General features: G+C 67.7%; 100 protein-coding genes, 1 pseudogene and 1 riboswitch (2 of these 102 running past the window's edge). Of the genes and pseudogenes, 32 read left to right on the top strand and 69 right to left on the bottom strand.

The window, feature by feature from the left end; genetic code table 11:
- Positions 1–398, top strand: partial view of a tyrosine phosphatase family protein gene (locus K8M09_RS22005; RefSeq protein ID WP_160786474.1) — the 3' portion only. 187 nt of this gene lie to the left of the window's left edge; the window shows 398 of its 585 coding nt (coding positions 188–585); its start codon lies off the left edge, out of view; its stop codon occupies positions 396–398.
- 209 nt (positions 399–607) lie between these two features.
- Here the strand turns inward: K8M09_RS22005 and K8M09_RS22000 are convergent, their stop codons facing one another.
- On the bottom strand, positions 608–1531 hold the full coding sequence (locus tag K8M09_RS22000; RefSeq protein WP_160786475.1) for a hydrogen peroxide-inducible genes activator: 924 nt from the start codon (positions 1529–1531) through the stop codon (positions 608–610).
- Positions 1532–1697: 166 nt separating this feature from the next.
- On the opposite strand from K8M09_RS22000, the gene katG reads away from it, so the two are divergent.
- On the top strand, positions 1698–3872 hold the full coding sequence (gene katG, locus K8M09_RS21995; protein ID WP_160786476.1) for a catalase/peroxidase HPI: 2175 nt from the start codon (positions 1698–1700) through the stop codon (positions 3870–3872).
- 78 nt (positions 3873–3950) lie between these two features.
- On the opposite strand, the gene K8M09_RS21990 is transcribed toward katG, so the two are convergent.
- From K8M09_RS21990 to K8M09_RS21945, 11 genes are all read right to left on the bottom strand, one after another.
- Entirely contained in the window at positions 3951–4577 is a 627-nt protein-coding gene (locus K8M09_RS21990; RefSeq protein WP_160786569.1) for an anaerobic ribonucleoside-triphosphate reductase activating protein, read from the bottom strand.
- Entirely contained in the window at positions 4561–4740 is a 180-nt protein-coding gene (gene nrdD / locus K8M09_RS23680) for an anaerobic ribonucleoside-triphosphate reductase (protein ID WP_160786477.1), read from the bottom strand. Before nrdD ends, K8M09_RS21990 begins: the two co-directional genes overlap by 17 nt.
- Before the next feature lie 17 nt (positions 4741–4757).
- Positions 4758–6803: a ribonucleoside triphosphate reductase gene (locus K8M09_RS21985; protein WP_160786478.1), complete on the bottom strand. Its 2046-nt coding sequence runs from the start codon at positions 6801–6803 to the stop codon at positions 4758–4760.
- A gap of 326 nt (positions 6804–7129) precedes the next feature.
- Positions 7130–8041 carry an FAD:protein FMN transferase gene (locus tag K8M09_RS21980; protein ID WP_160786479.1) on the bottom strand — a complete coding sequence of 304 codons (912 nt, stop codon included), beginning with the start codon at positions 8039–8041 and terminating at the stop codon, positions 7130–7132.
- A 3-nt stretch (positions 8042–8044) separates the two neighbouring features.
- A complete protein-coding gene (locus K8M09_RS21975; RefSeq protein ID WP_160786480.1) occupies positions 8045–8629 on the bottom strand; it encodes a nitrous oxide reductase accessory protein NosL in 585 nt (194 codons plus the stop codon).
- Complete coding sequence (locus tag K8M09_RS21970; protein ID WP_160786481.1) at positions 8626–9447, bottom strand: ABC transporter permease; 822 nt, start codon at positions 9445–9447, stop codon at positions 8626–8628. Before K8M09_RS21970 ends, K8M09_RS21975 begins: the two co-directional genes overlap by 4 nt.
- Entirely contained in the window at positions 9444–10343 is a 900-nt protein-coding gene (locus K8M09_RS21965) for an ABC transporter ATP-binding protein (protein WP_160786482.1), read from the bottom strand. Before K8M09_RS21965 ends, K8M09_RS21970 begins: the two co-directional genes overlap by 4 nt.
- Positions 10309–11637 carry a nitrous oxide reductase family maturation protein NosD gene (locus tag K8M09_RS21960; protein WP_160786483.1) on the bottom strand — a complete coding sequence of 443 codons (1329 nt, stop codon included), beginning with the start codon at positions 11635–11637 and terminating at the stop codon, positions 10309–10311. The genes K8M09_RS21965 and K8M09_RS21960 overlap by 35 nt, the downstream gene beginning before the upstream one ends.
- Before the next feature lie 3 nt (positions 11638–11640).
- Complete coding sequence (gene nosZ, locus K8M09_RS21955) at positions 11641–13572, bottom strand: TAT-dependent nitrous-oxide reductase (RefSeq protein WP_160786484.1); 1932 nt, start codon at positions 13570–13572, stop codon at positions 11641–11643.
- Positions 13573–13583: 11 nt separating this feature from the next.
- Positions 13584–15749, bottom strand: a complete 2166-nt coding sequence (locus tag K8M09_RS21950) for a NosR/NirI family protein (RefSeq protein WP_160786485.1) — start codon at positions 15747–15749, stop codon at positions 13584–13586.
- Between the two features lie 101 nt (positions 15750–15850).
- Entirely contained in the window at positions 15851–17278 is a 1428-nt protein-coding gene (locus K8M09_RS21945) for a helix-turn-helix domain-containing protein (protein ID WP_160786486.1), read from the bottom strand.
- Positions 17279–17403: 125 nt separating this feature from the next.
- Between K8M09_RS21945 and K8M09_RS21940 the strand changes: the two genes are divergently transcribed.
- Genes K8M09_RS21940 through mce form a run of 5 tightly spaced genes read left to right on the top strand, consistent with a single transcriptional unit; the run spans position 17404 to position 23776 of the window.
- Complete coding sequence (locus K8M09_RS21940; RefSeq protein ID WP_160786487.1) at positions 17404–18936, top strand: acyl-CoA carboxylase subunit beta; 1533 nt, start codon at positions 17404–17406, stop codon at positions 18934–18936.
- Positions 18933–19223 carry a hypothetical protein gene (locus K8M09_RS21935; RefSeq protein WP_229342541.1) on the top strand — a complete coding sequence of 97 codons (291 nt, stop codon included), beginning with the start codon at positions 18933–18935 and terminating at the stop codon, positions 19221–19223. The genes K8M09_RS21940 and K8M09_RS21935 overlap by 4 nt, the downstream gene beginning before the upstream one ends.
- Before the next feature lie 25 nt (positions 19224–19248).
- A complete protein-coding gene (locus K8M09_RS21930) occupies positions 19249–21240 on the top strand; it encodes an acetyl-CoA carboxylase biotin carboxylase subunit (RefSeq protein WP_160786488.1) in 1992 nt (663 codons plus the stop codon).
- On the top strand, positions 21240–23366 hold the full coding sequence (gene scpA / locus K8M09_RS21925; RefSeq protein WP_380735175.1) for a methylmalonyl-CoA mutase: 2127 nt from the start codon (positions 21240–21242) through the stop codon (positions 23364–23366). Before K8M09_RS21930 ends, scpA begins: the two co-directional genes overlap by 1 nt.
- Before the next feature lie 8 nt (positions 23367–23374).
- Positions 23375–23776 carry a methylmalonyl-CoA epimerase gene (mce, locus tag K8M09_RS21920; RefSeq protein ID WP_160786490.1) on the top strand — a complete coding sequence of 134 codons (402 nt, stop codon included), beginning with the start codon at positions 23375–23377 and terminating at the stop codon, positions 23774–23776.
- A 6-nt stretch (positions 23777–23782) separates the two neighbouring features.
- Here mce and K8M09_RS21915 read toward each other — a convergent pair whose 3' ends face one another.
- Both K8M09_RS21915 and choX read right to left on the bottom strand, forming a co-directional pair.
- Complete coding sequence (locus tag K8M09_RS21915; RefSeq protein WP_160786491.1) at positions 23783–24601, bottom strand: alpha/beta fold hydrolase; 819 nt, start codon at positions 24599–24601, stop codon at positions 23783–23785.
- Positions 24598–25527, bottom strand: a complete 930-nt coding sequence (gene choX, locus K8M09_RS21910; protein ID WP_160786492.1) for a choline ABC transporter substrate-binding protein — start codon at positions 25525–25527, stop codon at positions 24598–24600. Before choX ends, K8M09_RS21915 begins: the two co-directional genes overlap by 4 nt.
- 111 nt (positions 25528–25638) lie before the next feature.
- Here choX and betI point away from each other — a divergent pair, with 111 nt between their 5' ends.
- Positions 25639–26247: a choline-binding transcriptional repressor BetI gene (gene betI / locus K8M09_RS21905; protein WP_160786493.1), complete on the top strand. Its 609-nt coding sequence runs from the start codon at positions 25639–25641 to the stop codon at positions 26245–26247.
- A gap of 21 nt (positions 26248–26268) precedes the next feature.
- Here betI and K8M09_RS21900 read toward each other — a convergent pair whose 3' ends face one another.
- From K8M09_RS21900 to K8M09_RS21845, 12 genes are all read right to left on the bottom strand, one after another.
- Entirely contained in the window at positions 26269–27336 is a 1068-nt protein-coding gene (locus K8M09_RS21900; protein WP_160786494.1) for an ABC transporter ATP-binding protein, read from the bottom strand.
- Between the two features lie 11 nt (positions 27337–27347).
- Entirely contained in the window at positions 27348–28178 is an 831-nt protein-coding gene (locus K8M09_RS21895; protein ID WP_160786495.1) for a carbohydrate ABC transporter permease, read from the bottom strand.
- 4 nt (positions 28179–28182) lie between these two features.
- Positions 28183–29103, bottom strand: coding sequence for a carbohydrate ABC transporter permease (locus K8M09_RS21890; protein WP_160786496.1), 921 nt, complete (start codon positions 29101–29103; stop codon positions 28183–28185).
- Between the two features lie 95 nt (positions 29104–29198).
- Positions 29199–30461, bottom strand: a complete 1263-nt coding sequence (locus K8M09_RS21885) for an ABC transporter substrate-binding protein (RefSeq protein ID WP_160786497.1) — start codon at positions 30459–30461, stop codon at positions 29199–29201.
- A gap of 37 nt (positions 30462–30498) precedes the next feature.
- Positions 30499–31671 (bottom strand): PLP-dependent transferase, encoded by a 1173-nt coding sequence (locus K8M09_RS21880; RefSeq protein ID WP_160786498.1) that lies wholly within the window; start codon positions 31669–31671, stop codon positions 30499–30501.
- A complete protein-coding gene (locus K8M09_RS21875; RefSeq protein WP_160786499.1) occupies positions 31668–32393 on the bottom strand; it encodes a FadR/GntR family transcriptional regulator in 726 nt (241 codons plus the stop codon). Before K8M09_RS21875 ends, K8M09_RS21880 begins: the two co-directional genes overlap by 4 nt.
- A gap of 143 nt (positions 32394–32536) precedes the next feature.
- On the bottom strand, positions 32537–33295 hold the full coding sequence (locus tag K8M09_RS21870) for an iron ABC transporter ATP-binding protein (protein ID WP_160786500.1): 759 nt from the start codon (positions 33293–33295) through the stop codon (positions 32537–32539).
- Entirely contained in the window at positions 33292–34233 is a 942-nt protein-coding gene (locus tag K8M09_RS21865) for an iron chelate uptake ABC transporter family permease subunit (protein ID WP_160786501.1), read from the bottom strand. The genes K8M09_RS21870 and K8M09_RS21865 overlap by 4 nt, the downstream gene beginning before the upstream one ends.
- Complete coding sequence (locus tag K8M09_RS21860; protein WP_160786571.1) at positions 34226–35188, bottom strand: ABC transporter permease; 963 nt, start codon at positions 35186–35188, stop codon at positions 34226–34228. The genes K8M09_RS21865 and K8M09_RS21860 overlap by 8 nt, the downstream gene beginning before the upstream one ends.
- On the bottom strand, positions 35188–36090 hold the full coding sequence (locus K8M09_RS21855) for a siderophore ABC transporter substrate-binding protein (protein WP_160786502.1): 903 nt from the start codon (positions 36088–36090) through the stop codon (positions 35188–35190). Before K8M09_RS21855 ends, K8M09_RS21860 begins: the two co-directional genes overlap by 1 nt.
- A 32-nt stretch (positions 36091–36122) precedes the next feature.
- Positions 36123–36419 (bottom strand): DUF2218 domain-containing protein, encoded by a 297-nt coding sequence (locus K8M09_RS21850; protein WP_206366679.1) that lies wholly within the window; start codon positions 36417–36419, stop codon positions 36123–36125.
- Positions 36420–36535: 116 nt separating this feature from the next.
- Entirely contained in the window at positions 36536–38512 is a 1977-nt protein-coding gene (locus K8M09_RS21845; protein WP_160786503.1) for a TonB-dependent receptor domain-containing protein, read from the bottom strand.
- Positions 38513–38959: 447 nt separating this feature from the next.
- Here K8M09_RS21845 and K8M09_RS21840 point away from each other — a divergent pair, with 447 nt between their 5' ends.
- The 5 genes from K8M09_RS21840 (at position 38960) to K8M09_RS21820 (ending at position 44648) form a co-directional block, all read left to right on the top strand.
- A complete protein-coding gene (locus K8M09_RS21840; protein WP_229342543.1) occupies positions 38960–39721 on the top strand; it encodes a helix-turn-helix transcriptional regulator in 762 nt (253 codons plus the stop codon).
- Between the two features lie 81 nt (positions 39722–39802).
- Positions 39803–40004, top strand: a riboswitch (cobalamin riboswitch).
- A gap of 87 nt (positions 40005–40091) precedes the next feature.
- On the top strand, positions 40092–41999 hold the full coding sequence (locus tag K8M09_RS21835; protein ID WP_160786505.1) for a TonB-dependent receptor plug domain-containing protein: 1908 nt from the start codon (positions 40092–40094) through the stop codon (positions 41997–41999).
- A complete protein-coding gene (locus K8M09_RS21830; protein WP_160786506.1) occupies positions 41999–42862 on the top strand; it encodes an ABC transporter substrate-binding protein in 864 nt (287 codons plus the stop codon). Before K8M09_RS21835 ends, K8M09_RS21830 begins: the two co-directional genes overlap by 1 nt.
- The gene (locus K8M09_RS21825; RefSeq protein ID WP_160786507.1) at positions 42859–43860 is read left to right on the top strand and encodes a FecCD family ABC transporter permease; all 1002 of its coding nucleotides are present in this window, start codon (positions 42859–42861) and stop codon (positions 43858–43860) included. Before K8M09_RS21830 ends, K8M09_RS21825 begins: the two co-directional genes overlap by 4 nt.
- Positions 43857–44648, top strand: a complete 792-nt coding sequence (locus K8M09_RS21820; protein WP_160786508.1) for an ABC transporter ATP-binding protein — start codon at positions 43857–43859, stop codon at positions 44646–44648. Before K8M09_RS21825 ends, K8M09_RS21820 begins: the two co-directional genes overlap by 4 nt.
- Positions 44649–44654: 6 nt before the next feature.
- On the opposite strand, the gene K8M09_RS21815 is transcribed toward K8M09_RS21820, so the two are convergent.
- Positions 44655–45953: a four-carbon acid sugar kinase family protein gene (locus K8M09_RS21815; RefSeq protein WP_160786509.1), complete on the bottom strand. Its 1299-nt coding sequence runs from the start codon at positions 45951–45953 to the stop codon at positions 44655–44657.
- Between the two features lie 2 nt (positions 45954–45955).
- Positions 45956–47212 (bottom strand): 3-oxo-isoapionate-4-phosphate decarboxylase OiaX, encoded by a 1257-nt coding sequence (gene oiaX / locus K8M09_RS21810; protein WP_160786510.1) that lies wholly within the window; start codon positions 47210–47212, stop codon positions 45956–45958.
- 149 nt (positions 47213–47361) lie between these two features.
- On the opposite strand from oiaX, the gene K8M09_RS21805 reads away from it, so the two are divergent.
- Entirely contained in the window at positions 47362–48078 is a 717-nt protein-coding gene (locus K8M09_RS21805) for a transcriptional regulator NanR (protein ID WP_160786511.1), read from the top strand.
- Here K8M09_RS21805 and apnL read toward each other — a convergent pair.
- From apnL to K8M09_RS21730, 15 genes are all read right to left on the bottom strand, one after another.
- Positions 48054–49946 (bottom strand): D-apionate lactonase, encoded by a 1893-nt coding sequence (apnL, locus tag K8M09_RS21800; RefSeq protein ID WP_160786512.1) that lies wholly within the window; start codon positions 49944–49946, stop codon positions 48054–48056. The two genes, K8M09_RS21805 and apnL, sit on opposite strands and share 25 nt — an antisense overlap.
- Positions 49943–50977: a Gfo/Idh/MocA family protein gene (locus K8M09_RS21795; protein ID WP_160786513.1), complete on the bottom strand. Its 1035-nt coding sequence runs from the start codon at positions 50975–50977 to the stop codon at positions 49943–49945. The genes apnL and K8M09_RS21795 overlap by 4 nt, the downstream gene beginning before the upstream one ends.
- 2 nt (positions 50978–50979) lie before the next feature.
- The gene (locus tag K8M09_RS21790) at positions 50980–52047 is read right to left on the bottom strand and encodes an ABC transporter permease (RefSeq protein WP_160786514.1); all 1068 of its coding nucleotides are present in this window, start codon (positions 52045–52047) and stop codon (positions 50980–50982) included.
- Positions 52047–53585 (bottom strand): sugar ABC transporter ATP-binding protein, encoded by a 1539-nt coding sequence (locus tag K8M09_RS21785; RefSeq protein WP_160786515.1) that lies wholly within the window; start codon positions 53583–53585, stop codon positions 52047–52049. Before K8M09_RS21785 ends, K8M09_RS21790 begins: the two co-directional genes overlap by 1 nt.
- A 1-nt stretch (position 53586) precedes the next feature.
- Entirely contained in the window at positions 53587–54222 is a 636-nt protein-coding gene (locus K8M09_RS21780; RefSeq protein ID WP_160786516.1) for a DUF2291 family protein, read from the bottom strand.
- A gap of 67 nt (positions 54223–54289) precedes the next feature.
- On the bottom strand, positions 54290–55231 hold the full coding sequence (locus K8M09_RS21775; protein WP_160786517.1) for a D-ribose ABC transporter substrate-binding protein: 942 nt from the start codon (positions 55229–55231) through the stop codon (positions 54290–54292).
- Positions 55232–55330: 99 nt separating this feature from the next.
- Positions 55331–56158, bottom strand: coding sequence for a phosphogluconate dehydrogenase C-terminal domain-containing protein (locus K8M09_RS21770; RefSeq protein WP_160786518.1), 828 nt, complete (start codon positions 56156–56158; stop codon positions 55331–55333).
- 303 nt (positions 56159–56461) lie between these two features.
- Positions 56462–58162 (bottom strand): dihydroxyacetone kinase family protein, encoded by a 1701-nt coding sequence (locus tag K8M09_RS21765; protein WP_160786519.1) that lies wholly within the window; start codon positions 58160–58162, stop codon positions 56462–56464.
- Positions 58163–58241: 79 nt separating this feature from the next.
- On the bottom strand, positions 58242–59912 hold the full coding sequence (locus K8M09_RS21760) for a glycerol-3-phosphate dehydrogenase/oxidase (RefSeq protein WP_380735172.1): 1671 nt from the start codon (positions 59910–59912) through the stop codon (positions 58242–58244).
- A 16-nt stretch (positions 59913–59928) separates the two neighbouring features.
- A complete protein-coding gene (locus K8M09_RS21755; protein ID WP_160786521.1) occupies positions 59929–61452 on the bottom strand; it encodes an FGGY-family carbohydrate kinase in 1524 nt (507 codons plus the stop codon).
- A gap of 64 nt (positions 61453–61516) precedes the next feature.
- Positions 61517–62371, bottom strand: coding sequence for a DeoR/GlpR family DNA-binding transcription regulator (locus K8M09_RS21750; RefSeq protein WP_160786522.1), 855 nt, complete (start codon positions 62369–62371; stop codon positions 61517–61519).
- 112 nt (positions 62372–62483) lie between these two features.
- Entirely contained in the window at positions 62484–63431 is a 948-nt protein-coding gene (locus K8M09_RS21745; protein WP_160786523.1) for a D-ribose ABC transporter substrate-binding protein, read from the bottom strand.
- Positions 63432–63546: 115 nt separating this feature from the next.
- Entirely contained in the window at positions 63547–64587 is a 1041-nt protein-coding gene (locus K8M09_RS21740; RefSeq protein WP_160786524.1) for an ABC transporter permease, read from the bottom strand.
- 12 nt (positions 64588–64599) lie between these two features.
- The gene (locus K8M09_RS21735) at positions 64600–66141 is read right to left on the bottom strand and encodes a sugar ABC transporter ATP-binding protein (RefSeq protein WP_160786525.1); all 1542 of its coding nucleotides are present in this window, start codon (positions 66139–66141) and stop codon (positions 64600–64602) included.
- Positions 66138–66791 carry a DUF2291 family protein gene (locus K8M09_RS21730; protein WP_160786526.1) on the bottom strand — a complete coding sequence of 218 codons (654 nt, stop codon included), beginning with the start codon at positions 66789–66791 and terminating at the stop codon, positions 66138–66140. The genes K8M09_RS21735 and K8M09_RS21730 overlap by 4 nt, the downstream gene beginning before the upstream one ends.
- Before the next feature lie 756 nt (positions 66792–67547).
- Here K8M09_RS21730 and K8M09_RS21725 point away from each other — a divergent pair.
- The 8 genes from K8M09_RS21725 (at position 67548) to K8M09_RS21690 (ending at position 76626) form a co-directional block, all read left to right on the top strand.
- Entirely contained in the window at positions 67548–69098 is a 1551-nt protein-coding gene (locus K8M09_RS21725; RefSeq protein ID WP_160786527.1) for an FGGY-family carbohydrate kinase, read from the top strand.
- A gap of 43 nt (positions 69099–69141) precedes the next feature.
- Complete coding sequence (locus K8M09_RS21720; RefSeq protein WP_160786528.1) at positions 69142–70653, top strand: glycerol-3-phosphate dehydrogenase; 1512 nt, start codon at positions 69142–69144, stop codon at positions 70651–70653.
- 7 nt (positions 70654–70660) lie between these two features.
- The gene (locus tag K8M09_RS21715; protein WP_160786529.1) at positions 70661–71596 is read left to right on the top strand and encodes a sugar phosphate isomerase/epimerase family protein; all 936 of its coding nucleotides are present in this window, start codon (positions 70661–70663) and stop codon (positions 71594–71596) included.
- A gap of 74 nt (positions 71597–71670) precedes the next feature.
- Positions 71671–72615, top strand: coding sequence for a sugar-binding transcriptional regulator (locus K8M09_RS21710; protein ID WP_160786530.1), 945 nt, complete (start codon positions 71671–71673; stop codon positions 72613–72615).
- A gap of 82 nt (positions 72616–72697) precedes the next feature.
- Positions 72698–73471 carry a DeoR/GlpR family DNA-binding transcription regulator gene (locus tag K8M09_RS21705; RefSeq protein WP_160786531.1) on the top strand — a complete coding sequence of 258 codons (774 nt, stop codon included), beginning with the start codon at positions 72698–72700 and terminating at the stop codon, positions 73469–73471.
- Positions 73468–74238, top strand: a complete 771-nt coding sequence (locus K8M09_RS21700) for a triose-phosphate isomerase (protein ID WP_160786532.1) — start codon at positions 73468–73470, stop codon at positions 74236–74238. The genes K8M09_RS21705 and K8M09_RS21700 overlap by 4 nt, the downstream gene beginning before the upstream one ends.
- Positions 74239–74264: 26 nt before the next feature.
- On the top strand, positions 74265–74720 hold the full coding sequence (gene derI, locus K8M09_RS21695) for a D-erythrulose-4-phosphate isomerase (RefSeq protein ID WP_160786533.1): 456 nt from the start codon (positions 74265–74267) through the stop codon (positions 74718–74720).
- Positions 74721–74835: 115 nt separating this feature from the next.
- Positions 74836–76626 (top strand): ABC transporter ATP-binding protein/permease, encoded by a 1791-nt coding sequence (locus K8M09_RS21690; protein WP_160786534.1) that lies wholly within the window; start codon positions 74836–74838, stop codon positions 76624–76626.
- Here the strand turns inward: K8M09_RS21690 and K8M09_RS21685 are convergent.
- The 10 genes and pseudogenes from K8M09_RS21685 to K8M09_RS21640 all read right to left on the bottom strand — a co-directional run bounded on the left by K8M09_RS21685 (position 76575) and on the right by K8M09_RS21640 (position 87114).
- Positions 76575–78074, bottom strand: a complete 1500-nt coding sequence (locus K8M09_RS21685; protein ID WP_160786535.1) for a mercuric reductase — start codon at positions 78072–78074, stop codon at positions 76575–76577. The two genes, K8M09_RS21690 and K8M09_RS21685, sit on opposite strands and share 52 nt — an antisense overlap.
- Positions 78075–79361 (bottom strand): glucoamylase family protein, encoded by a 1287-nt coding sequence (locus K8M09_RS21680; RefSeq protein WP_160786536.1) that lies wholly within the window; start codon positions 79359–79361, stop codon positions 78075–78077.
- 102 nt (positions 79362–79463) lie between these two features.
- Complete coding sequence (locus K8M09_RS21675; RefSeq protein WP_160786537.1) at positions 79464–79877, bottom strand: type II toxin-antitoxin system VapC family toxin; 414 nt, start codon at positions 79875–79877, stop codon at positions 79464–79466.
- Entirely contained in the window at positions 79874–80122 is a 249-nt protein-coding gene (locus K8M09_RS21670) for a type II toxin-antitoxin system VapB family antitoxin (RefSeq protein WP_160786538.1), read from the bottom strand. The genes K8M09_RS21675 and K8M09_RS21670 overlap by 4 nt, the downstream gene beginning before the upstream one ends.
- 89 nt (positions 80123–80211) lie before the next feature.
- Positions 80212–81303: a glycoside hydrolase family 88/105 protein gene (locus K8M09_RS21665; RefSeq protein WP_160786539.1), complete on the bottom strand. Its 1092-nt coding sequence runs from the start codon at positions 81301–81303 to the stop codon at positions 80212–80214.
- A gap of 9 nt (positions 81304–81312) precedes the next feature.
- Positions 81313–82856: pseudogene (gene pglA / locus K8M09_RS21660) on the bottom strand (polygalacturonase PglA).
- A 74-nt stretch (positions 82857–82930) separates the two neighbouring features.
- Positions 82931–84196 (bottom strand): ABC transporter substrate-binding protein, encoded by a 1266-nt coding sequence (locus tag K8M09_RS21655; protein WP_160786541.1) that lies wholly within the window; start codon positions 84194–84196, stop codon positions 82931–82933.
- Positions 84197–84234: 38 nt separating this feature from the next.
- Positions 84235–85329, bottom strand: a complete 1095-nt coding sequence (locus K8M09_RS21650; protein ID WP_160786542.1) for an ABC transporter ATP-binding protein — start codon at positions 85327–85329, stop codon at positions 84235–84237.
- Positions 85330–85331: 2 nt separating this feature from the next.
- Positions 85332–86228: a carbohydrate ABC transporter permease gene (locus K8M09_RS21645; protein WP_380735129.1), complete on the bottom strand. Its 897-nt coding sequence runs from the start codon at positions 86226–86228 to the stop codon at positions 85332–85334.
- 4 nt (positions 86229–86232) lie between these two features.
- Positions 86233–87114 carry a carbohydrate ABC transporter permease gene (locus K8M09_RS21640; RefSeq protein WP_160786543.1) on the bottom strand — a complete coding sequence of 294 codons (882 nt, stop codon included), beginning with the start codon at positions 87112–87114 and terminating at the stop codon, positions 86233–86235.
- 212 nt (positions 87115–87326) lie between these two features.
- Between K8M09_RS21640 and K8M09_RS21635 the strand changes: the two genes are divergently transcribed.
- A complete protein-coding gene (locus tag K8M09_RS21635) occupies positions 87327–88247 on the top strand; it encodes a helix-turn-helix domain-containing protein (RefSeq protein WP_160786544.1) in 921 nt (306 codons plus the stop codon).
- A gap of 71 nt (positions 88248–88318) precedes the next feature.
- Here the strand turns inward: K8M09_RS21635 and K8M09_RS21630 are convergent, their stop codons facing one another.
- The 5 genes from K8M09_RS21630 to kduI all read right to left on the bottom strand — a co-directional run bounded on the left by K8M09_RS21630 (position 88319) and on the right by kduI (position 92929).
- Positions 88319–89191: an amidohydrolase family protein gene (locus K8M09_RS21630; RefSeq protein ID WP_160786545.1), complete on the bottom strand. Its 873-nt coding sequence runs from the start codon at positions 89189–89191 to the stop codon at positions 88319–88321.
- Between the two features lies 1 nt (position 89192).
- Positions 89193–90329, bottom strand: a complete 1137-nt coding sequence (locus K8M09_RS21625) for a mandelate racemase/muconate lactonizing enzyme family protein (protein ID WP_160786546.1) — start codon at positions 90327–90329, stop codon at positions 89193–89195.
- Positions 90330–90350: 21 nt separating this feature from the next.
- Positions 90351–91262 carry a 5-dehydro-4-deoxyglucarate dehydratase gene (gene kdgD / locus K8M09_RS21620; RefSeq protein WP_160786547.1) on the bottom strand — a complete coding sequence of 304 codons (912 nt, stop codon included), beginning with the start codon at positions 91260–91262 and terminating at the stop codon, positions 90351–90353.
- Positions 91263–91364: 102 nt separating this feature from the next.
- On the bottom strand, positions 91365–92108 hold the full coding sequence (gene kduD, locus K8M09_RS21615; protein WP_160786548.1) for a 2-dehydro-3-deoxy-D-gluconate 5-dehydrogenase KduD: 744 nt from the start codon (positions 92106–92108) through the stop codon (positions 91365–91367).
- Positions 92105–92929 carry a 5-dehydro-4-deoxy-D-glucuronate isomerase gene (gene kduI, locus K8M09_RS21610; protein ID WP_160786549.1) on the bottom strand — a complete coding sequence of 275 codons (825 nt, stop codon included), beginning with the start codon at positions 92927–92929 and terminating at the stop codon, positions 92105–92107. The genes kduD and kduI overlap by 4 nt, the downstream gene beginning before the upstream one ends.
- Before the next feature lie 97 nt (positions 92930–93026).
- Here kduI and K8M09_RS21605 point away from each other — a divergent pair, with 97 nt between their 5' ends.
- Together K8M09_RS21605 and K8M09_RS21600 are read left to right on the top strand one after the other, a co-directional pair.
- A complete protein-coding gene (locus K8M09_RS21605; protein ID WP_160786550.1) occupies positions 93027–93821 on the top strand; it encodes an NAD-dependent epimerase/dehydratase family protein in 795 nt (264 codons plus the stop codon).
- A 101-nt stretch (positions 93822–93922) separates the two neighbouring features.
- The gene (locus K8M09_RS21600; protein ID WP_160786551.1) at positions 93923–94657 is read left to right on the top strand and encodes a FadR/GntR family transcriptional regulator; all 735 of its coding nucleotides are present in this window, start codon (positions 93923–93925) and stop codon (positions 94655–94657) included.
- Between the two features lie 348 nt (positions 94658–95005).
- Here K8M09_RS21600 and K8M09_RS21595 read toward each other — a convergent pair whose 3' ends face one another.
- The 5 genes from K8M09_RS21595 to ubiT form a co-directional block, all read right to left on the bottom strand.
- The gene (locus K8M09_RS21595; protein ID WP_160786552.1) at positions 95006–95587 is read right to left on the bottom strand and encodes a helix-turn-helix domain-containing protein; all 582 of its coding nucleotides are present in this window, start codon (positions 95585–95587) and stop codon (positions 95006–95008) included.
- 141 nt (positions 95588–95728) lie between these two features.
- Positions 95729–96595 carry an SdiA-regulated domain-containing protein gene (locus K8M09_RS21590; protein WP_160786553.1) on the bottom strand — a complete coding sequence of 289 codons (867 nt, stop codon included), beginning with the start codon at positions 96593–96595 and terminating at the stop codon, positions 95729–95731.
- A gap of 312 nt (positions 96596–96907) precedes the next feature.
- Entirely contained in the window at positions 96908–97831 is a 924-nt protein-coding gene (gene ubiV, locus K8M09_RS21585; protein WP_160786554.1) for a ubiquinone anaerobic biosynthesis protein UbiV, read from the bottom strand.
- An 8-nt stretch (positions 97832–97839) separates the two neighbouring features.
- The gene (gene ubiU, locus K8M09_RS21580; protein ID WP_160786555.1) at positions 97840–98817 is read right to left on the bottom strand and encodes a ubiquinone anaerobic biosynthesis protein UbiU; all 978 of its coding nucleotides are present in this window, start codon (positions 98815–98817) and stop codon (positions 97840–97842) included.
- Positions 98808–99314, bottom strand: a complete 507-nt coding sequence (ubiT, locus tag K8M09_RS21575) for a ubiquinone anaerobic biosynthesis accessory factor UbiT (RefSeq protein WP_160786556.1) — start codon at positions 99312–99314, stop codon at positions 98808–98810. The genes ubiU and ubiT overlap by 10 nt, the downstream gene beginning before the upstream one ends.
- A gap of 120 nt (positions 99315–99434) precedes the next feature.
- Between ubiT and K8M09_RS21570 the strand changes: the two genes are divergently transcribed.
- Positions 99435–100946 carry a UbiD family decarboxylase gene (locus K8M09_RS21570; RefSeq protein WP_160786557.1) on the top strand — a complete coding sequence of 504 codons (1512 nt, stop codon included), beginning with the start codon at positions 99435–99437 and terminating at the stop codon, positions 100944–100946.
- A gap of 85 nt (positions 100947–101031) precedes the next feature.
- Here K8M09_RS21570 and K8M09_RS21565 read toward each other — a convergent pair whose 3' ends face one another.
- The 6 genes from K8M09_RS21565 to K8M09_RS21540 form a co-directional block, all read right to left on the bottom strand.
- Positions 101032–101640 carry a L,D-transpeptidase gene (locus K8M09_RS21565; RefSeq protein ID WP_160786558.1) on the bottom strand — a complete coding sequence of 203 codons (609 nt, stop codon included), beginning with the start codon at positions 101638–101640 and terminating at the stop codon, positions 101032–101034.
- A 139-nt stretch (positions 101641–101779) separates the two neighbouring features.
- Positions 101780–102706: an MYG1 family protein gene (locus tag K8M09_RS21560; protein ID WP_160786559.1), complete on the bottom strand. Its 927-nt coding sequence runs from the start codon at positions 102704–102706 to the stop codon at positions 101780–101782.
- 89 nt (positions 102707–102795) lie between these two features.
- Positions 102796–103683, bottom strand: a complete 888-nt coding sequence (locus tag K8M09_RS21555; RefSeq protein ID WP_229342539.1) for a branched-chain amino acid ABC transporter permease — start codon at positions 103681–103683, stop codon at positions 102796–102798.
- A 22-nt stretch (positions 103684–103705) separates the two neighbouring features.
- Positions 103706–104440: an ABC transporter ATP-binding protein gene (locus K8M09_RS21550; protein ID WP_229342538.1), complete on the bottom strand. Its 735-nt coding sequence runs from the start codon at positions 104438–104440 to the stop codon at positions 103706–103708.
- Positions 104441–104527: 87 nt separating this feature from the next.
- Positions 104528–105682, bottom strand: a complete 1155-nt coding sequence (locus tag K8M09_RS21545; RefSeq protein ID WP_160786560.1) for an ABC transporter substrate-binding protein — start codon at positions 105680–105682, stop codon at positions 104528–104530.
- Positions 105683–105701: 19 nt separating this feature from the next.
- Positions 105702–107576 (bottom strand): branched-chain amino acid ABC transporter ATP-binding protein/permease, encoded by a 1875-nt coding sequence (locus K8M09_RS21540; protein ID WP_160786561.1) that lies wholly within the window; start codon positions 107574–107576, stop codon positions 105702–105704.
- A gap of 166 nt (positions 107577–107742) precedes the next feature.
- Here K8M09_RS21540 and K8M09_RS21535 point away from each other — a divergent pair, with 166 nt between their 5' ends.
- From K8M09_RS21535 to K8M09_RS21510, 6 genes are all read left to right on the top strand, one after another.
- On the top strand, positions 107743–108624 hold the full coding sequence (locus K8M09_RS21535; RefSeq protein ID WP_160786562.1) for a MurR/RpiR family transcriptional regulator: 882 nt from the start codon (positions 107743–107745) through the stop codon (positions 108622–108624).
- A gap of 24 nt (positions 108625–108648) precedes the next feature.
- On the top strand, positions 108649–109311 hold the full coding sequence (locus K8M09_RS21530; RefSeq protein ID WP_160786563.1) for an isochorismatase family cysteine hydrolase: 663 nt from the start codon (positions 108649–108651) through the stop codon (positions 109309–109311).
- Between the two features lie 25 nt (positions 109312–109336).
- Positions 109337–110683 carry a glutamine synthetase family protein gene (locus K8M09_RS21525; RefSeq protein ID WP_160786564.1) on the top strand — a complete coding sequence of 449 codons (1347 nt, stop codon included), beginning with the start codon at positions 109337–109339 and terminating at the stop codon, positions 110681–110683.
- A 14-nt stretch (positions 110684–110697) separates the two neighbouring features.
- Entirely contained in the window at positions 110698–111519 is an 822-nt protein-coding gene (locus tag K8M09_RS21520) for an N-formylglutamate amidohydrolase (protein WP_160786565.1), read from the top strand.
- Positions 111516–112820, top strand: a complete 1305-nt coding sequence (locus K8M09_RS21515; RefSeq protein ID WP_160786566.1) for an aspartate aminotransferase family protein — start codon at positions 111516–111518, stop codon at positions 112818–112820. Before K8M09_RS21520 ends, K8M09_RS21515 begins: the two co-directional genes overlap by 4 nt.
- A 142-nt stretch (positions 112821–112962) precedes the next feature.
- A protein-coding gene (locus K8M09_RS21510; RefSeq protein ID WP_229342537.1) for an IS3 family transposase occupies positions 112963–113280 on the top strand; the annotation gives its coding sequence in 2 pieces (ribosomal slippage) (positions 112963–113221 and positions 113221–113280; 1140 coding nt in all) (it continues 821 nt past the right edge of the window).

The following is a 113280-nucleotide window of genomic DNA, read 5'->3' as shown; positions in this document are numbered from 1 at the left end:
CGAACCGGGTGATGCCCCGGCCGGATCATGTCGAGGCGATCCTGAATTTCGGCACGGATTTGCGCGCGCGGCAGGAGGCTTTCGGGCCGGGCCATCTGCTGGTCCATTGCCACATGGGCATTTCCCGCTCGACGGCCGCCATGCTGACGCTGATGGCGCAGGCCAACCCCGGCGAAGCGGCCGAAGCCCTCTTCACCCGCCTCGTCGCCATCCGCCCGCAGGCCTGGCCGAATTCGCAGATGATCGGCTTTGCCGATGAGCAACTCGGCCGCAAGGGCGAACTGACCGCCGCGCTCGGCCGCCATTACGGCCGCCAGATCAGGAGCCGCCCGCAATATACCGAATGGATGAGCGCCCTCGGCCGGCAGGCCGAGCTGGACATGGCCGTTCTCGATTGAATCCAGCGCTGCCTCCTTCCCTTCTCCCCAGCGGGGAGAAGGTGGCCCGAAGGGTCGGATGAGGGGGCTGACGCACCCGCAATCCTTGCTTTTTCTGCCTCCGGCATCCCCCTCATCCGCCTGCCGGCACCTTCTCCCCGACGGGGAGAAGGGAGATGGGGCGGCCGTTCCGCTTCATAGCGATGATACTGGTGGTTCCGTCCGGCGGCTCAGCCTGCCGGAAGGCCGCCCATGCGCTGCCGGCGCGCCTCGCCGGCCTCGCGGACGATCTCCGCGATGTGGGCGAACTGCGCGGCCAGCGGATTGGTCCTGCGCCAGACCATGCCGATGGTGCGCGTCGGGCGCGGCTCCGCCAGCCGGGAAATGCAGACCGCCGAGGAGCGCGTCTCCATGTCCACCGCCATCTGCGGAATGAGCGTCACGCCGATGCCCGCGCCGACCATCTGCACCAGCGTCGACAGGGAGCTTCCCTCCATCAGATCCCGCGTCGCCGCCGCGCCGATATTGCAGACGGAGAGCGCCTGATCGCGGAAGCAATGCCCCTCCTCCAGCAAGAGCAGGCGCATCTCGTGCAGCCGGTCGGAAGCCGGCACCGGGCGGCCGGCATCCTCCACCGGCCGCACCAGCACGAACTCCTCCGTGAACAGCGGCACCTCCTCCAGCGCCGGCTCGGAAACCGGCAGCGCGACGATGGCGAGGTCCAGCTTCCCCTCCGCCAGATCCTCGATCAGCCTTTGCGTGATCGCCTCGCGCGGGCGCGGGTCGAGGCCGGGGAAGAGCCGCGTCAGCGAGGTGATGATATCGGGCAGCAGATAGGGCGCGACCGTGGGGATGATGCCGAGGCGAAGGCGGCCGGCGAGCGGGCCGTGCGCGGCGCGGCCGAGCGCTTCCAGCTCGTCGACGGCGCGCAGGATCGCGCGGGTGCGCTCGGCAAATTCCTCGCCGAGGCCGGTCAGCCGGATGCTGCGCCCGCCGCGCTCCACCAGCGGCGCGCCGACCAGTTCCTCCAGCTCGCGGATTTGCAGCGACAGCGCCGGCTGGGAGATGGCGCAGCTTTCCGCCGCGCGGCCGAAATGGCCGATACGGGCCAGCGCCTCGAAATAGCGCAGATGTTTCATAGTCAGGCCAATCATAAGCGCAGCATATCGCTGCCTTAAGGTTTTACAATTGGAATTTATGAATCGGCTTTGCTACTCATGGGGCAATCGGAAGCGTTCCACTGGCACGCCGCCCTTGGGCGCGTGCCCGGAAAAGCCTTTCGGTATCCGCAGCTTGAAGAAAAATCCGTTGGAGGACCAAATGGATACGAAGACGACCTCGACCGGCAAGTGTCCGGTGATGCATGGCGGCGCGACCGCGCTCGGCAACTCCGTCACGGAATGGTGGCCCAACGCGCTCAACCTCGACATCCTGCACCAGCACGACAGCAAGACCGATCCGCTGGGCAAGGGCTTCAACTATCGCGAAGAACTCAAGAAGCTGGACGTCGACGCCCTGAAGGCGGACCTGCGCGCCCTGATGACCGACAGCCAGGAGTGGTGGCCGGCCGACTGGGGCAGCTATGTCGGCATGATGGCGCGCGTCACCTGGCACGCCGCCGGCTCCTACCGCGCCGCTGACGGCCGCGGCGGCGCAGGCTCGGGCAACCAGCGCTTCGCCCCGCTCAATTCCTGGCCGGACAACGTCAACACCGACAAGGGCCGCCGCCTGCTGTGGCCGATCAAGAAGAAATACGGCAACAAGATTTCCTGGGCCGACCTGATCGCGCTCGCCGGCACCATCGCCTATGACGTGGCGGGCCTGAAGACCTTCGGCTTCGCCTTCGGCCGCGAGGACATCTGGGCGCCGGAAAAGGACGTCTACTGGGGTAACGAGAAGCAGTGGCTCGCCCCGAGCGACGGCCGCTACGGCGACGTCGCCAAGCCCGCCACGCTGGAAAACCCGCTTGCCGCCGTGCAGATGGGCCTCATCTACGTCAACCCGGAAGGCGTCAACGGCAAGTCCGACCCGCTGGCGACGGCTGCGCAGATGCGCGAGACCTTCGCCCGCATGGGCATGGACGACGAGGAAACCGTCGCTCTCACCGCCGGCGGCCACACCGTCGGCAAGTCGCACGGCAATGGCAAGGCGAGCAATCTCAGCCCCGACCCGGAAACCGCCGGCCCCGAATTCCAGGGCCTCGGCTGGATGAACACCCATGGCCGCGGCATCGGCCGCGACACGGTCGTCTCCGGCATCGAGGGCGCATGGACCTCCGAGCCGACCAAGTGGGACAACGGCTTCTTCGAAATGCTCTTCAAGCATGAGTGGACGCTGACGCACAGCCCCGCCGGCGCATCGCAGTGGGCGCCGATCACCATCGCCGAGGAAGACAAGCCGGTCGACGTCGAGGACCCCTCGATCCGCACCGTGCCGATGATGACCGATGCCGACATGGCGCTGAAGGTGGACCCGGTCTACCGCGAAATCTCGCTGCGCTTCATGAACGACTTCGCCGCCTTCTCGGATGCCTTCGCCCGCGCCTGGTTCAAGCTGACCCACCGCGACATGGGTCCGAAGTCGCGCTACTTCGGCCCGGACGTTCCGGCCGAGGACCTCATCTGGCAGGACCCGATCCCGGCCGGCAGCACCGGCTACGACGTCTCCGCCGTCAAGGCGAAGATCGCCGCTTCCGGCCTGTCTGCCGCCGACCTCGTCGCCACTGCCTGGGATAGCGCCCGCACCTATCGCGGGTCGGACTATCGCGGCGGCGCCAACGGCGCGCGCATCCGCCTCGCTCCGCAGAAGGACTGGGAAGGCAACGAACCGGCGCGTCTCACCCGCGTTCTGTCCGTCCTCGAGCCGATCGCGGCCGCTTCGGGCGCAAGCATTGCCGACGTCATCGTGCTGGCCGGCAACTGGGGTGTCGAGCAGGCCGCCAGGGCCGCCGGCTTCGACGTGACCGTTCCCTTCGCGCCGGGCCGCGGCGACGCCACCGCCGCGCAGACCGACGCGGACGGCTTCGCCCCGCTCGAGCCGCTGGCCGACGGTTTCCGCAACTGGCAGAAGAAGGACTATGTGGTCAGCGCCGAGGAACTGCTGCTCGACCGCGCCCAGCTCATGGGCCTGACCGCGCCGGAAATGACGGCGCTCGTCGGGGGCCTGCGCGTCATCGGCACCAACCATGCCGGCACGGCGCACGGCGTCTTCACGGACAGGGTCGGCGCGCTGACGACGGACTTCTTCACCACGCTCACCGACATGCGCTATTCGTGGATTCCGACGGGCAACAACCTGTACGACATCCGCGACCGCAAGACCGGCGCGACGAAGTACACGGCGACCCGCGTCGACCTCGTCTTCGGCTCCAACTCGGTGCTGCGCGCCTATGCGGAAGTCTACGCCCAGGACGACAGCAAGGAGAAGTTCGTCAAGGACTTCGTCGCCGCCTGGACCAAGGTGATGAACGCCGACCGCTTCGACCTTTCGGCGTAACGGCGGGTAGATACGACCCTCCCCCGGCTTTCCGGGGGAGGGTTTTTTCTGTGGCCCGCAGCAGGGCCAACTATTCCCCTACCCCAGCAATGCCGCATTGGTGCAGCCGGCCGCGCGAAAGGCCTGCAGCCGGTGCCCGCTCACGCCCAGCGCGTCGAGGTCGTCCGCAAGGCGGGCGAGCGCGGCGCGGTCGAGCAGCGCGTCATGCACGGTGGTGCGGATATCGGCCGAAACGCCGCTTGCCAGCACCAGCCGCAGGCTTTCGCGCGCCTTGCCACCGCTGCCGGCGACGGCGGTGATCGCCTCGTATTCGGCGAAGGCCGCCTTGACGTCGAAGCCGATCCAGTCGATCAGCGGCAGCACCTCGGCAAGCCGGCCCGGATAGGGACCGGCCGTGTGCAGGCCGATGCGCAAGCCGAGCGCGCGCGCGGCGCGCATCGCCTCCGGCAAAGCCGCCTGCAAGGTCGGCTCGCCGCCGGAAAACACCACGCCGTCGAGCAGGCCGCGGCGGCTCTCCAGGAACGACAGGACCTCCGGCCACTCGATCTCCGTCCCGGCATTCGGCGGAATGAGATGCGGGTTGTGGCAATAGCCGCAGGCCCAGGGGCAGCCCTGGCAGAAGACGGTCGCCACGAGCTCGCCCGGCCAGTCGCAGGTGGACAGCCGGGAAAGCCCGCCGACCCTCAGCTCAGCGGAGCGCGGCACGCGCTTCACGGAAGAACCGGCGCTCCCTGTGCTCGCCCTTCTTGCCGAGGTTGAAGGAGGAGACCGGGCGATGATAGCCCATCACGCGGGTCCAGACCTCGCAGGGCTGGCGCTCGTCGTCGCTGAGCGCGATTTCGATCTCGGTTTCGATGCGGTCTGACATGGTCGTTTCCTCTCGGTTCAGTTCGCGGCGGCGCGCCGCTTGGCTGCGAGCCGTTCGGCATCGCATTTCGGGCAGAAGGCGTGTTCGCCTTCGAGATAGCCGTGTGTCGGGCAGATCGAGAATGTCGGCGTGACGGTGATATAGGGCAGGTGGAACCGGGTCAGCGCGCGCTGCACGAGCTTCTTGCAGGCCGCGCCCGAGGACAGGCGCGAGCCCATATAGAGATGCAGCACCGTGCCGCCGGTATATTTGCGCTGCAAGTCGTCCTGCCGCTCCAGCGCCTCGAACGGATCGTCGGTGAAGCCGACCGGAAGCTGGCTGGAATTGGTGTAATAGGGGTTCTCGTCGGTGCCGGCCTGCAATATGGCGGGATAGCGCTTGCGATCCTCCTTGGCGAAGCGATAGGTCGTGCCTTCCGCCGGCGTCGCCTCCAGATTGAAGAGGTTGCCGGTCGCCTCCTGGAACTCCCGGATGCGCAGGCGCACATGATCGAGCAGGCGCACCGCGAAGGCATGGCCCCAGGGCGTCGTGATGTTCTCGCAATCGGCGGTGAAGTTGCGGATCATCTCGTTGACGCCGTTGACGCCGAGCGTGGCGAAATGATTGCCGAGCGTGCCGAGATAGCGCTTGCTATAGGGAAACAGCCCGTCGTCCATGTAGCGCTGCACCACCTTGCGCTTGATCTCCAGGCTGTCGCGGCCGATCTCCAGCAGCGCGTCGAGGCGGCGGAAAAGGCCGGCCTCGTCGCCGCGATGGAGATAACCGAGCCGGGCGCAATTGACGGTGACGACGCCGATCGAGCCGGTCTGCTCGGCGCTGCCGAACAGGCCGTTGCCGCGCTTGAGCAGTTCCGTGAGGTCGAGCTGCAACCGGCAGCACATCGAGCGGATCATGTTCGGCTTCAGCTCGGAATTGATGAAGTTCTGGAAATAGGGCAGGCCGTATTTCGCCGTCATCTCGAAGAGGCGCTCGGCATTCTCGCTGTCCCACGGAAAGTCCGGGGCGATGTTGTAGGTCGGGATCGGGAAGGTGAAGACGCGCCCCATGGCGTCGCCCTTCGTCATGACCTCCATATAGGCGCGGTTGATCATGTCCATTTCGGGCTGGAGATCGCCATAGGTGAAGTCCATCGCCTCGTCGGCGATGACCGGAACCTCTTCGCGAAGATCCTCCGGGCAGGTCCAGTCGAAGGTGAGGTTGGTGAAGGGCGTTTGCGTGCCCCAGCGCGAGGGGATGTTGAGGTTGTAGATCAGCTCCTGCATGGATTGCAGCACCTCGCCATAGGTAAGCCGATCCTTGCGGATGAACGGCGCCATATAGGTGTCGAAGGAGCTGAAGGCCTGCGCGCCGGCCCATTCGTTCTGCAATGTGCCGAGGAAATTGACGATCTGGCCGACGGCGCTCGACAGGTGCTTCGGCGGCCCGGCCTCCACCTTGCCGGGCACGCCGTTCAGCCCCTCCGCCAGCAGCATGCGCAGCGACCAGCCGGCGCAGTAACCCGCCAGCATGTCGAGGTCGTGGATATGGATATCCCCCGCGCGGTGCGCCTCGCCGACTTCCGGCGGATAGACATGCGACAGCCAGTAATTGGCGACGACCTTGCCGGACAGGTTGAGGATCAGCCCGCCGAGCGAATAGCCCTGATTGGCGTTGGCGTTGACGCGCCAGTCGCTCCGGTCGAGATATTCGTTGATGGAGGCGGCGACGTCGACCACCGTCTTGCGGTCGGCCCGCGCCTGCCCGCGCTTCTCGCGATAGACGATATAGGCGCGCGCGGTGACGGCGCGGTCGGCCGCGATCAGCACCTGCTCGACGATATCCTGTATCTCCTCGATATGCGGCGCCTTCCCGCAGAAGCGATGGGCGATGACCTTGACCGCCTCGCCCGTAAGCCGGCCGGCTTCCTCGCCGCCGAATTCGCCGGTCGCCTGCCCCGCCCGCGCGAGCGCGGAGCGGATCTTGCCGGCATCGAAGGCGGCCGCCGCGCCGCCGCGCTTGACGACCGTTTCCGGCAGGGCGGCTTGCGAGGACGTATCGGGAGGAGAAACGGACAGCACGGGCATCGGCACACCTTCTTTGGGTTCAAGCAGGGCGAAGGCACGCGCATGCGGAACCGGCCGCGTGCGCGGCCGACCGCCGGGTCTTCGCCCAGGGACGTTCACGGTGTCACGAGAGGTTTCCCGGCGCTGGCCCAGCCGAAGCGCCCGACCTTTGAAACCACATCATCTTGCGATTCAAATCGTCGTGACGACTACATGTAGAGTATCGCGCGGGGAGCATGTCAACGCTCCCGGTCAGGGAGGAGGCCGCGGGGCCGGTTTCTTTGTCCGGAGTTTGTTCCAGCGCAAACTCTGTGGAGAATGCGCTGGACGCAGAGGCCGAAGACGCCTCAGACGCACGCCTCGACACGCGCGCCGTCGAAGGATGCGGCCATGGCGTCTATCCCCGCCCGGTCGGAGACGAGGCAGGCGGCGGTCGCCAGCGCGTCGGCGATGGCCGCCGAGGGGGCGGAGATCGAGACGGCGCGCCATTGCGCGGGCGTCGGCCGCCCGGTCGCGGGGTCGAGGATATGGCCGTCCCGCCCGGCCTGATCGAAGGTCGTGCCGAGGGGGGCGGAGGTGGCGAGCGCGCGCTGGCGCAGCCGCAGGCGTTCGCCGGTTTCCAGCCGAACCGGCCAGTCCCCGCCGTCCGGCGCGCCGCCAAGGGCGCGCAGCTCGCCGGTGTCGACGAGAATGTCGGTCAGCCCTTCGGCTTCCAGCAGCGCGGCGACGCGGTCGGCGACATAGCCCTGGCCGATGCCGTTCAGCGTCAGCGCCGTGCCGGGCGAAAGGGCGATGGCCGCCGCGTCGAGGCGCACCTTGTCCCAGCCGGTCCGGCGGCGCGTCGCCTCGACGGCTCCGGCATCGGGCCGCCCGCCGTTCGCGGCGGCCTCGGCCCAGAGCGCCCAGAGCGGCTGCACGGTCGGATCAAACCGTCCGCCGCTTGCGCGATGCACCGCGCCGGCGAGCGACAGGCATTCCAGCAATTCGAAGGGCGGGGCGTCGAGATGGCCGTCGCGGTTCAGCCGCGACAGGGCGCTTTCCGGCCGGTAGAGGCTGAGGATGTTCTCCAGCCGGTCGATCTCGGCCATGGCGCGGGCGGCGATGGCCTCGCCGTCCGGGTGGTCGAGCCGGATGGAGGCGCGCGCGCCGAGCGCCTGCCCGGTCCATTGGCGGGTGGTTCCCCGCCCCGCGCGGGCGACGGCGGGCAGCAGCGCCATTGCGGCGGAAATCGTGATCAGGCGGCGGCGGGTCAGGGCCATGGTTCAACCTCCGGCTTTGTTGGGAAGGGCGCGCAGGCGACCGTCGAAATCGGCGTCGTCCTCGCTCCCCGGGTCCCCGCCGGTCTCCACCGGCGCGAGAACCATGTCATCGGCAATATCGGCAAGCGCCAGCACCCGGCCGCCCTCCGTGAGGGCGAAGGCCTCAGCGCTTTCCCGGGTGGAGAAGGGCACCGTCTCCGGCGCGCCCATGCCGCCCTCGCGCGCCGAGCCGACGACATAGAAGGCAGCGGCGGCGGGAATCCAGTTGCCGTCGCCGGGCTTTTCCCATGTCGCCCCCGCCCGGCCCATGTCGTTGACATAGACGGCGAGGATCGGCGCGACCTGCTCGGGCGCGCGCATATAGGCGATGGCGTCGCGCACCTGGCTGAAGAACAACGGCGCGGAACTGCCCTCGAGGAAGACCTGCGCCTTGGGGCCGGGATGCTCCAGCAGGTTCATCTGGCAGTAATGGCCGAGGGTTTCCGGCGTCATGTCCTGCGGCGCGGTATTCTGCGCCACCTCTTCCTTGCAGGCGGAAAGCAGCGTGAGGGCCGCCGCGAGCAGCAGGGGGAGAACACGGTGTCTCATGGCGTCACCTTCCGGAAGGCGCTGACGGCGAGCATGATGGCGAGGAGCGGCCAGAGGAAGAGTGAGGCCGCCGATTGCCAGAGCGGGATGGCGCTTGCCGCCCCGCCGATGCCGCCGGCCACCGCCACGGCCTCGGCGGCGGAAAGGTTGAAGACGCGGAAGGCGTCGGCCGGGTTGGCCAGCAGCGCCACGGGCAACGCCTGCGTCGTGAAGGCTCCGCCCCCGTCGGTGACGATCAGCGCGAGGAGCGCAAGGTCGTAGAGCACCACCGCGACGAGCCAGAGGGCGATGGCGAAGCCCGCCGCCCCCGAGGGACGGCGCGCCAGCGCGGAGAGCGCATAACCCGCACCGAGGAAGGTCGCGCCCAGCAGCACCGAGGACCAGATCAGCCGCCACAGCGCGCCAAGGCCGGCGATTGCCGCCGGATCGGACAGCACGGCCACCAGCGCGGCCGCGCCATAGCCGAGCGTGACGGCGAGCGCGAGGATCGCCAGATGCGCGGCCAGCTTGCCGAGCAGGATTTCGAGGCGCGAGACGGGATAGGTCAGAAGCAGCGGCAGCGTGCCGCGCTCCACCTCGCCCGCCACCGCGTCGAAGCTCATCAGCAGCGCCAGCAGCGGCACCAGATAGACGGCAAGCGAGGTGAGCGAGGCGACCGTGACGGAGAGCCGGTCGACACCGACATCGCCGGTGGGCGCTGCGCCCGCGGCGGCGAGCACCAGCGCGAACAGCACCATCATGCCGGTCGCGATCGAGACCCAGCGGTTGCGGAAGGCGATGCGGAATTCGCTGGCCGCCGTGGCGAGGATGCGGCTCATTGTCCGTCCCTCCGGCTGAAATGGCTGTAGATGTCCTCGAGGCTCGGCGGGATCACCTCGAGATCGGCGAGCGCGCCGCCGAGCGCCGTGAGGCGGGCGAGAAGCGGCAGCTTTTCCGCCTGCGCGCAGGAGAGGCGAAGCAGGCCGTCCGGCCCGGTGGAGGCTTCCGGAAAGGCGGCCGCCAGCGCGGGCGCATGGCCCTCCGCCGGGCGGGCGAGAAGCGCGACGGGCAGCGCTGCGCGGGCGCGCAGCTCCGCCAGCGTGCCCTCCGCCACCAGCGCACCGCCGGAAAGGATGAGGATGCTGTCGGTGCGGGCTTCCACTTCGGTCAGGACGTGGGAGGAGAGCAGGATCGCGGTTCCCTCGGCGGAAAGGCCGTCGAGCAGGTCGTAGAAATCGCGGCGCGACACCGGGTCGAGGCCGGAGGTCGGCTCGTCCAGCACCAGAAGGCGCGGGCGGCCGATCAGCGTCTGGGCAAGGCCCACGCGCTGGCGCATGCCCTTGGAATAGGTGCCGATCCTGCGGCGCGCGGCCTTTTCCAGCCCGACGCGGGCCAGCAGCGTCATAGCCTGTTTCGGGCTTTCGCCGCGCAGCGACAGATAGTGGCGCACCTGCTCCTCGCCCGTCAGCGCCGGGTGGAAGGCGACGTTTTCCGGCAGATAGGCGACCTGCCCCCGCGCGGCCGGCGAGCCGGGCGCAGCGCCGCAGACCGAGACCGCGCCGCCGTCATGGGAAATGAGGCCGAGGATGATTTTCATCATCGTCGACTTGCCCGCGCCGTTATGGCCGAGCAGCGCCGCACGCCGCCCCGCCTCCAGCACCAGCGAAACGTCCTTCAGGGCTTCCACCTCGCCGAAGCGTTTAGTGAGCCGAGAGATTGTCAGTGTCGGTGTCATCGTAATTTCCTTCGGCCCAGCGGCCGGCGACCTCGGCCTCATAGGCGAGGACGTCGGGCGGGACGGGTATGGTGAGGGGCCGCATCAGCGGCGCGCTGTCGCGCACGCCGCCGGGCAGCGTGGCGGGAAAGTCCCGCTGGCTCCAGCGCACGAGCTGCACGGCGGGCGAGCCGATGAGGAGGCTTGCCGCCGGCTGCGACCAGAGAATCTGGTCCATCAGGTCGTTGGGACGGTAGAAGCTGTCGGCGATGCCGTCGCCGTTGAGGTCGAAGGCCGGGTGATCGGACCAGAAATTGCCCCTGCCCTCATGGCTCCATTCCATATTGCGGGTGCCGACATATTTCACCTGCTCGCGATTGGCGATGAAGGCGTTGCCGGTCAGCACGTTCTTCTCCGACCCCGCCGTGAAATGAATGCCGATGCCGCAGCCCTCGAAACGGTTGTTCCAGATGAGGTTCTTGTGGGCGTTGTAGATGAAGAGGCACTTGCGCGCGCCGCCACGCACCAGATTGCCGGTGACGTCGGCATTGTTGGCATAGTTCAGCATCAGCCCGTGCTCGCGGTCGCCGAGGCTGAGATTGTTCAGGATCTTCGCCTTGTTGGAGAACATGATGGCGAAGCCGAGATGGTTGCCGATGGAGATGTTGCCGGAAACCTCGGTGTTGCGGGTATACATGAAATGCACGGCAAAGCGCAGGTCGCGCATGATGTTGCCGCGATAGATGCTGTCGGCGCTGGCATTGGAGAAGATGCCGTCGCGGCCGAAACGGATGACGTTGTTTTCCAAGAGCGTGCCGGGGCTGTTCCAGACATAGATGCCGTTGCCGCGCTCGTTCATGCGCGGGCTGTCGGTGCCGACGATCTCGTTGGCGACGACCGCCGCGTCCCGCCCGCCATGCACGTCGACGCCGTGCATGTTGCCGGTAACGAGCAGCTTTTCCACGCGCGCGCGGTCGGCCCCTTGCAGGATCTTCACACCGGAATCGAGGTCCTGGTTGACGCGGCCGGAACCGGTGACGGTGAAACCCGTCAAGGTCACGTCGGGCGCGGAAATCGTCACGACGCTGCCCTGCCCCTGCCCGTCCACCACCGCCCCGCGCGGGCCGGTGATGGTGAGGGGCCGGTCTATGGCGACGGGGCCGCTATAGGCCCCGTCGGTCAGCATCAGCACATCGCCGGGGGACGCCCCGGCGATGGCTGCGGCGAGGCTGCCCGCGCCCGGCGCGACCGCCCGCTCCGCCGCGCAAAGCGGCGAGGCGAGAAAGAGGCCGATCAGGAGAACGGGCAGGCGCATGGCTCAGGCGTCCGCCGGTTCCACGAACATGCGACCGCGCATCTCCATGTGCAGGGCATGGCAGAACCACTGGCAATAGTACCAGTAAACGCCCTTGTTGGCGGCGACGAAGGTGACGGAGCTGGTCTGCTGCGGGCTGATCTCCATCGCCACGCCATGGTTGCCCATGGTGAAGCCGTGCGTCAGGTCGTCGATCTCGTCGAGATTGGTGACGATGACCGTAACCTCGTCGCCTTCCTTGACGGTGAAGTCCGACACGCTGAAGCTCGGCGCGACCGAGGTCATGTAGACGCGCACCTTGTTGCCGTCGCGGATCACCGCGTCGGTCCATTCGTCGATATTGACGCCGTCGGCTTCGGCCTGCTTGCGCGTCTCGGCCCACATCCGGTCCTGACGATCCCAGACGGAGCGGATGTTCGGCAGGATCGAGGGCGAAACCGCGATGGCGTCGTGCGGCTCGGCGAAGTTCGGGCCGTCATGCACCAGCTTCATCTTGTCGCCGGAAATGTCGATGAGCTGGTCGTTCTCCGGCTTCAGCGGGCCGACATTGAGGAAGCGGTCCTTGGAGAATTTGCACAGGCACACCATCCAGTCGTTGGAAGCGTCCAGCGTTTCGCCCATCACGGTCTTGAGGTGGCCGGGCTGGTACTGCACGTCCAGCTTGTCCTTGATCGGGTTGACCTTCTCCCCGGCATAGGCGCGCACGGCCTCCTCGATGTTCCACTTCACCACCTGGCTGTCGAGGAAGAGCGAGGTATAGGCGTTGCCGCGGCCGTCGAAGGCGGTGTGGAGCGGGCCGAGGCCCAGTTCCGGTTCCGCCACCACGGCGCTGCGCGGCTCGGCATTGTCATAGAACAGCGCGTCGAACTTCGTGACGTCGAGCACGGTGACGGTCGGCGAGAGCTTGCCGCCGATGCACAGGTGCTTCTTGTCCGGCGCCATGTTGCAGCCGTGCGGGTTGTTGGCGATGGGGATGTAGCGGGTGAAGAGGGATTTCGCCTCCTTGCGCCCGTCGAGCACCTTGACGCCGTTGACCTCCTCGTACTTGCCGGCCGCGATGGCCTTCTCGATCTCGGCGAGGTTGAAGACGACGACATGGTCCATCTCGGACTTGGTCATCTCTTCCAGCGACATGCCCATTTCCGAGTTGTAGCTGGTGGAGAAGGCCCATTTGCCCTCGTAGTCGGCGTCGCAGTTGTCGAGGTTGCCCGAGACCTGCACCTGCCAGGCGACTTCCCACTTGTCGGCGTCAACGGCGGTGAAGATGTTCACATAGGTCGACACGTCCTTCATGGTCGAGCCGTCATTGTTGAGCGGCGCTTCGTCCTCGCCGTTGCAGAAGACGTAGTTGGAGCGCGGCCACTTCTGCGGGCGCAGGCCGTGGATGCCCTTGGCGTTCGGGATTTCCAGGATGGCGTCGGTCTTCATCACGTCGCAGCGCACGCGCGCCACGCGCGTATTGGCCTTGTCGTTCATGAAGAGATAGCGGCCGTCGTACTTGCCTTCGGTGAAGGACATGTGGACGTGGTGCAGGTCGCCGTTGTCGTGGATCTTCTTGCCGTTGGCGGCGAGCTGTTTCTTCGTCTTCTCCGTCATCGTGCGCTGGTGGATGTGGACGGATTCGTTCGTCTGGCCCCAGCCGGTGGCCGAGCATCGGTTGAACACCGGCACGCGCATCAGCTCGCGCATCGAGGGAATGCCGAGGATGCGCATCTCGCCCGACTGGCCGGAGGACCAGAAGCCGTAATAATCGTCGAGCTTGCCGGGCGCGACGGAGCCGTCGGCTCCCGCGGAGGCGGCATGGGCCGTTGTCGCCAGGCCGGCAGCGCCGAGGCCGAGCGCGGCCGGCCCCATCGCGCCGGCGAGAACCGCGCTGCCCGCGGTGGCGCTGAACAGCGCACGGCGGCTCAGTCCCTTGTTTTCCTTCGTTTCCATGGTCGGCTCCTTTACGGTTGGACTTTTGCTGTGGGTTGCTGGTGGATCGGCGCGCCGCCGGGGCTGGCCGCAAGCTTGGCGCGCGACTTCATCTTCTTGATCACGACGGGGCACACGCTTTCGGACTGGTAGAGCACCTGACAGTGCAGGCAGTTGATGCACTCGTTCGGGTTGATCTCGCCGGTCTTGTGGATGGCCTGCACGGGGCACTGGATCGCGCAGGTCTGGCAGGGATTTCCGCATTCGTGGTAGCGCTTCAGCCAGTCGAACATGCGCAGGCGCGCAGGGATGGCGAGCGCCGCGCCGAGCGGGCAGAGATAGCGGCAATAGAACCGCTCGACGAAGAGGCCGGCGACCAGAAGCGCGACAGCATAGGCGACGAAGGGCCAGGCGCGGATGAATTTCAGGATGATCGCGGTCTTGAACGGCTCGATCTCGGCCAGGTGCTCGGCTTGCTCGACGCTCATCAGCGACACGCCGAACAGCCCGAGGAAGATCATGTATTTCACCGGCCAGAGCCGCTCGTGCAGGCCCCAGGGCAGGGTCCATTGCGGAATGCGCAGCTTGCGGGCGATCTGGTTGGTCAGTTCCTGCAGCGCGCCGAAGGGGCACAGCCAGCCGCAATAGGCCCCCCGCCCCCAGAAGAGCAGCGCGGCGGCGACGGCGAACCAGAGGATGAAGGTCAGGGGATCGAGCAGGAAGGCCTGCCAGCTAAAGCCGCTGACGAGGCTGCCGAACAGCGCCATCAGGTTGACGACGGAAAGCTGCGCATTGGCGTACCAGCCGAGGAAGACCAGCGTGACCGTGAGGAAGGCGATGCGGAAGATATAGAAGCCCTTGGCGTTCTTCACCGCATAGGACTGGAAGAAGAACACGCCCGTCAGCACGACCAGCATGGAGCCGAGCACGACGATCTTCAGCTTGGAATCGCGCCAGATGCGCTTCCAGAGATCGGCCTGCGCCGTGCCCTCTTCCTGCGGCGCGGCGACGGCGACGTCCTTGACCGGCGCGGCGACGGCGCGCAGGTACTTCTGCGGAAGCTGGTAGCCGAGATCGAAGGTGTGGAAGACCTTCTCGATCGGTCCGACCTCGCGCTGCGCCAGAAGCTGGATGCGGAACGGCTTTGCCGGATCGAAGCCGACGCCCGCCGGAATGCGGAAGAGGTCCATCTCGGTGAATTCCGGCGCGCCGGCCAGCGCGATGCCGCCGAGGCGGCGATGATCGCGGTCGCGGAAGCGCACGGACACGTCGTCCTGGATCAGCACGATGCGGTCGAAGATGCCGCCGCGCACATAGCCCGAGCCCTTGAAGGAATAGAGGCCCCGCCCGACGACGGCGATGGCGTTCTCGCCCTCCTTCAGCCAGCCCTTCAGGTTGGCCTCCTCGGCCGGGCCGAGCAGCGCCTTGCCGATGGCGGGAATGGAGACGAGGGCCGCCTGCATGTCGATGAAGGTGCTCTGCGGCGGCTCGGTTATGGCGCGCTCGCGGGCGCGCGGATCGGGATGCTCGGCAAAGGCGGCGTTGACCTGCCCCACATCGAGCGACAGCCGGCGCAGCGTGCCGTCGCCCTCGGCCTCGGTCCAGTCCGCCGGCGGCACGGCCTCGGCGTCGATCTCGAAACGGGGACCGGCATTTTCCGCTTCCGGGGCCAGCCCGCCAAGGCCGAGCGCACGCGCGACCTTCAGCCCCGAGCGGACGATCGAATCGTCGATCACCATCACCGTCACGGTCGCGCCGGAGATGATGTCCACCTCATGCGCCGTGCCGCCGGATTTCGCCTCGGCCACGAGGTCGAGCCCCGCATAGCCGGCGACCAGCGCCTTCACCTTCGCCTCGGGAATGCCGATGAGCACGATGGGCTCGGAATGCTTGACCAGCTTGACGCCGAGGATCTTCGCATCCGTGCCGACCGCAACCAGCGTGTGGATCGGCTTGCCGGAATAGCCGGTCGTGCCCACGAAATCCGAGGTGACGAAGACGAAGGCCACCGTCTTGCCGTCCTTCAGCACGGGGGCGACCGCGATATCGTCGCGGATCGGGCCGAAGCCTTCCGCGCCCGGCACGAGGTCCGAGGCGGTGACAGCCGGCAGATAGGCCTGCAGCACCGAGGCCGCACGGGCGGGAACCGCCAGGAGCAGGCCGGCGCAGAGCAGAAGGACAAGACGGATGAGTTTCATTCCAAGGCATTCCCGCGGTTCGTCACGGGAGCATTGGAGCATTCAGGCCGGGCGGTCGTTGCGCCAGATCAAACGGCGGCGATTAGGCCCCCGCCGTCCGCTCAGCCCTCCCCCACCGGCCGGATCGAATAGGGAATGGTGCGGCGCGTGTGGTGCTCGACGACGAGGCGGCCCTTGAGCGGCGGCACGGCGCGGCTGGCGCATTGGGCGCGCTCGCAGATGCGGCAGGAAATGCCGATCGGGTCGTAGGCTCCGGCATTGGAAAGGTCCAGGTCGTCGGCATAGACGAAGCTTTCCGCATGGGAGACCTCGCAGCCGAGCGCCAGCGCATAGTGCTGCTGCGGCTGGCGGAAGCCCCGCCCGCCGCGCGAGACCTGCATGGAAAGACAGAGGTAGCGCACGCCGTCCGGCGTCTCGGCGAGCTGGCGGGAGATGCGGCCGGGATTCTCGAAGGCCTGATGGGCGTTCCACAGCGGACAGGCCGCGCCGAAGCGGGCGAATTGCAGGCGCGTGGCGCTGTGGCGCTTGGTGATGTTGCCGGCCCGGTCGATGCGGGCGAAGAAGATCGGAACGCCCTTCTGGCCCGGCCGTTGCAGGGTCGACAGCCGGTGGCAGACCTGTTCGAGGCTCGCGCCGAAGCGGGCGGCGAGCAGGTCGAGGTCGTGCCGCACCTCGCGCGCCGCCGCCATGAACCGGCCATAGGGCAAAAGCAGCGCGCCGGCGAAATAATTGTGCAGGCCGATGCGGCAGATTTCGCCCGCCTCGGCGGTGCGGAAGCCCGCGCCGGCCGCCACGGCGTCGACGATGGAACCGGCATGGAGCTGGGCGATCTGAAGCGCGATCTGGAAATGGCGGGTCGCGGCCGGCAGGTAGGAATTCAGCGTCAGCAGGCGGGCGGCGGGATCGTAGGCGCGCACGAGGTCGTCGCTCCCGGCCGCGCGCAGGATCCTGACGCCGTATTGCCGCTCCAGATAGGCGGCGAGGATGGGGCCGGGATCGGCCTCGCCGATGCCGATCTCCCCCGCCAGCTTCTCGGCGGCAAGGTCGAGGTCGCCGATATAGTTGTCGACGAAATGGAAGAAGTCGCGCACCTCCTCGTAGGGCGTCGCCTCGACGGCGGCGAGGCTGCGGCCCAGCGTGTCGTTGATGCTGGCGAGCTGCTCGGAATTGTGGCGGTAGGCGCGGTGCGCGGTGATCAGCGCATGGGCGAAGCCCGGCGCGTTCTGGGTGATGAGCTTCAATTCCTGAAGGCTCGGCGCATAGCCGTCGAAGAGGGAATCCGAAAGCGTTTCCGACAGCGCCGAGACCAGCCGGTCGCCCTCGCCCCCGGAAAGCTCGGCAAGGTCGATGCGGAATTTCTCCGCCAGCGCCAGCAGCACGCCGGCCGAGACGGGGCGCTGGTTGTTCTCGATCTGGTTGAGATAGGAGACGGAAATGCCGAGGCGCTCGGCGAACTGCGCCTGTGTCGCCCGGTTCGCCTGGCGAAGGTCCCGCACCCGGCGGCCGATATAGAGTTTTCCGGTGGCCATATTTGCAACTTTGCAAAGTTAATTTGCAAAAAGTGTAACGCTTGCATGTCCACCCGATCAAGCGTTCATTTTTGCCGGCATCGGCCTTAAGCAGGATCGATACCCGCGCACAACGGACGGACACCATGCACGCAATTCTCGAACAACTCGAAGCCCGCCGGCAGGCGGCACGGCTCGGCGGCGGCCAGCGCCGCATCGACGCCCAGCACGCCAAGGGCAAGCTGACCGCGCGCGAGCGCCTCGACGTGCTGCTCGACGAAGGCTCCTTCGAGGAATACGACACCTATGTCACCCACCGGGCGACGGAATTCGGCATGGCCGAACAGAAGGTGGCCGGCGACGGCGTGGTGACCGGCTGGGGCACGATCAACGGCCGGCAGGTCTATGTCTTCTCCCAGGACTTCACCGTGCTCGGCGGCTCGCTCTCCGAGACACATGCCAAGAAGATCTGCAAGATCATGGACATGGCCGTGCGCAACGGCGCACCGGTCATCGGCCTCAACGATTCGGGCGGCGCGCGCATCCAGGAGGGGGTCGATTCGCTCGCCGGTTACGCAGAAGTCTTCCGCCGCAATGCCGAGGCTTCCGGCGTCATCCCGCAGATTTCCGTCATCATGGGCCCCTGTGCGGGCGGGGCGGTCTATTCGCCGGCCATGACCGATTTCATCTTCATGGTGCGCGATTCATCCTACATGTTCGTCACCGGCCCGGACGTGGTGAAGACCGTCACCAACGAGATCGTCACCGCCGAGGAACTGGGCGGCGCGCGCACGCATACGCAAAAATCCTCCGTCGCCGACGGGGCCTACGAGAACGACATCGAGGCGCTGGAGCAGGTGCGCGCGCTCTTCGACTTCCTGCCGCTCAACAACCGCCAGAAGCCGCCGCTGCGCCCCTTCCACGACGACCCGGCGCGCCTCGAGGAGCGGCTGGACACGCTGATCCCCGACAGTTCCACCAAGCCCTACGACATGAAGGAACTGATCGCGGCGATTGCCGACGAGGGCGATTTCTTCGAGATCCAGGAGGCTTTCGCGAAGAACATCGTCACCGGCTTCATCCGCATCGAGGGCGAGACGGTGGGCGTCGTCGCCAACCAGCCGATGGTGCTGGCCGGCTGCCTCGACATCGACAGTTCGCGCAAGGCCGCCCGCTTCGTGCGCTTCTGCGACGCCTTCTCCATCCCGATCCTCACGCTGGTCGACGTGCCGGGCTTCCTGCCGGGCACGGCACAGGAATATGGCGGCGTCATCAAACATGGCGCCAAGCTGCTCTTCGCCTATAGCGAGGCGACCGTGCCCATGGTGACGCTGATCACGCGCAAGGCCTATGGCGGGGCCTATGACGTCATGGCCTCGAAACATATCGGCGCGGATATCAACTATGCCTGGCCCACCGCCGAAATCGCCGTGATGGGCGCAAAGGGCGCGGCGGAAATCCTCTACCGCTCGGAACTCGGCGACCCGGAGAAGATCGCCGCGCGCACGAAGGAATACGAGGAGCGCTTCGCCAATCCCTTCGTCGCCGCCGAGCGCGGTTTCATCGACGAGGTGATCATGCCGCATTCCTCGCGCCGCCGCATCGCCCGCGCCTTCGCCTCGCTGCGGGGCAAAGAGGTCGAGACGCGCTGGAAGAAGCACGACACGATACCGCTATGAGGCGAATGGAAAAGCCGGAGCTGACGCCCGAGGAGGCGCGCAGGGACCATTGGCGCATGCTGCGCTTCATGATGCTCAACGCGCTTATTGGCAGCGCGATCGGCGCGGCGACCGCCGCCGCCGTCATCCTGTTCGACCTCGGCGGCATCGGCACGCGCATCGCGATGGCGGCGAACCCCGTGGTGCCGGTGCTGCTGCTCGTCGTGCCTTTCGCCGCGCTGTTCGGGGGAGCCGCGACCGCCTCGGCCATCCTGCTGATGCCCTACGAGAAGAAATACAAAGATTGAAGAGACCGGGACGGGAAGACACCTGATGTTCAAGAAAATCCTGATTGCCAATCGCGGCGAAATCGCCTGCCGGGTCATCAAGACCGCGCGCAGGCTCGGCATCCCGACCGTCGCCGTCTATTCCGACGCCGACCGCAACGCGCTGCATGTGGCCATGGCCGACGAGGCCGTGCATATCGGCCCCGCGCCCTCCGCGCAGTCCTATATCGTCATCGACAGGATCATCGAAGCGATCCGCAAGACCGGCGCGGACGCCGTGCATCCGGGCTACGGTTTCCTCTCGGAAAACGCCGCCTTCGCCGAGGCGCTGGAGAAGGAAGGCGTCGCCTTCATCGGCCCGCCGGTCGGCGCGATAAAGGCGATGGGCGACAAGATCACTTCCAAGAAGCTCGCGGCGGAAGCCGGCGTTTCCACCGTGCCCGGCCATATGGGGCTGATCGAGGATGCCGACGAGGCCGTCAGGATCGCCTCTTCCATCGGCTATCCGGTGATGATCAAGGCGTCGGCCGGCGGCGGCGGCAAGGGCATGCGCATCGCCTGGAACGACGCGGAGGCGCGCGAGGGCTTCCAGTCCTCGAAGAACGAGGCGAAAAGCTCCTTCGGCGACGACCGCATCTTCATCGAGAAATTCGTCACCCAGCCGCGCCATATCGAAATCCAGGTGCTCGGCGACAGGCACGGCAACACGCTCTATCTCGGCGAGCGCGAATGCTCCATCCAGCGCCGCAACCAGAAGGTCGTGGAGGAGGCCCCCTCGCCCTTCCTCGATCCGGCGACCCGCAAGGCCATGGGCGAACAGGCCGTGGCGCTGGCGAAAGCCGTCGGCTACCATTCCGCCGGCACGGTGGAATTCATCGTCGACGGGGATCGCAACTTCTACTTCCTCGAAATGAACACCCGCCTGCAGGTGGAGCATCCGGTGACGGAGCTGATCACCGGCATCGACCTCGTGGAACAGATGATCCGCGTCGCCGCCGGCAAGGCGCTGGACTTCGGGCAGGACGGCGTGAAGCTCACCGGCTGGGCCGTCGAAAGCCGCCTCTATGCGGAAGACCCCTACCGCAACTTCCTGCCCTCCATCGGCCGCCTCACGCGCTACCGCCCCCCGGCGGAAGGCCGGCAGGCAGACGGCACGATCGTGCGCAACGATACCGGCGTCTACGAGGGCGGCGAAATCTCGATGTATTACGACCCGATGGTCGCCAAGCTCTGCACCTGGGCGCCGACCCGGCTCGACGCCATCGACGCCATGGCCACGGCGCTCGACGATTTCGAGGTGGAGGGCATCGGCCATAACCTGCCCTTCCTTTCCGCCGTGATGGGCAACGAGCGTTTTCGCGCCGGTCGCCTCACCACCGCCTTCATCGCGGAGGAGTTTCCCGACGGCTTCCACGGCGTCGCACCGGATGGCACAGAGAGCCGCCGGCTCGCCGCCATCGCCGCCTTCGTCCAGCAGGCCTTGCAGGCGCGCGCCGCCGAGATTTCCGGCACCATCGGCAACCATCGCCGCATCGTCGGCAACGAATGGGTCGCAAGCCTTGCCGGCAGCGAACATGCGCTGGTGCTGGAAGGCGCGGAGGCCCGCTTTGCGGACGGCGAGACGCTGACGGTAGCGAGCGACTGGACGCCCGGCCGCCGCCATGCCGTCTTCACCGTGGCGGGGGAGCGCATGGGCGTGAAGGTCGATCTTTCCGGCCCGGCCATCCGCCTGCGCCGGCGCGGCATGGACGTGACGGTGCATGTGCGCAGCCCGCGCGTCGCCGCGCTCGCCCGGCTGATGCCGAAGAAGCTGCCGCCCGACACGTCGAAGCTGCTGCTTTGCCCCATGCCGGGCGTCGCCACCGCCATCCTCGTCGCCGAGGGCGACGTGGTGGAGGCGGGCCAGCCGCTCGCCACCATCGAGGCGATGAAGATGGAAAACGTGATGAAGGCGGAGCGGCGCGGCACCGTCAAGCGCGTCGCCGTCAAGGTGGGGCAGAGCCTTGCCGTGGACGAAACGATCCTGGAGTTCGCATGATGGCCGACAAGACGCTGAAAGACTGGGAAGCGCTGGCGGAAAAGGAACTGCGCGCCGCGCCGGAAACGCTTAACTGGCAGACGCCCGAGGGCATCGCGGTCAAGCCCGTCTATACCGGGGACGACCTTGCCGGCATCGGCCATCTCGGCGCGCTGCCGGGCTTTGCGCCCTTCGTGCGCGGCCCGCGCGCCACCATGTATGCCGGCCGCCCCTGGACGATCCGCCAATATGCCGGCTTCTCCACGGCCGAGGCGTCGAACGCCTTCTACCGCAAGGCGCTCGCCGCCGGCCAGCAGGGCGTTTCCGTCGCCTTCGACCTTGCCACCCATCGCGGCTATGACAGCGACCACCCGCGCGTCGTCGGCGATGTCGGCAAGGCCGGGGTGGCCATCGACAGCGTGGAGGACATGAAGATTCTCTTCTCCAACATCCCGCTGGAGAAGGTTTCCGTCTCCATGACGATGAACGGCGCGGTGATCCCCATCCTCGCCAGCTTCATCGTCGCCGGCGAGGAGCAGGGCGTGCCGCGCGAAAACCTGTCCGGGACCATCCAGAACGACATCCTCAAGGAGTTCATGGTCCGCAACACCTATATCTACCCGCCCGAACCCTCGATGCGGATCGTCGCCGACATCATCGACTACACGGCGCGCGAGATGCCGAAGTTCAACTCCATCTCGATCTCCGGCTACCATATGCAGGAGGCCGGGGCGACGCTGGTGCAGGAGCTTGCCTTCACCATCGCCGACGGGCGCGAATATGTCCGCGCCGCGATCAACAAGGGCCTCGGCGTCGACGACTTCGCCGGCCGCCTCTCCTTCTTCTTCGCCATCGGCATGAACTTCTTCATGGAGGCGGCCAAGCTGCGCGCCGCGCGCCTGCTGTGGGATCGCGTGATGGATGAGTTCCAGCCGAAGAAGGCGTCCTCCCGCATGCTGCGCACCCATTGCCAGACCTCGGGCGTCTCGCTTCAGGAACAGGACCCCTACAACAACATCGTGCGCACCGCCTTCGAGGCCATGTCGGCGGCGCTCGGCGGCACGCAGTCGCTGCACACCAATTCCTTCGACGAGGCCATCGCGCTTCCCACGGAATTTTCCGCCCGCATCGCCCGCAACACCCAGCTCATACTCCAGCACGAGACGGGCGTGACCAAGGTGGTCGATCCGCTCGCCGGCTCCTACTATGTCGAAAGCCTCACCCATGAACTGGCGGAAAAGGCCTGGGCGCTGATCGAAGAGGTCGAGGCGATGGGCGGCATGACGAAGGCCGTCATCGAGGGCCTGCCCAAGCGGCTGATCGAGGAGGCCGCCACGCGCCGGCAGGCCGCCGTGGACCGCGGCGACGAGGTGATCGTCGGCGTCAACAAGTACCGGCTGGAAGACGAGCAGCCGATCGACATTCTGGAAATCGACAATTCCGCTGTGCGCGCCGCGCAGATCAGGCGGCTGGAGGATATCCGCCGCCGGCGTGACGGCAGGGCGGTGGCCGATGCGCTCGCCGCGCTGGAAACCGTCGCGAAGACCGGCGAGGGCAACCTGCTGGAAGCCGCCGTCGCGGCGGCCCGGGCGCGCGCCACGGTGGGCGAGATTTCCGACGCCATGCGCCACGCCTTCGGCGACCATACCGCCGTGCCGGAGGTCGTGGGCGATATCTACGGCCCCGCCTATGGCGACGACCCGGAATACAGGACGCTGGCCGGCCGCATCGCCGCGCGCGCCGCAAAACCGAGCATCATGGTCGCCAAGCTCGGCCAGGACGGCCACGACCGGGGCGCCAAGGTCATCGCCTCCGGCTTCGGCGATCTCGGCTTCGAAGTCACCGTTGGCCCGCTCTTCCAGACGCCGGAGGAAGCGGCGGACCTTGCCGTCGCACGCAAGGTCGAGGTCGTCGGCATGTCCTCGCTCGCCGCCGGGCACAAGACGCTGGCCCCGGCCCTCGTCAAGGCGCTGCGCGAGCGCGGGGCAAATGAGGTCATCGTGGTCGTCGGCGGCGTCATCCCGCGGCAGGATTACGACTTCCTCCTGGAAAACGGCGTTTCCGCCGTCTTCGGCCCCGGCACCAATGTGCTCGACGCGGCCAATGCCGTGCTCGACCTCGTCGACGGCCGGATCAGAAACCAGTAGGAGAGACCATGCTCGGAGCACTCAACCACGTCGCCATCGCCGTGCCCGACCTTGCGGCGGCCGCAGATCGCTATGCCGAACTGGGCGCAAAGGTCTCCGCCCCGCAGGACCTGCCGGAACACGGCGTCACCGTCGTCTTCGTGGAACTGCCGAACACCAAGATCGAGCTTCTCCACCCGCTCGGCGAAGCCTCGCCCATCGCCGCCTTCCTCGAAAAGAACCCGGCCGGCGGCATCCACCATCTCTGCTTCGAGGTGGCGGACATAACGGCGGCGGCCGAGACCGTGCGGGCCACGGGCGCACGCATCCTCGGCGACGGCACGCCGAAGATCGGCGCGCACGGCAAGCCCGTGCTCTTCGCCCACCCCAAGGATTTCCACGGCGCGCTGGTGGAGTTCGAACAGGCCTAGAGGGCGTTATCGTTCCGAGGCGTGCCGGCTGAAGAAAGACAGCAGCGACGCGGCCACGCGGGCGGGCGTTTCCCAATGCGGGTTGTGGCTGTGGCCGGCAAGGGTTTCCGCCTCGGCCCGCGGCAGGGCCGCGCGCAGCGCCGCCCGGTGCGACGCGCCGAACAGCACGTCCTTCTCGCCCGCCAGCAGCAGGACCGGCGCGGCGATTTCGCCTGCGGCGCGGCGCAGGTCGATGGCCTCCAGCATGTCGCAGAGCGCGCACCAGACGGCGGCCGGCATGGCGGCCGCCTCCCGCGCCATCCAGCCGATGAAATCCGCATCCACCGGCAGCGCGCATCGGTGCCATTCACGCAGGAACGGGCCTTGCGGATCGATCGGATCGGCCAGCGCCCGAATGTCCGCGCCGAGCGCGAGCCGGCCCGGCTGCAGGCTGCCGCAAATGCTGGCGAGCGCCGTGATCCGCCCGCCGTGACGCGCGGCGAGCGCAAGCGCCGTGGCCGCGCCCATGGAATGGCCGGCGACGGCGAAGCGCTCGATGCCGAGCGCATCCGCCAGCCGTACGACATCGTCGGCGAAGGCTTCCACGGCGGGCCGCGGCGCGGGCGCCGAAAGGCCATGTCCCGGCAGGTCCGGCATCACCAGCCGCCAGCCGGCAAGATGCGGCTCGATCAGCGACCAGCTCCGGCTGCTGTCGGTATAGCCGTGCAGCAGGAACAGCGGCGCGGCCGCGCCGTCGCCGCCGTCGATATAGGCGAGCCGTCCGTCGCCCGCCGGCAGGAAACGCTTGCGATCGTTCCAGCCGGCCTGCATGCCCTGCCGGCTCACAGCCCGAGGGCCGCCCGGACGGCGGGCAGCGCCGGCTGGCCGTCGAAGGTGGTCACGCCGGCAAGCCAGGCGTCGAGCCGCGCGGGGTCGCCGCCGATGGCCTTGCGGCCGGCATCCTCCGGCGACAGGCCGTCATTCATCAGGTAGCCCATGCCGCGGTTTTCGAAGTCGATGTCGAAGGTCAGGTTCTTCAGGAGCTGGCCGACATTCGGGCACTCGGCCACATAGCCCTTGCGGACCTGCGTGGAGACCGTCGCCGCCCCGAAATCCGGCCCGTAGAACTTGTCGCCGCCCGTCAGGTAGCGGATGTCGAAGGCGTTGTTCATGGGATGCGGCGCCCAGCCCTGGAACACGAAGAAGCTCTTCATGTCGATATGCCGCGCCAGTTCCGCCAGCATGCCCTGCTCGCTGGATTCGACGACTTCCCAGCCCTCCAGCCCCAGCGACGCATCGGCGATGGCGTCCAGCATGAGCTGGTTCGAGCCGGGCTCGATGCCGTACATCTTCTTCTCGAACTTGTCGGCATGGGTCTTCAGGTCGGCGAAGTCCTTGACGCCCGCTTCCCAGACATAGGCGGGAACCGCGAAAGTGTATTTGGCCCCCGTCAGGTTCTTCGTCACCGTCTCGACGGAACCGTCCTTCTGGTAGGGCGCGAAATAGGTCTTCATCGCCGGGTCCCAATAGCCGAGGAAGACGTCGAGGTCCTTGTTCTTGAGGCTGAGATAGATGACGTCGATGCCGAGCAGGTCGCTCTGCGTCTCGTAGCCGAGGGCGTGCAGCAGCGCCTGTGCAAGACCCGTGGTGAAGGCGAGATCGTTCCAGCCCGGTTCGGCGAGCCGGACCTTCCGGCAGCTTTCCGGCTCCGCCGCATGAGCGGCGCCGATCGTCAGAAGGCATGCGGTGGCGCAGGCGATAACACGCTTCATAGGCGTTCCCTTCCGGTTTCTATCCAACTAGATCAAAAATTGACCGATGGGACAATCATTGATCTTGTCGGAAAAATTGTCAATATCCACCTTGCACAACACGGGGGAACCATGGCGGGAAAACTCAAGAAGCTGGTCGATATCCGGCGCAAGGAACTCAGGCAGGCCGCCTTCGAGGTGCTTCAGCGCGAGGGCTTGGCCGGGGCGACGCTGGAAAAGGTCGCCGCCCATGCGGGCGCGTCCAAGGGCATCGTGCTGCACTATTTCCGCAGCAAGCAGGAGCTTTTCGAGCAGGCCATGCGCGAGGCGAATGCCAACCTGCGCGACGCCGTCGCCGAAAACCTCAAGCAGGCGCGCACGCCCTATGAGCGGCTGATCGCCATTGTCGACACCAATTTCGACCCGCGTTTCTTCCAGCCCTCGGTCGCCCATGCCTGGCTGTCGCTCTGCGCCGAGGTGCCGCGCGAGGCGCAGCTCGCCCGCATCCAGGCCGTCATCCACGCCCGCATGCATTCCAACCTGCTGTCGGCGCTCCGGGAGCTGATGCCGGTGGAAGAGGCCCGCCAGACCGCCCTTCTTATCAGCGCGCTGATCGACGGTCTCTGGCTGCGGCTCGGCCTCGACGCCGGGGCGATAACCCGGCCTCAGGCCATCGCCCTCATGCACGACGTCATCGACCAGCGCATCGAGGGCCGCCGCAGCGCGGCGACCCCGACATAGCGGAACGAGCGGCAGGCCGGCTCAGTCGAGCCGGCGGCCTTCGGCGTCGAACAGGTGCAGCTTGTCCGCCGGCAGGTCGATGCGCACGGTCGGGCCGGGGTTCAGCAGAGCGCGGTCCAGCGTGAAGATCTTCAGCGGGATATCATGCACGCGCACATGCATGATGATGCCGAAGCCGGTCGGCTCGATGAGGTCGACGCTCGCCTCCAGCGCGCCGTTCTCCGCAACCACGACATGCTCCGGGCGGATGCCGAGCGTCGCCTTCGCCCCGCTCTCCAGCCCGGCGGCCCTGCGCGCCGGCAGCGCCGTGCCGCCGGCAAGCTGCAATTCCGCCCGGTCGCCCGAAACGAGATAGCGCCCCTCGAAGAAGTTCATGCCGGGCGAGCCGATGAAGCCGGCGACGAAGAGATTGGCCGGCCGGTCGTAAAGCTCCAGCGGCGAGCCGACCTGCTGGACGACGCCGCCATGCATGGCGACGATCCGGTCGGCCAGCGTCATCGCCTCGATCTGGTCGTGCGTGACATAGATGGAGGTGGCGTTGAGATCGCCGTGCAGCTTCTTGATCTCGGCGCGCATCTGCTCGCGCAGGCGCGCGTCGAGGTTCGACAGCGGCTCGTCGAAGAGGAAGGCCTTCGGCTGGCGCACGATGGCGCGGCCCATGGCCACGCGCTGGCGCTGGCCGCCCGACAGTGCCTTCGGCCGGCGCTCCAGCAGCGGGTCCAGCCCCAGCTTGGCGGCAGCCCCGCCGACAGCGCTGGCGATCTTCTCCTTCGCCGTGCGGCGCAGGCGCAGGCTGTAGCTCATGTTGTCGGCCACGCTCATATGCGGGTAGAGCGCGTAGGACTGGAACACCATGGCGATGTCGCGGTCCTTCGGCGCAAGGTCGTTGACCCGCTTGCCGTCGATGCGGATGTCGCCGGAGGTCACGTCCTCCAGCCCCGCGATCATGCGCAGCAGGGTGGACTTGCCGCAGCCCGAGGGGCCAACGAGCACGATGAACTCGCCGTCGCGGATGGAAAGGTCGACGCCGTGCAGCACGGGGAAGGCGCCGAAACTCTTGCGGATGCTCTGGATATCGATGGAAGCCATGGGAGAGCCTTTCAGCCTTTGACCGCGCCGGCCGTCAGGCCCTGCACGAGATAGCGCTGGATGAGGAGGAAGAAGAGGCAGGCCGGGATGAGCGCGAGCACGCCCGCCGCCATCATTTGCCCGAAATCGACGGAGAATTTCGACACGAAGGTCAGAAGCCCGACCGGGAAGGTCGCCGTGTCGTTGCCGGAAATCAGCATCAGCGCGAAGAGCAGTTCGCTCCAGGCCGCGGTGAAGACGAAGCCGAGGGTCGCGGCGATGCCCGGCAGCGTCAGCGGCAGGATGATCTGGCGGAAGGCGACGAACTGCGTCGCCCCGTCGATCATCGCCGCTTCCTCCAGGTCCTTCGGGATGCCGTCGAAGAAGGACTGCATCAGGAAGGTGGCGAAGGGCACGTTGAAGGCCGTGTAGACGAGGACGAGGCCCGTGAGGCTGTTCGTCAGCCCGAGCGGCGAGAGCATCTTGAAGATCGGCGCCACCAGCATGACCAGCGGGAACATCTGGGTGATCAGCATCAGCGCGACGATCCAGTATTTCGCCCGGAAGCGGAAGCGCGACAGCGCGTAGCCGGCGAGCGAGGCGAGGATCGTCACCGTCACCGCCGTGGAGCCGGCGACGATGAGGCTGTTCTTGAAGAAGGTCGGAAACGCGCTGTGCTGGATGACGAAGGCGTAATGCTCGAAGGTCGTGCGCGAGGGCCACATGCGCACGCCCTCGCTATACAGCAGGTCGTTCGGCGTCACCGACACCTTGAGAAGCCAGAACAGCGGGAAGAGCGCGAAGACGACATAGGCGAGGATCGCCAGGCGATGCAGGACGGTGAGGACGGTTTTGCTTCTCATGGCCTCACCCCTTGTTGAGCATCGTCTGCCGCAGCAGCACGATCAGCATGGAATAGACGAGCAGGAGCACGAGCAGCACGAGGGCGATCGCCGAGGCGTAGCCGAAATCGAGCCGCTTGAAGGCCTGCGTGAAGATGTAGCTGGCGACGATCTGCGTCCGGTCCGCCGGCCCGCCATTGGTCATGACGACGATGAGGTCGGCGAAGTTGGAGATCCAGACCGTGCGCAGCAGGATGGTGATGGCGATGGTCGGCGCCAGGAACGGCAGCGTGATCGAGACGAAGCGCTGCACCGGCCCGGCTCCGTCGATGCTCGCGGCCTCGTAGAGATCGCGCGGGATCGACTGGAGCGCGGCCAGCAGCGTGATCGCGAAGAAGGGAATGCCCCACCAGACATTGGCGACGATCGGTCCCCACATGGCCAGATGCGGATCGGACAGGATGTTGTTCGGCCCGTCGAGCATGCCGGCGGCATACATCCAGTGCGGCAGCGGGCCGATCACCGGGTTGAACAGCCAGGCCCAGTTGAGGCCGGCCAGGAAGCTCGGCACCGCCCAGGGCAGGAAGCAGAGCGCCTGCGCAAGACCCCGCCCGGCAAAGGGCTTGTCCAGCAGGAGCGCCAGGATGAGGCCGAAGATGAACTGCAGGAAGACCGAGGCCCCGGTCCACCAGAGCGTGTTGCGCAGCGCCCGGAAGAAGGCCTCGTCCTGCCCGAGCGTGCGGAAATGATCCAGCCCGATGAAGCCGCCGGAGAACGGGTTGAGAAGCTGGATATCGCGGAACGCATAGGAGATGCCCACCACCAGCGGCACCAGCATGACCGCGATGATCAGGATCAGCGCGGGAGCGCTGTAGAGATAGGGTTCAGAGGCGTCGGCGAGCCGCTTTCTCAGCGGTCGGACAGGCGAATGGGCGGCAACGGTCATCGTCTCGCTTCCGTTCGGGGTTGCGCGGCGTCATGTGCGCGGGCGAATCCGGGCGGCCCGGGCGCAAGCATGTCGCTGCGCCCGGGCCTTCCGGCTTACTTGCTGTTGGCGAGGAACTTCTGCTGGCCCTTCGTCAGGTATTCCGCCCACTGGTCGGCAAGCTGCTGGGGCGTGATGTCGCCGAGCAGGGCCTCCTGCGAGGTCTTGACCACGAGGGAGTCCTTGAAGAAGGCGAATTCCTCCAGATGCGTCGGCATCACGGTCGGCACCGCGTCCTTGTCCTGCAGCTCGGCAAACCAGCCCTTGAACTGCTCGCTGGCATAGAACGGATCCTTTTCCGCCGTGGTGTGGACCGGCAGCGCGCCCGTGCGCTTGTTCCACTCGATATTGCCTTCCGGCCCTTCGAGCGTCTCGATCAGCTTCCAGGACAGGTCCTTGTTGGCGCTGTTGGCGAACATCGACCAGCCGGCGAAGCCGATGGTCGGGAAGGTCTTTCCGTCCGGCCCCTTCGGCATGGTCATGATGCCGTAGTCTTCCGCCTTCATGCGCTCGGCGATGGCGATGAGCGCATCCGGGTCCTGGTCGAGGAAGGCGCAGGTGCCGCTATAGAAGCCCGCGACGATCTCGTTGAAGCCCCAGTTGACGCTGTCCTTCGGCGCATAGCCGTTCTTGTAGAGGTCGATCACGAAGGTGAGGCCCTTGACCCAGCCCTCGGAATTGAAGGTGGAGGTGCCGTCCTCGTTGAAGAACTTGTTGGAGCCGGCCATGGAGGCGCCGAACATCACCCAGCCGTTGAGGCCGCCCGGGCCGCCGCGCAGGCAGTAGCCGTATTTGCCCGGCAGCGCCGAGACCTTCTTGGCGGCTTCCGCGAATTCGTCCAGCGTCTTCGGCGGCTCGCTCACGCCGGCCTCGGCCAGCAGCTTCTTGTTGTAGAACATGGCGCGCAGGTAGAAGCCGTAGGGCAGCATATAGGCCGTGTCCTTGATGTCGCGGCCAAGCTCCAGGGCGCGCGGCGTCAGGCTGGGCGTGTGCTCCCATTTCTCCAGATACGGCTCCAGGCTTTCGAGCATGCCGTTGTTCGCATAGAGCGAGAGCCAGGTGTCGGGCATTTCCATGACGTCCGGCGTCTCGCCGGCCGAGACCATGGTGGCGAACTTCTGGAACGCCTCGCCCCAGGGCAGCGAGATGATCTCGACCTTGGTGCCGGGATTTGCGGCCTCGAACCGGCCGACGATGGATTTCAGCGTTTCGGTGCGCTCGGGGCTGGTGATCACCTCGACGAGCTTCAGCGTGGTGTCGGCAAGCGCGCTCGACGCCATCAGCGTGGTGAGAAGCGCCGCAGTCAGAAGTCTTTTCATGGTCGTTCCCTCTTTTGGTCGTGATTGGATTTCGACGTCAGTTTTCGGTCGCGGCGGCCATCGCCGCTTCCAGATCCCTCCACAGGGCCTCGGTTCCCTCCAGGCCGATATGGAGACGCACGGACCGCGCGTGGATGCCGAAGGCATGCGCGGAATTGGGTTGGGCCTTCTGCTGCAGCACCACCTCGCCCGGGACGATCAGGCTTTCATGCCCACCCCAGGAGACGCCGAGCTTGAAGAGCTGCAGGCGGTCGGCGAAGGTTTTCACATCGACGCCCTCGCGGAAGACGAAGGAGAAGAGGCCCGAAGTGCCGGTCAGCCCCGGCGGCAGGCGGTTGGCGAGCGCCGGATGGCAGACGGTCTCGACGATATCGAGCGCCTGGAGGCGCTTTGCGATTTCCAGCGCGGCGGCCTCGTGCGCCTTCATGCGGATCGGCAGGGTGCGCAGGCCCCGCACCAGCAGCCAGGCGTCGAAGGGTGAGAGCTTGCCGCCGAGATAGGGATAGGCCTCCGACCGGATGCGGCCGATCAGCTCCTTCGAGCCGGTCACCACGCCCGCCACGACATCGCTGTGGCCGCCGAGATATTTCGAGGCGGAGTGCAGGACCAGATCGACGCCGAGCGACAGCGGCCGCTGGAAGATCGGGCTTGCCCAACTGTTGTCGATGACGCTGACGACGCCGTGGCGCCTTGCCAGCGCCGCAAGCGCACCGACGTCATGGGCCTCCATGACCCAGCTCGTCGGGCTTTCGAGATAGAGGAGCCTGGCTCCCGGCAGCGCCTTGGCGACCGCCTCCTCGTCGCGCCCGTCGACATAGGTCACGTCCACCTTCATGCGCTTCAGGTGCGTGCCGAACAGGCGGTAGGCGTCCGGGTAGCAATGGCGCACGGCGACGATGCGGTCGCCCGGCTCCACGAAGGACAGTACGGTGGAGGAGATCGCCGCCATGCCGCTGGCAAAGCCCAGCGCATCCTCGCCGCCTTCGAGCTTGGCCAGCATCTCCTCGAAGGCGCGCACTGTCGGGTTGAGGCCGCGCGTATAGATCGGCCGCACGATCTCGCCGCGATAGGCCGCGACCATCTCGTCATAGCTGCCGAAGGTGAAGAGCGAGGTCTGCACGATGGGCGGCACGACCGCGTCGAAGGCGTTCGCCTCGTCATGGGCGACGGTGAGAGAAGCAAAGTCGAACGGATCGGCTCCGTTGATCATTTGGACATTTCCTTGATGTCTTCCTCGACGACGGCGAGGATTTTCAGGGTTTCGATGCGCGCCGTCTCCGGGTCCCCGGCGGCGATCGCGTTGAAGAGCGTGCGGTGGAACGGGAAGGACCGGCGGGCGAAGTCCGAGCGGTCGAACGGCTCTTCCCAGAAGCGCTCGAAGGCGCCGCGCATCTGTTCGAGCAACTGCTTGAACAGCGGATTGTGGGTGGCGTCGTAGATGGCGAGGTGGAAGGCGAGGTCTTCCGGGCCGGAAGTGCCCTTGGCGATATGCACCCGCTCCATCTCGTTCAGCTTCGCCTCGATGACGACGAGATCGTCCGCCGTGCGCCGCCGCGCCGCCACCATGTTCGCCTCGCATTCGAGGCCGCGACGAACCTCCAGCGTCTGCAGCAGCACGTCGCGCAGATGCGCCGCGTCGAAGGAGAGCGGCATGTGGACGGTCGCAGTGGTGACGGGCTTGAGGAGATAGGTGCCGCTGCCCTTGCGGCTCTCGATGACGCCGAGCGCCTGGAACTGGCGGATCGCCTCGCGGATGGTGGAGCGGCCGACATTGAGCGCGGCCATCAGCTCCCGCTCGGCCGGCAGCCGGTCGCCCGCCTGAAGGCTGGCCCGGTCGATATAGGAAGCCAGGGCCTCCGTGACCTGCCGCGCCCGATCGATGGGCGGCAGCGGCTCGATCGCCGGCCTCTCGCTCGTCGTCTGTGGCGACATGCGCCCGTTCCCCTGTTTGCGCCAGCTTCTCAAATTGGTCTGACATCTTATCATTATGCGCCGCGCGACGGCTGTCAAGCGGGCATGCGAACGGCCCCGGCGCATGCACCGGAACCGTTCGGCATGGCCGGCTTACCGACTGGTCAGAGCTGGTGCAGCGCGAAGGGCGTGCCCGCGATGGTCTCGACGCGCATGCGGAAGCCGAAGACGGCCTCCAGCGTATCGGCATCGAGGATTTCGGCCGGCGCGCCGTCGGCGACGATGCGCCCGCCCTTCATCGCCACGATGCGGTCGGCATGGGCGCTCGCCTGGTTGATGTCGTGCAGCACGACGACGACCGTCTTGCCGTCCGCGTCGGCGGCGGTGCGCAGCGCGCGCATCAGGGCGCGGGCGTAGTACATGTCGAGATTGTTCAGCGGCTCGTCGAGCAGCAGGTAATCCGTGCCCTGCGCGAAGGCCATGGCGACGAGGGCGCGCTGGCGCTGGCCGCCCGAAAGCGTTTCGATGAGGCGGTCGGACAGATCGCCGAGATCGAAGCGGGCGATGGCGGCGGCGACGAGGGCGTGGTCCTCGCCGGTCATGCGGCCGCGCCCGTGCGGGAAGCGGCCGAAGCCGACGAGTTCGCGCACGCTGAGGCGGCTCGCCACCGCCGTGTCCTGGCGCAGGATCGCAAGGACGCGCGCAAGGTCGCGGCCCGGCGTGGTGTCGACCGGCAGGCCGTCAACCGAGATCGCGCCCGCCTGCAAGGGCTGGAGCCGCGCGACGAGCGACAGCAGCGTGGACTTGCCCGCGCCGTTCGGGCCGATCAGCGCCACGACGCCGCCCTTCGGGATCGTCAGGCTGACATCGTGCAGGACCGGCGTCGCCCGGTGCCTGAAGGAAACGTTCTCGATGCGGATCATGCGCGGCTCCCAAGGAGCAAGAGGAGGAGGAAGACCAGCCCGCCGACGAAATCGATGACGACGCCGAGCGCCGCCGCATTGCCGAGCGCGTGCTGGAACAGCGTCTGCCCGCCGACGAGCACGACGATGCCGGTGAAGGCGGCGGCCGGCAGCAGGACGCCGTGGCGGCGGCTGCCGACGATGCGCTCGGCGAGCGCCGCCACGAGCAGGCCGAAAAGGGCGACCGGGCCGACAAGCGCGGTGGAGACGGCCACGAGCGCCGAGACGAGCAGCAGCAGGCCCGTCACCGTGCCCGCCCAATGCACGCCGAGGCCCGTTGCGGCATCCGCGCCGAGCGCGACAATATCGAGCACATGCCGCGCCCGCCAGGCAAGGACGATGGCGACGACGGTCACGATGGCGGCGAGGACGAGCAGATCGGTGCGCACGGCGTTGAAATTGGCGACGCTGGCCGATTGCGCCACGGCGAAGGCATTGGGATCGATGAGGCGGGCGAGCAGCGATTGCAGGCTGCGGAACAGCACGCCGAAGACGACGCCGGCAAGCAGCATCAGTCCCATGTCGAGCCGGCGGCGCAGCATCGGCAGCAGCAGCCCGCAGGCCAGCCCCATCAGCAGCGCCACTTCCAGGGCGAACTTCACCTGCGGCTGGAGCGTCACGTAGCCGACGCCGCCGAGCAGGAAGACCAGCAGCATCTGGCCGAAGAGGTAGAGCGCGTCGAGACCCATGATCGAGGGCGTCAGGATGCGGTTGCCCGTCACCGTCTGGAAGATCACCGTGGAGACGGCGATGGCGACGCCGACCTGCACGAGCGCGGCGAGCTTCAGCAGGCGCAGCTCCAGCACGAAGGCGATGTTGCCCTTGAGGCCGATGGCGAGGAAGGCGGCAGAGACCGCGAGCGCGGCAAGGCCGAGACCGAGGAGACGGCGATCAGCCATGGCCACCCCGCCGGAAGAGCAGCCAGAGGAACACCGCCCCGCCGACCACGCCCATGACCGTGCCGGCGGGAATCTCGTAAGGATAGCGGATGAGCCGGCCGGCAATGTCGCAGGCCAGCACCAGCCCCGCCCCGCCGGCGGCGACCCAGCCGAGCGTGCCGCGCACATTGTCGCCCTTCAGCCGCGACACGATGTTCGGCACGGCCAGCCCGACGAAGGGGATCATGCCGACGACGACGACCGTCAGCGCCGTGACGACGGAGACGATGACGAGGCCGATCTGCATCATGCGCGCATGATCGATGCCGAGGCCGACACTCGCCTCGCGCCCCAGCGCCATGATCGTCAGCCGGTCGGCGACGAGCATGGCGAGGCCCACCATCAGGGCGGCGATCCACAGAAGCTCGTAGCGCCCGCGCAGCACGCCGGAGAGTTCGCCATTGGTCCAGACGGAGAGGAATTGCAGGAGGTCCGCCTGCCAGGCGGCGAAGGTCGCGACCGCGCCGATCACCCCGCCATAGACGATGCCGAACAGCGGCACGAGAAAGGGCTGCTGGGGCGGCAGGCGATGGGCGGTGGCAAGGAAGATCGCGGTGCCGGCCAGCGCCGCGCCGCCCGCCACGAGCGTCTTCAGCCAGAGCGCGGCGGCGGGAAAGAGCAGCGTGACGAGAAGGATGCCGAGTTCGGCGCTCTGCGCCGTGCCGGCCGTCGACGGCTCGACGAAGCGGTTGCGCGATAGCGTCTGCATGATCAGCCCGGCGACCGCCAGCCCCGCCCCGCTCAGCACGGCGGCCAGCGTGCGCGGCAGGCGGCTGACGGCGAGGAGATGCATGGCCTCGGGATCGCCGAGCGGCATCGGGCCGACGCCGACGGCAAGGCTCGCCACGAAGAGGGCCGCGAGCGCAAGGCCCGCGGTAAGAGCCGTCCACGGCAAGGGTCTGGAAACGGCGGGCATCATTTCGCGGCGGCGAAAGCCTCCGTGATCGTCGCCAGCACGCGCCCGAGCGACTGCACGCCGCCGGCCGATATGTAGAAGTCCGGCGCGGGGAGATAGACGACCTGCCCCTTCTTCCACGCCGTCGTGCCGGCGACCAGCTCGTTGTCGAGCGTCACCCGGGCGGCCTGCTCGTTCGAGCCGACGGCGGCGGCGCGGTCGAGCACCAGCAGCCAGTCCGGGTCGGCCTTGCGGATGAATTCGAAGGAGACCGCCTCGCCATGGGTCGCCGCCTCGACCTCGCCCACCGCCGCCGGCAGGTCGAGCGCCGCATGCACCCAGCCGAAGCGCGAGCCGGGGCCGTAGATCGACACTTTCGGCCCGTTGGTCATGACGATCAGCGCCTTGCCCTTGCCGGCGACCGCCGCCCTGGCGGCGGCAAGGCCCGCATCCAGCTCGGCCGCCGCGGCTTTCGCCTCCTCCGCCCGGCCGAAGAGGTCGCCATAGGTGGCAAGGCGCCGCTTGGCCTCGGCCACGAGATCGTCGCCGTCGATGGTCATGTCGAGCGTCGGGGCGACCTTGGCCGTCATATCCGCCTTGGCGGCCGAGCGGCTGCCGACGATGACCAGATCGGGCGCAAGCGCGCTCAGCGCCTCCAGATCCGGCTCGAACAGGGTGCCGACCGCCGCCGCGCCCTTCTGCACCGGATCGAGTTCCGGCAGATAGAGCTTTTCCGGCACGCCGGCCGGCTGGACGCCGAGCCGGGCGAGCGTGTCGATCGCGGCGATGTCGTAGACGGCGACGGTCTTCGGCATCGTCGCCACCGCCACCGGCCCGCGCGCCGTCGCGACATCCATCGCGCTGGCCGTAAAGGTCGAGAGGGCAAGGGCGGCAAGGGCCGCGAGGAAACGGGAGATCTTCATGCTTCACCTGTCATGCTGGCGGGATTTCGGGGTCAGGCGGCCTTGTCCTGCCGCCAGTCGAGCGCCTCCAGCTTCTCGCGGAAGGCGAAGCGCACGAGATGCGATTCGATGATCGCCTGGGTGTGGGCGAGGCCCGCATCGTCGCCGGCGCGCACCACGATACGCAGGCCCTTCCCGTCGGCATCCATGACGCCGGAGCCGGCGGGGAACTGACATTCCGCGTGGGTATCCGTGTAGGAAACCGTGATCTTGTGGGCGAAATGCTTGCAGAGCTGCACCAGATATTTCGAGCCGCTCGCGGTCTCCAGATATGCGGCCGATTCCAGCATGGCCTGTCCTTTCCTGCATGAGCGGCCTTGGCCGCAAAACATAACTTATTTACTCATCTTTTCCCGGCAAGGGAAGCACCCGCCGCCGAGCCCAGCCGGCGGCGGGTGCAAACCCGTCAGAACTTGACGCCGGCATGCAGCGTGAAGGTGCGGCCCGGCGCATAGACCGGATCGATGCCGCCACGGTTGGAGCTTGCCGCGAAGCTGGAGCGCTCGAAGTACTGCTTGTCGAACAGGTTCTCGATGCCGAGGCGCAGCGAGACGTTCTCGAAGGCGGGCGGGGTCCATTCCGCATAGGTGTTGACGACGGCATAGGCCGGCTGGTCGTAGAAGCCGCCGGCGCGCGCCACCTCGTCCGAGATCTTGCCGGCCCAGGCGAGCGTCGCGCCGACCTTCATGTTGTAGTCGGGGATCGCCTGGTCGATATAGACGGTCGCCATGCTGCCGACGGGCATGAAATATCCGCTGTTCGGCAGCACCGACTTGCCGTCCACGGTCACCCGCGCATGGGTGTAGGTGGCGCCGAAGGTCGTGTCGTTCCAGGTGTAGTTCGCGTTCAGCGTCACGCCCCGGCTGCGGTATTCGTCCGGATCGTTGGCGAGCATGGCGGTGCCGTAGTCCGGCAGCCCGTCGATGCGCGTGTCGAACAGCGTGATGCCGGCGTTCCAGTCCGCGCCGCCGACATTGGCGCCCACCTTCAGGTTCTTCGCCGTGCCGGTGTCGAAGCCCGGGTCGGTGTAGAAGGCGTTGTTGCGGGCATGCACATAACCGTAGTCGCCGATGACGTAGCCGAGCCAGGTGCGCGAGGCACCGGCGAAGACCTCGAAACCGTCCGTGAACTTGTAGGCTACCGTGGCGTTTACGCTCGCGCCGCTGTCCGAGAAGCGCTTGCCGTTCCAGTCCTCGAAGCGGTGCGTGTCGTAGCGCGCGCCGGTCGAGACGTTGAACCCGCTGTCGAACTCGAAGCGCCCCTGCGTGAACACGCCGAACTGCGTGGTGTCGAAGTCACGGTAGCGGCGGTCGTTGTTGCCGTAGTTGTCGGTGTGGTAGTCGTGCTGGCCGAAGTCGATGCCGGCGGTGATCTTGCCCGGATCGATGGTGAAGGTGTTCTGGATCTTGCCGCCATAGAGATCCTCGTTGAGGATCATGTTGCCGTTGGTGCGGGCCTGGTAGTCGGTGCGCCAGTAGTCGTTCTCGCTGTAGTACAGCATGAATTCCGGGTCCCACATGTCCGTGGGGGCGACGGAGGTGTAGCTGAACTTGACGGCGTCGCGCGAGACCTCCAGCGGATGGAGTTCATCGCCCGTCAGGCCCATGTTCATCTTGATCAGGCGGTCTGCCTTGTCGCGGCTGCGCTCGTAGTTCAATTCGAAGCGATTGTCCTCGAACTCGTAGCCGAGCTTGGCGAGGATGTTGCGGGCGGCCGGCTCCGTGCCCTTCACGACCTTGCCGTCGCCGTCCTTGTAGTCCCGGCCGTTCTGGCCGTGCGCCATGACGAACCAGTCGAAATCGCCGATCCGGCCATAGGCCGCCGCATTGCCGGCGACGCCGCGCCCGTTGCTGCCGACCGTCGTGCCGAAGCGCGCGCCAAAATCCTTGCCCTCTTCCAGAAGGTCTTTCGCGCCCACCGTCTCGTAGCGCACCGCGCCCGCGGCCGCCGCGAAGCCGGAATCGGCCGCCGCCGCGCCGGCCTCCACCTCGACCCGCTTGAGGAAGACCGGATCGACCACGCTGGAGCCGGTATGGTGCCAGCTCGTCGCCGTCTGCGGCACGCCGTCGACGGTGACGGCGAGGTTCGACTGTTCCATGCCGAAGACATGGATGCGCTTGGAGGGACCGCCGCCGCCGGAGACCGCGATGGAGGACTGGCGCGAGAACAGCTCGGAAACGTTCGTCGGCATCAGCCTGTCCAGCTCTTCGCGCGAGACGACGGTGCCGCCGGTCGCCACCACGTTCTCGCGGCCCCGGTTGATGATGGTGACCGTTTCGAGCGTCGTCACCTCATCCTGTTTCTTGGCGTCCTCGGCCTGAAGCGCGGCGGTCATCGCCAGAAGCGAAACACCGGCGAGCGGCAAAATCCGTGAGAATGTCATGGGTCTACTCCAACCTGCGAGATGCGGAAATACGGCCCGGCGCGCTGCCAGGCGATCGAACGGGATGATTTCAGGAAAGCGCCCTGCGGGCGGCGGCGCTCAGCGGCGCTGCGGACGGATCGGTATCGTGGCGTTCATGTCGGCGTGCCCCCTGTCGAACCCGCCTTTCCCCGGCCGCCATGTCAGCGGGCTTGTCACCCCCCAGGGAACGGCATAAAGAGGAAAGGCATAAACATGATTAACTTTCTCATGTATTAGGTCGCCCAATCCCTGCTGTCGACAGGAAAGGGTTTGTCGCAAATGGCAAAATCTTTTGTGCAAACGGCAGGACGCGGGCGGCGAGGCTGACAGATGCACTACACATCGCAGGACCTTTTCGTCGGCGCGCTGGAGAACGCGCCCAATTGCACGCTGAACGACCGCGACCAGAGCGTCTGGTCGAAATTCATGCTGATGGTGCTGTTCCAGGGGTCGCAGCATTTCGTCATCGACGGCGTGCGCTTCCGCATCGATGCGGGCAGCGCCAAGGCGCCCTCCCCGGTCGTCTTCATGCTGAACGTCGCCCAGCCCGGCCGGCTGCGCTTCATCCACGACAGCACCGCGCCGCTTCACAAGGTCATGATCTCCGCGCCCCTGCCCTGGCTGAACCGCCTGATGGAGACGCAGGAGGGCATGCCGGCGCTGCGCGACTTCTTCACCCGGCACCTGTCGCATTTCTCCTTCGAGCCGGGCCAGCACATCCTCCAGCTCGCCGAGAAGATCATGCATCCGCCGTCGCTGCTGACCGGCGAACTGAAATCGATCTACCTCAAGGCGCAGGCGCTCGACATCATGTGGCAATCCTGCCTCGCCCTGGTGACGGACAAGGCCGGCGGATGGCAGGCGCCGACGCTGATGAGCCTCAAGCAGTGCGAGCGCGTGCGCGACTACATCGTCGCCAATCTCGACAAGGACCTGACCATCGACCGCATCGCGCGGGAGGCCGGCGCCAGCCCCTCGACGATCCAGCGGCATTTCAAGGAGCATTTCGGCGTGCCCGTCTTCGTCTTCATCCGGCAGGAGCGCCTGCAGGCTGCGCGCGCGGCGCTCGCGACGGAGGGCATCCCCGTCTCCCAGGCGGCCCATCTTGCCGGCTACACGAACATTTCCAGCTTCACGACGGCCTTCCGCAAATCCTTCGGCGTCACGCCGAAGCAGGCCCGGGCCTGAACGGGCGGGCACGGCCCGATGTCGCGATCCGTCCACGGGAAGACGGGCGCGCCGCTTGACCCCGCCTCCCACCCGCCGGTAAACCGTGCCCACGGAACAGGTTCCGCCAGCCGGCGGATGAAAAGGGAACACGGTGAGGATACCCGTCAGGGACCGAGGCCGGGACTGCCCCCGCAACTGTAACCGCCGAGCCTGCCCCACGATGCCACTGCGCGAAAGCGCGGGAAGGCGGGGAGAGCGACGACGCGGAAGTCAGGAGACCTGCCTGCGCCGGTCACCCTGCCGGGATACGGGACGTATCCGGGCGCGGCCCTTCGTCGCGGTGACATGTCGAGGATGTTGCCGCGCCGTTGAACGGCCGGGGGGAAATATGAGAAACCGCCTTGCAGGAACCGGCCTGCTCGCCATCGCCTTCTGCCAGCCCGTCCTTGCCGAGGACCAGGCCCCGACCGAACTGGAACAGGTCGTCGTCACCGACGGCCTGACCTCCGTGGAGCTTGAGAAATCCGGGCGCGCCGTCACGGTCGTCACCGGCGAGCAGATGGAGAAGAACAGGGTCCGCTACGTTTCGGATGCGCTGCGGCTGGTGCCCGGCCTTGCCGTGTCGCGCGCCGGCTCCGTCGGCGGCCTGACGCAGGTGCGCATGCGCGGCGCGGAGAGCGATCAGGTGCTCGTCGTGATCGACGGCGTGGAGGCGAGCAACCACACCCGCGGCGAATTCGATTTCGGCGGCCTCGTCGCCGAGGACATCGAGCGCATCGAGATCCTGCGCGGGCCGCAGAGCACCTTCTGGGGCGCCAACGCCATGGCCGGCGTCATCAGCATCACCACCCGCAAGGGCGAGCGCGGCTCGAGGAAATCGACCGCGCAGACCGAGGTCGGCAGCGACGGCACGCTGATGGGCGCGCTCGCGACGCGCGGCGGCGGCGAGAATTTCGACTATGCGCTGTCCGGCTCCATGCGGCGCAGCCGCGGCTTCGACATTTCCGATCTCGGCGCGGAGGACGACGGCGCGCGCAACAGCACGTTCAACGGCCGGTTCTCGGCGGACATCTCTCCCGAGACGACCGTCGACGGCACGCTGCGTCTCGTCGACCGGCGCACCGATCTCGACGAGCAGGACTTCATGACCGCCGAGACCTACGACGTCAACGACTATCAGGACGACCGCGAGCTATACGGCTCCATCGGCATTGCCAACACCGCGCTCGACGGCGCGCTGACGCAGAAGGCCCGGCTTGCGGCCAGCGACATGCGCAGCTTCAACCACTCCGCCCTGTTCGGCGACAGTTCGAGCGAGGGCAACCGCTACAACGCCGCCTATCAGGCCTCCTATCGCTACGAGGACCTGGAAAATCAGGTGCATCAACTGACCGCCGGCTACGAATGGCAGCGCGAGACTTACGCGCCGTCGCAGTATACGACGACCTTCAGCCGCAACACCCACGCGGCGATCGGCGAATATCGCGGCGAGTTCTTCGACCAGCTCTTCATCAACGGCGGCCTGCGGCAGGACTGGAACGACACCTTCGCCGATGCCACGACCTGGACCGCCAGCGCTGCATGGCAGGTGCCCGAGATGGAGACGCGCCTGCACGCTTCCGTCGGCACCGGCGTCACCAACCCCACCTTCACCGAGCAATACGGCTTCTTCCCCGGCAGCTTCGTCGGCAATCCGAACCTCAAGCCCGAGGAGAGCTTCGGCTGGGATATCGGCGTGGAGAAGCGCTTCTTCGACGGCGGGCTGGTGATCGACGTCACCTATTTCAACCAGAACCTGGAGAACGAGATCTCCTCCACGCAGATCTCGCCCGGCCTCTACCGGCCGATCAACATGGGCGGCGAAAGCCTGCGGCAGGGCGTCGAGGTTTCCGCCACCGTCGACTTCTTCAACGGCCTGACGGCCACGGCCTCCTATACCTACACCGATGCGAGCGAGCAGGAAGTCGCCGGCGGCGCGCGCCTTGCCGAAACCCGCCGGCCCCGCCATTCCGGCTCGCTGAACGCGGCCTATGCCTTCTACGACGACCGGGCGCGGGTCTTTGTCGAGGCGCTGTTCAACGGGGCGGCGGAGGACCGCGTCTTCGCCAGCACCCTGCCGCCGCGCGTGACGCTCGGCGGCTACACGCTGGTCAATGTCGGCGGCAGCTTCAAGGTCAACGAGACCGTCGAGGCCTATGGCCGCATCGACAACCTGTTCGACCGGGACTACCGCGAGGTCTTCGGCTTCAACACGCCGGGCCTGACGGCCTTCGCGGGACTGAAGGCGACATTCTGATGGCCGGGCCGGTGCGCTGGCCGATCTGGTGGCGCGCGGCGCTCTTCGCCTGCCTTCTCTGGCCGGCCGCGGCCGCCCGCGCCGATACGGTCCCCACCCGCGTCGTCTCGCTGAACGTGTGCACCGACCAGCTCGCCATGCTCGTGGCAAGGCCCGGCCAGCTTCATTCGGTCTCCTATCTCGCGCGCGACGCGGGCATGTCGGCGATGGCGGAACAGGCCGCCGCCTATGAGATCAACCACGGGCTGGCGGAAGAAATCTTCCTGATGAAGCCCGACCTCGTGCTGACCGGCGCCTATTCGACACGCACGACCGTCGCGCTCCTGCGCCGGCTCGGCTTCCGGGTGGAGGAATTCCAGCCGGAAACCTCCTTCGACGCCGTGCGGGCGAACCTTGCCCGCATGGGCGACCTGCTCGGCAATCCCGGGCGGGCGCGGGCGCTGATCGCCGGCATGGACGCCGAGATCGCCGCGCTCGAAGCGGCCGGAACGCCGCGCCTGCGCACCGCCCTCTCCTTCGCCAACGGCTACACGGCCGGCGCCGGGACGCTGGCGTCCGAGGTGGTGCGGCAGGCGGGCCTCGAGAACATCGCCGAGACGGCGGGCATGGCGGGGATCGCCCGCCTGCCGCTGGAACTGCTCGTCCTGTCGCATCCCGAGCTGATCGCGGTCGGGCGAGCCGGGGTGGAGGGTCCGGCCCTTGCCGAGGCGAATTTTTCCCATCCCGCCCACCGCGCCCTTGCGGCCGTCGCCGCCGAGGCCCCGCTCGAAAACCGGCTGACCGTCTGCGGCGGGCCGTTCACGCTGCAGGCCGCGCGCGTCCTTCAGGATGCCGCCCACCGGGCGCGGAGCGCAACGCCATGACGCCCCGCGCCGCCTTCCGCCTCACCCTCGCGATCCTTGCGGCGGGCACCCTCGTCCTCTTCCTCCTGTCGCTCACCGTCGGCCCGGCCGACCTTTCCCTTGCCGATAGCCTCAATGCGCTCTTCGGCGGCGGCGACGGTCTCCTCGTTCTCGTCATGCAGGAAATCCGCCTGCCCCGCGCCCTGCTCGGCCTCCTCGTCGGCGGAACGCTCGGCCTTTCCGGCGCGGCGCTGCAAGGCTACCTGCGCAACCCGCTGGCCGAGCCGGGGCTGCTCGGCGTCAGCGCCTCGGCCTCGCTCGGCGCGGTGCTTGCCCTCTATAGCGGGCTTTCGGCGCTCTTCGCGCTCGCTTTGCCGCTGATGGCGCTTTGCGGCGCGATGCTGGCCGTCCTCGCGCTCACGGCGATGGCGGGCACGGACGGGCGGCCGCTGACCGTCATCCTCGCCGGCATCGCCATTTCCAGCCTTGCCGGCGCGATGACCTCGCTGGCGCTCAACCTGTCGCCCAATCCCTTCGCCGCGACGGAGATCATGTTCTGGATGCTCGGCTCGCTCACCGACCGCGCGATGCCGCATGTCTGGCTGATGCTGCCCTTCACGGCCCTCGGCTGGTTCCTGCTGCTGCGCCTCGGCCGGGCGCTCGATGCGCTCGCCCTCGGCCCCGACGCGGCCGCCAGCATGGGTGTCGACCTCAAGCGCGTGCAGCGCCTCGCGGTCTTCGGCACCGCGCTTTCGGTGGGCGCTGCGACGGCCGTCGCGGGCGCCATCGGCTTCGTCGGCCTCGTCGTGCCGCATGCGCTGCGCCCGCTCGTCGGCGCGCAGCCCTCCCGGCTGCTGCCGGCAAGCGCGCTGGGCGGGGCGGCGCTGCTGCTGGCCGCCGACATCCTCGTGCGCGTCGTCGCGCCGGAGCGCGACATCAAGCTCGGCGTGCTGACGGCCATTGTCGGCGCGCCCTTCTTCTTCTGGCTGGTCTGGTCGGAAAGGAGGCGGGAGGCATGAGCGTGCTCACCATCGAGACCCTGTCGGCCACGCTGTCGGGACGGCGCGTCGTGGACGGCGTGTCACTCACGCTCGAAAAGGGCGGCTTCACCGGCCTCATCGGCCCGAATGGCGCGGGCAAATCGACCTTCCTGCGCGCCTGCCTCGGCCTCGTCCCGGCGGGCGGGACGCTGCGCCTCGACGGCGTGGACCTTGCCACGCTGCGCCCCGCCGAGCGCGCCCGCCACATCGCCTATCTGCCGCAGGAGCGCGAGATCGCCTGGGCGATGAGCGTGGAGGCCGTGGTCGCGCTCGGCCGCCTGCCGCACCATGCGCGCTTCGCCGCCGCCTCGGCGCAAGACCGGGCGGCGGTGGATGCGGCCATCGCCCGCATGGACCTTGCCGCCTTCCGCCACCGCGCCGTCACCAGCCTTTCCGGCGGCGAGCGGGCGCGCGTGCTCATTGCCCGGGCACTGGCGCAGGAAACGCCCGTTCTGCTCGCCGACGAGCCGCTGGCCGGCCTCGACCCGCAGCACCAGATCGCGCTGATGCGCCTGTTCCGGGAGCTGGCGGCGGAAGGCCGGATCGTCATCGCCTCGATGCACGACCTGACGCTCGCCGCGCGCTGGTGCGACCGGCTGCTCCTGCTGCGCGATGGCCGCGCCTTCGCCGAAGGCCCGCCTCAGACCGTGCTGACCGCCGCCACGCTCTCGCAGGTCTACGGCGTGGAGACCTTCATCGGCGAGGCCGCCGGCGGCCTGATCGTGCAGCCGCTCGACCTCACGCGCGGCAAAGGCGAGCGCGACTGACGCCGCCTACGCCCCGGCCCGGATCATGGAGAAATAATCGTCGCCGCCGACCTGGCCGCCCTTCAGCGCGATCTGCAGGCCATCGGCAGGGCCGCCATGGGCGATGCAGAGCGGGGAGCCGGGCGTCTGCGGCAGGGGCATCTTCAGCGTGAGGGCGGCAATGCCCATTTCGCCGAGCGCATGGCTGGACGTGTCGCCGCCGGCCACCACGACGCGGGAAAGCCCGGCGCGCGCGACGAGCTGCGACTGGATGCGCCCGAGCGCCCGGCCGAGGCGATGGCGCGCGCCCGTGGAGGAATCGAGTTCGCCGCCCCGGTCGGCCGCGGGCCCGAGCGCCGTGTAGAGCACCACGCTCCGGCCGCCCTCCAGCGCCCTCAGCCCCGCCTCGACGGCGTGCGCGATGGCCGATGCGCCATCTTCGCCGGAAAGCGCGACCGGATCGAGCGTGACACCGGCAAAGCCGTTGGCCAGCGCATGGCGGATCTGCCGCTCAGTGGTGGGCGAGACGCTGCCGGAGACGACCGCGATGCGCTCCACCGGGCCGGCATTTGCGAAGACGGGTTTTTCGCCGATGAGGCCTTCGCGCCGCCATGTGGGGATCAGGGCATATTCGACGCCCGAGGACCCGCAGACGAAGCGGCTTGCCGCGCGCATCCCGTTCCAGAGCAGCGCGCCGGCCGCCGCCTGCGTCGCCGCGTCGAGCACGTCGACAAGGACGATATCGGCCGCCGGGACCTGCGGCTCGCCCAGAACGGCGACATTATCGACAAGGGCCGAGGAAAGCGCGGTTTGCCGCGCAAGATGCAGCAGCAGGTTGGCCTCGTCCATCGGGGTCACCGGATGGCGCGCCATGACCGGGTGGCGGTCGATGCGGTAATTGCGGCCCTGATAGGCGGCGAAGAGGTCGCCGAAGGCGGTGTAGCGGCGGATCTGCGGCGCGCCGACCACGAGCGGCACGGGCGCGTTACCGAAGACCGCGCGGCCGATCTCGATCGCGCGGCCGATGCTGCCGACATGGGGCGCGGAATCGAAGGTCGAGCAGACCTTGTAGTGGGTCAGCTCGGCATCGAGCGTCTTCAGCCATGCGAAGGCCGCGCGCAGATGCACGTCCATCCAGTCCGGCGTCTCGCTGCGGCTGGTGCCCGCAAGGCCGAAGGCGCGCGCGCCCGCAAAGCGCGACAGCAGCGCCGCTTCCGGCACCTTGAGAAAGAGCACGGTCGCAACGCCGTTCGAGGCGAGCGCCTCCATGACGTCCGTCGAGCCGGTGAAATCGTCGCCGTAGTAGCCGATCAGGGGGCGTGTCATGGTCAGGCGGCCTTTCCGTCGGCGAATTTCTCGATGGATCGCGCCAGCTCCGGATGGTCTTCGGCATAGGCCGTAAGCGGCACGCCCGCGACGGCCGCCTCCCAGGCCTGCCGGACCGCCTTGACGCCCGCGCCCGGCCCGTCCGGATGGCTGACGATGCCGCCGCCGCACAGATAGAGCAGGTCGGTCGAGCCGCCGGTCGCCGCGATCGTATCCGGCGCCTGCCCGCCCCACTGGCCCGAGCCGATGACGGGAAGGGCGACGTCCGCCGGCGAAAACAGCGGCGCGGTCACCGCCCGGTAGGAGCGCACGAAGCTTTCGTCGGGCTCCCAGTATTTCACGCGGATGCCGTTGATCTGGAACTGGTCGACGCCGAGAAGACGCCAGAACTGCTGCCAGACGGAGAACTCGAAGCCAATGCCGGCATGGCGGGTCAGCACGTCCCAGCCGTTGCGATGGGCATGCAGCACGAGGCCGGAACGCTTGCGCAGGAAGGCAAGGCCGCCGAAGCCGACGGAATTGATGTTGACCACCGCGCAATTGCCGCCGGCCGCCAGCACCATGTCGTGGTTGCGCATCATCTCGTCCGGGTCGGCATGGCTGATGCCGAAGGCATACATGACCTTCCTGCCGGTCTTCTGCTCATGGTCGAGGATGCGCGGCATGATCGCCGCGACACGCTCCTTCAGCGGCGAATAGGCGGGGCTCATCAGCTTCTCGTCGTCCTTGACGAAATCGACGCCGGCCTCGATCAGCTCGCCGACCATCGCCGCGGTCTCGTGCGGGCGAAGCCCCAGCGCCGGCTTGACGATGGTGCCGATGATCGGGCGGTCCTTCACGCCCGTCAGGGCGAAGCTGCCGGAAACGCCGAACTGCGGGCCGGGATGGGCGGCGGCGAATTCCGCCGGCAGCTTCATGTCGACGATGCGGATGCCGGTCATGCCCTTGATGGAGAAGACGCCGCCGATGGCGATGGTCATCAGCGCGGAAAGGTCCGTGCCGACCGCGTCCATCGGGAAATCGATATCGACATCGGCGCGGTTGAACAGGCTCGCCCCGCCCGCCTCGTCGGGAAAGGAGGCGCGGTCGGACGGCGGCAGCGGCCGGATCGCCACGACCCGCGCGGCCACGCGCGCCTTCAGTTCCTCCGTCTCCCCGGGCAGCGCCACGAAGGTGCCGGTCGACTGGTCGCTGGCGATCTTGCGCGCCATGGCCTCGACCGGGCCTGCTGTCTCTATGCGATAGGTCAGCCGGATCATGTTTTCTCCTGCCCGGACGGGGCGCGGCGCTTGTGAACAACCGCTAACTGGTATAATGAGTATTTATGTTATTGCAAGCCGTCCCGGCGGAAAGCTGTTGCGGCGATGGAACTTGGTGCATATTCAAACCTGTCGAAATCAGGTGACTCATGAACGTCGTTTCCGAACCGATCATCCGCAGGAAGCTCTCCGACGAAGTCTTCGCGCGGCTGAAGCTCATGATCGAGACCGGCGAGCTGAAGGCCGGCGACGACATGCCCTCCGAGCGCGAGCTGATGGAGCGCTACGGCGTCGGCCGCCCGGCGATCCGCGAGGCCATGCAGGCGCTGGCCGGCAAGGGCCTCGTCGAGATTTCGCAGGGCGAGCGCGCCAAGGTGCTGCGCATCACGGCCGAATCCATCTTCCGGCAGGTCGACCTGCCGGCCAAGCTGATGCTCTCGGGCTCCTCGGATACGCTGGAGCACCTGAAGAGCGCCCGCATCTTCTTCGAGCGCGGCATGGTCCGCGAGGCCGCCGCCCGCGCGACGCCGGAGCAGATCGCCGAGCTGCGCGCCCTTCTCGACAAGCAGAAGCAGGGCCTCGGCGATGCGGACGCCTTCATCGAGGCCGACATGGAATTCCACCAGTGCATCGCCCGCATTTCCGGCAATCCGATCTTCGCGGCCGTCAGCGGCGCGATGCTGGGATGGCTGAAATCCTACCATACCGAAATGCTCATCTGGACGGGCCGCGAGAATTTCACGCTCGCCGAGCACGAGGAGATCATCCGCGCCATCGAGAAGGGTGACGCCGATATCGCGGAACGGGCCATGATCAAGCATCTGGAACGCTCCCGCGCGCTCTATGCCCTCAAGGGCAACACCTGAAGGGCGACCTCCGCGCAGCCATAGGGCGGCAGCACGAGCCTTGCGCCATCCGGCGACACCGCCCCGTTGTCGATGCCGATCAGCGACACCGCGCGCGGTGCGGCCGGTAGCACGACCGCCTGCGCCTCGGGCGTGATATTGGCCAGCAGCAGCCGGTCCTTCGCCGCAAGCCCGACAATTGCATCCGGCCGCGAGGTCTCCACGCCGACCGCCGCCTCGCCCGACAGCGCGGAAAGACGGGCCAGCACATGCGCGAGCGGCCGCAACGTCCCCGCGGCCATCGGCTCCCCCTCCCCGGCGACCAGCCCGAAGGGGCCGGCAAGGGTCGACAGCGTCAGGACCTCCAGCCCGGCCCCGGCGATCGTCGCCGCATAGGCCAGCGTCCAGGCGGCGGCGAACTGGCCGTTATGGCGCGGATCGACATTGGCCATGGGAATGCGCCCGCCGGCCGGATTGTCCTTCGTCGCGCTGCCATAGGGGTTCTGCCGCATGGCGATGGTGGACGGGCCGATGCGGTAGGGCTTCTCGCCATAGAGGGCGCGGGCCGAGCGGACGACGGAGCGCAGCGCCTCGAAGGTCTGCATCACCGAGAGATCGTCGGCCGCATGCACGATGGGATTGGTGCAATGGCCGATATAGTCCAGCGGCCCGGCCGGCACGCGCTTGCGGTTCAGCTCCGTGAAATAGCTCATCATGCCGCCGCCGAGCCGTATGCCGGGAAAGGCCGCGCGGGCGGCGGCGTAAACATCCTCCAGCGGCGGGCAGTCCGGCCAGCGGCTGCCGGGCGGCGTCGACTGGCGGTCCACCGAGGGGCAGACGAAGAGCGTATCGAGCGGCAGGCCCGCCTCGGCGACGCCTGCGGCGGCATCGGCCATTTCCACGTCCAGCGGGCGCTTGCACGGCACGGCGAATTCCAGCGTCACTTTCAGCCCGCAGGCGCGCGCGATGCGCGCATAACCCTCCAGCGCCGTAACGCCGTGGCCGGCATCGGGATCGAAATGCGCGATCAGGTGGCGCGCGCCCGTGGCGCTCAGCGCATCGAGCGCGGCCAGTTCCTCTTCCCGGCATTCCGGGCGCAGCCCGACGCCGATCTCCGGGAATGCACGCGCCGTCGGCGCAAGACTTAGCGTGACGGCATCCGCCGCGCCGGCAGCCGGCGCGGCCCCGTCTTCCGCCCGGATCTCGACGGCGACCTGCTGGCGGAAGGGCGCGCCCTTCGGCACGAGATAGGGCCAGGGCAGCGCGAGCGGGCGCACATAGGTCTTGTAGGAGCCATCCGTCCAGTTGCGCTGGTCCTCCATCTCGAAGACGTCGCCGGTCAATTCCGTCGCCGCGACGATGCCCGCCGCAACGCGATGGGTGATTGCCGCAATATCCTTGAAAGGCTGCCACGGCTCGATCCGGTCCGGCCAGCGCGCCTCCTCGACGCTGCCGTCGCCATGGCGGACCTCTACCGGCTCCCCCGCCACACCGACGACCGGATGCAGCACGACGAAGCCCGCGCGGGCCGTTTCGAAATCGGCGTCGCTGACGCAGTCGGCGGTAAAGGTCACCGCGCGGCCGGTGCCCGCAATGGCGATGGCGCAGTCGAGATTGGCCCCCGAGGGCGCGGTGAAGCGGGCCTTGTAGGTGACGGAGAAGCCTTCTCCCTCCGCCTTCGCGGCAAGGTCGGCGACAACGGCCCCGCAGGTACCCCAATCCCTGTCGCGCACGAGGAAGGCGACGGCGCGCAGCACCTCATGGCCGCGAAACCGCAGGCCGCGCAGGTTGCCGTCCTGGAGCGTCACGCTCAGGTCGCCGGCGGAAAGAAGACGGCTTTCCGGCTCGCGCTCGACCGTGCCGCAGAGCCTGAACGGGTCCCCGCTCATGCCAGAAGGTCCGCGATGGCGACGGTCTCGCCCCGCTCCGCGCTGAGATAGGCGGCCTCGACGAGCGCGAAGGTCTTGAGATTGTCCCGGCCGGACGTGTCCGGCTCGCGCCCTTCGGCCAGCCGCTCGGCCCAGTGCTTCTGGATGAGCGCGACGCTTTCCTGGATATTGTGCCAGGGCCGCGAGGCCCAGGGCAGGAGGGCCGGCGCGACGACGCTGCGCGCCGTGCCGGCCGCGCCGTGGACGGTGAGCGTATAATCCTTGCCGAGCCGCAGCGTGCCCGCGCTGCCGTCGATCTCCACGAAGGTCTCCGGGAAAGGCTCCTCCGGCAGCCGCGTCGCATAGCTGACATCGACGATGGAGGTAACGCCGTTGTCGTGATCGAGCAGCATGGTCGCCACGTCCTCGCCGGCAATATCCGGGTTGATGCGGCGCGTGCGGGCGGTCATGCGGCCGGCGTCGCCGAAGAGGAAGCGGGCGATATCGAGCGAGTGGATGCCCAGATCCTCGATGATGAAACGCTTGCCCTTGGCAAGATAGGGCTGGCCGGAGAAGACGTCGAAGCCGGAACGGAAGGAGACGCGGCCCCAGAAGGGATCGCCGATCGCGCCGCTGTCCAGCACCGCCTTCACCGCCAGGATCGGCGTCTGCCAGCGGAAGTTCTCGTGGATCATCAGCGGAATGCCGGCCGCCTCGGCGGCAGCGACCATGGCCTTGGCGTCCGCCAGCGTCGGCGCGAACGGCTTCTGGCAGATTGCCGGAACCGCATGGCGCGCGGCAAGCTCGACCAGCGCCCGGTGGCTTCCCACCGTCGTCGCGATATCGACGAAGTCGAAGCCGCCCTCGGCGAACATGTCCTCGGCCGACTGGTGGCGGCGGGCGACGGCGAACTGGTCGCCGACGATGCGCAGGCGCTCGGGATCGCGGTCGCAGATCGCCACGATCTTCACATCGGCAAGGTCCCGCCAGCCGTGCATCTGGTTGACGGCGAAGAAACCGCAGCCGATCAGCGCGCCCTTCATCTTGCCCATGCTCAGCCCGCCTTTGCCATCTGCATCAGGGTGACGCGCTGCTGGAGGCGGCGCTGCGCCTGATCGACCACCACGGCCACGATGATCACGAGGCCCTTGATCACCATCTGCCAGAAGGAACTGACCCCCATCATCACCAACCCGTCCGAAAGAATGCCGATCACGAAGGCGCCGATGATCGTGCCGCCGATCGTGCCGCGCCCGCCCGACATGGATGTACCACCCAGAACCGCCGCCGCAATGGCGTTCAGCTCCAGATTCGTGCCCGTCGCCGGATGCGAAGCCATGAGTTCGGAGGAGATGATGAGGCCGACGATGGCGGCGCAGAAGCCGGAGAACATGTAGACGAACATCTTCACCCGATTGACCCGGATGCCCGACATGCGCGAGGCGCGCTCGTTGCCGCCGACGGCGAAGATGTGCCGGCCGAGCGGCACGAAGCGGGCGAAATAGGCCGCCCCCAGCGCCACGACGATCAGGATCCAGACCGAGACCGGCAGGCCGAAGATCGAGCCGGAGCCGAGATAGGCGAAGCCCTGGTTGCCGAGGTCCTCGCGGCCGGTGAGGTTGGGCAGCGTCTGGCCGTCGGAATAGAGCAGCGCCATGCCGCGCGCCACATAGAGCGTGCCGAGCGTCGCGATGAAGGGCGCGACATTGAGGCGGGTGATCAGCAGGCCGTTGATGGCGCCGATCGCGATGCCGACGATGGCGACGATGATCGCCACCTCGATCACGTTGAAATAGACCGTGTAGCCGAGCGGCAGCGCCACGCCGTACATGATGAGGCCGCCGGCGATCATGCCGCACAGGCCGACGATGGAGCCGACCGACAGGTCGATGCCGCCGGTGATGATGACGAAGGTCATGCCGATGGCGAGGAAGGCGTTCTGCGTCGCATGTTTCGACATCAGGATCATGTTCGCGGTCGACAGGAAGTTCGGCGCGAAGATCGAGAAGAAGAGGATGACGGCGAAGAGCGCGATGAAGGTGCGAAGCTTCATCAGCGTGAGCAGGGCCGCGCCCGTGGAGAGAGGAGTGCCGGTGGCGGCAGTTGGCGTTGCTGTCGTCATCACGCTTGCATCCTTCTGGTTTTATGCCCTTCTGCGGAGGCCGAGATCACCATGTCCTCGGTGGCGTCCCTGCGGTCGACCACCATCACCAGCCGCCCGTTGCTCATGACCGCGATGCGGTCGGAGAGCGCCATGACCTCTTCGAGGTCGGAGGTGGAGAAGAGGATCGCCAGCCCCTCGCCGGCCAGCCGCCGCATGGTGCGGAAGACGTCCGCCTTGGCGCCGACGTCGATGCCGCGGCTCGGCTCGTCCATCAGCAGCACCTTCGGCCCGGTCATCAGCGCCTTGCCGATGACGACCTTCTGCTGGTTGCCGCCCGACATGGAGGTCACGTCGAGGTCCGGGTTCTTCGCCTTGATCGAGAGATTGCGGATCGCCTCCGCGATTGCCTGCCGCTCGCGCTTCAGGTCGATATGGAAGCCGGCTTTCAGGAACTGGCCGAGGCTCGCCATGGACAGGTTGTCGGCAATCGACATGGACTGGACGAGGCCTTCGCGCTGCCGGTCCTCCGGGATCAGCGACAGGCCCTCGCGGATGCGCCGGGTCGTGTCGCGCCCCTTCAGTTCCGCGCCCTCGACGAAGATCTTTCCCGTCGAATGCTCGTGCCGTCCCATGATGCACTCGAAAAGCTCGGAGCGTCCCGCGCCCATCAGCCCGTAGATGCCGAGAATCTCGCCCCGGCGCACGCCGATGGAGACATGGTCGACGGCATAGCCGCCCTGAGCGCGCGGCAGGCAGATATCCTGCGTGCGGAAGACCTCCTCGCCCGGCTCGTGCTCGACCTGCTTGGCGAAGTCCTTGGCGTCCGAGCCGATCATCGAGCGCACGATCCAGCGCGTGTCGATATCCTTGACCATGGCGTGGCCGGTGATCTGGCCGTCCTTGAGCACCGTGATGTGGTCGCCGATGCGCATCAGCTCCTCCAGCCGGTGCGAGATGTAGACGATGGCGACGCCGCGCGCCTTGAGGTCGGCGATGACGCGGAAGAGCACGTCGACTTCGGCCGCGCTCAGCGCCGAGGTCGGCTCGTCCATGATGAGGATGCGCGTGTCGAGCGAGACGGCGCGGGCGATCTCCACGAGCTGCTGCTGGCCGATGGGCAGGTCCTCCGCCAGCGTATCGGCGGAGATGCCGGCCTCCAGCCGGTCGAGGAATTCGTTGGCCTTCTCGACCTGCGCCTTGTGGTCGATGCCGCGCAGGCCGCGCGTGATCTCGCGCGTGGCGAAGATGTTCTCGGCGACGGAAAGATTGCCGAAGAGGTTCAGCTCCTGGAAGACGATGCCGATGCCGTGGCGCACCGCGTCGGCGGGGCTGTCGAGGTGGATGCGCTCGCCGTCCATCCAGATCTCGCCCAGCGTCGGCCGCTCGACGCCGGCGATGATACGCATCATGGTGGACTTGCCCGCGCCGTTTTCACCGACCAGCACGTTGACCGCGCCGCGCCGAAGCTTCAGGTCCGCCTTCTTCAGCGCCACGATGCCCGAATAGGCCTTGGTGATGTCCTTCAGTTCAAGGATGACGTCGTCGGTGCCGGTCATGTCAGCCTCCGATGGTGACGGTGGCGGGGGCAAGCTGCGGCAACTGCCCCTTGGCCGGCAGCGGATAGGCGCCAAGCGCCTCGATCGTCCTGCCGGTGAGGTTTTCGCGCGGCAGCTTCTCCAGGACGGTCCGGTTCACGTGGGTGTTGAACGCCTTGCCGAACTGCGCCCATTCGATCTGGTTGCGGAAGGCGTTGAAGTCCACGAAATCCAGGCTGTCGCGCAGCGCCGTGCCGCGGATGGCCGGGCCGATCCACACGCGCGCATCCGCCTTGGCGTCGCCATCCACGTCGACATCGACATAGCCGGCGCGCGACTTGGTCTCTTCCGCGACGATCGTTCCGCCGACCTTGGCGATGAAGGTCCAGGGCGCGTTGCCCTGCCTGGCCTTGTAGCCATGCTTGCGGCCGGCCTCGTCGGGATCGGCGGCCGTCGCCGCCAGAACCTCCGTCAGGGGCGCGGCGCGCTTTTCGAGATAGGGCAGGACCTTGCCGTCCCACATTCCGGCGACCAGCGCGTCGGGATCGAAGGCCCCGGCCTGATCCTCCTTCTCCTTGTCGGCGGTCTTCACGAACTTGCAGCCCGCAAGCGCGAGGGCGCAGGTGAATACGATGGCGGCGGCGGCCTTGAAGCGCATGGATGGGGTACTCCGGCAAATGGCGGGGCGCGGGATGACGATCATCCCGCGCCCGCTTCCTCGAAGATCAGTCCTGGAGCGCGAAGGTCTCGAGCTTGCCGGCATTGTCGGCATTGATCAGCACGCAGTCCATGAGCTGCTTTTCCTCGGCCGGCTTCTTGCCGCCGGTGATGAAGTCATGCGCCTGCTGGACGGCAAGCTGCGCCTGGGCATAGGCCGGCTGGAGCACGGTGGCCTTGATGCCGCCGGACTTGATCGAGTCGCGAACGTCGTTCGAGCCGTCGAAGCCGGTGACGATCACATCCTTCTTGCCGGCGGCCTGCAAAGCGGCGATCGCGCCCATGGCCATGGTGTCGTTGCCGGCGATGACGCCCTGGATATCCGGGTTGGCCTGCAGGATGGTCTCCATCTTGGAATAGGCTTCCGTCTGGCTCCAGTTGGCCGACTGCTGCGCCACCATCTTCATGTCGGGATATTCGTCGATGACGTCGTGGTAGCCCTTCGAGCGGATGCCCGCATTGGTGTCGGATTCCTTGCCGACGAGCTCGACATAATTGCCCTTCTCGCCCATCAGCTTGACGAACTCCTCGGCACCGAGCTGCGCGCCCTGGTAGTTGTTCGAAACGATCTGCGAGACGGCGACGCCGGCGGCGTTGATTTCACGGTCGATCAGGAAGGACGGGATGCCGGCGTCCTTGGCCTTCTGCACGGCGGCGACCGAAGCGTCGGCGCCGGCATTGTCGAGGATGATCGCCTTGGCGCCGCGGCCGATGGCCGTGTCGATGAGCTGCGACTGCTTGTTGGCGTCGTCGTCATGCACCAGAACCAGCGCCTCGTAGCCGAGTTCCTTGGCCTTGGCCTCCGCGCCCACGGCTTCCGCCTTGAAGAACGGATTGTCGTGGCTCGGGGTGATGATGGCGATGAGGTCGGCGGCAAAAGACGGCATGGCGACGCCAGCGGCCATGACGGCGGCGAAGCCGACGGTGATCAGTCTGCGGGTCACGTTCATATTCTTCCTCCCGGTTAGGCAGCGGCTCCCTGCGACCATCCCTCCATTGAAAATGGCCGCGCCGATGCAAGCTTTGTCCGGCGCTCCCGCGCCGTGAAATCAGGTGATGCGCTGGATGCTGGCGGCGATTTCCGCCGGCTCGAACACGCGCTTCCAGTCGTCCTTCATCAGCACGGGCTTGCCGAACTCGATGGCCTTGTTGCAGGCGTCGGAGAAGACGCCGGGCGTCTCCTCGAAGATGACCGCGCCGAGCACGTTCATATGGCCGAGCAGGAAGTCGCGCGCGGCCTCCTTGGCGACGCCGCGGCGAACGCATTCGTCCATCGCCTCGCGCATGACGACGAGCAGCGAGGCGCAGACCGTTTCGGAAAGGCCCGGCTCCAGCAGCGCCATCTGCTCGACCGTGACGCGATGCGAGCGCATGACCGGCGCCCAGATGACCCTGGCGATCTCCTCGCCGAGGCCATAGGCCTCCTCCGGCCCCTGCATCAGCGCGGAAACGATGTGCTGCTTGGCGGCGATGCCGCCGAAGAAGTCGCGCTTGGCGGCCGGGTCCGTCTCGTCGTTGAAGATCGGCGGATGGCAGGGATGCGTGACGAAATAGGTAAGGTCGGCGCGCTGCGGCAGATGGCCGGCGAAAGGCGCGGCGGCATCGAGCGCCACGACCATCGTGCCCGGCTTCAGGCGGTCGGCAATGCCGGCCGCCACCTTGCCGATCGCCGTGTCCGGCACGGCCAGGATGACGACATCGGCGCCGTCGAGGCCCTCCTCGGGGGAGACGCAGGAAAGGCCGAGATCGCCGGAAAGGCGCGCCCTGCCCGCCTCGCTCACCTCGACATGCCGGACATCGAAACGCGAGCCCTTGAGATTCTTGGCCAGCCGATAGCCCATTTTGCCGCCGGCACCGAACAGCGCGATCGATGTCATCGAAGACCTCCCTGAATGCGCGGCCGAGACGATCCCGTCCAGCCGGAAATTTCCTCCGCCGGTCGCCCGGGCTGGATCTATATTTCCCAACTGGTATAACAAGTCAATAACTATCTCTCAGAATATGTTATATCACAGCAATTCGACAGGAGGCGCCAACCGCACCGAAAGCGGCGCGATTGGCTTATCCCATTGGAAAAACGGAATATTGTGCGCGAAACACGCAGAAGCGAGCGAGCCGACGTCACGCGACGCCGGCTCATTGTCACATCGAAACTGTGAGGTTTTGCGTTTGGAAACGCGTCAGAGGCAGGCCGCGACCGTCGCCGCGACGAGCGCCAGCGAGACCGCCCCGGCATCGGGATGACCGATGCTGCGCTCGGCGAGCGGGCGCGCGCGGCCGAGACGCGGGGCGAGCGGCGCGGTCGCCCGGGCGGCTTCCTCGCAGACCGCGCTCGCCTTGCGCCAGGCCTCCTTCAGGGGCAGGCCGTCGGCCCGGGCGGTCTCCAGCGCGGCGACGAAGGGCACGAAGGCGTCGACCAGCGTCTTGTCGCCCGGCTTTGCGCCGCCGAGACGCATGACATCGGCAAGCGCCAGATGCGCGCCGCGCACGATGTCGCCGTCGTCCAGCGCCCTGTCGTCGGACAGCGCGGAGCTCCAGGAGCGCAGCAGCAGGCCCCAGATCGCGCCGGACGTTCCGCCCGCGCGGTCGGCCCAGGCGTCGCCCGCCGCGGCGAGCGCGCTTCTCGCGCCGGCCCCGCCGGCAACGGCCTGGTGGATCGCCTCGCGGGCCGCGCCCGCCCCGCGCCGCATGCCCTGCCCGTGGTCGCCGTCGCCGGCAAAGGCGTCGATGCGGCCAAGCTCGGCCTCCGCCTCGCCGAGCGCCGCGACCATCGCGTCGAGAATGCCGGCAAGGCAGCGGGCGCCCGCCTGCGAGGCCGGCGTGGCGAGGCCGAAGGCCGGCGCTTCGTCCCCGCCCCCCGCGCGAACGGCGGCCGGCTCCGTGCGGATCGTCTCGCCGCGACGGAAGACGGGCGTATCGCAGGGCGCGAGCCAGTAGCGCTCCAGCTCCTCGTCGAGCCACATCACCGTCAGCGAGCATCCCTGCATGTCGAGGCTCGTGACATATTCGCCGACCTCCGGCGCGACGAGATCGACGCCGGATGCCTGGAGCCGTTCCTCGACCGCGCCCCAGAGCACGAACAGCTCCTCGTATTTGGTCGCGCCGAGGCCGTTGAGCAGCACGGCGGCGCGGCGCGCGCCGGCCGGGCGCTCGGCAAGAACCGCATCCGCCAGCAGCTTCGCCAGCTCCCCGGCCGGCACGATGTCCGTGTCGCGGATGCCCGGCTCACCGTGAATGCCGAGGCCGAGCGCCATCGTGCCCTTCGGCACGGTGAAGAGGGGTTCGGCCGCACCCGGCAGCGTGCAACCGCCGAAGGCGACGCCAAAGGAGAAGGTGCGGTCGTTGGCAAGGCGCGTGACGCGCTCGACCTCGTCGATGCCCAGCCCCGCTTCCGCCGCCGCGCCCGCCACCTTGAAGACGACGAAATCGCCCGCGATGCCCCGGCGCTGCAGACGGCTATCGGCCGGCGCGCTCGCCACGTCGTCCGTCACCGTGACGATGCGCACGTCGATGCCCTCCGCCCGCAGGCGCTCCGCCGCGACGCCGAAATTGAGGACGTCGCCGGCATAGTTGCCGAAGCCGAGCACGATGCCGCCGCCCTGCTCGGCATTGCGGCAGACCCGCGCGACGGCGGCGGTAGAGGGTGAGGCGAAGATCTCGCCGGCCACGGCCGCATCCGCCATGCCCGGCCCGACATAGCCGGCGAAGGCCGGATAGTGGCCCGAGCCGCCGCCGACGATCACCGACACCTTGCCCGCCGGCACCGCCGTCGCGCGCACGACGCCGCCCCGAACCAGCCGGACATATCGCCGGTAGACGCTGGCAAAGCCCGCAAGCGCCGACGAGGCGAAGGTTTCCGGGTCATCGACGATCTTGGTCATGGCATTCCTCCTGCGGGCAATCGAGCCGAAAGGATGCAACAGGCGGCGGACCGAGAAAAGGGCAAAGACGCCACGCGGCTCAAAGGTGAACGCGATTGACAGCCGTCAACCGCCCGGCGACCGCCGCGACCTCCTGCGCGCGGCGCGCCTCGTCCCAGCCGAGCGCCTCCGCGGCGACGGCGGCGATCTCCTCCAGCCCTTCCTCCGTCAACTTTCCCTCGATGGCGAGCGTCGTGCGCCGCATGACGATATCGGCCAGATGCACGACCATTTCGCTGCGGGCGATCCAGTCGATCTCCGCCCGGCCATAGTCCTCGACATGGGAAAGCGGCGCGTCGCCCCCGGAGTGGATATGGGCGAGGATGGCGTCGGCGGTCGTGCCGTAGCGCGCAAGCAGCGCCGCGATGCGCGCGGCGGGCAGGCCGCTTTCCGACGCCCGCCGCGAAATCCACGCCCGCCGGGCGGCCTCGTCCGTGGGAAAGCCGCGCCCGCCGCCGATGGGCAGCATCTGCGTGCTGGCCGTCCGGTCGCGGCCGAGGCGCGCAAGGATCGTATCCGCCACCTCCTCGGAAAAGCCGCGGAAGGTGGTCCACTTGCCGCCGACGAGCGAGATGACGGCGAACGGCCGCCCCGCCGCAGGTTCCGCCACGGGCGCCGAGTGATCGCGGCTGATCAGGCCGGGATTGCTGGCGTCGGAAGCCGGCAGCGGGCGGATACCGCTATAGGCATAGACGATCTGCTCGCGCCCGAACGGCAAAGCCGGCAACAGCGAGCGGAGGCTGGCGAGGAAATAGTCGATCTCGTCCTCCTCGCAGCGCACCGTATCGGGATCGTCGGCCTTGGTGTCCGTCGAGCCGACCAGCGCCAGGCCGAGATAGTCGTAGACGAGGCAGATGCGCCCGTCGTCCGCCTCGAAATAGATCATGCGGCCCTTGAGGCTTTTGACGAGGTCCGGATGGCGCAGCAGGATATGCGAGCCCTTCGTGCCGCCGATCAGCTTGCCGGCAACGCCGAGCGCCGCGTTGACATGGTCGATCCAGGGGCCTGCGCCATTGACCACCGTGGCTGCGCGCACCCGCCGCTCGCCGCCATCCGCCGCCCGCAGGCGCAGCACGCCCTCCTCCCGGTCCACGAGGGTCGTGCAGTTCATGGCGCGGGCCTGCGGGCAGGCATCGAGGCCGTCGCGCACGAGTTCCCAGACCAGCCGCTCCGGCCGGCTGATCCGGGCATCGTAGTAGATACCGCCGGCGACGATGCGCGGGGTGATCTCCGGCATCTCCGCCAGCGCCCGGCGGCGAAGCATGAAGCGATGCCGCGGCATCACCCGATGGCGCGCGCCATAGAGATCGTAGAGCGCCAGCCCGATCTTGATGAGCAGCGCGCCGCGGCTGCGCGGGGCGGTCGTGGAGCCGAGCAGCGTGCGGAACGCCGCCCAGGCGCCCTTCGCCAGCGAGAAGGCGGGAATGAAGGTCGCCAGCGGCTCGACGCAATGGGGGGCGTTGCGCAGCAGGAGGTTCCGCTCCAGCGTCGACTGCGCGACGAGGCCGAGCTCGCCGGTCTCCAGATACTTGATGCCGCCATGGATGAGGCGCGAGGGCGCGGCGCTGGTGCCGGAGCCGAAATCGGCCTTGTCGACGATCAGGCACTTCAGGCCCTGGAGGCAGAGGTCGCGAAACAGCCCCGCCCCGTTGATGCCCGCCCCGAGGATGATGACGTCGAAGGTCTCGACGTCGGCGGCTGTCCTTCCCATCATGATGGCATTCCTGTCATGTCTTCGCGCCGCCGAGACGGCCGAGCACCGGCCAGAGCGGCTTCATGGCCTCGGCGAGATCGAGGAAGACCCGATATTTCTCGTCATAGGCGCGTTGCCGGCCGGAATCCGGCCGGTAGGTGGTTTCGATGGCGGCGAGGTTTCGCGGATCGTCCGTCGGGGAGGCGAAAAGCCCCGCGCCGGCCCCCGCGCAAAGCGCCGCGCCCCAGGCGGCCGCCTCGTCGGTGCGCGTCGCGGTGACGGGCAGGCCGAGGATATCGGCAAAGAGGCTGGCCATGGCCGGATTGCGCGAGATGCCGCCCGTCAGGCGCGCGGCGGTCGGCGCAAAGCCATCGCGCAGCGCATCGACATGGACGCGGTGGTTGAACGCGATGCCCTCGAGCACGCCGCGCAGCAGGTCGCCCCGGTCATGCCATGCATTGAGGCCGTAGAAGCCGGCGCTGGAGGCCCCGCCGAAGGGCGAGCCGAAAAGATAGGGATGGAAGAAGACGCCGGAGGGGCGCTCGCGCGCGGCCTCGAATTCCCTGCCGAGGAGCGCGTGGATGCTGTCGCCCGCCGCTTCCGCCTGCCGCGCCTCGCCGCCGCAGAACTGCTCGATGAACCAGTCGTAATTGGCGGTGGAGGCCGGCGAGATGGACATGTTGTTCCACTCGCCGGGCAGGATGCCGTTCCGGCAGAACCAGCGGCCGTCGACCTGCGGCGCGAAGGAGACCGTCTCGTTGATCGAATAGGTGCCGGCGATGACGGCGACCGTTCCCGCGCCATAGCCGCCCATGCCGAGCGCGGACGCCGTGACGTCGTGCAGGCCGGCCATGACGGGCGTGCCGGCGACAAGGCCGGTCAGGCGCGCGGTCTCGGCCGTCACGCCGCCGACGATCTCCGTGGAGCCGGCCATCGGCGGCTGTCTTCCGGCAAGGCGGTCCAGCCCGAAGAGGCCGAAGGCTTCCTTCGCATAGTCCTGCGTGCGGACATCGGTGAAGGACGTGCTCGCCTCCGTGCGGTCCGTGCCGATGGTGCCGCAGAGGCAGAAGCGCAGCCAGTCCTTCGCGGCGATGAAATGGGCGATGCGGGCATAGCGCGCGGGGTCGTTGTCACGAATCCAGCGCAGGATGGCCGAGGGCGCGGAGGCATGCGGCTTCTGGCCCGTCAGCGCCAGCGAGCGCGCGCCGACATCGCCTTCGTTCCATGCATCGGCGATCGTCCCGGCGCGGGTGTCGAGCGACAGGATGGCGTTGCCGAGCGGCCGCCTGTCGGCGTCGAGCAGGTAGATGCCGTCGCCATGCGCCGTCGCGGCGATGGCGACGATATCCCCGGCAGGCAGGCCGCAGGCGGCGACGGCCTCCCGGATGGCGTCGGCCGTGGCGGCCCAAAGGCCGTCCATGTCGCGCTCGACGTGCCGCGGCGCGGGGATCGATTGCGCGACGCGGCGGCGGGCGACGGATAGCACCGTCCCGTCCGCATCGAAAATGACGGCCTTGGTCACCGTCAGGCCGCTGTCTATACCCATGATGCAGGGCATCGCTGTCTCCATTCTCAGGCGAAGGAGGCGCGCGCCCGCATCCGAATTCCGCCAGGCGGAACCCTCAGCCGGCGCGATCCGCCTCCGCCACGATGACGTTGATCCCCTTCGAGCGCATGCGCGACAGGTGGGAGATCGGGATATCCTCGTCGACGATCACCGCGTCGAATTCCTCCAGCGTCGCGAAGTGATGCAGCGCGCGGCGCTCGAACTTGGTGTGGTCGGCCAACAGCACGCGCCGGGCCGAGCTTTCGAACATCGCCCGCTTGGTCTCCACCGTCTCGGGCGATTGGTGGTAGACCGCCTCGCCGACGATGGCCGACAGCGACATGAAGACGGTATCGGCGCGCAGCCGACGAATCTCGTTGGTGGTGATGTGCCCCATGAAGGCATTGCACCAGTGGTAGAACTGCCCGCCGAGACAGATGAGGTTGAGGTCGTTCACCTCCTTCAGCTCGTTGATCAGCACGAGCGAATTGGTGATGACCGTCAGCGGCACCTTGGCCGGCAGGAAACGCGTCATCTCGTGTACGGTCGTGGCGTCGTCCATGAAGATCGCCTGTCCCGGCTCGACGAACTGCATCGCGGCCCTGGCGATCGCCTTCTTCTCCTTGCCCTGCCGCGTGGCGCGATAGGCGTCGGAGGATTCGATGAGGCTGGTCGGCGCGGCCGAAACGATACCGCGCGTCTTGCGGAAGAGACCGCGGCTGACCAGTTCGTCGACATCCCGGTGCGCCGTCATGAGGCTGATGCCGAAACGCTCGGTCAGGTCCTCGATGCGGATGGAGCCTTCGGCAAGGACCGTTTCGGCGATCATCTGCCGCCGCACGAGCTGGCGCGCATGCCGGCTGTCGCTCGGCAGTTCCTCCGATAGCAGATCCTTGACGTCGACTTTGTTGTTCACGGGAAACCCTGCCATTCTTCGAGGATAGAGCGTTCGTCTCTCGTATCGGTCGGCAAGGAAAATGCCAAGCGCGTCCGGGCAGGCCGGGGCGGGATGGGAGCGCCCCGCAGGGCGCTCCCGGTCTCGATCACTCGCTCAGAACGAACGGAGCGGTGTACTTGTCGACATTGTCCTTGGTGATCAGGAGGCAATCGAAGAGCTGCTTTTCCGTGTCGACGCCGGTCGAGCCGGTCTTGATCACGTTGTCGGCCTGCTTGACGGCGGCTTCCGAGAACACGGCGACCGGCTGGAGGACGGTGTATTGCAGCTCGCCCGCCTTGATGGCGGCGACGGCGTCCGGCGAACCGTCGAAGCCGCCGACCTTCACCTGGTCGAGCTTGCCGGCTTCCTTGAGGGCCGCGATGGCGCCGAGGGCCATTTCGTCATTGCCGCTGATCACGCCGATGATGTCGGGGTTCGCCTGAAGCAGCGACTGCATCTTGGCATGGCCCTTGGTGCGGTCCCAGTCAGCCACTTCCTTGCCGGCCTTCACGAGGTCCGGATACTGCGTCAGCACGGTCTCGTAGCCGTTCGAGCGCGTCGCGGCGTTGTTGTCCGAGGGCGCGCCGAAAAGCTCGACATACTTGCCCTTGTCGCCGACGGCCTCGACCCACTGCTGCGCACCGAGGGCCGCGCCCTGGGCGTTGTTGGAGACGAGCTGCGCCTTGGCAAGGCCTTCCTGGTTGATCTCGGCATTGACGAGGATGACCGGGATGCCGGCCGCGACGGCCTTCTTGACCGCGCCGACCGAACCGTCGGCATTCGCCGGATCGAGGATGATGGCGACCGACTTGTTGGTGATGGCGGTGTCGATCAGGTTGCTTTCGGTGTTCGTGTCACCCTTGTGGGCGCCGACATTGGCCGTGTAGCCGAGGCCTTCGGCCGTCTTCTTGGCGACTTCGCCTTCCGTGAACCAGTAGGGGTTCGACGGATCGTTGACGATGACGGTGATCAGGCCCTCCGCCCAGGCGGAGCTGAACAGCAGCGGCACGACGGCAGTTGCTGCGAAGAGTACACGCATACCTTTTTTGAACATGGTCTCACTCCCTTTGTTGAGTCCGGTTACGCCGTTTCCGGCAATACTTTCCGCCGCCGGGCCGCTCGGGATCCCGCCTCTGCCGGCCGCGGTCAGTGGGTGCCGGCCGCCGCTGTCAGCGGCGACCGTATTTGACGCTGTTCAGGAGAACCGCGGTGACGATGACGGCGCCCGTGAAGACGGTCTGCCAGTAGGCCGAGACGCCGATGATCACGAGGCCGTCCGAGAGGAAGCCGATCACGAAGGCGCCGAGCATGGTGCCGATGACCGTGCCGCGACCGCCCGTCAGCGCCGCCCCGCCGATGACGACGGCGGCGATGGCCGTCAGCTCGTAGGTGGTGCCGGCGGTGGGGCCGGCGGAGGTGAGCTGCGAGGAGAGCACGAGGCCCGCAACGGCCGCGCAGATGCCCGACAGCACATAGACCGTGATCTTGACCCGCTTGACCGGCACGCCCGAAAGCTCCGCCGCCCGCTCGTTGCCGCCCGAGGAATAGAGCCAGCGGCCGAAGGCCGTGCGGGCCAGCAGGATGTGGCAGGCGACGGCGAAGACCAGCAGCACGAGCACGCCGATCGGCACGCCGGCGAGCCGGTTGAAGCCGAGCCAGTCGAAGCCGGTATTGCCGAGTTCCGGGCGGCCGCCGAGATTGTTGTAGGTGAGGCCGTTGGTCATCAGCAGCGCGATGCCGCGCGCCACATAGAGCACACCGAGCGTGGCGACGAAGGCCGGCACCCGCAGATAGGCGATCAGGATGCCGTTCACCGCGCCGACGACCGCGCCGAGCAGGCAGGTCAGCACCACGACCACCCAGACCGCCGGGTAGAGGATGACGCCGAACGGCGGCAGCGTCACGCCCTGCATCAGGAAGCCCGCGACGACGCCGGCAAGACCGAGCGTCGAGCCGACGGACAGGTCGATGCCGCCATTAAGAATGACGAGCAGCATGCCGATGGCGAGCAGGCCGAAGATGGCGACATGCGAGGCCATGATCAGGAAGTTGCTGACCGTGAAATAGTTCGGCGACATCAGCGAGAAGACGACGATGATGGCGATCAGCGCGAAGAAGGCACGCCCTTCGAACAGAAGCTCGACCAGGCTCTTCCTGCGCTTGCCGCCGCTTGCCGCCGCCTTTGTCTGGATTGCAGGTGTGACTGACATGCTGAAGCGCTCCTAATGGGCATGCACGGCTTCGCCGGAGGCGGCCATGATCTGTTCCTTGGTCACGTCAGGACCGAACTGCGCGGAGATACGGCCGCGCCGCATGACGACGATGCGATGGGCGATGCTGAGGCATTCGCCGACCTCCGAGGTCGTGTAGACGACGGCAAGGCCCTGCCGCGCGCGCTCGGCGAGCAGCTTGAAGACCTCGGCCTTCGCGCCGATGTCGATGCCGCGGCTCGGCTCGTCGAGCAGGATCACCTCGGGGTCGGTCGCCAGCATCTTGCCGATGACCACCTTCTGCTGGTTGCCGCCGGACAGCGAGCCGATCGCCGCCCCGCCGCCATCGGTCTTGATATGCACCTTGCGGATCGCGTCCCCGACCAGGTCCGTCTCGCGGGAGGCGGAGGTGAAGAGGCCGCGCGTGAAGGCGCGCAGGCTGGCGAGCGAGAGGTTGCGGCCGACCGTCATGGTCTGCACCAGGCCGTCGCGCTGCCTGTCTTCCGGCACGAGCACCAGGCCGTCGCGGATGCAGTCGGCGATGGAGCGGCCGGTGACGTCCCGGCCCTTCAGCCGGACCGTGCCGGCCGTTGCCTTCAGGCGGCCGGCGACCGTTTCCAGCAGCTCCGTGCGCCCCGCGCCCATCAGGCCGTAGATGCAGACGATTTCGCCCGCCCGCACCGAAAGCGACATGTCGTCGACGACGGCATAGCCCGCGCCGCCCGGATCGGGGACCGTCAGCCCCTCGATGGACAGCGCGACGTCGCCCATCTCGTAGCCCGCCGGCGGCGAGCCGAGGTCGAAATTGTCGCCGACCATGTGGCGGACGATCCATTCGAGATCGATATCCCTGCGCTCGGCATAGGCCGTCATCGTCCCGTCGCGCAGCACGACCGCGTGATGGGTGATCTGCAGCGCCTCTTCCAGATGGTGCGAGATATAGACGATGGAGACGCCGCGGGCGGTAAGGTCGCGGATGACCTTGAACAGCACCTCGACCTCCGAGGCCGACAGCGCCGAGGTCGGCTCGTCCATGATGAGGATGCGCGAATTGACCGACAGCGCCCGCGCGATCTCGACGATCTGCTGCTGGCCGAGACGCAGGTCCTCGACGGGGGTGAGAGGATCGATGTCCTCTTCCAGTTCAGCCATCAGGAGGCGCGTCAGGCGCTCTTCCTCGGCGAAGTCCACACCCGTCGCCGTCATGATCTCGCGACCCATGAAGATATTGTCGCGAACGTTCATGTTGGGGGCGAGGCTGAGCTCCTGATGGATGATGGAGATACCGTGATCGCGCGCTTGGGAGGATGACGCGAAAACGATAGGCTCTCCATCGAGAACGATTTCGCCCGAGGTCGGCTTCACGACGCCGGACAGGATCTTCATCAGCGTCGACTTGCCGGCGCCGTTCTCGCCGAACAGGGTCGTCACCTGTCCGCGATGAATGTCGAAATTGACGCCCTTGAGGGCGTGGACGCTGCCGTAGGACTTCGCCACGTTGCGCGCGGCGAGCACGACTCCCCCGTTCGAGGTGGCTTGCGGGAGCGCACTCATTGAACGTCGAACCGGACGGGAGTGACGATCCAGCTCTTCGGGTTGACCAGCTTGAAGACGCCGGTGACCGTGACCTTCTTGCCGGCGAGCGCCGCCGGGTCCAGGGCGCCAAGGACCACTGTCTTGACCTCGTTGTTGATCGCCGAGCCGGCGTCCTGGTACTCGATCTGGTTCTTGAACTGGCCGAATTCGATCTTGCCCGTGGCATCGCGCAGGTCCGTGCCGTTGAGCGCCGGGCCGGTCTGCACGCGCAGGGTCAGCTCGGCCGGAAGCCCCTCGACCGAGATCGTGTTGTAGTTCGCCTTGCGCTCGCCGACGACGCCGGTGAAGCGGACCGGGAAGACGGGGCCGGTGGAGGTGGCGATGCCGTATTTCGCGCTCGCCGCCTTCTTGTCGGCGGCGATGGCGCCCGCCAGTTCCACCGCGTCGACGGCGCGCGTCTCGACGCTCTGCCGGATGAGCGGGAACTGCTCGGCGCCGAAGCTTGCCGGCGAGAAGGTCTGCACCTGGACATCCCGGTCGGAGCCGATGCGCACGACGGCGGTGCTGTAGGCCATGGCCCCGACGAGGACGGCGGCGGCGGCGATGCGGATCCAGCGGCGGCCGCGCGTGGCGGGCTGCTGCGGTTTGGAGAGCGTGGCGTCAGTCATGGCGGCGGGCCTTGCGGTTGAACGACGGGAACAGCGGCAAACCGGCGGGCGCAGCCATGGCGCAGGGGCCGGGCGTCGCGGTCTTCCAAACGGTATCTGCCATGGCATCCTCCCCATGAACCGCGCCGGCCGGATCTCCTCATCCGCCTTGCGCTGCGCTGCACATCTTTTCGCGGTTGCGGTATATATGTGCGATATATCCCAACTTATATGTTAAATTAACACAGCCTGTCAATCGACCTTTTATAACGAAAGCGAGAGCGGCTGCATCGCTTTCCACAGTCGTCCGATCTATCAACAAGGCCGGAGCCACACCCCTCCATGCGGTCGAACGCCGAACCGCCTTGCAGGATACCTTCTCAGGAAATAGCAGTAAAATCCTGTTAATACTCGATAAAATACGCAACTACCGCCACCGTATAGCGCAGGCCGGCGGGTCATCGGGGGCGGCAAGCGCAGACCCGAGGGAGGTGGCGGCCTTCCGCCCTTGCCCGGGCGCAACTCCTTCCTGCCAATCATCATAACTGAAAAATAATTCGATGCTCGAAAAATTTTACGAGACATATGGTAACTTTATGATATCTTCTGCCGGCGATCCGGGAGCGCCCGCGGCGCAGCCTTGAGGGCCGGGACGATACCGGCCAGACTGGCCGGGAACCGCGCGCGCCGCCGCGAAAGACGATCGGGAGGATGGAATGCTCTGTTTCGGATCAGGCGAAGCGATGCTTGCCGCTGCGGGCCGCGCGGATGCGCGCCATGGCTGAGCCGGCGGACCTGATCATCGGCATCGACGCCGGCACCTCCGTCATGAAGGCGGTCGCCTTCACGCTGTCCGGCCGGCAGGTCGCCAGCGCCTCCGTGCGCAATGCCTACAGCACCGGCGAGGACGGCTCCGTCACCCAGTCGCTCGACCAGACCTGGCGCGACTGCACGCGCGCCCTGCGCGGCCTTGCCGAGCGGGTCGAGCGCCTTGCCGAGCGCACCGCCGCCATCGCCGTGACGGCGCAGGGCGACGGCACCTGGCTGGTGGGGGCGGAAAACCGCCCGGCCGGCGACGCCTGGCTCTGGCTCGACGCCCGCGCCGCGCCGACCGTCGAGCGGCTTGCCGCCGGCGAGGCGGACCGGCGGCGCTTCGAGGCGACCGGCACCGGCCTCAACACCTGCCAGCAGGGCGCGCAGCTCGCCCATATGGACCGCCACGTCCCGGAACTGCTCGCGCAGGCCGAAACGGCCATGCACTGCAAGGACTGGCTCTACCTGAACCTGACGGGCATCCGCGCCACCGATCCCTCCGAGGTCAGCTTCACCTTCGGCAATTTCCGCACCCGCAGCTATGACGGCGAAGTGCTCGCCGCCCTCGGCCTGACGCATCGCCGCAATCTTCTGCCGGACGTCCTCGAAGGCACTGAAACCACCCATCCCCTGACGGCGGATGCGGCGACGGCCTCGGGCCTGAGGGCCGGAACGCCCGTCTGCCTCGGCTATGTCGACATGTGCATGACGGCGCTCGGCGCGGGCGTGCGCAGCGAGGGCCGCAATGCCGCCTGCTCCGCCATCGGCTCGACCGGCGTCCACCTCCAGGCGAAGTCCGTGGCCGAGGTGGTGCTGAACGCGGAGCGGACCGGCTATGTCATCGCGCTGCCGATCCCCGGCATCGTCACCCAGGTCCAGACCAATATGGGCGCGACGATCAATCTCGACTGGCTGCTCCAGCTCGGCGCGGACCTGCTCGGCGAATTCGGAGTGACGGTGGGCCTCGACGAGATGATCGGGCGCGTCGACCGCTGGTTCGCCGAAAGCCGGCCCGGCAACGTGCTCTACCACCCCTATATTTCCGAGGCCGGCGAACGCGGCCCCTTCGTCAATGCGCGCGCCCGCGCCGGCTTCACCGGCCTTGCCGGCCGCCACCGCTATCCGGACCTCGTGCGCGCCGTCGTCGAGGGCCTCGGCATGGCGACGCGGGATTGCTACGCGGCCATGGGCGCGCTGCCGCCGGAGCTGCGTGTCAGCGGCGGCGCGGCGCGCTCGGCGGCGCTGCGCCGGACGCTCGGGGCGGCGCTCGGCGCGCCGGTGCGCATCAGCACCCGCGAGGAGGCCGGCGCGGCCGGCGCCTCCATGATGGCGGCCGTCGCCATCGGCGCCTACCGCACGATGGACGACTGCATTGCCGATTGGGTGACGCCCGCGCTGGGCGAGGCCGAACGGCCTTCGCCCGAGGAAACCGAACGCATGACGCGCCTGTTTGCCGCCTATGCCGAGGTCCGCCGCGGCGTGGCGCCCGCATGGGACATCCTGGCCGCGCGCTGAAGAACGATTGCGCCGCCCGCAGGCGGCGTCGAAGGAGAACGAGATGAACGAGCCCCAGCTTATTGACCTCTTCGTGATCGGCGGCGGCATCAACGGCGCCGGCATCGCGCGCGACGCCGCCGGACGCGGCCTGTCCGTCGTGCTGAGCGAGAAGGACGATCTGGCGGAGGGCACCTCCTCACGCTCCGGCAAGCTGGTGCATGGCGGCCTGCGCTACCTCGAATATTACGAATTCCGGCTGGTGCGCGAGGCGCTGATCGAGCGCGAAGTGCTGCTCAACGCCGCGCCGCACATCATCTGGCCGATGCGCTTCGTGCTGCCGCACAGCCCCGAGGATCGCCCGGCCTGGCTGGTGCGCCTCGGCCTCTTCCTCTACGACCATCTCGGCGGCCGCAGGAAGCTGCCCGGCACGCGCACGCTCGACCTCGGGCGCGACCCCGAGGGCACGCCGATCCTCGAGCGCTACACGCGCGGCTTCGAATATTCCGACTGCTGGGTGGACGACGCCCGCCTCGTCACGCTCAACGCGGTGGACGCGGCCGAACGGGGCGCCCTCGTCCTCACCCGCTCGCCGACCGTCTCCGCCAGTCGCGAGAACGGCGCCTGGACCGTGACGACGCGGAACGCCGCGACCGGCGAGACGCGCACCTTCCGCGCCCGCTGCCTCGTCAACTGCGCCGGCCCATGGGTTTCCGACGTCATCGGCCGCGTGGCCGGCTCCCAGTCCAGCCGCAATGTGCGTCTCGTCAAGGGCAGCCACATCATCGTGCCGAAGTTCTGGGCGGGCGCGAATGCCTATCTGGTGCAGAACCACGACAAGCGCGTCATCTTCATCAACCCCTACGAGGGCGACAAGGCGCTGATCGGCACCACCGACATCGCCTATGAGGGCCGCGCCGAGGACGTATCGGCCGACGAGACGGAAATCGACTACCTGCTGAAGGCGGTCAACCGCTACTTCAAGGAGAAGCTGCGCCGCGAGGATGTGCTGCATTCCTTCTCCGGCGTGCGCCCGCTGTTCGACGACGGCAAGGGCAACCCGTCCGCCGTCACCCGCGACTATGTCTTCGACCTCGACGAGACCGGCGGCGCGCCGCTGCTCAATGTCTTCGGCGGCAAGATCACCACCTTCCGCGAGCTTGCCGAGCGCGGCCTGCACCGCCTGCGGCACATCTTCCCCGAAATGGGCGCCGACTGGACGCAGGCCGCCCCGCTTCCGGGCGGCGACATGCCGAACGCCGATTACGAGACCTTCGCCAACGGCCTGCGCGAGACCTATCCCTGGATGCCGCGCAGGCTGGTGCATCACTATGGCCGGCTCTACGGCACGCGCACGCAGGCCGTCGTCGCCGGCGCGCGCGACCTGGAGGGACTGGGCCGGCATTTCGGCGGCCAGTTCTACGAGGCGGAGGCGCGCTACCTCGCCGCCCGCGAATGGGCCGGCACGGCCGAGGACATCCTCTATCGCCGCACCAAGCACTACCTGCACCTGACCCCGGCCGAGCGCGCGGCCTTTGCCGACTGGTTCCGCGCCGCCAGCGCCGCAGCCGCCTGAGGACCCCATGCCGCTGACGCTCTCGCTCAACACCAATCCGCTGGTCAACCGCTTCGCCGATCCGGACGACCTCATCGACACCGTCGCGCGCGATCTGAAGCTGCGCGACCTTCAGCTCACCCACGAATTCATCAATCCGAGCTGGAGCGCCGCAACGATCCGCCGGCTGACGCGGCAGATGGACAGGGCCTTGCAGCGCACCGGCGTGCGCATCACCTCCGGCATGACCGGCCCCTATGGCCGCCTCAACCATTTCGGCCATCCCGACGCAGATGTGCGCCGCTACTATGTCGAATGGTTCAAGACCTTCGCCGACATCATCGGCGATCTCGGGGGAAGCTCCGTCGGCACCCAGTTCGCCATCTTCACCTACAGGGACTACGACGACCCGGCGCGCCGTGAGGCGCTGATCCGTATTGCCGTCGACTGCTGGGCCGAGGTCGCGGAACATGCGAGCGACGCGGGCCTTTCCTACGTCTTCTGGGAGCCGATGAGCATCGGCCGCGAATTCGGCGAGACCATCGCCGAATGCCTGAAGCTGCAGGACCGCCTGACGGCAGCCGGCATGGCTATTCCCATGTGGATGATGGCCGATATCGACCATGGCGACGTCACCTCCGCCAATCCCGACGACTACGAGCCCTATGCCTGGGCGCGCGCCGTGCCGAAGGTCTCGCCGATCATCCACATCAAGCAAAGCCTGATGGACAAGGGCGGCCACCGGCCGTTCACCGCCGAGTTCAACGCCCGGGGCCGCATCCAGCCGGAGCCGCTGCTGGCGGCCCTTGCCGAGGGCGGGGCGGAAGACAACGAGATCTGCCTCGAGCTTTCCTTCAAGGAGCGCGAGCCGAACGACCGGCAGGTCATCGCGCAGATCGCCGAGAGCGTCGCCTTCTGGGCGCCGCATATCGATACCGGTGCATCCGCGCTCAAGCCGGGCTGACCGCCGCAGAGCCGCTTGCTAGAACCGGATCCCGGGACCGGTTTCGGGCCGCAGAGCAGGACAGGATACCGCCGATGACCGACAACGAAGACTCCCTCGCCGTCCGCGCCGCATGGCTGCACTATGTCGGCGGCTTCACCCAGTCCGCCGTCGCCAAGCGGCTCGGCATTCCCTCGGTGAAGGCGCACCGGCTGATCGCGCGCGCGGTCGCCGAGGGCGTGGTGAAGGTCAGCATCGACGGCGACATCGCCGAATGCGTCAACCTCGAAGTGGCGCTTTCCGGGCGGTACGGCCTCGACTATTGCGAGGTCGCGCCCGATATCGACGACGACGGACTGGCGCTGACGACGCTCGGCCATGCCGGCGCGGATTTCCTGCGCCGCGAGATCGAGCATGGGGAGGCCGCCGTCATCGGCCTCGGCCACGGCCGCACGCTCTCGGCCGCCGTGCACCACCTGCCCCGGGTCAGCGCCGGCGGCACGCGCTTCGTGTCCCTGCTCGGCGGCCTCACCCGCAACTATGCGGCCAATCCCTACGACGTCATGCATCGCCTTGCCGCCAAGACCGGCTCGCAGGCCTATGTGATGCCCGTTCCCTTCTTCGCCAATACGGAGGAGGACCGCGAGGTGCTGCTCTCCCAGCGCGGCGTCAGCGAGGTGTTCGACCTTGCCCGCAACGCCGACCTCAAGATCGTCGGCATCGGCACCGTCGACAACCAGGCCCATCTCGTCACCTCCGGCATGCTGCATCCCGAGGAGCTGGAGGAGATCGCGGCGCTCGGCGGCGTCGGCGAGCTGCTCGGCCATTTCTTCGACAACAAGGGCCGCATCCTCGAGACATCGGTGACGGCCCGCACGCTCGCCGCCTCCTTCCGCGAGACCGGCGGCGACCGGGTCGTCGCGATCGCCGGCGGCCCGGTCAAGACCGAAGCCATCCGCGCCGTGCTGCACAGCCACCGGCTGCACGGCCTGATCACTGACGAGCGCACCGCCCGGCTGCTGCTGGAAAGCTCCGCCTGAAAATCACAAATTCACATTATTCGTGTTATAATCCGGGAAGAACGATGTTATATAACATCCACAGCGCGGGATGGAGGGTGCGGTGAAGCGGGAAGAGCGCAGGCAGGAGATCATCAATCTTCTCGTCGAGAGCCGGGCCGTCGAGCTGGACGACATCGCCGCGCGTTTCGGCGTCTCCAGGATGACCGTTCACCGCGACCTGGACGAACTGGAGCGGGCCGGCGTGCTGCGCAAGGTGCGCGGCGGCGCGACCATCGACGCCGGCACCCAGTTCGAGAGCGACTTCCGCTTCCGCGAACGGCAGGAAGCCGACGTGAAGCGCGCGCTGGCCGAGACCGCCGCCGCGCTGGTCGAGCCGGGCATGACCGTGATGATCAACGACGGCTCGATGGCCGCGGTGCTCGGCGACCTGCTGGCGCAGACGCACAAGCCCATCACCCTCGTCACCAACAATGCCGCGATCATGGAGCGCGCGAAGGGCCTTTCCGGCGTGACGCTGATCGCGCTCGGCGGTGTCTATTCCGTGCGGTTCAACGCCTATTTCGGCATCGTCGCGGAGGAGGCGCTGTCGCGCCTGCGCGCCGATATCGCCTTTATCTCGGCCCCGGCCGCGGCCGGCCGTCTCGCCTATCACATGGACGAGGCCGTGGTGCGCAGCAAGCGGGCGATGATGCGCGCGAGCAGCCAGACCTGCCTGCTGATCAACAACCGCCGCTTCGGCCATACGGCGCTGCATGTGCTGGCCGACCTTACCGAGTTCGACACCGTCATCTCGGACAAACCCCTGCCCCACGACACCGCCGCCGAGCTTGGCGAGGCAACCGTGGTGCGCATCGCCAAGGAGACGACGACATGAGCCAGGGCCGCAATGTGTGGGTCGGCACGAGCTGGAAGATGAACAAGACGCTGGCCGAGGCGAAGACCTTCGCCGAGGGCCTGAAGGCTGCCGACAGCGGCCGCGATCCCCGCGTCCAGCGCTTCGTCATCCCGCCCTTCACCGCCGTGCGCGAGGTCAAGGCGATGCTGGCCGGCACCTCCGTCAAGGTGGGCGCGCAGAACATGCACTGGGCCGACGAGGGCGCCTGGACCGGCGAGGTCTCGCCGCTCATGCTGAAGGACTGCGGCCTCGACCTCGTCGAACTCGGCCATTCCGAGCGGCGCGAGCATTTCGGCGAAACGGACGAGACGGTCGGCCTCAAGGCCGAGGCCGCCGTGCGCCACGGCCTCGTGCCGCTGATCTGCATCGGCGAGACGCTGGCCGACCGTGAGGGCGGCCGCGCCGCCGACGTGCTGGCGCGGCAGGTCCGCGGCGCGCTCGGCCGGCTGGAGGGCGCGCAGAAACAGGCCCCGGTCCTCCTGGCCTACGAGCCCGTCTGGGCAATCGGCGAGAAGGGCATTCCGGCCAGCGCGGACTATGCGGACGCCCGCCATGCCGAGATCGCCGAAGTGGCGCGCGGCGTTCTCGGCCGTGCCGTCCCCTGCCTCTACGGCGGTTCCGTCAACCCGCAGAACTGCGCCGAACTGATCGCCTGCCCGCATATCGACGGGCTGTTCATCGGCCGCTCGGCCTGGAAGGTCGAGGGTTATCTCGACATCCTGGTGCGCGTGGCCGCCACCATCTGAGCCACCATTCGAGAAGGAGCACTCCCATGAAACTCGCTATTGCCGGCGACAGCGCAGGCGAAGGCCTCGCAAAGATCCTCGCCGATCACCTGAAGGCCAGCCACGACGTCTCCGAAATCTCGCGCACCGACGCCGGGCCGGACGCCTTCTACGCCAATCTCTCCGACCGCGTCGCCTCCGCCGTGATCGCCGGCGAATACGACCGGGCGATCCTCGTCTGCGGCACCGGCATCGGCGTCTGCATCTCGGCCAACAAGGTGCCGGGCATCCGCGCCGCGCTGACCCACGACACCTATTCGGCCGAGCGCGCCGCCCTGTCCAACAACGCCCAGATCATCACCATGGGCGCCCGCGTCATCGGTCCGGAACTGGCCAAGGCCATCGCCGACGCCTACCTCGCCCAGACCTTCGACGAAAACGGCCGCTCGGCCGGCAATGTCGAGGCGATCGACGCGGTCGGCGCGAAGTACCAGGCAAAATAAGGCAAATGCCGGGCGCGGCCCGCCCGGCATTCTCCCGCCCCGGAGGCCTCGCCCCGAATGGACGGGGCCGGCAGGTGCGCTATAGTCACCTGACGTTCTCTGAAGAGGCCTCAGCATGACCAAGGACAGCGCCGGCATCGCGGCCCGCGCAGCACCCGGCGACACCGGGGAGCGGCGGCTGCGCCAGTATCTGGCCACCATGGCGGACGCCCTTGGCGCATCGCCGCTGCGCCGACCGCTGGTCCTCATCGCCGCGGGCATCTTCGCGGTCATCCTCGCCACGGCCTATGGGCAGATCGTGCTCAACGGCTGGAACAAGCCGTTCTACGACGCGCTGCAACGCCGCGACCTGCCGGCCTTCCTCGCCCAGCTCCTCGTCTTCCTCGAAATCGCCGGGGCGCTGCTCGCCCTCAACATCGCGCAGCTCTGGCTCAACCAGATGCTGCACCTGAAGCTGCGGGAAGCGCTGACGCGCGACATGATCGACACATGGCTTGCCCCCGGGCGCGCCTTCCGCGTGGCGCGGCAGGGGCAGATCGGCGTCAATCCCGACCAGCGGCTGCACGAGGACGCGCACCATCTCAGCGACCTTTCCGTGGATCTCGGCGTCGGCCTGCTTCAGGCAAGCGTGCTGCTCGCCAGCTTCGTCGGCGTGCTCTGGGCGCTGTCCTCGGGCTTCGTCTTCCACCTGTGGGGCGAGGCCTTCCAGATTCCCGGCTACATGGTCTGGGCGGCGATCCTCTATTCGGGCACGGCCTCCTGGCTGAGCTGGATGGTCGGCCGGCCGCTGATCGCCCTCAACGGCGAGCGCTACGCGCGCGAGGCGGACCTGCGCTATTCCCTCGTGCGGGTGAACGAGCAGATCGACGCCATCTCCGTCTCCGCCGGCGAGGCCGACGAGGCAAGGCGGCTGCAACGCGACCTTGCCGCCGTCATCGCCGCCGCGCGCCGCATCGTCTCCGCCATGGTGCGCCTCGCCTGGGTCACCTCCGGCTATGGCTGGCTGACCATCGTCGCGCCCATCGTCATCGCCGCGCCGGTCTATTTCGGCGGCGACATGACCTTCGGCGGGCTGATGATGGCCGTCGGCGCCTTCAACCAGTTCCATGCCTCGCTGCGCTGGTTCGTCGACAATATCGGCGCCATTGCGGACTGGCGGGCGACGCTGCGCCGGGTGGCCGCCTTCCGGCTCGCGCTGCTCGATGCCGAAAAGGCCGACGACGCGGCAAGCCGCGTCGCGCTCACCCGCTCGCCCGAGCCGGCCATCGTGCTCGACGGCCTTGAAATGGAGACGCCCACCGGCGCGGTGCGCCTGTCGGAGCCGCTGGTGACGATCCGCCCCGGCGAGCGCGTGCTGGTCACGGGTGCGATGGGGGCCGGCAAGACGCTGCTGACGCACACGCTCGCCGGCCTGTGGTGCCGCGGCCATGGCGGCATCCGCCTGCCGGAAGACGGCGGCATGGCCTTCCTGGTGCGCGATCCCTACCTGCCCTCCGGCACGCTGCGCGCCGCCCTCAGCTATCCGCGCGACGCCGACGCCTATCCGGACGACGCAATCGGCGACGCCCTGCGGCGGGCGGGGCTGGAACGCCTCATCCCGTCGCTCGACCGCAGCGCCCGCTGGGAGCACGAATTCGGCAATGACGAGCGGCGCATGCTGAGCCTCGCGCAGCTTCTGCTGCACCGCCCGCGCTGGATCGTGATCGACGACGTGGACGACCTCCTGGCCGGCAAGGACGGAGAGAGGGCGGCATCCCTGCTGCGCAGCGATCTGGCGCAAGCGGCGGTCCTTGCCATGGGAGCCGGGGAGGACCGGACGGGCCTCTTCACCCGCACCCTTCGCCTGCTGCCCGTTCAGGCCGACGGCGGCGGCGGCCGGACCGCGCCGTCGACATCGCGCCTGTAGGCCTGCGCGGCCAGCATGAGCGCGCGGGACTGCGCCGGATAGGTATGCACCACCTCGGCCAGCGCCGCCATGCCGATGCCGGTGCTCATGACGACGGCCATCTCGTTGATCAGTTCGCTCGCCCGCGAGGCGACGATGGTCGCGCCGAGAATCCGGTCGCTGCCCTCGGCCACATGGATCTTGACGAAGCCGGTCTCCTGCCCGTCCGTGATGGCGCGGTCGACGTCGCTCAGCATCACCGTATAGCTCTTGATGGGGATAGAGCGCCGGCGGGCCTCCCAGACCTGAAGGCCGATATGGGCGATCTCCGGGTCGCAGAAGGTACACCAGGGAATGGCCGCCCCGTCATGCCGCAGGCCGGCCTGCTGCAGCGCGTTGCGCGCCGCCATGCGCGCCGAGGCCTCAGCGGCATTGGTGAATTTCAGCGGCAGGCAGACATCGCCGGCAGCATGGATATCCGGGTTCGTGCTGCACAGGAAATCGTCCACGACGATGCCCCGGCCCGGCGCGAAGGCGACACCCGCCGCCGCAAGATCGAGGCCCTCGACATTGGGCACCCGCCCGGTGCAGACGAGGATTTCATCGACCGCGATCTCGCCGCGCACCGCATTGTTAAGGGTTTCCAGGACCCGTGTGTCCCCCTCCCGCCGCACGCCGGTGACAACGGTGTTGAGGCGAATGTCCATGCCGTCGCGCGCCATGGCCCAGGAGAGTATCTCGGCCGCGTCGCGCTCCTCGCGGGGCAGGAATTTCGGATCGTTCTGCACGATCGTCACATGCGCGCCGAGCCGGCAGAAGGCCTGTCCCAGCTCGCAGCCGAGCGGCCCGCCGCCCATCACCGCCAGCCGCTTCGGCAGCGCCGGCATGTCGAAGACGGTATCGCTCGTGCGGTAGCCGGCCTGTTCGAGGCCGGGAATATCCGGGATGTGCGGCCGCGCGCCGGTGGCGACGAGCGCCTTGCGGAAGGACAGCCGCGCATCGCCGACCGCAAGCGCATGCGCGCCGGCAAAGCGGGCCGCGCCGAAGAACAGATCGATGCCGAGCGCGGCAAGCTCATGCGCCGAATGGTACACCGCGACACGCGCGCGAATGCGGCGCATGCGCGCCATCGCCACGGCGAAATCGAGCGAGGGTTCTTCCGGCAGCGGCGCGCCGAAGGCATCGGCCTCGCGCATGCCGTCCTGCACCTGCGCCGTGCGGATCAGCGCCTTGGAAGGCACGGAGCCGGCATTCAGCGAGTTTCCGCCAAGGTTCTCACGCTCCACCAGCGCAACGGAAAAGCCGCGCCGCGCCGCCCATTCGGCCGCTTCCAGCCCCGCCGGCCCCGCGCCGACGATCGCAAGGTCGTAGAGGGCCTTCGGTTCCGGCTGGCGCCAGTCCGCCGGGCGCACGCGCCTGCGCAAAAGCGCCTCGTCGTCCGATCCCGATGCTGTCTCATGCCGCCGCATCTATAACCACCCGCCCTCAAACCCGGCGCGGGCAAGCCCGTCGCGCACATAGCCGCAATCGCGAAAAATCCGCCAGATCAGTCCGCTGCGATGATTTTCCAGCGACATGGCGAGGAGACCCTGGTCCAGCCCGTACCATCCCTCGGACAGCCAGCCGCCCGCCTCTCCCGGCAGCGTCGGGTTGAAGCCGCTGGAAAAGCGGTCCCCCGGGCAGACCTGCGGATAGCGCGCGAGCAGGTGGCGCGTGCCGGCCAGCGCCGCCTCGGGCGTGAAGGGAAGCGTGGCGAGCATCGCCCAGGGCGAGAGCGTGCCGTCGTCCGGCCCGTAGGGCACGCCGCGCGACATGTAGCCGTAGAAGCGCCGGTCGCGCCCGCTCTGGCGCAGCGCCGCGACCGACGGCCCGTCTCCCGCCGTCACGCCCCAGAGATCGCGGCCATAGCCCTCGAAGCCGTAAGGGTTGCGCTCGCCATATTCGCGGTGGATGGCGACGGCGCTTTTCGTGTTCTCGAAATAATCGCTGCCCTTCTCGCGCATGAAGGCGTCGCGGATGCCCCGGAAATCGATCCAGGCATGGGAGAAGAGATGGGTGAATAGCGGGCCGGAATAGAGCACGTTGCGGCCCAGAAGGTTCTCCCACTGATAGGTCAGGCTCCACGTCCCGTAGCAGCCTGCCGTCAGCGGAAAGGTCGGCGATCCCAGCCCGAGAATGTAGAGGATCAGCGCCTCGTTATAGCCCTCCCAGCCGTAATGGAGGAAGCCGCATTCCGGCTTCCACCCTTGCGACAGGCCGTCCGTGCCGTTCTGCGCCCAGCGCCAGTCGACGCGGCGGTAGAGCGCGTCGGCATGGTCGCGGATCTCGCGCTCCTCGCCCCCGCCGTCGAAATAGCCGCCCGCCACCAGCACGCCCGCCATCAGCAGCGCCGTGTCGATCAGCGACAGCTCGCATTGCCAGACGCGCCGGCCCGTGCGCATGTCGAGGAAATGATAGAAGAAGCCCCGGTGGCCCATGGCGTCGGCCGCCTCGCCCTGCACGCCGCCCTGCAGGAAGCGCAGCACCTTCAGCGTGCGCGCCGCCGCCTCGGCGCGCGGCATCCAGCCGTTCCGCACCGCCACGGGATAGGCCGACAGGGCAAAACCCACCACGGCGATGCTGCAGGGCGAGCCGGGCCGCGACGTATCCGCCACAAGGCCGGTCTCCTCATCCGCATAATCGACCAGATAGGAAAAGGCCGCCCGCTGCAACCGCAGGACCAGTGCCTCATCCGAAAGTTGCCTCAAGCCATCCATGGGCCCGCCTCTGGAACGAACCGGAACGCCGGCCACGCCCGCCCACCATAGCAACGACGCCCGTGCCTTGCTACGGATCGAGAACGATCAATCGTGGGGGCCTCAAAACTCCCACGGTGAGATGAGGTTAAGTCCCGCTGTCTCGAAATCCTTTCGATTCCGGGTCGCAAGGCGGCCGCCGTTTATGCGGGCGATGGCGGCGATCATGCCGTCGGGGGCGGACATGCCCCTACCCTTGCGCGCCGCCTCGCCCATGATGTCGCCATAGGCGATGGCGGCCTCCTCGGTGAAGCCGAAAATGCGGTCGGCAAAGCGACGGCGCCACTCCAGCAAACCCTGTTCAAGCCGGTCGGCACGCTGGTCCGGCCTTACCTTCGCAATCCCGAAGGCGATTTCGGCAATGGTCACCGTCGGCAAGGCCAGTTCCGCATCGAACCGCACGAGCCAGGCGATGACAGCCTCATCCGGCGCTTTCTTCAGCGTCTCGGAAACGACATTGGTATCGAGAAAGATCAAAGGTCGAGGCCCCGATGCGGCTGGCGGCCTTCCCGGATAACGGCGTCGAGATCGATATCCGTCCCCGCTTCAGCACTGAGGCGCGCATAGAAGCGCGCCGCGGGCTCCCGCCCCACCTCGCGAATCTCGTAGGCTTCCAGCGCACGCTCGACCACCTCGGCAATCGAGCGGTTCTCGCGGCGGGCCAGCCTGTGAGCCAGATCGCGCGCCTTGGAGCTTCGAACGGAAAGTTGCGGTGCGGCCATGCCCGTCTCCTTTGACGCCAATATAAGGCGCCGCAGGCTAGCCATCAAGATGGCAGAAGATGGCTAGCCATCCCACCAGGCAACCGGCGCTAAAGCCGCAGGGACTCCGCATAGGCCATCATCAGCGGCCCGACGCCCTTGGCGTCGTCGGCGACCACGGGCTCGGTGAGGTAGTAGGCGGGCGAGCCGTCGCGGTAGACGCCATCGAAGCCGCCGAGGCCGGCGACGTGGACGATGCCGGTGAAGCGCACGATGCCGTCCTCGCCCGCGGCAAGGCGGGTGGCGAGCAGCGCGTCGAGCGCCCGTTTGCCGGTCCGAACGATGACGGCGACTTCCTCCTTGCCGAAGAGGCCGTGCCTTGCGGCGCGCAGCAGCGCATAGGCGAACATGGCGGTCGCCGAGCTTTCGGCATAGTTGCCGGCAAGGTCCGGCGCGTCGAGCACCTGCATCCACAGGCCGGATTTCGTCTGGCGGATCGCGATCTCGTTGAACAGCGCCCGGCTGCGCGCCCGCAGCGCGGCGGTCGCCGCGTCGTCGGGCAGGATCGCCAGCACGTCGGCCAGCGCCATGGCCAGCCAGCCGACCGCGCGCGCCCAGACCGCCGGCGACTGGCCGGTGACGGGGTTCGCCCAGGCCTGCGCGCGGCTTTCGTCATAGCCGTGCGCGTACAGGCCGTTGCGGGTGGCGGTCAAAGCCAGCGCGGTCGAAAGCTGCTGGAGCGCATCGGCGACAAGGGCCGGCCGGCGGTTCGCCCGGGCATATTCGATCTGGAAGGGCAGGCCCATATAGAGGCCGTCGAGCCAGACCTGATGCGGATAACGCTTCTTGTGCCAGTAATTGCCGCTGGCGATGCGCGGATGGGTCTTCAACTGGTCGGCCAGCCGGCCGGCCGCCTTGCGGTAGCGTTCCTCCCCGGTCGCCTCGGCGAGCGGGAAGAGCACGCGGCCGGCGAGGATGTTGTCGATATTGTATTCCATCGGATCGTAGCCGGCGAGCGTGCCGTCCGCGGCCACCTGCGGGTCGATCAGCCGGTGGAGATGGTCGTTCCAGCGCGCCTCGCCGGTCGCTTCGGCAAGGAGCTGCAGGCCGCGATAGACGCAGCCGTCCTCATAGCACCAGCTCCCGCCCTTGTAGGGCTGGTAGCGCGTGGCGAACTGGTCGAAATAATCGGTCACATGCATGGCGGGGTCTCAACTGGAAGGCAGGGAAACGGGGTTGCCGGACAGGAGGGCCGGATCGTCACAATCGATCTCGGCCTGTTCGGCGGCGATGCCCTCGTGGCGCATCGGGCGCACATGGTCAGCCATGACGGGCGGGGTGGCGATGGCGTCCGGGTCCAGCGAGGCGACGCGGACGCGGCGGATGCGGACATTGCGGACCGGCGCTTCCGGCAGGCCGAGAAAGGCGCCGGCGGCATGGCCGAGACCGCGGATCTCCACGTCCTCGATATCGATGCCGTCGATGAAGGGTGTGCCGGCGTCGACGGCGGCCGGCGCGCGCGACTGCACCCGCTCATCGTGTCCGTCGGCATCGCAGTGGTAATGCGCATTGGCGGAAAAGGCGGTCTCCACGCCGTCGAGCAGCACGCGGCGCATGGCGATGCCGCTTATGCGCCCGCCGCGCCCGCGCCGGGTCTTCAGCCGCAGGCCCCGGTCGGTGCCGACCATCTCGCAGTCCTCGACGGCGACATCATGCACGCCGCCCGACATTTCCGAGCCGATGACGAGGCCGCCATGGCCGCGCTCCATCAGGCAGTGGCGCACGGCAACGCCGCGCGTTTCGGCAAGGTGATCGTCCTCGCCATCCGGCCCGCGCTTGCCGGCCTTGATCGCGATGCAATCGTCCCCGACGGAAAAGCGCACGCCGCAGATCGTGACGTCCCGGCAGCTTTCCGGGTTGAGGCCGTCGGTGTTGGGGCTGTCATGCGGAGCGATGACGGTGAGGCCGGCGACAGTGAGCCGCGCGCAGCCCTGCGGATGGATCGTCCAGGAGGGCGCGTCGCGAATGGTGAAGCCGAGGAGCGTGACGTCGCGGCAGCCGACGAGATGCAGGCCGCGCGGCCGGCGCGCGCCCTCGCGCGTTTCCTTGGGCCAGGTCCACCAGTCGCCCCTGCCGCCGGAACCGTCGAGCGTGCCCCTGCCCTCGATCGCCAGCCCCTCCGCGCCGATGGCATGGAGCGGGGCGGCGAAGCAGGCGGCGGGAAGCCCCTCCCAGCTACCGAGCATGACGCCGGCCGCATCGCGCGCCGGCAGGATCGGCCAGCCGGCGCGGCCCGAAGGCGCGCGCAGCACCGCGCCCTCGGCGAGGTGGAAGGTCATGCGCCCCTTCAGCGCCAGCGGAAAGGCCGTCCACACGCCCGGCCCGAGCTGCAGCGTGCCGCCTCGGGCGCCGCCGCGACGGCACGCGCGAGCGCTGTCGCATTGGCGCGGGCCGCGTCGAGGTCGTCAGGCGCGCTGTCCGGCACGAGGCCGAAGCCCGCCGCCTCGACCAGCCCGGTGCAGGCCGGCGTCGTGAACTCGATCGCCGCGAACCCTTCGGCCTCGAAGCGATGGCCCGCGCCCGGCGTCAGACCGTCGAGCACGGTCACCACGCGGTCGGTCACCCCGACCGTCTCGCCCGAAGGCGAGGTCAGCCGGAAGCGCACCGCCGCCGGCAGATGGTGGCGGGCGCCGGGTGTCGGCAGGCACAGCGCTGCCATGCGCGTGGTCAGCGCGATGAGGGACGGTCGGGTCATGATGTGTCTCGGTCTTCTGCCGCAAGGCGTGGGTGCCCGCCGCGCGGGAGGAGCGCGGCGGGCGGGCGTGGGCGTCAGTCGAACTTCGCCAGCACGTCGTTCACCGTATCGATGATCTGCTGGGCGCCGTCCTCGGCGCTGATCTGGCCATAGGCATATTCCTCCAGCGTATCGATGAAGGCGGCGCGGATTTCCGGGTGCTCGTTGAAGGGCGAGACGAGCGGGCCGGACGAGGCCATCACGATGGCGTTGGCCGCGCGCACTTCCGGCTCGCCGCTGTCGCCGAGCCGCGCCGCCGCCGCCTTCGAGGCCGGCAGGCCGCGCGCCGTGCCAAGCGCATCGATGCCCTCCGGCTCGTTCAGCAGGCAGTTGACGATCTGCGCGGCCGCTTCCGGATCCTTGGAATTCTTCGAGATCGTGAAGACCATGGAGGGCTTGCGATAGACGCCCTCGGTGACGGCATCGGCGAGCTTCAGCATGGCGACGGGCCGCAGCACCTGGCCGTCCTTCAGCGGGTCGGCATATTTCGAATAGGTCGAATCCCACTCGTAGGAGCCGGCGATCTTGCCTTCCGCCCAGGCAGGCTTCTCGAAGAGGTTGACGTTGCCGTCGGCGGCCTCTTCCTTCTGCGAGCGGATCGCGCCGGTCTCCACCAGCTTGCCGAGGAAGGAAATGCCGGCGGCCAGCTCCTCCGGCGTCCAGGCGACGCGGTTGGTGGCGGGGTCGACGAGGTCCTTGCCGGTCTTCTGCACCACGGCCAGCGTCACCAGAAGCTGCGCGGTCTCCTTGACGGCGTTGAAGGTGTAGTAATCCGCGCCGAGCTTTTCCTTGATCGTCTTCGTCGCCGCGAAGAACTCGTCCCAGCTTTTGGGGATCGGCACGCCGGCCTTCTGGAAGGTCGTCTCGTTGAAGAAGAAGACGCGGCCGGTGGTGGAAACGGAAAGGCCCTGCAGCACGCCGTTCATCGAGCCGGCCTTCAGGTCGTCTTCCGACCAGTTGGACAGGTCGAGACCCTTCAGCGCGCGCAGGTCCGCAAAGCCTGCGCCATCCTTGGAAAACAGCGGCAGCCACGGCCAGTTGACCTGCATGATGTCGGCCTCGGTCTGGCCGGCCATCTGGGTCGTCAGCTTTTCCAGATAGCCGTCGAAGCCGGTAAACTCGCCCTTGACGGTGTGGCCGTGCTTGGCGCCGCAGGCCTCCAGCGCCTTCTGGGTGGCGACATGGCGGCTTTCACCGCCCCACCAGGCCATGCGCAGCTCGGCGGCCTGGAGCGGAGTGGCGAGCGCAAGCGCGGCATAGGCGACGCCGGCGAGCGCGGCGGCGATACGGGTCGGTTTCATCGGGTTCTCCTCCTTGAAAAATCGCGCCGGACGCCGTCTCACAGCGAGACGTTGCGGCCGTCGGCCTTGTCGAAAACATGCATCTTGTCCGGGTCGGGCCGCAGGCGGATGGTCTGCGCGCCACCGAGCGCATCGAACTCGGCCGCGCCGACGACGCTGACGAGTTTCCTGCCGCCCAGCTCGGCATGCAGATAGACCTCGTGGCCCATGAACTCGGCATTGGTGAGCGTCGCCTCGAAGGCCGGACCTTCGCCAACGAGCGAGAGATGCTGCGGGCGGATGCCGAGCACGGCCTCCTTCGGCCGCGCCGAAAGCCGGCCCTCCAGATGCGGGCCGAGCGGCAGGCGCTGGCCGGCGACGATGAAATCGCCGCCCTCCACCGCCACGTCGATCAGGTTCATCTCCGGGCTGCCGATGAAGCCGGCGACAAAGAGATTGGCGGGGCGGTTGTACAGTTCCTTGGGCGCGGCGACCTGCATGATGCGGCCCGCCTGCATGACGCAGATGCGGTCGCCCATGGTCATCGCCTCGGTCTGGTCGTGCGTCACGTAGATGACCGTCGAGGAAAGGCCCTCGCCCTTCAACTGGCGGTGCAGGTCGGTGATGCGCACGCGCATGGAGGCGCGCAGCTTGGCGTCGAGGTTGGAGAGCGGCTCGTCGAAAAGGAAGACGCCCGGCTTCTTGATGAGCGCGCGGCCGAGCGCCACGCGCTGGGCCTGGCCGCCCGAGAGCTGCTTGGGAAGACGGTCCAGCAGCGGCTCGATCTCCAGGATGCGGGCGACGTGGTCGATGGCCGCGTCGATCTCGTCCTTGCGCTTGCCGGCGATCTTGAGACCGAAGGCGAGGTTGCCGCGCACCTTCATATGCGGGTAGAGCGCGTAGTTCTGGAACACCATGGCGATCGAGCGCTTGGCGGGCGGCAGGTCGTTGACGCGCCGGTCGCCGATGAGGATTTCCCCGCCGGTGATCTCCTCCAGCCCCGCCACCATGCGCAGCGTCGTGGACTTGGCGCAGCCGGACGGGCCGACGAACACCATGAACTCGCCGTCCTCGATGTCGAGGTCGATGCCATGCACGGCCTTGAAGCTGTTGCCGTAGACTTTTTCGAGATTTTTCAGTTGAACCTTAGCCATGATCAGCCCTTGATCCCCCCGGAGGAGATCCCTTCAATGAAGTACCGTTGCGCAGCGAAGAAGACGATCAGCGCGGGGGCGATCGTGAGCACCGACATTGCGAGAATGCGGTTCCATTCGAAGGCTTCGGTCGTGTCGATGGAAAGCTTGAGCGCGAGGCTCACGGGATATTTGTCGACGGACGAGAGGTAGATGAGCGGCCCGAGGAAGTCGTTCATCGTCCACATGAACTGGAACAGGCAGACCGAGATCAGCGCCGGGGCCAGCATGGGCACGACGATATAGACGAGCGTCTGCAGGCTGTTGGCCCCGTCGACGCGCGCCGCCTCCTCCATATCCGACGGCAGCGAGCGCAGGAACTGCACCAGCATGAAGACGAAGAAGGCGTCGCCCGCCAGCGCCGAAGGCACCCAGAGCGGCAGGAAGCTGTCCAGCCAGCCGAGGTCGCGGAAGAGGAGGTACTGCGGAATGCGCGTCACGACGTTCGGCAGCAGCAGGATCGCGATGACCGAGCCGAAGAGCAGCTTCTTCAGCGGGAAATCGAAGCGCGCGAAGGCATAGGCCGCCATCGTGCAGGAGATCGCCGTGCCGATCACCTTCGGCAGGATGATCAGGAACGAGTTCCAGAAGAACCGGCCGAACGTGTAGGGCGTCGACGTCTGCCAACCCTTGATATAGCCGTCGAGGGTCGGGTTGCGCGGCAGGAAGCCCGCGCCGGAGAAGATCTCCGAATTGGTCTTGAAGCTCGCGCCCACCAGCCAGATCAGCGGATAGAGCATCACGAATCCGACGGCGAAGAGCATCACGTAGCGGATCGCCGTCGAGAGAAGGTTCAGCCTTGCGCGGCGGGCGGCCTGCCGCTCGTTGAAGGCATCAAGGTCGGTCACTGTCATGGTCATGGCGTCAGCTCCTCTTGTCGCCGGCGTAGTAGACCCACTTCTTCGACGACCAGAAGGCGACGAGGGTCAGCGCGGTGATGATGACGAAGAGCACCCAGGCGATGGCGGAGGCGTAGCCCATGTTGAACTTCTTGAAGGCCTCGTCATAGATGTAGAGCGGCAGAAGATAGGTCGCCTTCAGCGGCCCGCCCTGGGTGATGATGTAGGGGCCGTTGAACTCCTGGAACGCCTGGACCATCTGCATGATCAGGTTGAAGAAGATCACCGGCGTCAGAAGCGGCAGGGTGATGAAGAAGAAGGTGCGCGTCTTGCCCGCCCCGTCGATGGCCGCCGCCTCGTAGAGCGACTTGTCGATGGACTGCAGCGCGGCGAGGAAGATCACCATGGCCGAGCCGAACTGCCAGCAGCGCAGCAGGGTGATCGTGAAGAGCGCATTGCCCGGATCGCCGAACCAGTCGACCGGTCCGAAGCCGAGCGTGGCGAGGGCCATGTTGGCAAGCCCCTCGGTCGCGAAGATATAGCGCCAGAGCACGGCGATGGCGATCGACCCGCCGAGGATCGACGGTACGTAGAAGGCCGTGCGGAAGAAGCCGATGAACTTCAGCCGGTAATTGAGGATCGCCGCGATGAAGAGCGCGAAGGCGAGCTTCAGCGGCACCGTCAGGAAGACGTAGAGCAGCGTCACGTTCAGCGACTTCAGGAAGGTGCGGTCGCGCGTGAAAAGCTTCACGTAATTGGCAAGGCCGCTCCAGCGCGGCTCGCTCATCAGGTCGTAGCTCGTGAAGCTCAGGTAGAACGAGCCGACGAACGGAATGGCGGTGAAGACCAGAAGGCCGACGATATAGGGCGTCAGGTAGCCCAGACCGAGAAAACGCTGCCCCTTCACCGCACGCCTCCCGGCCGGTGGAAAAAGCCTGCAATCATTGATACAATTTCGTACAAGTCACGCTCCCGGATCGGCGCTGGCAGTTGGGGCATTGAAAGCCTTTTCTGCCGCAAACCGATCTCCTCCCAGATGTTTACGGTCGCATTGGCGGTGTATGCGATGAAGTTCCCGCATTTTTCAGTGGTTTTGAATTCACAATAGCGAGGGAAAAGATGGACGAAATCGAAGGTGGCATCCTCTCCTCCATCCCGCCGGCGGCGCTGACCCTCAATCTCACCCGCGCCGCCATCCGCATGGAGCATTCGCAGACTTGGCGGATCGACAAGGTGAACCCGGTGGACGACCTCGTGATCTGCCTGGAAGGGCGCAGCCATTACCTCATCGACGGCGAGCCGCGCACGATGGAGCCGGGCGAGGCGATGCTGATCCTGCGCGGCCAGCGCTTCGTCGGCTGGAACGAGGGGGCGCAGACCTATCTCGGCGTGGCGCAGCATTTCACGCTCGATATCTACGGCCGGCACGACCTCATCGCCCAGATGGCGCTGTCGCCGAAGGTGCGGCTCACGCGCTGGCCGCTGCTGGAGCCGCTCGCCCGCCACTACCGCCAGAGCGCCCCGCCCTCCTCCGTCACGCTCGGCCAGCATCACCTCTTCATGGTGCTGCTGATCGCCTTCATCGAGGATGCGTTCCTCGGCTGGCGCGACCATGCGGCCTACCAGCCGGAGGGTGCCGACGCCATCGACCTTGCCGTGATGAAGGCGGCGACGATGATCTCGGCCAATCCGCTCGACGCGGATATCGCCGCCCGGGCGGTCGAGGCCTCGCCCTACAATCCCGACTATTTCCTGCGCGAGTTCCAGAAGCGCGTCGGCCGCACACCGCGCAAGTACCAGGAGTTGAAGCGCATGGAGCGGGCGATGCATTTTCTGGAAGCGGGCCTTACGGTCTCCGCGGCGGGCGCGGAGGTCGGCTATGCGGACGCCTATTATTTCTCGCGCATGTTCAAGCGCACGCTTGGGCTCAGCCCGCGCGACCATGTGGAGCGCGTGCGGCAGAGCCGGCATGGCGGCCTGATGGAGCTGGACGAGCCGGAGCAGCAGAAGCGCCTTGCGACCGCCCGCGCGGCGGACTGAGGGCGCGCCGTGGCTGCTGACGGCATTTGCGGGCGCAAAACCGCTGCGCACGCCTGCTGGAAATGTCCCGGTCATGGCCCGCAAACGGCCGGCAGGCCGTAGAGCGCCTGCGGGTTGTCGACGAGGGCGAGCGCGCGGGCCGCCGCATCGGGCAGCCAGCCGAGCGTGAGGTCGGCAAGGCGGGCGTCGTCGGGATAGGCGGCGGTCTCGCGGACCATGTTATGCGGCCAGTTGGTGCCCCAGACGATGCGCTCGGGAGCGTGCGCGGCGATGCGGCGGGAGACGGCGGCGACATCGCCATGGGGCCAGCCCTCGCGCGAACTTTCATAGACGCCGGCGAACTTGAACCAGACATTGCCGCGGTCGATGAGCTTCAGCAGTGCGGCGACCTCCGGCCCATCCGGCGAGACGCCGCGGAAGAATTTTCCGTGATGGTCGAAAACCCAGCGCGCGCGGATGGCCTGAAGCTGCGGCAGGCGCTCCAGCAGCGTGTTGCCGTCGAACTGCACGGCGATCATCCAGCCCGCCGCATGGGCGCGAGCCTCGACGGCGGCAAGCCCGGCGAGCGTGACGGCCCCGCCCGGCAGATCCATGATGCGCGCGCCGACGGCGCCGGCGGCGGCAAGGCGCGCCATCTCCGCATCGTCCGTCGCCCCGTCGATGACGACGACAGCGCGGGCCGCCGGGCCGAGCGCGGCGACGCAGGCGAGCGTATTGGCGTTGTCGCGCTGGTGGGCGTTGCCCTGCGTGACGATCACCCGGTCGATGCCGAGCCAGTCCATGACCTTGCGGTAATCGGCCGGCTGGGGCAGCGGCTCGGGCGGCAGGCCCGGCCCGCCCGGCAGAGCGGGATAGGCGGGAAGATAGGCATGCATCTGCGTGTCCACCGCGCCCCGCGGCAGGCGGGGTTCGGGCGGCGCGCCGGAAAGCTTGCGTTCCAGCATCTCACGCCTCCGGCATGCGGAACTCGGCCAGCGCCGCCCGGTCGATCTCGATGCCGAGGCCGGGACCGTCCGGGACCGCCACCACGCCGCCAACCGCCTCAATCGGCGTTTTCAGCACGGCCTGGCGGAAGGGATTGTGCGTGCGGTCGAATTCCAGGATCGGCTCGACCGGCGCGACGCGCACCGGATCGGGCACCATCGCCGCCATGAACTGCAACGCGGCGGCGATCTGCACGCCGGTGCCCCAGACATGCGGCACGACGCGGATGCCGTGCAGCGTGGCAAGGCCGGCGATCTTCGCCGTCTCGGAAAAGCCGCCGCAGCCGCACAGGTCCGGCTGGAGGATGTCGACGGCGCGGGTCTCGATGGCCGGCCACATGCCCCAGCGGGTATGCCAGGTCTCGCCGCCGGCGACGGGGATCGGCTGGCCGGCGCGCACCTCGCGATAGGCGGAAAGCTGCTCGGGCACCACCGGCTCCTCGAACCAGTCGATATCGCATTCCGCCGCCGCCTTGCCGAGGCGGATCGCCTCCGGCACCGTATAGCCGTGGTTGGCGTCGATCATCAGCCGCATGTCCGGCCCGATGGCCTCGCGCACGGCGCGGACGACACGCAGGTCCTCCTCCACGCCGAAGCCGATCTTGATCTTGCAGGCATGGAAGCCCTGCGCCCGCCGCTCCGCCATCTCGGCGGCATTGTCGGCGATGCGGTCGACGCCGTCGCGCTTGAAGCTGCCGGTGGCATAGGCACGCACGCTCTCGCGCCAGCGCCCGCCGAGAAGCATGGAGACGGACGCCCCGTAATGCTTGCCCTTGATGTCCCAGAGCGCGATGTCGATGCCGGACAGCGCGGTGACGGCAAGGCCGCGCTGCCCCTGGTCGCGCAGGGCGTTGTAGAGGGTGGCCCAGAGCTTTTCCGTCTCGCGCGGGTCCTTGCCGATCAGGAAGCCGGCATAGGCCGCGACCACGGCCGCATTGGGCCGCGCCCGGCCGAGGCATTCGCCCCAGCCCACGGTGCCGTCGTCGCATTCGATCTCGACCAGCACATGCGCCCGCCGGTCGAAGCGCATGGAGGCGCTTTCGAAAGGCGTTTCCAGGCGATGTTCGAGCAGATGGGTGCGAACGGCGACGATCTTCATGGGTCCCTCCCCGGCTGTGCTTTATACTTTACGCTTGTGCGATCCGATCAGCGCGTCAAGCATGGCAAGCTCCTCGTCCGACAGGTCCTTCAGCGGCGCGCGCACGGGGCCGGCGGCAAAGCCCTGCAGCCGCACGCCGGCCTTCACCGCCGAGACGGCATAGCCCTTGGCGCGGTTGCGGATCGCCATGAACGGATAGAAGAAATCCGTCAGGATGCGTTCGCAGGTGGCCCGCTCGCCAGCGCGCAGCGCGGCGTAGAATTCATTGGCAAGGCCCGGCACAAAATTGAACACGGCAGAGGAATAGGTGGTGAAGCCGGCGCCGAGATAGGCTTCGGCGAAAAGCTCGGCCGTCGGCATGCCGCCGAGATACATCAGCCGGTCGCCCATCTTCGCGGTGATCTGGCGCACGAGGGCGATATCGCCGGTGCCGTCCTTGAAGCCGATGAGGTTCGGGCATTCGTCGCAAAGGCGCGCCAGCGTATCGGCCTGCAGCACGGAGTTGTCGCGGTTATAGACCATGACGCCGATGCCGACCGACTGGCAGACCTTCTTGATATGGGCATGAAGACCTTCCTGCGGCGCATCGATCAGGTAATGCGGCAGGAGCAGGATGCCGTCCGCGCCGACCGTTTCCACAGAGCGGGCGATATCGACCGCGATCTCAGTGCCATAGCCGCAGCCCGAGACGATGGCGGTCTGGCCCGAAACCTCCTTGGCGGCGGCGACGATGCCGGGAATCTCGCCCGGCTTCAGCGAGAAGAACTCGCCCGTGCCGCCGGCCGCGAACAGCACCGGCGCCTTATAGCCGGCAAGCCATTCCACATGCGCCTTGTAGCTCTCCGGTGCGAAACGGCCCTCTGCATCGAAATGCGTGACCGGGAAGGAAAGAAGGCCGGAGCCGAGCGCGGCCTTGATCTGTTCGGGGGTCATGTCTTGGTTCCTCTCTGGAGACGACTGGCCTCTTCATAAGCCAGTCGTCACGGCAATGTCAACAAGTCATCATACAAGTAATAATACAAGTCGGCGCAACGTCTATCGCGCCAGCCAGCCGCCATCGACATTCAGCACCGCGCCATGGATATAGCCCGCCGCCGCCGAGGCGAGGAACACGGCCGCGCCCGCGATATCCTCCGGCCGGCCCCAGCGGCCGGCAGGGATGCGCTCGATGATGGCGCGGCTGCGATCGGCATCCGCCCTCAGCGCCTCGGTATTGCTGGTCTCGATATAACCGGGCGCGATGGCGTTGACGTTGATGCCCCACGCCGCCCATTCGTTGGCGAGCAGCTTGGTGATGCCGACCACGCCATGCTTGGCCGCCGTATAGGAGGGCACGCGAATGCCGCCCTGGAAGGAGAGCAGCGAGGCGATGTTGATCACCTTGCCGGGCGCGCCCTTGGCCAGCCGCTCGCGGGCGAAGGCCTGCGTGGTGAAGAACAGCGCCTTGAGGTTGACGTCCATCACCGCATCCCAGTCCTCTTCCGAAAAATCGACCGCATCGGCGCGGCGGATGATGCCTGCATTGTTGACGAGAACATCGAAACCCGCGCCGGCGAAGACGCCGGACGCCGCCATGGGATCGGCAAAATCGAGCGCCAGCGCGCTTGCCGTTCCGCCGGCCTCGACGATCCGCGCGAGCGTCTCGTCCGGTGCGCGGCGGGCGGCGCAGACGACCTCAGCTCCGGCGGCCGCAAGGCCGATGGCGACGGCCTGCCCGAGGCCGGTATTGGCGCCGGTGACGAGCGCCTTATGTCCTTCAAGGGAAAAGGAATTTCTCATCTCAGGTCCGCCGGCTGGATGAAGTCCATGTCGGTATAGTCGACATTGTCGCCGGCCATCGCCCAGATGAACGTATAGGAGCCGATGCCCGCGCCCGAATGGATCGACCAGGGCGGCGAAAGGGCACCCTCCTCATTGGCGATGAAGAGGTGGCGCGTCTCCTGCGGCTCGCCCATCAGGTGCAGCACGCGGGCGGCCTCGTCCATGCCGAAATAGAGATAGGCCTCCATGCGCCGGTCATGCACGTGGGAGGGAATGGTGTTCCATACCGAGCCGTCCTCCAGCGTCGTATAGCCGAGCACGAGCTGGCAGCTCTCCATGACGAGCGGATGGATGAACTGGTTGATGGTGCGCTTGTTGGAGGTCTCGGCCGCGCCGAGCCTGACTTCCTTGCTGTCGGCGATCGTCACAAGGCGCGCCGGCAGGCTGCGGTGGGCCGGGCAGGAGACGATGTAGAAGCGGCCCCGGCCTGCGAAGCTGACCGCGCCGGTGCCCGCGCCGAGATAGAGCACGTCGCCGCGCGCCAGCGCATAGGTCTTGCCGCCCGCCGTCACCGTGCCGGCCGCGCCGACATTGACGATCCCCATTTCGCGCCGGTCGAGGAAGGAAGGGGTCTTCGTCTCCTCCACCCGGTCGAGCGTCAGCGCCGCGCCGTCCGGCACCGCCGCGCCCATGACGAAACGGTCGTAATGCGTGTAGATCAGCCGGATCTCGCCGGGGCGGAACATGTCGGCGGCCAGGAAATGCCGGCGCAGGCCCGCCGTATCGAGCGTGCGCGCATGCTCCGGGTGGATAGCCTGCCGGGTTTCGACGGTCAGCATTCGAGTCTCCTTCGGGTGTTGCAGACAGGTCATAATATATGTTAAGCCTTATTGTATTATAAGAATGCCGAGGTCAAGAGCCTCACTGGAGAGACGAATGAAGCGCCTTCTCATCACCGGCGCGGCCGGCGCGCTCGGCCGCGCGCTGAAGCCCCGCCTCGCGCCGCTGGCCGAGACGCTGCGGCTGGCCGATATCGTACCGCTTGCGCCGGCCGGTGCTCATGAGGAACATGTGACCTGCGATCTCGCCGACGCCGCGGCCGTCGACGCCATGGTGGAGGGATGCGACGGCATCGTGCACCTCGGCGGCATCTCCGTGGAGCGGCCCTTCGCGCAGATCCTCGGCGGCAATATCGTCGGCCTCTACAATCTCTACGAGGCGGCGCGGGCGCACGGCCTGCCGCGCATCGTCTTCGCCAGCTCCAACCACACGATCGGCTACTATCCGCAGACCGAGCGGCTCGGGCCGGACGCGCCCTACCGGCCGGACGGGCTTTACGGCGTGTCGAAATGTTTCGGCGAGGCGCTGGCGCGCATGTATTTCGAAAAATTCGGGCAGGAGACGGCACTGGTGCGCATTGGCTCCTGCACGCCGGAGCCGACCAACCACCGCATGCTCTCCACCTGGTTCTCCGAGGACGACTTCGCCGGGCTGATCGCGGCCGCCTTCCGCGCCCCCGTCCTCGGCTGCCCGGTCGTCTGGGGCGCATCGGCCAATGACGCCGGCTGGTGGGACAACAGCCATCTCGGCTGGCTCGGCTGGACGCCGAAGGACAATGCGGAGGACTTTCGCGCCAAGGTGGAGGCCGCGGGGCCGCCGCCCCGCGCCGACGAGGCGATGGCCCGCTATCAGGGCGGCGGCTTCGTCGACAATCCGATCTTCAAGGAATAGGCGATCAGCGCAAGGACGCACGAGGACGATTGCGCCCCGCCCCGCCTTTGGCGTATCCACGATCAACGCCCCACCCGGGACCTGAAACGACGACCGGTACGATGACAGCCAATCCCACCGACACCAGCGCAGTGCAAGGCAGGACCCTCGTGGCGAAAGTCGCCGAGGATATCCGCGCGCAAATCGCCAAGGGCCGCTTCAAATCCGGCGACCGTCTGCCCTCGGAGGCGCAACTGACGCAGGAATTCGGCGTCAGCCGCACCGTGGTGCGCGAGGCCATCGCCGCGCTCCGGTCCGACGAGCTGGTCGAGGCGCGGCAGGGCGTCGGCGTCTTCGTGCTGGAGCCGCCCGCCCGGACGCGGCGCGTGTTCCAGAACGCCGACCTTGCCCGCGTCTCCTCGCTGATCGAGATGCTGGAACTGCGCACCGCCGTCGAGGGCGACGCGGCGGGCCTTGCGGCCCTTCGCCGCTCGCCGGGGCAGGAGGAGAAGATCTTCGAGGCCTTCGACGCCTTCCGCACCAGCGCCGAGAAGGGCGAGCCGACCGCCGAGACCGACTTCGCCTTCCACCTCGCCATCGCCGAGGCCACCAACAATCCCCGCTTCGCCGAATTCCTGCACGCCCTCGGCCCGGCCGTCATTCCCCGCCGCGCGGTGGCCGCCGACGGCGAGGAGACCGTGCTGCCGAACGCCGACATGCGCCGCATCGTCGCCGAGCACGAAGCCATCCTCGCGGCCATCCAGAACGGCGACGAGGACGGCGCACGCGCCGCCATGCGCAGCCACCTGAAGAACAGCCAGACCCGCTACCGCTCCATCCTGCGTGCGCCGCGATAGGAACCGGCGCAACCTGCCGAAGAAGCACATCCTGCAATGGACGCCGGTGGCCGGCCTTCCCTACCTGTTCCTTGGCCTCTCGACGGCGGGCGCCGGATTTTCCTGCCGCCGCTGGGAGGCACGCTCGGCATCTCTTCGACATTGACCACGCAGGCGCCCCATATGAGCGCCGGCTTTCGGCCGGGCATCCTTGCCGCGGCCCTCACCTGCTTAGGCGCGCTTCATGGCGGCCTGAGATTCAGGCGGCATCTCTGGGGCAAGGCCCTGGCGGTGGCAGCGGTCTATGGATGGCGCCTCACGGGACAGGTCGGGCTCGGGCCGCCCGCAACGGGGAGCGCTGCGCCGCCCTCACAGCCGGCATGTGCCGGCTCCCACAACGAGAGCCACCCACAGCGCCACAAGCGCCACGATGGCGCTGGCCACGTTCATCACCCAGGGGTTCGCACGCAGCCTCTCCCAGCGCCTGCGCACCGGCGGCTTGACCGCCCGCGGCAGGAATTCGGGCAGGTAACCTCCGCGCGGAATGCGGATTTCCACCTCATCCCCCTCCGCTTCCTGCTCGTAATAGGCGGCAAGCGCCGTGCGCAGGCGGCTGACCGTGGTGCGCACGATGGGATCGTCGATGGCGTCGAAGCCGTTCTTCCGGTTGAAGACATTGGCCGCGATAGCCTCGGCGGTGACGGGCGCACCCGGCCGCTCGATGGCTTCCTGCACGAGATAGCGCAGCAGCGCACACATGCGCTTCGACTTGCGCAGCGCCTCGGAGGCGCAGGCCGCGGCAACCGAGGCCAGAATGCGCTCCGCCTCCGCCGGCCCCGCCTCCTCGGGCGGGTGAATGCCCAGCCGGCTCACGCTTTGCGACCCTTCCGACGGCTTGCCGACGCCGCCATGCGGGCGGCCCCGATCGTCAGGAGGCTTGCGGTGGCGCATTTCATAGGCATCCCCTTCCAAAACCAGTCCCATCAGATTGTAAATTGACCAATGGGACAATTATTAGTCTTTTCGGATAAAATGTCAATATTCCACCGATATCGCTGGACCAAGCCGGGCAAAGCCTGAAGGGCGGGCGGCCTACCATGCCCGCGCGGCCTGCGGCGAGAAGCGGTAGAACAGGTTCGGCTCCGACACGATGTAGAGATCGCCGTCCTTGCCGACGGCGATGCCTTCGGCCTGCGGCACGCTTTTCTTCAGCCCGTGCCGGCCGGCCCATAGCAGCATGAGGCCGACCGGTTCGCCGGCCGGCGAAAATTCCGCGACTGCGCCCGTCATATGGCTGAGAAGGAGAAGATTGCCCGTCGCATCATGTGCCGAAAGGGCGGAGAAATCGGCAAAGGACGGGCCGAGCGGCAGATCGAGCGCGCATTTGCGGATGGCGAGCTGCAGTCCGTCGCCCCGCGCCGTCTCCTCCAGCCCATCGATCGCCAGCACGCGCGCCGGCAGCATTTCCTGCGACAGCAGCAGGGTGCCGGCCTTCTGGTCCCAGGAGACGCCCTCGACGCCCATATTCGCAAAGCCGCCGAGGTCGAGCGTGAAGAACGGCGCGGCGCCGAGATCGATCCGCGTGGTCCCCGGCTCTATCGTGAACCAACTGATCCGATGCGTCGCCTCGTCCACCACGACGAAGCGGCTGCCCTCGACATGGGTGATCCCCTCGATATCCCGCGCGCCCTCCAGCGCGATGCGCCGCAGAAGCCGTCCCTCGGTGGATATCTCGACGACTGCCTGCGGGCGGTTGACGACGCCGAACAGCGTGTCGCTCTGCGCATTGTAGGTGAGGCCGGAAAGATCCGCAGAAATCCCCTCGATCGGCAGCGCCTCGATCCTCACCCGGAAGGCCGGCAGCGACAGGCCGCCCTGCCGCGCTTGCGGCACCGCGCAGACGGCAAGCATATGCACGCCGAGGCTCGCCAGCCCCGATGCCCACAGGCCGGAGACCACAACAAGCGCTCCAGTTGCAAGAACAATCCGCCCTGCAATCAATCTATCCAGGATACGAAGGACAGACGTAAAAACCTTCATGGTCATTTCGCGTCGCCAATGTCGCAAATTGGTAATAAAAATTCGCTTACAGCAGTTCCGATAAAGTATCTTCTCGTAGATCGGCGCCGAAAATTGACACCGGGGACACTCCGGAAGCCCGGATGTCCCAAGATAGTCCTAACAGGAGAATTCACATCCGTATAGATCGGAGAATGATCTTCAGGATCGCAGGAAATGATCCTGGCCGCTAGCCACGCGCGCCCGCGCCGCTCACGACGCCGACCGGCCGCGTGCGACCCAGGCCGCGCCTTCCTGCTGGTGCAGGAAACCGTTCGAGAAGCGGGCGGCGGGGTAGGCGGCTGCGAGTTCCGCAATCGCTTCCTCGCCGTCGATCCTGCCGTCGAGCGCGGCGCGGTAGAGGGCGGCGACGCGCGGCATGTCGCAATCCTGCGGGGAGAGGCGGACGCGCGAGAGGCCCGCCGCAACCAGCGGCGCAAGATCGTCCGCCAGCACGAGGCAGGTGCCGGACATGGTCTGCACGCCGTTGAGGACGAGGAAGGACTGGCGGTCGAGCGTGCGCAGCGGCAGGCCGTCCGGGTCCTCGCCGCAGATGAACTGGCAATTGTCCTTGGTCAGCCCCTTCGAGCGGGCATGGGCGCAGCGCGCGGAAATGGCGAGCGGCATGCGGCCGAAGGCGAAAAGCTCGAAGGAGAAGCCGGGCATGGCCCGCAGCATTTCGAGGATCGAGGCGGCCGGCAGCTCCGGCGGCAGGCAGATATTGTCCGCCCCGCGCGCGGCGAGCGTGCGCGCCGTCGCCGCGTTGTAGACATTGACCAGCGGGCCGATCGAATGGGGCTTTCCCTTCAGGAGGCCGAGCGCCGACAGGTCGTTCGCCTCGACGGGATGGGCGCTGTCGCGCACGAGGTCGCGCACATGCCGGCTCTCGCGCTCCAGCGTCACCATGGCGAGCGTGGAGAGCGTCACCGTCTTGCCGGCGGCCTCCAGCCGCTCGATGACCTCGGCGACATGCGGCTCGCTGAAATGCTGCCGCTTGGAACAGACCGTCTCGCCGAGCGTCACATGCTCGATATCGGCCTCGTCGGCGATGCGGAAATAGAAATCCCGCCACTTCGGCCCGTCCCAGAGATAATAGACCGGCCCCAGGCTGAGGGCGGCGCGCCTTGCGTCCTGCATGTCGTCTCCTATCGCCAGCGCTTGTCATAGGCGCCGGCGGTGGTGCGCTGGCCCTCGCTCATCGCCCGCAGGCGGGAAACGAGGACGGCGCGCTCGGCGGGGGTGGCGGCAAGCGCCTTCTTGAGGGAGGAAACCACCTCGGCGACATAGGCCTTGCCGCGCTGCCGTCCCTCGATCTTCAGCGCCGAGACGCCCGCCGCCCTCAAGGCGTCGATCTCGTCGATCACGTCGAGCGAGACCGGATCCTCGAAGGCGTAGCCTTCCGCGCCGCCGACATCGAAGCGGCCCTTGCAGAGCGTCGGATAACCCGACGCCTCGCCGGGGCCGAAGCGGTTGATCGTATAGGCCCCGAGTTCGGAGACCAGCGCGCCGCCCTCCTCCCGGTAGCGCACATGGCTTGCCGGCGAGCACACGCCGTTCATGTTGGGCGACTTGCCGGTGGCGTAGGAGGAGAGCGAACAGCGCCCTTCCGCCATGACGCACAGCCCGCCGAAGGCGAAGACCTCCACCTCGCAATCCACCTGCCGCGTCAGCCGGGCGATATCCTGCACCGTCAATACGCGCGGCAGCACCACGCGCTTTGCCCCGAAGGCTTCGACGAGGAAGCGGATGGCGTCGGCATTGGCGGCCGAGGCCTGCACCGAAACATGCAGGCGCTGCTCGGGATATCTTTCCGCGACATAGGCCATCAGGCCGAAATCGGCGAGGATCAGCGCATCGGCGCCGAGCGCCACCGCGTCGTCCGCCGCGCGATACCACAGCGCCTCGTCGCCCGCCCGCATGAAGGTGTTGAGCGCGACGAAGGTGAGGACGCGCCGGGCGCGGGCGAGCGCGATGGACTGGCGCAATTCCTCGCGGCTGAAGTTCAGGCCGGGGAAATTGCGGGCATTGGTCTCGTCGCGGAAGCCGCAATAGACGGCGTCCGCGCCGGCCTCCACCGCCTCGCGAAAGGCGGCCGGCGTGCCGGCGGGGCAGATCAGTTCCATGTCGCATCCCTTCCTTCGAGCGCGCGGGCGCGGATATGGCGCGCGGCCCCCGCCACCAGCGGGGAAAGCGGGCCGGCCAGCGCGCCGATCTCGCGCGGCAGGTCGATGGCGCTGTCGTCGAGCGCGTTGCGCAGCGCCAGCATCGCCTCCATGTCGCCGGTGACGGAAAGATCGCGCGAGAAGAACAGCGCATCCCCATCGCAGCGCCCTTCGAGCAGGCCGAGCAGCAATACCAGCGGCCCCTCGATGCGCGCATCGGCAAGCGGCGGCTTGCCGCGCGCGACGGACAGCGACGCCTCGGCCGGCACGACGAGGAAATGCAGCGGCAGGTCGGCGGGCGAGAAACAGTAACGGGTCAGCCGGTAGTCGCCGAGCCGCTCGAAGAGATCGGGATGGGCCTTGAGGACCCCGGCGAAGACGGTGCGCGCCACGCGCTCGATGAGCCAGAGCGGGACGATCTCGACGGGTCGCGCAAGGAGCGGAGGAAGGGATTGCATGCAGGCGGCCCCTGGCAGGAACGGATGGCGAAACGGATGGCCGGAACCTAGGCAGCGCCGCGCCGCACGAGTTTGCGCCAGCACAAAGACCGGGACGTTTTTCCCCGGCAAGGGTTCGCCATGAAAGCCGATGCCTCCCTTCCCCGCCGTTACGACAGCCTTCAGGATTTCGTCGCCCTGCTCGAACGACGGGCGCGGCTGAAGCGCATCCGCGAGCCGGTCTCGCTGGTGCATGAGGTCACCGAAATCCACCGCCGCGTGCTGGCGCAGGAAGGGCCGGCGCTGCTCTTCGAGCGGCCGGTCGATGCCGCGGGCAATATCCAGCCGATACCGCTCCTTGCCAATCTCTTCGGCACGCGCGAGCGGATCGAATGGGGGTTCGGGCTGGAGAGCGGCGGGCTGCCGCGCCTTGCCGCCTTCCTCGCGGACCTGCGCGACCCCAAGCCGCCACGCTCGATGCGCGAGGCCTGGCAAAAGCTGCCGCATCTCAAGGCGGCGCTGGCGATGAACCCGCGCGACATCGCCCGCCCGTCCTGCCGGCAGATCGTCTGGCGCGGCGAGGCCATCGACCTGTCGCGCCTGCCGATCCAGACCTGCTGGCCGGGCGAGCCCGCCCCGCTCGTCACCTGGCCGCTGGTGATCACCGCCGCGCCGGACGATCCGTCCGATATCAATGTCGGCATCTACCGCATGCAGGTGCTCGGCCGGGACCGGCTGATCATGCGCTGGCTCGCCCATCGCGGCGGGGCGCGCCACCACCGGCTCTGGCAGGCGCGCGGGCAGGACATGCCCGTCGCCGTCGTCATCGGCGCCGATCCCGCCACGATCCTGTCCGCCGTCATGCCGCTGCCCGACGGCATGAGCGAGCTGGCTTTCGCCGGCGTTCTCGGCGGCCGGCGGCAAAGGATCGCACGGGGCCTCACCGTTCCCCTCCCCATCCCCGCCGGCGCGGAAATCGTGCTCGAGGGCAGCGTCTCGCCCACCGTGACGGCCGAGGAAGGCCCCTATGGCGACCATACGGGCTACTACAATTCCGTCGAGACCTTTCCGGTGATGACGCTTTCGGCGATCACCATGCGCCGGAACCCGCTCTACCTTTCCACCTATACCGGCCGACCGCCGGACGAGCCGTCCCGGCTGGGCGAGGCGATGAACGAACTCTTCGTGCCGCTGGTCAGGCGCCAGTTCCCGGAGATCCGCGACCTCTGGCTGCCGCCGGAGGCCTGCTCCTACCGCGCCATGGTCGTTTCCATCGACAAGCGCTATCCGGGACAGGCGCGGCGGGTGATGATGGGCCTGTGGTCCATGCTGCCGCAGTTCAGCTACACCAAGCTGATCATCGCCGTGGACGGCGATATCGATGTCAGGAGCTGGCCGGATATCGTCTGGGCGCTCTCCACCCGCTTCGATGCCGGCCGCGACCTCATGGTCGTCGACAACACGCCCATCGACTATCTCGACTTCGCCTCGCCGAAATCCGGCCTCGGCGGCAAGCTCGGCCTCGACGCCACCAACAAGATCGGCACGGAAACCGACCGCGAATGGGGCCAGCCGCTCGCCATGGCGCCCGAGGTCGCCGCGCGGGTGGATGGATTGTGGCACGCGCTCGGCCTCGGGGAGACCGCCGTATGAAGACGGCGGCGGCCTGAAACGGTTCGCCGCCCGGTGCCCGGAAAGCGCCATTTGCAGGCCGGCATGGGCTGAAGGTCGATCAGTCCTAGAGAACGATGACGCGGGCGCCGTTGCGCACGGTGCCGAAGAGTTCGAGAACGTGCTCGTTCAGCATGCGGATGCAGCCGGAAGAGGCCGCATTGCCGATGCTCCACGGCTCATTGGTGCCGTGAATGCGGAAAAGCGTATCGCGGCCGTCGCGGTAGAGGTAGATCGCCCGCGCGCCGAGCGGGTTCTGCGGGCCGCCGGCCACGCGCTGCGGCAGGTTGGGGTTGCGCCGGCGCATGTTGGCGGTCGGGGTCCAGCTCGGCCACCGCGCCATCCGCCCGACGACCGCCTCGCCGGTCCAGCGCTGCCCGTCGCGGCCGACCGCGATGCCGTACCGGACCGCCCGGCCGCCGCCCTCGATGTAATAGAGGAAGCGTTCGCGCTTGTTGATGAGGATGGTTCCCGCCGCTTCCCGGCCCGTATAGGGCACCGACTGCCGGTGGAACCGCACGGGAATGAGCGACTTGTCGACGAGAGGGATATCGAAGGGCTGGTCGGGGATGCGGCCGATATACCAGTTTCTCTGGGCGGCGTCCGCCCTGTGGGCCAGCGCCAGGAGCGATGCCGCGCCGAGGACGAAGGAGCGCCTGCTGAACAAATGTCTCATGAAATCCCTCAACCGGCCGCCGCTGGCCGCCCGTGTCAAACCCGGCGTTATGTACCCTGAGTCGCGACGTTGCCCCGATCCCCCCGGCAAAGTCAACCGGCGGCTGCGGCCGGTATCGCGCCGGGAGGGCGCGGGCCGGTTATTGCGAGGCCAGCGCTTCGGCGACCGCGATCTGCGCCATAGCAAGCGCGGCGTCCCGCGTGCCGGCCGCCGCGATGAAGCGGCCGTTATGGCAGAAGGTTGCGCCGGCAACGCCGCAGGCCGCGGCAAGGGCCTCGCCCGTCAGGCCGGCCCAGGCCGCCGGCAGGTCGGCGCGCAGCTCGAAGCCGTCGCCCGAGCGGCGGATGCCGGTCAGGCACCAGTCGGTCTCGCGCGGATGGACGACGAACAGCAGATGCTCGGCCCCCGCCTTCACGATCGCCGGGCGGAAGGGCATTCCCATCGGCAGCTCCAGCACGCGCCCCTCGCCGGCCGCCGCGATCGCCTTGAGCACGATCGATTCGGCGCGCAGCTTGGCCGCATCCTGCCGGATCGCCGCCTCGACCATGCTGCGTGCGATGGCAAGCGCATCGTGGAAGGCCCGGTCGTCGACATCCGGCCCCCGGTCGTCGAAGACGGGCTTGAGCGTTTCGAGAAGGACCGGCAGCGTCAGCTTGCCGAGGATGCCGGCGACGGACGGGCTGACCGCACCGTTGTCCATCAGGTCGACCGGCAGCACGAAATCCCTGTCGAAGCCGGCATGCAGGGCCTCGATATCCGACGCCGGAATATTGCAGGCGGCAAGGTAGTCCCGGCCGAACTGCCGCCAGACCAGCCCGAAGGAGCTGAACGGCTGGCCGTCGTCGCGCAGCGGCGCGCCGCGCTGGTGATGGTCGAAGATGCCGGCAGCCGGGTCGTAGGCCCCGCCGACATCGTAGATAATCCTGTCGCCGGCCGGCGTGATCCATTCCGGCGCGCGGCTGCGCACGATCCGGGCGGCGGGAAACAGGCGCGTGAGGATCACGCTGGACAGCAGCTCATCCGCATGGAAGCCGCCGGAATGGGTTACGAGGAAGTCCGGGGCCATGCTGCTCAACCTGTCGATGGGTCTGTGTTCGCGATCGTTCAGGTCGAATAGCGATTGGCGCGCCGGGTTTCAAGGGCGTCGAGCGGTCGTCAGAGCTTGACGACCGTCTTGCGGGCCAGAAGCCCCTGCGGCGCGAAGAGCAGCACGGCGATGACGAGGAGGATGGTGAAGGCGTCGCGGTAGCTCAGCAGGCTTTCCGGTAGATAGGCCTGCAGGAAGACCTCGATGAAGCCGAGCAGGAAGCCGCCGGCGACCGCGCCGGACAGGCTGCCGAGGCCGCCGATGATCGCCGCGATGAAGGCCTTCAGCACCGGCAGGAAGCCCATCAGCGGATCGACGCTGCCGCGCTGCGCCACCCACAGGATGCCGGCGACGCCCGCCAGGAGGCCGGAGATGGCGAAGGCCGTGGCGACGACGGCATTGGCGCGGATGCCCATCAGGCGCACGATGGCGAAGTCCTCGGAGGCTGCGCGCATGGCGCGGCCGAGCACGGTCGTGCGCAGGAAGAGGTTGAGGCCGACCAGCATGATGACGGTGACGAGGATGGAGATGGCCTGGATGACGCCGATATGCAGGCCGCCGATCTCCAGCGTGCCGGAAAGGCTCATCGGCATCGGCACCGGCTGCGGGCGGGCCGAGATGAAGTTCTGGAAGAGCACGCGCAGGATGGCGCTGACGGCGAAGCTCGTCAGCAGCAGCGTCGTGCCGCTCGCCCCGCGCACCGGACGGAAGGCGGTGCGCTCCATCAGCAATACCAGGGCGATCCCGACCGCAAGCGCCGCGACGACGGCAAGCCCGAAGGGCATGCCGAAGACGAGCGCGAAGCACAGGCCATAGCCCGTCGCCGTCATCAGCTCGCCATGGGCGAAATTGATGAGGCCCATGATCGAGAAGACCACGGCAAGGCCGAGCGCCAGCAGCGCATAGGTGCCGCCCAGACTGAGCGCGTTGACGAGCTGTTGCAGGAACATGTCCATGGATCGTTTTCCTTTTCGCCGGTCACGCGCCCAGATAGGCGCCCTGGATTTCAGTGGAATTGCGCAGGTCCGCCGCCGGGCCGGACAGCACGATGCGGCCGTTCGCCATGACATAGCCGGCATCGGCGATCTCCAGCGACAGCGAGACGTTCTGCTCGACGAGCAGGATCGTCAGCCCCCGCTGGCGCAGGCCCGCGATCAGCTCGAAAATCTGGTCGACGATCTGCGGCGCAAGGCCGAGCGACGGCTCGTCGAGCAGCAGGAGGTCGGGCGAGGACATCATGGAGCGGGCGATCGCCAGCATCTGCTGCTCGCCGCCGGAGAGCGAGCCGGCCTTCTGGTGCAGCCGCTCCTTCAGGATCGGGAAGCGCGACAGCATGTCCTCGCGCACCGCGTCGATCTGGCCGCGCCCCTTGTGCATGGCCCCGCCGAGCAGCAGGTGCTCGTCCACCGTCAGCGTCGGGAAGATGCGTCGGCCTTCCGGCGTCAGCGTCATGCCCATGCGCACGATCATTTCCGGCGGCAGCGCCGATATGTCCCGGCCGGCGAAGGTGACCCGTCCCGCCCGCTTGGCCGCAAGGCCGACGAGCGAATTGAGCGTGGAACTCTTGCCCGCGCCGTTCGCGCCGAGCAGGGTGACGATCTGGCCGCGGCGAACCTTGAGGTCGACGCCCTTCAGCGCCTCGACGGGTCCGTAGGCGACCTTGAGGCCGCTGACCTCCAGCAGGGGGGTCTCATCGTGCTTGTCATGCGTCATCGGAAAATCCTCGCCGCGGCGCACCGCCCCGGCCACACAGCAGGAAGGAACGCCCTCCGGCCCGCGCCGGAGGGCGTCGCTTGCAGATTACGGCGCGGGAACATCCGCGGCGGCCGGAACGCCCTGGCTGACCAGCGAGCGGTTGCCGCCCTCGATGCGCACCAGCGAGACGGAGCGCAGCGGCATGCCCTGCGTGCCGGCATAGCTGATCTTGCCGGTCACGCCCTCGACATTTTCCAGCCCGGCAATGGCCTCGCGGATCGCCGTCGGCTCGACGCTGTCGGCCTTGGCGACGGCCGCCTCGATGACCTTGCCGAGATCGTAGCCGTTGGCGATGTAGACGGTGTCCGGGTCCTGGCCGAACTTGGCCTTGTACTTCGCGTTGAAGGCGGCCAGCGGGCTGCCCTCGGTGGCGAAGCCCGCCGTGGTGAAGACGACGCCGTCGACCAGCGGGCCGAGGCCGAAGGTGGTCGGCGAATCGATGCCGTCGCTGCCGAGGATCGGCACCGTGACGCCCGCGCCGCGAAGCTGGCGGATGAAGGCCGGGAAGTCAGGCTCGTAGGCGGCGGTCATGATGACGTCGGGCGCCGGGTTCAGCGCCTTGATCTTGGTGACCTCGGCGGAGAAGTCCTGCTGGCCCATGCTGTAGGTGCCCTCGCCGATCACCTCGCCGCCCTTGCCCTTGAAGCTGGTGGCGAAATATTCCGGCAGCTTCAGCGTATAGGCGGTGTCCGGCGACTTCAGCACATAGGCGGTCTTGAAGCCCTTGTCCTTGGCGTAGTTCGCCAGAACCGCGGCCTGCACGTTGTCGGCCGGGTAGTTGCCGAACATGTAGTCGCCGACGGCGAGCGGCATGGTCGGCGTGGTGGCGCAGAAGGAGAAGGCCGGAATCTGGGCGGCCTGCGTGATCTGGCCGGCGGCGATCGACGGGTCGGCGTCGCAGGGCGTGATCAGGATCTTGATGCCCTCGTCGACCAGTTCCTGCGCGACGAGCGCGGTCTGGGCGGCATCCGAGCGGGTATCCTTGGCGACGAGCTTGATGGGGAACTTGCCGGCGATGCCGCCGGCCGCGTTGATCTCGTCCACCGCCATCTGCAGGCCCTTCAGCGAGGGCTGGTCGTAGGGGGCAAGGCCGCCGGTCTGCGCGGTGGCGAGCCCGACCACGAGGTCCTCGGCAAGCGCCGGAAACGCGAGCGCGCCGAGCGCGGTGGACAGGAAAAGAACCTTCAGTGTCGTTTTCATTCTTCTGCTCCTCTGGTGATTATGCGGGCTTGCCGGCGGCGTGCGGATCGAAATCCGGCGTCCCGGCCTCGATGACGGGCGGCGTGTGCGGCGCGGCCGCGCGGCGGCGGCCGATATAGGCTTCGATGACGGCCGGGTTCGCCTGGATTTCGGCCGGCGTGCCGATGGCGATCTGCTGGCCCTTGTTGAGCACCACGACGACGTCGCAGAGCCGCATGATGAGCTTCAGGTCGTGCTCCACGACGAGAAGGCCGAGGCGGTGCCTGGTGCGGATGCGGTCGAGCACGGTCATCAGTTCCTGCGTCTCGGCCGGGTTCATGCCGGCGGCCGGCTCGTCGAGCAGCAGGTAGCGCGGCTTCAGGGCCAGCGCGCGGGCGATCTCCAGCCGCCGCTGCGCGCCGTAGGAAAGCGTGCCGGCAAGCTGGCCGGCGACGTCGCCAAGGCCGACCTCGGCCAGCGCCGCGCGGGCAAGGTCCACCGGATCGCGATCCCTGGCGACCGCGCTCGCGGCGACCGTGACATTCTCCAGCACCGTGAGGTTCTTGAAGAGGCGGATGTTCTGGAAGGTGCGGGCAAGGCCGGCGACCGGCACCTTGTAGACGGGCAGCGCCGCGACATCCGCGCCGTCGATTGTCACCCGCCCCGCCGAGGGCGGCACGACGCCCGAGACGCTGTTGATGAGGGTCGACTTGCCCGCGCCGTTCGGGCCGATCAGGCCGGTGACGAGGCCGGGGCGGATGTCGAAATTCGCATTTTCCAGCGCGACGAGGCCGGCGAAGCGCTTGCCGACATTCTCCACGCGCAGCGTGCCGCCTTCGGAGGCCGGCGCCGGCTCCGGCGCGGCCGGCGCGGGCCTGGCGCCGCCCGCCGCGAGGCGCTTGAGGAACGGCACCTGCTCGTCGATCTCGCGCACGCCGAGCAGCCCGTCCTGCAGACGGTACATGACGAGGAGGATGGCAAGGCCGATGCCGATATCGGTGAGGCCGAAGACCGTGGGCAGAGACAGGAAGCCGAGATCGACGCCGCCTTCCAGTTTGCGCAGGAACTCCACGATGACCATGATCACCGCCGCGCCGACGACCGCGCCGGAGACCGTGGTGATGCCGCCGAGGATCAGCATGGCGAGCAGCATGAAGGTGAAGTTGAAATAGAAGTCCTTCGGCGAGAAGGCGCCGATGAAATGGGCGAAGAGCACGCCGGCCGCGCCGGAGACGATCGCCCCCAGCACCCAGGCCAGGAAGCGGTGCAGGCGCACATTGACGCCGACGGCGGCCGAGGCGATCTCGTCCTCCCGCGAGGCGCGCAGCTTCATGCCCGCCGCGCTGTCGCGATAGATGCGGGCGACGGCGACGGCAAGGATGGCGAAGGGCAGCGCGACCCACAGGTTCACCGCGCGCGGAATGCCGAAGAAGGTCTGGCTGCCGCGGGTGAAATCGCTGGAGGCGACCAGCACGACATGCACGATGACGAGGAAGCCGAGCGTGCAGATCGAGGCAGAGGAACCGCCGAGCCTTGCCACCGGAATGCCGATGGCCACCGCCACCAGAGCGACGACGACGAGTGCGACCACGAGCGCCGGCAAGAAGGGCATGCCCCAGCCCATCAGCCATTCCGGCAGGTGCGGCAGCGCCGTCTTCTGCACGATGGGATTGATGGTCAGGAGACCCGAGGCATAGGCGCCGATGGCCATGAAGCCGACATTGCCGAAGGAGATGATGCCGGAATTGCCGCTGTACACGCCGATGCCGATGACGGCGACGACATTGATCAGGAACAGCGTCACCAGCCGCTCCCCCGCCCCCGGAAAGAGACCGGCCGCCACAGCGGCGATCGCTACCAGGGGAAGCGCCGTCGCAACGATACCGACGACGGTTCCGCGCCTTATGCGCCCCATCAGCATTCTCCCGATTTATCGGCCCGTTTGCCGGACCTGTTCCCGCAACAAACGTTAATCGAGAAAACGCATATGTCAATCTTGTTTCATTTTTTATTGTCTGCTAGCAAGAATGTAACAAAATTAAAATCGAGCCGCGACGCCGATCACGAGGGGAGGCAGGACAATGGCCATACGAGACCGCCTGACCGACGGGCAGATCGCCTTCACCCGCGCCGAGCTGAAGATCGTGCGCCAGCTCCTGTCGAACTATCCGGCCGCCGGCCTCGCCACGGTCGCGCATCTGGCCGCCGCCGCCGGCGTCAGCAACCCGACGGTCGTGCGCTTCGCCAGCAAGCTCGGCTACGAGGGCTATCCGGAATTCCAGGCCGCGCTGCTCGGCGAGGTGCAGGAGCGCATGAGTTCGCCCCTGTCCATGCTCGACACGCGCAAGCCCTCGCTGGAGCAGGAGAATTTCTACCAGTACTTCCTGCGCGCCAGCATCCATGCGCTGGAATCCTCCATGCAGATGCTGCCGCCCGGCGATTTCGAGGCCGCCATCGACGCGGCCGCCGATCTCAGCCTGCGCGTCCATTGTCTCGGCGGCCGCTTCAGCGGCTTCCTTGCCGGCCTCCTGTGGTCGCACATGAAGCAGCTTCGCGCCGAGACGCGCTGGATCAACGGCGCGCAGGCCGATCAGGTCGACCAGCTCGTCGATCTCGGCAAGCGCGACGTGCTCTTCGTCTACGACTACCGCCGCTACCAGATCGACACGATCCGCTTCGCCCGGCAGGCGGCCCGGCAGGGCGCGAAGATCGTGCTCTTCACCGACCGCTGGGTTTCGCCCATCGCCGAATTCGCCGCCGTCACGCTGATGGCCCCGGTCGACACCGTTTCGCCCTATGACACGATGGTGCCCGCCATCGCGCAGACAGAAGCGCTGATCGCCGGCCTCACCGCGCGGCTCGCCAGCCAGTCGCGCGGCCGCATCGAGCGCATGGAGGAACTGCGCCGCAGCTACGGCATCACCGAGGACGCCTATGGCACGCCCGCCGAGGGCGGCGCCTGACCGATTACGAACCGGAGGACAGACATGACCGCGATTGAAGTGCAACACGGCAAGGACCTGCTGCGGCGCGACAGCGCCTACGAACCGGGCATGACGGCCCTGCTCTATGTCGACATGCAGCGCATCTGGTGCGAGCCGAACCTCGACCCGACCCATCCGCAGGACGCCGACAGCTACTACCACCGCCGCCTGCGCGAAACGGTGATCCCGAACCAGGTGCGCATTCTCGAAGCCGGTCGCAAGGCGGGCTGCAACGTGCTGCACACCATCATCGAGAGCCTGACGCTGGACGGCCGCGACCGCTCGCTCGACCACAAGCTTTCCGACATGCATGTGCCGAAGGGTTCGCCCGAGGGGCAGGTCATCCCGGCGCTCGCGCCCGTCGACAACGAGATCGTGCTGCCGAAGACCTCCTCCGGCGTCTTCAACTCGACCAATATCGACTATGTGCTGCGCAACCTCAACACGCGCTACCTGATCATCGCCGGCGTCATCACCGACCAGTGCGTCGACATGGCCGTGCGCGACGCCGCCGACCGCGGCTATCTGGTGACCGTGGTGGACGACGCCTGCGCCACCTACAGCCCCGAGCGCCACACGGCGGCGCTGCGCGCCTATTCCGGCTACTGCTGGACCACCGACACCGATACCGTCGTCCGCCGCCTCGAAGGCCTCGGCCGGGCCTGACCGCTTCGCAATAAAGGGGAACAGCATGAACGACAGCAGCAACGGCAAGGCGCTCTCCGGCCTCACGGAACTGGCGACCTTCGTCACCACCGACATTGCCGGCATCACGCGCGGGCGCAGCTTCGCCGCCTCCGAGATCGAGGATTATCTGCGCAAGGGCGTCGGCTGGGTTCCGGCGAACCTGGCGCTGACGCCCTTCGACATCATCGCCGATCCCAACCCGTGGGGCTCGGCCGGGGACCTGCGCCTGATGGCGGACCCCGCCAGCAAGGCGCGCGTCACCTGCCTGCCCGACGAAACGCCGCTGCACTTCTACCATGCCGACATCACCGATCTGACGGGCGAGCCGTGGGAGTGCTGCGTGCGCGGCTTCCTGAAGCGGACGATCGCCGATTTCGAGAAGGAGGCCGGCCTCAGGGTCATCAGCGCCGTCGAGCAGGAATTCCAGGTCATCGGCGCCGACTGGCCCGCCGCCCCCTCCTTCGGCCTTCGCGCCCAGCGCCGCGCCGAACCCTTCGGCTCGCTGCTGATGACCGCGCTCCGAGAGGCCGGCGCGGAGCCGGAAATGTTCCTGCCGGAATATGGCAAGGACCAGTTCGAGGTCACCTGCCGCCCGGCCCCGGCGCTCGTCGCCGCCGACCGGGGCGCGACCATCCGCGCCGTCACGCGGGAGGTCGCCGCCCTCTTCGGCTGGCACGCCAGCTTCGCGCCGAAGACCGACCCGAACGGCGTCGGCAACGGCGTCCACCTGCATGTCAGCTTCACCGACCTCGACGGCAACCCCGTGACCTTCGACGCCGCGCGCCCCGGCCGCCTTTCGAAGGTCGCCGGCTCCTTCGCGGCCGGCGTCATCCGCCATCTGCCGGCGCTCGTCGCCTTCACGGCGCCCTCGGTGCTCTCCTACATGCGCCTCGTGCCGCATCACTGGAGCGCGGCCTATACCTGCCTTGGCGAGAAGAACCGCGAGGCGACGCTGCGCATCTGCCCGACGCTGGACCTGCCCGGCAGCAACCCGGCCAGGCAGTTCAACATGGAGTACCGCGCCGCCGACGCCTGCGCCTCCCCGCACCTGTCGCTCGCCGTCATGCTGCGCGCCGGCCTCGAAGGCATCCGGCAGGGACTGGAGCAGCCGCCGCTGATCAATTCCGACCCGTCGGAATTCTCGGCCGAGGAACAGGCGAGGCTCGGCATCCGCCGCCTGCCGTCGAGCCTTGGCGAAGCGCTCGACACGCTCGCCGCCGACAAGGTGGTGACGGGCTGGTTCCCCAAGGACTTCCTCGACTGCTACTTCGCCATGAAGCGCAAGGAGATCGAGATCGTCGAGGGGCTTTCGCCCGAAGATCTTTGCGCGCGCTACGCGGCCGTCTACTGAGCGATGGACAGATCATGACGTCGACCAAGGTCATTGCCCGGCCTGAGAACCGCCTTCGGCACGATCCCGCCGAGCCGCTGCTCGCCATCGACGAGCCGCCGCCCTATGCCGTGATCAACCCGGACGGGGCCTCGCCCTATCTCCTGCTGTGCGAGCACGCCTCCAACCGCATTCCGCGCGCGCTCGGCGATCTCGGCCTGCCCGAGGCCGAGCGCCGCCGGCATATCGCCTGGGATATCGGCGTCAACGCGCTCTCCCAGCATCTCAGCCGCGCGCTCGACGCGCCGCTGTTCATGACCGGCTATTCCCGCCTCGTCATCGACTGCAACCGCCCGCTCGGCGTGCCCTCGGCAATCCCCGAAGTGAGCGAGACGACGGAAATCCCCGGCAACCGCGACCTGACGGACGCCGAGCGGCAGCAGCGCATCGACACGCTGTTCACCCCCTTCGCCGAGGCCGTCGCCCACCGCCTCGACCTTCTGCAGGCGCAGGGCAGGCGTCCGGTCGTCGTCGGCGTCCACTCCTTCACGCCGGTCTATTTCGGCCGGCAGCGGCCGTGGCATGCCGGCATCCTCTACGGCAAGGCGACGGATTTCGGCCGGGCGCTGATCCGCGGCCTTCAGGCCGACGCCGCCCTCACCATCGGCGACAACGAGCCCTACAACATTCATCCCGACGAGGACTATACCGTGCCCGTCCACGCGGACGCCCGCGGCCTGCCGGGCGCGCTCATCGAGGTGCGCCACGACCTTGTCGACACGCTCGCCGGCGTTCACGAATGGGGCGAGCGCCTCACCCGCTGCCTGCAAGACGCCCTGAAGGAAGACGCCGGATGACACTCTACGACCGCGACCGCGCCGCCATCGGCGACCTGCAGAAGCTGCGCTTCTTCCCGCTCGCGGTCACGGGCGGCAAGGGCGCGCGCCTGACCGAGGAAGGCGGGCGCGAGCTTATCGACCTTTCCGGCGCCTGGGGCGCGGCGAGCCTCGGCTACGGCCATCCGGCCATCGTCGCGGCCGTTTCCGCCGCCGCCGCCAATCCGGCCGGCGCCAGCATCCTCTCTGCCTCCAATGCCCCGGCCGTGGCGCTGGCCGAAAGACTGCTGGCCGGCTTTCCCGGCAAGGGCACGCACAAGGTCTGGTTCGGCCATTCCGGCTCGGACGCCAACGAGGCCGCCTATCGCGCCGTAACGAAAGCGACCGGCCGCACGGGCGTCATCGCCTTTGCCGGCGCCTATCACGGCTGCACCGTCGGCTCGATGGCCTTTTCCGGCCATAGCGTGCAGGCGGGCGCGGCCAAGGCGGACGGCCTGATCCTGCTGCCCTATCCCGATCCCTACCGGCCCTACCGCGACGATCCGACGGGCGATGCCGTCCTTGCGCTTCTCGAGGAACGCCTCGCCGCCGTTCCGGCAGGCTCGATCGCGGCAGCCTTCATCGAGCCGATCCAGTCGGACGGCGGGCTGATCGTGCCGCCGGACGGTTTCCTGAAAAAATTCGCCGCCCTCTGCCGCGCGCACGATATCCTCGTCGTCTGCGACGAAGTGAAGGTGGGCCTTGCCCGCAGCGGCCGCCTGCACTGTTTCGAGCATGAGGCCTTCGTCCCCGACATTCTCGTGCTCGGCAAGGGCCTCGGCGGCGGCCTGCCGCTCTCGGCCGTCATCGCCCCGGCCGAAATCCTCGACTGCGCCGCAAGCTTCGCCATGCAGACCCTGCACGGCAACCCGATCTGCGCCGCCGCCGGCCTTACCGTGCTCGACACCATCGAGACGGAAAACCTTGCCGCCGCCGCCGAACACAAGGGCAGGCTGCTGCGCGCGGGCCTCGCAGACCTTGCCGGACGCCACCCGCTCATCGGCGACATCCGCGGCCGCGGCCTTGCCTGTGGCGTGGAACTCGTGCACGACCGGCAGGACCGCACGCCGGCCCGATCCGAAACGGCAAAACTCATCTACCGCGCCTACGAACTCGGCCTCGTGCTCTACTATGTGGGCATGAACGGCAACGTGCTGGAATTCACCCCGCCCCTGACCACGACGCAAGCCGACATCCACGAGGCCCTGCAAAAACTGGATCAGGCCCTCTCCGACGTCCACACCGTCCCCGACACGGTTCTCGAACGGTTCGCCGGCTGGTGAGGCAGGGGCGATGAGAGACTTATCGGCATCGCAAGCGGTGCCGACGCGCGCCGCCAAGAGAGCTGGCTCGGGAAATCTGCACAGCGGGGATAAGTGGAGTTTCTGCCTGACTTCGGCTTAGATGCCGGGAACAGGAGAGACCATGACGAGACGACCGCGCCGGAACCATAGCCCGGCTTTCAAGGCGAAGGTGGCACTTGCCGCCATCCGAGGTGAGCAGACGCTGGTGGAGTTGTCCCAGCAGTTCGATGTGCACGCCAACCAGATCAAGCAATGGAAAGACCAGCTCCTTGAGGGGGCGACAGGTGTGTTCGGCGATGAAACGAAAGCGGAGCCGTCGGGTCCGACCATCGATGTCAAAACGCTGCACGCGAAAATCGGCGAACTGACACTGGAGAACGATTTTTTATCCGGTGCGCTCGGCAAGGCGGGATTGCTGGGCGGAAAGAAATGATCGACC

The sequence above is a fragment of the Shinella zoogloeoides genome, assembly GCF_020883495.1.
GTDB classification, from domain to species: domain Bacteria; phylum Pseudomonadota; class Alphaproteobacteria; order Rhizobiales; family Rhizobiaceae; genus Shinella; species Shinella zoogloeoides.
This window is presented reverse-complemented; position numbering and strand designations above follow the sequence as displayed.

What these genes read in the sequence shown, in the direction of transcription:
- K8M09_RS21710 (WP_160786530.1), top strand. Translation starts at nt 71,671, where the DNA reads ATGACCGACAACGAAGACTCCCTCGCCGTCCGCGCCGCATGGCTGCAC.
- K8M09_RS21865 (WP_160786501.1), bottom strand. Translation starts at nt 34,233, where the DNA reads ATGGCTGATCGCCGTCTCCTCGGTCTCGGCCTTGCCGCGCTCGCGGTC.
- K8M09_RS21715 (WP_160786529.1), top strand. Translation starts at nt 70,661, where the DNA reads ATGCCGCTGACGCTCTCGCTCAACACCAATCCGCTGGTCAACCGCTTC.
- K8M09_RS21805 (WP_160786511.1), top strand. Translation starts at nt 47,362, where the DNA reads ATGAACGTCGTTTCCGAACCGATCATCCGCAGGAAGCTCTCCGACGAA.
- kduD (WP_160786548.1), bottom strand. Translation starts at nt 92,108, where the DNA reads ATGAGAAATTCCTTTTCCCTTGAAGGACATAAGGCGCTCGTCACCGGC.
- K8M09_RS21560 (WP_160786559.1), bottom strand. Translation starts at nt 102,706, where the DNA reads ATGGCCCCGGACTTCCTCGTAACCCATTCCGGCGGCTTCCATGCGGAT.
- K8M09_RS21535 (WP_160786562.1), top strand. Translation starts at nt 107,743, where the DNA reads ATGGCCATACGAGACCGCCTGACCGACGGGCAGATCGCCTTCACCCGC.
- K8M09_RS21930 (WP_160786488.1), top strand. Translation starts at nt 19,249, where the DNA reads ATGTTCAAGAAAATCCTGATTGCCAATCGCGGCGAAATCGCCTGCCGG.
- K8M09_RS21680 (WP_160786536.1), bottom strand. Translation starts at nt 79,361, where the DNA reads ATGGATGGCTTGAGGCAACTTTCGGATGAGGCACTGGTCCTGCGGTTG.
- K8M09_RS21845 (WP_160786503.1), bottom strand. Translation starts at nt 38,512, where the DNA reads ATGACATTCTCACGGATTTTGCCGCTCGCCGGTGTTTCGCTTCTGGCG.
- K8M09_RS21950 (WP_160786485.1), bottom strand. Translation starts at nt 15,749, where the DNA reads ATGAAACTCATCCGTCTTGTCCTTCTGCTCTGCGCCGGCCTGCTCCTG.
- K8M09_RS21875 (WP_160786499.1), bottom strand. Translation starts at nt 32,393, where the DNA reads ATGTCGCCACAGACGACGAGCGAGAGGCCGGCGATCGAGCCGCTGCCG.
- K8M09_RS21750 (WP_160786522.1), bottom strand. Translation starts at nt 62,371, where the DNA reads ATGGCAGGGTTTCCCGTGAACAACAAAGTCGACGTCAAGGATCTGCTA.
- K8M09_RS21830 (WP_160786506.1), top strand. Translation starts at nt 41,999, where the DNA reads ATGGCCGGGCCGGTGCGCTGGCCGATCTGGTGGCGCGCGGCGCTCTTC.
- K8M09_RS21855 (WP_160786502.1), bottom strand. Translation starts at nt 36,090, where the DNA reads ATGAAGATCTCCCGTTTCCTCGCGGCCCTTGCCGCCCTTGCCCTCTCG.
- K8M09_RS21790 (WP_160786514.1), bottom strand. Translation starts at nt 52,047, where the DNA reads ATGACGACAGCAACGCCAACTGCCGCCACCGGCACTCCTCTCTCCACG.
- K8M09_RS21605 (WP_160786550.1), top strand. Translation starts at nt 93,027, where the DNA reads ATGAAGCGCCTTCTCATCACCGGCGCGGCCGGCGCGCTCGGCCGCGCG.
- K8M09_RS21525 (WP_160786564.1), top strand. Translation starts at nt 109,337, where the DNA reads ATGAACGACAGCAGCAACGGCAAGGCGCTCTCCGGCCTCACGGAACTG.
- K8M09_RS21760 (WP_380735172.1), bottom strand. Translation starts at nt 59,912, where the DNA reads ATGGGAAGGACAGCCGCCGACGTCGAGACCTTCGACGTCATCATCCTC.
- apnL (WP_160786512.1), bottom strand. Translation starts at nt 49,946, where the DNA reads ATGAGCGGGGACCCGTTCAGGCTCTGCGGCACGGTCGAGCGCGAGCCG.
- oiaX (WP_160786510.1), bottom strand. Translation starts at nt 47,212, where the DNA reads ATGATCCGGCTGACCTATCGCATAGAGACAGCAGGCCCGGTCGAGGCC.
- K8M09_RS21890 (WP_160786496.1), bottom strand. Translation starts at nt 29,103, where the DNA reads ATGACCGTTGCCGCCCATTCGCCTGTCCGACCGCTGAGAAAGCGGCTC.
- kduI (WP_160786549.1), bottom strand. Translation starts at nt 92,929, where the DNA reads ATGCTGACCGTCGAAACCCGGCAGGCTATCCACCCGGAGCATGCGCGC.
- ubiT (WP_160786556.1), bottom strand. Translation starts at nt 99,314, where the DNA reads ATGCAATCCCTTCCTCCGCTCCTTGCGCGACCCGTCGAGATCGTCCCG.
- K8M09_RS21540 (WP_160786561.1), bottom strand. Translation starts at nt 107,576, where the DNA reads ATGGGGCGCATAAGGCGCGGAACCGTCGTCGGTATCGTTGCGACGGCG.
- K8M09_RS21885 (WP_160786497.1), bottom strand. Translation starts at nt 30,461, where the DNA reads ATGAAAAGACTTCTGACTGCGGCGCTTCTCACCACGCTGATGGCGTCG.
- K8M09_RS21850 (WP_206366679.1), bottom strand. Translation starts at nt 36,419, where the DNA reads ATGCTGGAATCGGCCGCATATCTGGAGACCGCGAGCGGCTCGAAATAT.
- K8M09_RS21795 (WP_160786513.1), bottom strand. Translation starts at nt 50,977, where the DNA reads ATGGGCAAGATGAAGGGCGCGCTGATCGGCTGCGGTTTCTTCGCCGTC.
- K8M09_RS21630 (WP_160786545.1), bottom strand. Translation starts at nt 89,191, where the DNA reads ATGCTGGAACGCAAGCTTTCCGGCGCGCCGCCCGAACCCCGCCTGCCG.
- K8M09_RS21815 (WP_160786509.1), bottom strand. Translation starts at nt 45,953, where the DNA reads ATGACACGCCCCCTGATCGGCTACTACGGCGACGATTTCACCGGCTCG.
- K8M09_RS21780 (WP_160786516.1), bottom strand. Translation starts at nt 54,222, where the DNA reads ATGCGCTTCAAGGCCGCCGCCGCCATCGTATTCACCTGCGCCCTCGCG.
- K8M09_RS21720 (WP_160786528.1), top strand. Translation starts at nt 69,142, where the DNA reads ATGAACGAGCCCCAGCTTATTGACCTCTTCGTGATCGGCGGCGGCATC.
- K8M09_RS21765 (WP_160786519.1), bottom strand. Translation starts at nt 58,162, where the DNA reads ATGACCAAGATCGTCGATGACCCGGAAACCTTCGCCTCGTCGGCGCTT.
- K8M09_RS21840 (WP_229342543.1), top strand. Translation starts at nt 38,960, where the DNA reads ATGCTGATGGTGCTGTTCCAGGGGTCGCAGCATTTCGTCATCGACGGC.
- K8M09_RS21935 (WP_229342541.1), top strand. Translation starts at nt 18,933, where the DNA reads ATGAGGCGAATGGAAAAGCCGGAGCTGACGCCCGAGGAGGCGCGCAGG.
- mce (WP_160786490.1), top strand. Translation starts at nt 23,375, where the DNA reads ATGCTCGGAGCACTCAACCACGTCGCCATCGCCGTGCCCGACCTTGCG.
- K8M09_RS21655 (WP_160786541.1), bottom strand. Translation starts at nt 84,196, where the DNA reads ATGAAACCGACCCGTATCGCCGCCGCGCTCGCCGGCGTCGCCTATGCC.
- K8M09_RS21515 (WP_160786566.1), top strand. Translation starts at nt 111,516, where the DNA reads ATGACACTCTACGACCGCGACCGCGCCGCCATCGGCGACCTGCAGAAG.
- K8M09_RS21870 (WP_160786500.1), bottom strand. Translation starts at nt 33,295, where the DNA reads ATGATCCGCATCGAGAACGTTTCCTTCAGGCACCGGGCGACGCCGGTC.
- K8M09_RS21785 (WP_160786515.1), bottom strand. Translation starts at nt 53,585, where the DNA reads ATGACCGGCACCGACGACGTCATCCTTGAACTGAAGGACATCACCAAG.
- K8M09_RS21685 (WP_160786535.1), bottom strand. Translation starts at nt 78,074, where the DNA reads ATGCGGCGGCATGAGACAGCATCGGGATCGGACGACGAGGCGCTTTTG.
- K8M09_RS21650 (WP_160786542.1), bottom strand. Translation starts at nt 85,329, where the DNA reads ATGGCTAAGGTTCAACTGAAAAATCTCGAAAAAGTCTACGGCAACAGC.
- K8M09_RS21770 (WP_160786518.1), bottom strand. Translation starts at nt 56,158, where the DNA reads ATGACATCGATCGCGCTGTTCGGTGCCGGCGGCAAAATGGGCTATCGG.
- scpA (WP_380735175.1), top strand. Translation starts at nt 21,240, where the DNA reads ATGGCCGACAAGACGCTGAAAGACTGGGAAGCGCTGGCGGAAAAGGAA.
- K8M09_RS21945 (WP_160786486.1), bottom strand. Translation starts at nt 17,278, where the DNA reads ATGGCCACCGGAAAACTCTATATCGGCCGCCGGGTGCGGGACCTTCGC.
- katG (WP_160786476.1), top strand. Translation starts at nt 1,698, where the DNA reads ATGGATACGAAGACGACCTCGACCGGCAAGTGTCCGGTGATGCATGGC.
- ubiV (WP_160786554.1), bottom strand. Translation starts at nt 97,831, where the DNA reads ATGCAGGACGCAAGGCGCGCCGCCCTCAGCCTGGGGCCGGTCTATTAT.
- nosZ (WP_160786484.1), bottom strand. Translation starts at nt 13,572, where the DNA reads ATGGAAACGAAGGAAAACAAGGGACTGAGCCGCCGTGCGCTGTTCAGC.
- K8M09_RS21775 (WP_160786517.1), bottom strand. Translation starts at nt 55,231, where the DNA reads ATGAACGTGACCCGCAGACTGATCACCGTCGGCTTCGCCGCCGTCATG.
- K8M09_RS21665 (WP_160786539.1), bottom strand. Translation starts at nt 81,303, where the DNA reads ATGCATGTGACCGATTATTTCGACCAGTTCGCCACGCGCTACCAGCCC.
- nrdD (WP_160786477.1), bottom strand. Translation starts at nt 4,740, where the DNA reads ATGTCAGACCGCATCGAAACCGAGATCGAAATCGCGCTCAGCGACGAC.
- K8M09_RS21690 (WP_160786534.1), top strand. Translation starts at nt 74,836, where the DNA reads ATGACCAAGGACAGCGCCGGCATCGCGGCCCGCGCAGCACCCGGCGAC.
- kdgD (WP_160786547.1), bottom strand. Translation starts at nt 91,262, where the DNA reads ATGACCCCCGAACAGATCAAGGCCGCGCTCGGCTCCGGCCTTCTTTCC.
- K8M09_RS21570 (WP_160786557.1), top strand. Translation starts at nt 99,435, where the DNA reads ATGAAAGCCGATGCCTCCCTTCCCCGCCGTTACGACAGCCTTCAGGAT.
- K8M09_RS21880 (WP_160786498.1), bottom strand. Translation starts at nt 31,671, where the DNA reads ATGATCAACGGAGCCGATCCGTTCGACTTTGCTTCTCTCACCGTCGCC.
- K8M09_RS21940 (WP_160786487.1), top strand. Translation starts at nt 17,404, where the DNA reads ATGCACGCAATTCTCGAACAACTCGAAGCCCGCCGGCAGGCGGCACGG.
- K8M09_RS21545 (WP_160786560.1), bottom strand. Translation starts at nt 105,682, where the DNA reads ATGAAAACGACACTGAAGGTTCTTTTCCTGTCCACCGCGCTCGGCGCG.
- K8M09_RS21555 (WP_229342539.1), bottom strand. Translation starts at nt 103,683, where the DNA reads ATGGACATGTTCCTGCAACAGCTCGTCAACGCGCTCAGTCTGGGCGGC.
- ubiU (WP_160786555.1), bottom strand. Translation starts at nt 98,817, where the DNA reads ATGGAACTGATCTGCCCCGCCGGCACGCCGGCCGCCTTTCGCGAGGCG.
- K8M09_RS21565 (WP_160786558.1), bottom strand. Translation starts at nt 101,640, where the DNA reads ATGAGACATTTGTTCAGCAGGCGCTCCTTCGTCCTCGGCGCGGCATCG.
- K8M09_RS21900 (WP_160786494.1), bottom strand. Translation starts at nt 27,336, where the DNA reads ATGGCTTCCATCGATATCCAGAGCATCCGCAAGAGTTTCGGCGCCTTC.
- choX (WP_160786492.1), bottom strand. Translation starts at nt 25,527, where the DNA reads ATGAAGCGTGTTATCGCCTGCGCCACCGCATGCCTTCTGACGATCGGC.
- K8M09_RS21835 (WP_160786505.1), top strand. Translation starts at nt 40,092, where the DNA reads ATGAGAAACCGCCTTGCAGGAACCGGCCTGCTCGCCATCGCCTTCTGC.
- K8M09_RS21700 (WP_160786532.1), top strand. Translation starts at nt 73,468, where the DNA reads ATGAGCCAGGGCCGCAATGTGTGGGTCGGCACGAGCTGGAAGATGAAC.
- K8M09_RS21520 (WP_160786565.1), top strand. Translation starts at nt 110,698, where the DNA reads ATGACGTCGACCAAGGTCATTGCCCGGCCTGAGAACCGCCTTCGGCAC.
- K8M09_RS21730 (WP_160786526.1), bottom strand. Translation starts at nt 66,791, where the DNA reads ATGACTGACGCCACGCTCTCCAAACCGCAGCAGCCCGCCACGCGCGGC.
- K8M09_RS21980 (WP_160786479.1), bottom strand. Translation starts at nt 8,041, where the DNA reads ATGGCCCTGACCCGCCGCCGCCTGATCACGATTTCCGCCGCAATGGCG.
- K8M09_RS21600 (WP_160786551.1), top strand. Translation starts at nt 93,923, where the DNA reads ATGACAGCCAATCCCACCGACACCAGCGCAGTGCAAGGCAGGACCCTC.
- K8M09_RS21985 (WP_160786478.1), bottom strand. Translation starts at nt 6,803, where the DNA reads ATGCCCGTGCTGTCCGTTTCTCCTCCCGATACGTCCTCGCAAGCCGCC.
- derI (WP_160786533.1), top strand. Translation starts at nt 74,265, where the DNA reads ATGAAACTCGCTATTGCCGGCGACAGCGCAGGCGAAGGCCTCGCAAAG.
- betI (WP_160786493.1), top strand. Translation starts at nt 25,639, where the DNA reads ATGGCGGGAAAACTCAAGAAGCTGGTCGATATCCGGCGCAAGGAACTC.
- K8M09_RS21740 (WP_160786524.1), bottom strand. Translation starts at nt 64,587, where the DNA reads ATGTCAGTCACACCTGCAATCCAGACAAAGGCGGCGGCAAGCGGCGGC.
- K8M09_RS21670 (WP_160786538.1), bottom strand. Translation starts at nt 80,122, where the DNA reads ATGGCCGCACCGCAACTTTCCGTTCGAAGCTCCAAGGCGCGCGATCTG.
- K8M09_RS21825 (WP_160786507.1), top strand. Translation starts at nt 42,859, where the DNA reads ATGACGCCCCGCGCCGCCTTCCGCCTCACCCTCGCGATCCTTGCGGCG.
- K8M09_RS21965 (WP_160786482.1), bottom strand. Translation starts at nt 10,343, where the DNA reads ATGACACCGACACTGACAATCTCTCGGCTCACTAAACGCTTCGGCGAG.
- K8M09_RS21635 (WP_160786544.1), top strand. Translation starts at nt 87,327, where the DNA reads ATGGACGAAATCGAAGGTGGCATCCTCTCCTCCATCCCGCCGGCGGCG.
- K8M09_RS21645 (WP_380735129.1), bottom strand. Translation starts at nt 86,228, where the DNA reads ATGACCATGACAGTGACCGACCTTGATGCCTTCAACGAGCGGCAGGCC.
- K8M09_RS21550 (WP_229342538.1), bottom strand. Translation starts at nt 104,440, where the DNA reads ATGACGCATGACAAGCACGATGAGACCCCCCTGCTGGAGGTCAGCGGC.
- K8M09_RS21895 (WP_160786495.1), bottom strand. Translation starts at nt 28,178, where the DNA reads ATGAGAAGCAAAACCGTCCTCACCGTCCTGCATCGCCTGGCGATCCTC.
- K8M09_RS21745 (WP_160786523.1), bottom strand. Translation starts at nt 63,431, where the DNA reads ATGTTCAAAAAAGGTATGCGTGTACTCTTCGCAGCAACTGCCGTCGTG.
- K8M09_RS21735 (WP_160786525.1), bottom strand. Translation starts at nt 66,141, where the DNA reads ATGAGTGCGCTCCCGCAAGCCACCTCGAACGGGGGAGTCGTGCTCGCC.
- K8M09_RS21725 (WP_160786527.1), top strand. Translation starts at nt 67,548, where the DNA reads ATGGCTGAGCCGGCGGACCTGATCATCGGCATCGACGCCGGCACCTCC.
- K8M09_RS21755 (WP_160786521.1), bottom strand. Translation starts at nt 61,452, where the DNA reads ATGCCCTGCATCATGGGTATAGACAGCGGCCTGACGGTGACCAAGGCC.
- K8M09_RS21970 (WP_160786481.1), bottom strand. Translation starts at nt 9,447, where the DNA reads ATGAGCCGCATCCTCGCCACGGCGGCCAGCGAATTCCGCATCGCCTTC.
- K8M09_RS21860 (WP_160786571.1), bottom strand. Translation starts at nt 35,188, where the DNA reads ATGCCCGCCGTTTCCAGACCCTTGCCGTGGACGGCTCTTACCGCGGGC.
- K8M09_RS21625 (WP_160786546.1), bottom strand. Translation starts at nt 90,329, where the DNA reads ATGAAGATCGTCGCCGTTCGCACCCATCTGCTCGAACATCGCCTGGAA.
- K8M09_RS21975 (WP_160786480.1), bottom strand. Translation starts at nt 8,629, where the DNA reads ATGAGACACCGTGTTCTCCCCCTGCTGCTCGCGGCGGCCCTCACGCTG.
- K8M09_RS22000 (WP_160786475.1), bottom strand. Translation starts at nt 1,531, where the DNA reads ATGATTGGCCTGACTATGAAACATCTGCGCTATTTCGAGGCGCTGGCC.
- K8M09_RS21820 (WP_160786508.1), top strand. Translation starts at nt 43,857, where the DNA reads ATGAGCGTGCTCACCATCGAGACCCTGTCGGCCACGCTGTCGGGACGG.
- K8M09_RS21595 (WP_160786552.1), bottom strand. Translation starts at nt 95,587, where the DNA reads ATGCGCCACCGCAAGCCTCCTGACGATCGGGGCCGCCCGCATGGCGGC.
- K8M09_RS21960 (WP_160786483.1), bottom strand. Translation starts at nt 11,637, where the DNA reads ATGCGCCTGCCCGTTCTCCTGATCGGCCTCTTTCTCGCCTCGCCGCTT.
- K8M09_RS21530 (WP_160786563.1), top strand. Translation starts at nt 108,649, where the DNA reads ATGACCGCGATTGAAGTGCAACACGGCAAGGACCTGCTGCGGCGCGAC.